85 protein-coding genes and 1 pseudogene (2 of these 86 only partly in view) are annotated in these 115,343 nt (G+C 68.8%); 43 read left to right on the top strand and 43 right to left on the bottom strand.

Annotation, left to right across the window (positions count from 1 at the left end):
* The 10 genes from HMPREF9058_RS10495 to HMPREF9058_RS10450 form a co-directional block, all read left to right on the top strand.
* Window positions 1-1,111: the 3' portion of a rhamnan synthesis F family protein gene (locus HMPREF9058_RS10495; RefSeq protein WP_009747894.1), read on the top strand. It extends 944 nt beyond the left edge of the window; 1,111 of the gene's 2,055 nt are visible here — the last part of the coding sequence; its start codon lies off the left edge, out of view; the stop codon is at window positions 1,109-1,111.
* A 106-nt stretch (window positions 1,112-1,217) separates the two neighbouring features.
* Window positions 1,218-2,264: a glycosyltransferase family 2 protein gene (locus HMPREF9058_RS10490; protein ID WP_009747802.1), complete on the top strand. Its 1,047-nt coding sequence runs from the start codon at window positions 1,218-1,220 to the stop codon at window positions 2,262-2,264.
* Complete coding sequence (locus HMPREF9058_RS10485; RefSeq protein ID WP_009747909.1) at window positions 2,261-2,728, top strand: GtrA family protein; 468 nt, start codon at window positions 2,261-2,263, stop codon at window positions 2,726-2,728. The genes HMPREF9058_RS10490 and HMPREF9058_RS10485 overlap by 4 nt, the downstream gene beginning before the upstream one ends.
* Window positions 2,718-4,727 (top strand): membrane protein, encoded by a 2,010-nt coding sequence (locus HMPREF9058_RS10480; RefSeq protein ID WP_009747784.1) that lies wholly within the window; start codon window positions 2,718-2,720, stop codon window positions 4,725-4,727. Before HMPREF9058_RS10485 ends, HMPREF9058_RS10480 begins: the two co-directional genes overlap by 11 nt.
* 35 nt (window positions 4,728-4,762) lie before the next feature.
* Window positions 4,763-5,605 (top strand): NAD(P)-dependent oxidoreductase, encoded by an 843-nt coding sequence (locus tag HMPREF9058_RS10475; RefSeq protein ID WP_009407096.1) that lies wholly within the window; start codon window positions 4,763-4,765, stop codon window positions 5,603-5,605.
* Window positions 5,606-5,680: 75 nt separating this feature from the next.
* Entirely contained in the window at window positions 5,681-7,561 is a 1,881-nt protein-coding gene (locus tag HMPREF9058_RS10470; RefSeq protein ID WP_009407005.1) for a rhamnan synthesis F family protein, read from the top strand.
* Window positions 7,558-8,664 carry an acyltransferase gene (locus tag HMPREF9058_RS10465; protein ID WP_009747838.1) on the top strand — a complete coding sequence of 369 codons (1,107 nt, stop codon included), beginning with the start codon at window positions 7,558-7,560 and terminating at the stop codon, window positions 8,662-8,664. The genes HMPREF9058_RS10470 and HMPREF9058_RS10465 overlap by 4 nt, the downstream gene beginning before the upstream one ends.
* Before the next feature lie 184 nt (window positions 8,665-8,848).
* A complete protein-coding gene (locus HMPREF9058_RS10460; protein WP_009407092.1) occupies window positions 8,849-9,943 on the top strand; it encodes an NAD(P)-dependent oxidoreductase in 1,095 nt (364 codons plus the stop codon).
* A gap of 4 nt (window positions 9,944-9,947) precedes the next feature.
* Window positions 9,948-10,814, top strand: a complete 867-nt coding sequence (locus tag HMPREF9058_RS10455; RefSeq protein WP_009747800.1) for an ABC transporter permease — start codon at window positions 9,948-9,950, stop codon at window positions 10,812-10,814.
* A gap of 8 nt (window positions 10,815-10,822) precedes the next feature.
* Window positions 10,823-12,124, top strand: a complete 1,302-nt coding sequence (locus HMPREF9058_RS10450; protein WP_009407448.1) for an ABC transporter ATP-binding protein — start codon at window positions 10,823-10,825, stop codon at window positions 12,122-12,124.
* 27 nt (window positions 12,125-12,151) lie between these two features.
* On the opposite strand, the gene HMPREF9058_RS10445 is transcribed toward HMPREF9058_RS10450, so the two are convergent.
* The 3 genes from HMPREF9058_RS10445 to HMPREF9058_RS10435 all read right to left on the bottom strand — a co-directional run bounded on the left by HMPREF9058_RS10445 (window position 12,152) and on the right by HMPREF9058_RS10435 (window position 15,479).
* Complete coding sequence (locus HMPREF9058_RS10445) at window positions 12,152-13,225, bottom strand: glycosyltransferase (RefSeq protein WP_009747776.1); 1,074 nt, start codon at window positions 13,223-13,225, stop codon at window positions 12,152-12,154.
* Window positions 13,226-13,359: 134 nt separating this feature from the next.
* Window positions 13,360-14,370, bottom strand: a complete 1,011-nt coding sequence (locus tag HMPREF9058_RS10440; protein ID WP_009407384.1) for a glycosyltransferase family 2 protein — start codon at window positions 14,368-14,370, stop codon at window positions 13,360-13,362.
* A complete protein-coding gene (locus HMPREF9058_RS10435) occupies window positions 14,367-15,479 on the bottom strand; it encodes a glycosyltransferase family 1 protein (RefSeq protein ID WP_009407017.1) in 1,113 nt (370 codons plus the stop codon). Before HMPREF9058_RS10435 ends, HMPREF9058_RS10440 begins: the two co-directional genes overlap by 4 nt.
* Before the next feature lie 167 nt (window positions 15,480-15,646).
* Here HMPREF9058_RS10435 and HMPREF9058_RS10430 point away from each other — a divergent pair, with 167 nt between their 5' ends.
* The 3 genes from HMPREF9058_RS10430 to HMPREF9058_RS10420 all read left to right on the top strand — a co-directional run bounded on the left by HMPREF9058_RS10430 (window position 15,647) and on the right by HMPREF9058_RS10420 (window position 19,466).
* On the top strand, window positions 15,647-16,768 hold the full coding sequence (locus HMPREF9058_RS10430; protein ID WP_009747933.1) for a glycosyltransferase family 1 protein: 1,122 nt from the start codon (window positions 15,647-15,649) through the stop codon (window positions 16,766-16,768).
* Between the two features lie 148 nt (window positions 16,769-16,916).
* Window positions 16,917-17,846, top strand: a complete 930-nt coding sequence (locus tag HMPREF9058_RS10425; protein WP_009407184.1) for an NAD(P)-dependent oxidoreductase — start codon at window positions 16,917-16,919, stop codon at window positions 17,844-17,846.
* Between the two features lie 93 nt (window positions 17,847-17,939).
* Complete coding sequence (locus HMPREF9058_RS10420; RefSeq protein ID WP_254654130.1) at window positions 17,940-19,466, top strand: DUF2142 domain-containing protein; 1,527 nt, start codon at window positions 17,940-17,942, stop codon at window positions 19,464-19,466.
* A 90-nt stretch (window positions 19,467-19,556) separates the two neighbouring features.
* On the opposite strand, the gene rfbA is transcribed toward HMPREF9058_RS10420, so the two are convergent.
* Complete coding sequence (gene rfbA / locus HMPREF9058_RS10415; protein WP_009747944.1) at window positions 19,557-20,429, bottom strand: glucose-1-phosphate thymidylyltransferase RfbA; 873 nt, start codon at window positions 20,427-20,429, stop codon at window positions 19,557-19,559.
* A 203-nt stretch (window positions 20,430-20,632) separates the two neighbouring features.
* Here rfbA and HMPREF9058_RS10410 point away from each other — a divergent pair, with 203 nt between their 5' ends.
* Both HMPREF9058_RS10410 and manA read left to right on the top strand, forming a co-directional pair.
* On the top strand, window positions 20,633-21,214 hold the full coding sequence (locus HMPREF9058_RS10410; RefSeq protein WP_009406989.1) for a dTDP-4-dehydrorhamnose 3,5-epimerase family protein: 582 nt from the start codon (window positions 20,633-20,635) through the stop codon (window positions 21,212-21,214).
* A gap of 32 nt (window positions 21,215-21,246) precedes the next feature.
* Window positions 21,247-22,437: a mannose-6-phosphate isomerase, class I gene (gene manA / locus HMPREF9058_RS10405; RefSeq protein WP_009747905.1), complete on the top strand. Its 1,191-nt coding sequence runs from the start codon at window positions 21,247-21,249 to the stop codon at window positions 22,435-22,437.
* Window positions 22,438-22,472: 35 nt separating this feature from the next.
* Here manA and HMPREF9058_RS10400 read toward each other — a convergent pair whose 3' ends face one another.
* On the bottom strand, window positions 22,473-23,261 hold the full coding sequence (locus HMPREF9058_RS10400) for a TIGR03089 family protein (RefSeq protein WP_009407172.1): 789 nt from the start codon (window positions 23,259-23,261) through the stop codon (window positions 22,473-22,475).
* A gap of 328 nt (window positions 23,262-23,589) precedes the next feature.
* On the opposite strand from HMPREF9058_RS10400, the gene HMPREF9058_RS10395 reads away from it, so the two are divergent.
* The 3 genes from HMPREF9058_RS10395 to HMPREF9058_RS10385 are packed head-to-tail and all read left to right on the top strand — an operon-like array spanning window position 23,590 to window position 29,935.
* Entirely contained in the window at window positions 23,590-23,910 is a 321-nt protein-coding gene (locus HMPREF9058_RS10395; protein WP_003787027.1) for a WhiB family transcriptional regulator, read from the top strand.
* Window positions 23,907-27,953 carry a glycosyltransferase gene (locus tag HMPREF9058_RS10390; RefSeq protein WP_009407143.1) on the top strand — a complete coding sequence of 1,349 codons (4,047 nt, stop codon included), beginning with the start codon at window positions 23,907-23,909 and terminating at the stop codon, window positions 27,951-27,953. Before HMPREF9058_RS10395 ends, HMPREF9058_RS10390 begins: the two co-directional genes overlap by 4 nt.
* Window positions 27,950-29,935 carry a DUF5719 family protein gene (locus HMPREF9058_RS10385; protein ID WP_009407290.1) on the top strand — a complete coding sequence of 662 codons (1,986 nt, stop codon included), beginning with the start codon at window positions 27,950-27,952 and terminating at the stop codon, window positions 29,933-29,935. Before HMPREF9058_RS10390 ends, HMPREF9058_RS10385 begins: the two co-directional genes overlap by 4 nt.
* A gap of 31 nt (window positions 29,936-29,966) precedes the next feature.
* On the opposite strand, the gene HMPREF9058_RS13860 is transcribed toward HMPREF9058_RS10385, so the two are convergent.
* Window positions 29,967-30,443: a metallopeptidase family protein gene (locus tag HMPREF9058_RS13860; RefSeq protein WP_009407400.1), complete on the bottom strand. Its 477-nt coding sequence runs from the start codon at window positions 30,441-30,443 to the stop codon at window positions 29,967-29,969.
* 60 nt (window positions 30,444-30,503) lie between these two features.
* Here HMPREF9058_RS13860 and HMPREF9058_RS10375 point away from each other — a divergent pair, with 60 nt between their 5' ends.
* The gene (locus HMPREF9058_RS10375) at window positions 30,504-30,938 is read left to right on the top strand and encodes a DUF3499 domain-containing protein (RefSeq protein ID WP_009407388.1); all 435 of its coding nucleotides are present in this window, start codon (window positions 30,504-30,506) and stop codon (window positions 30,936-30,938) included.
* Window positions 30,935-31,174 carry a Trm112 family protein gene (locus HMPREF9058_RS10370; protein WP_043538168.1) on the top strand — a complete coding sequence of 80 codons (240 nt, stop codon included), beginning with the start codon at window positions 30,935-30,937 and terminating at the stop codon, window positions 31,172-31,174. Before HMPREF9058_RS10375 ends, HMPREF9058_RS10370 begins: the two co-directional genes overlap by 4 nt.
* A gap of 59 nt (window positions 31,175-31,233) precedes the next feature.
* Here the strand turns inward: HMPREF9058_RS10370 and HMPREF9058_RS10365 are convergent, their stop codons facing one another.
* On the bottom strand, window positions 31,234-32,115 hold the full coding sequence (locus HMPREF9058_RS10365) for an RDD family protein (RefSeq protein ID WP_009747921.1): 882 nt from the start codon (window positions 32,113-32,115) through the stop codon (window positions 31,234-31,236).
* Between the two features lie 14 nt (window positions 32,116-32,129).
* Between HMPREF9058_RS10365 and HMPREF9058_RS10360 the strand changes: the two genes are divergently transcribed.
* Window positions 32,130-33,125: a stage II sporulation protein M gene (locus HMPREF9058_RS10360; RefSeq protein ID WP_009747814.1), complete on the top strand. Its 996-nt coding sequence runs from the start codon at window positions 32,130-32,132 to the stop codon at window positions 33,123-33,125.
* 23 nt (window positions 33,126-33,148) lie between these two features.
* On the opposite strand, the gene HMPREF9058_RS10355 is transcribed toward HMPREF9058_RS10360, so the two are convergent.
* The 5 genes from HMPREF9058_RS10355 to HMPREF9058_RS10335 all read right to left on the bottom strand — a co-directional run bounded on the left by HMPREF9058_RS10355 (window position 33,149) and on the right by HMPREF9058_RS10335 (window position 38,828).
* Window positions 33,149-34,441 (bottom strand): DUF58 domain-containing protein, encoded by a 1,293-nt coding sequence (locus tag HMPREF9058_RS10355; protein WP_009747885.1) that lies wholly within the window; start codon window positions 34,439-34,441, stop codon window positions 33,149-33,151.
* Window positions 34,442-34,506: 65 nt separating this feature from the next.
* Window positions 34,507-35,610, bottom strand: coding sequence for a MoxR family ATPase (locus HMPREF9058_RS10350; RefSeq protein WP_009747927.1), 1,104 nt, complete (start codon window positions 35,608-35,610; stop codon window positions 34,507-34,509).
* On the bottom strand, window positions 35,607-36,818 hold the full coding sequence (locus tag HMPREF9058_RS10345; RefSeq protein ID WP_009407061.1) for a DUF4350 domain-containing protein: 1,212 nt from the start codon (window positions 36,816-36,818) through the stop codon (window positions 35,607-35,609). Before HMPREF9058_RS10345 ends, HMPREF9058_RS10350 begins: the two co-directional genes overlap by 4 nt.
* On the bottom strand, window positions 36,815-37,501 hold the full coding sequence (locus tag HMPREF9058_RS10340; RefSeq protein WP_009407116.1) for a DUF4129 domain-containing protein: 687 nt from the start codon (window positions 37,499-37,501) through the stop codon (window positions 36,815-36,817). Before HMPREF9058_RS10340 ends, HMPREF9058_RS10345 begins: the two co-directional genes overlap by 4 nt.
* Window positions 37,502-37,508: 7 nt before the next feature.
* Window positions 37,509-38,828: a membrane protein gene (locus HMPREF9058_RS10335; protein ID WP_009407082.1), complete on the bottom strand. Its 1,320-nt coding sequence runs from the start codon at window positions 38,826-38,828 to the stop codon at window positions 37,509-37,511.
* Between the two features lie 268 nt (window positions 38,829-39,096).
* Between HMPREF9058_RS10335 and mtrA the strand changes: the two genes are divergently transcribed.
* Genes mtrA through HMPREF9058_RS10320 form a run of 3 tightly spaced genes read left to right on the top strand, consistent with a single transcriptional unit; the run spans window position 39,097 to window position 43,479 of the window.
* Window positions 39,097-39,777 carry an MtrAB system response regulator MtrA gene (gene mtrA / locus HMPREF9058_RS10330; protein ID WP_003786992.1) on the top strand — a complete coding sequence of 227 codons (681 nt, stop codon included), beginning with the start codon at window positions 39,097-39,099 and terminating at the stop codon, window positions 39,775-39,777.
* A gap of 34 nt (window positions 39,778-39,811) precedes the next feature.
* Window positions 39,812-41,695 (top strand): MtrAB system histidine kinase MtrB, encoded by a 1,884-nt coding sequence (gene mtrB, locus HMPREF9058_RS10325; protein WP_009747734.1) that lies wholly within the window; start codon window positions 39,812-39,814, stop codon window positions 41,693-41,695.
* A complete protein-coding gene (locus HMPREF9058_RS10320) occupies window positions 41,692-43,479 on the top strand; it encodes a GerMN domain-containing protein (RefSeq protein WP_043538312.1) in 1,788 nt (595 codons plus the stop codon). The genes mtrB and HMPREF9058_RS10320 overlap by 4 nt, the downstream gene beginning before the upstream one ends.
* A gap of 101 nt (window positions 43,480-43,580) precedes the next feature.
* Here the strand turns inward: HMPREF9058_RS10320 and raiA are convergent, their stop codons facing one another.
* Together raiA and HMPREF9058_RS10310 are read right to left on the bottom strand one after the other, a co-directional pair.
* Entirely contained in the window at window positions 43,581-44,231 is a 651-nt protein-coding gene (raiA, locus tag HMPREF9058_RS10315; RefSeq protein WP_009747781.1) for a ribosome-associated translation inhibitor RaiA, read from the bottom strand.
* Between the two features lie 94 nt (window positions 44,232-44,325).
* Window positions 44,326-45,378 carry a ComF family protein gene (locus HMPREF9058_RS10310; RefSeq protein ID WP_254654129.1) on the bottom strand — a complete coding sequence of 351 codons (1,053 nt, stop codon included), beginning with the start codon at window positions 45,376-45,378 and terminating at the stop codon, window positions 44,326-44,328.
* Window positions 45,379-45,697: 319 nt separating this feature from the next.
* Between HMPREF9058_RS10310 and secA the strand changes: the two genes are divergently transcribed.
* A complete protein-coding gene (gene secA, locus HMPREF9058_RS10305) occupies window positions 45,698-48,529 on the top strand; it encodes a preprotein translocase subunit SecA (RefSeq protein WP_009406964.1) in 2,832 nt (943 codons plus the stop codon).
* 71 nt (window positions 48,530-48,600) lie between these two features.
* Here secA and HMPREF9058_RS10300 read toward each other — a convergent pair whose 3' ends face one another.
* A complete protein-coding gene (locus HMPREF9058_RS10300) occupies window positions 48,601-49,116 on the bottom strand; it encodes an Rv3235 family protein (protein WP_043538165.1) in 516 nt (171 codons plus the stop codon).
* 109 nt (window positions 49,117-49,225) lie between these two features.
* Window positions 49,226-50,059, bottom strand: coding sequence for a LysM peptidoglycan-binding domain-containing protein (locus HMPREF9058_RS10295; protein WP_009747720.1), 834 nt, complete (start codon window positions 50,057-50,059; stop codon window positions 49,226-49,228).
* Window positions 50,060-50,251: 192 nt separating this feature from the next.
* Here HMPREF9058_RS10295 and HMPREF9058_RS10290 point away from each other — a divergent pair, with 192 nt between their 5' ends.
* On the top strand, window positions 50,252-50,800 hold the full coding sequence (locus HMPREF9058_RS10290; RefSeq protein ID WP_009747856.1) for a hypothetical protein: 549 nt from the start codon (window positions 50,252-50,254) through the stop codon (window positions 50,798-50,800).
* Between the two features lie 23 nt (window positions 50,801-50,823).
* Here HMPREF9058_RS10290 and HMPREF9058_RS10285 read toward each other — a convergent pair whose 3' ends face one another.
* Complete coding sequence (locus HMPREF9058_RS10285) at window positions 50,824-51,048, bottom strand: helix-turn-helix domain-containing protein (RefSeq protein WP_003786975.1); 225 nt, start codon at window positions 51,046-51,048, stop codon at window positions 50,824-50,826.
* A gap of 200 nt (window positions 51,049-51,248) precedes the next feature.
* On the opposite strand from HMPREF9058_RS10285, the gene HMPREF9058_RS10280 reads away from it, so the two are divergent.
* The 5 genes from HMPREF9058_RS10280 (at window position 51,249) to rplL (ending at window position 55,802) form a co-directional block, all read left to right on the top strand.
* A complete protein-coding gene (locus HMPREF9058_RS10280) occupies window positions 51,249-51,929 on the top strand; it encodes a hypothetical protein (protein WP_009407173.1) in 681 nt (226 codons plus the stop codon).
* On the top strand, window positions 51,926-53,914 hold the full coding sequence (locus HMPREF9058_RS10275; RefSeq protein WP_009747960.1) for a hypothetical protein: 1,989 nt from the start codon (window positions 51,926-51,928) through the stop codon (window positions 53,912-53,914). Before HMPREF9058_RS10280 ends, HMPREF9058_RS10275 begins: the two co-directional genes overlap by 4 nt.
* 84 nt (window positions 53,915-53,998) lie before the next feature.
* Complete coding sequence (locus tag HMPREF9058_RS10270; RefSeq protein WP_009407045.1) at window positions 53,999-54,481, top strand: hypothetical protein; 483 nt, start codon at window positions 53,999-54,001, stop codon at window positions 54,479-54,481.
* A 346-nt stretch (window positions 54,482-54,827) separates the two neighbouring features.
* Window positions 54,828-55,349, top strand: a complete 522-nt coding sequence (gene rplJ, locus HMPREF9058_RS10265; RefSeq protein WP_009407225.1) for a 50S ribosomal protein L10 — start codon at window positions 54,828-54,830, stop codon at window positions 55,347-55,349.
* A 63-nt stretch (window positions 55,350-55,412) separates the two neighbouring features.
* Window positions 55,413-55,802 carry a 50S ribosomal protein L7/L12 gene (rplL, locus tag HMPREF9058_RS10260; RefSeq protein ID WP_009747839.1) on the top strand — a complete coding sequence of 130 codons (390 nt, stop codon included), beginning with the start codon at window positions 55,413-55,415 and terminating at the stop codon, window positions 55,800-55,802.
* 329 nt (window positions 55,803-56,131) lie between these two features.
* Here rplL and HMPREF9058_RS10255 read toward each other — a convergent pair whose 3' ends face one another.
* Complete coding sequence (locus HMPREF9058_RS10255) at window positions 56,132-57,253, bottom strand: hypothetical protein (RefSeq protein ID WP_009407307.1); 1,122 nt, start codon at window positions 57,251-57,253, stop codon at window positions 56,132-56,134.
* 764 nt (window positions 57,254-58,017) lie between these two features.
* Between HMPREF9058_RS10255 and rpoB the strand changes: the two genes are divergently transcribed.
* Window positions 58,018-61,539 (top strand): DNA-directed RNA polymerase subunit beta, encoded by a 3,522-nt coding sequence (rpoB, locus tag HMPREF9058_RS10250; protein ID WP_009407433.1) that lies wholly within the window; start codon window positions 58,018-58,020, stop codon window positions 61,537-61,539.
* A gap of 181 nt (window positions 61,540-61,720) precedes the next feature.
* On the top strand, window positions 61,721-65,674 hold the full coding sequence (locus HMPREF9058_RS10245) for a DNA-directed RNA polymerase subunit beta' (RefSeq protein ID WP_009407052.1): 3,954 nt from the start codon (window positions 61,721-61,723) through the stop codon (window positions 65,672-65,674).
* Window positions 65,675-65,799: 125 nt separating this feature from the next.
* Here the strand turns inward: HMPREF9058_RS10245 and HMPREF9058_RS10240 are convergent, their stop codons facing one another.
* The gene (locus tag HMPREF9058_RS10240; protein ID WP_009407176.1) at window positions 65,800-66,756 is read right to left on the bottom strand and encodes a DUF4862 family protein; all 957 of its coding nucleotides are present in this window, start codon (window positions 66,754-66,756) and stop codon (window positions 65,800-65,802) included.
* A gap of 148 nt (window positions 66,757-66,904) precedes the next feature.
* Between HMPREF9058_RS10240 and HMPREF9058_RS10235 the strand changes: the two genes are divergently transcribed.
* From HMPREF9058_RS10235 to HMPREF9058_RS10220, 4 genes are all read left to right on the top strand, one after another.
* Window positions 66,905-69,337, top strand: a complete 2,433-nt coding sequence (locus HMPREF9058_RS10235) for a sialidase family protein (protein WP_009747907.1) — start codon at window positions 66,905-66,907, stop codon at window positions 69,335-69,337.
* Between the two features lie 72 nt (window positions 69,338-69,409).
* Complete coding sequence (locus HMPREF9058_RS10230; protein WP_009407145.1) at window positions 69,410-71,623, top strand: beta-galactosidase; 2,214 nt, start codon at window positions 69,410-69,412, stop codon at window positions 71,621-71,623.
* 102 nt (window positions 71,624-71,725) lie between these two features.
* Window positions 71,726-72,793, top strand: a complete 1,068-nt coding sequence (locus HMPREF9058_RS10225) for a hypothetical protein (protein WP_009747733.1) — start codon at window positions 71,726-71,728, stop codon at window positions 72,791-72,793.
* 365 nt (window positions 72,794-73,158) lie between these two features.
* Window positions 73,159-75,780, top strand: a complete 2,622-nt coding sequence (locus HMPREF9058_RS10220; RefSeq protein WP_009407356.1) for a hypothetical protein — start codon at window positions 73,159-73,161, stop codon at window positions 75,778-75,780.
* Between the two features lie 66 nt (window positions 75,781-75,846).
* Here HMPREF9058_RS10220 and HMPREF9058_RS10215 read toward each other — a convergent pair whose 3' ends face one another.
* From HMPREF9058_RS10215 to hisN, 7 genes and pseudogenes are all read right to left on the bottom strand, one after another.
* The gene (locus tag HMPREF9058_RS10215; RefSeq protein WP_009747782.1) at window positions 75,847-79,302 is read right to left on the bottom strand and encodes an AAA family ATPase; all 3,456 of its coding nucleotides are present in this window, start codon (window positions 79,300-79,302) and stop codon (window positions 75,847-75,849) included.
* The gene (locus HMPREF9058_RS13855; RefSeq protein ID WP_009747813.1) at window positions 79,299-79,979 is read right to left on the bottom strand and encodes an exonuclease SbcCD subunit D; all 681 of its coding nucleotides are present in this window, start codon (window positions 79,977-79,979) and stop codon (window positions 79,299-79,301) included. The genes HMPREF9058_RS10215 and HMPREF9058_RS13855 overlap by 4 nt, the downstream gene beginning before the upstream one ends.
* A gap of 310 nt (window positions 79,980-80,289) precedes the next feature.
* Window positions 80,290-80,625, bottom strand: a pseudogene (locus tag HMPREF9058_RS13850) (exonuclease SbcCD subunit D); the annotation flags it as partial.
* Window positions 80,626-80,676: 51 nt separating this feature from the next.
* A complete protein-coding gene (locus tag HMPREF9058_RS10205) occupies window positions 80,677-84,918 on the bottom strand; it encodes a tetratricopeptide repeat protein (RefSeq protein WP_009406973.1) in 4,242 nt (1,413 codons plus the stop codon).
* A gap of 42 nt (window positions 84,919-84,960) precedes the next feature.
* On the bottom strand, window positions 84,961-87,330 hold the full coding sequence (locus HMPREF9058_RS10200; RefSeq protein WP_009747893.1) for a tetratricopeptide repeat protein: 2,370 nt from the start codon (window positions 87,328-87,330) through the stop codon (window positions 84,961-84,963).
* 297 nt (window positions 87,331-87,627) lie between these two features.
* Window positions 87,628-88,464, bottom strand: coding sequence for an undecaprenyl-diphosphate phosphatase (locus tag HMPREF9058_RS10195; RefSeq protein ID WP_009407124.1), 837 nt, complete (start codon window positions 88,462-88,464; stop codon window positions 87,628-87,630).
* Between the two features lie 401 nt (window positions 88,465-88,865).
* Entirely contained in the window at window positions 88,866-89,759 is an 894-nt protein-coding gene (gene hisN / locus HMPREF9058_RS10190) for a histidinol-phosphatase (RefSeq protein ID WP_003786930.1), read from the bottom strand.
* A gap of 271 nt (window positions 89,760-90,030) precedes the next feature.
* On the opposite strand from hisN, the gene HMPREF9058_RS14030 reads away from it, so the two are divergent.
* Complete coding sequence (locus tag HMPREF9058_RS14030; protein ID WP_009407408.1) at window positions 90,031-91,353, top strand: NAD(P)H-dependent oxidoreductase; 1,323 nt, start codon at window positions 90,031-90,033, stop codon at window positions 91,351-91,353.
* A gap of 93 nt (window positions 91,354-91,446) precedes the next feature.
* Window positions 91,447-91,941, top strand: coding sequence for a GNAT family N-acetyltransferase (locus HMPREF9058_RS10180; protein ID WP_009407247.1), 495 nt, complete (start codon window positions 91,447-91,449; stop codon window positions 91,939-91,941).
* A gap of 82 nt (window positions 91,942-92,023) precedes the next feature.
* Here the strand turns inward: HMPREF9058_RS10180 and HMPREF9058_RS10175 are convergent, their stop codons facing one another.
* The 4 genes from HMPREF9058_RS10175 to HMPREF9058_RS10160 all read right to left on the bottom strand — a co-directional run bounded on the left by HMPREF9058_RS10175 (window position 92,024) and on the right by HMPREF9058_RS10160 (window position 95,864).
* Window positions 92,024-92,575 carry an NAD(P)H-dependent oxidoreductase gene (locus HMPREF9058_RS10175; RefSeq protein WP_009407195.1) on the bottom strand — a complete coding sequence of 184 codons (552 nt, stop codon included), beginning with the start codon at window positions 92,573-92,575 and terminating at the stop codon, window positions 92,024-92,026.
* Between the two features lie 46 nt (window positions 92,576-92,621).
* Complete coding sequence (locus HMPREF9058_RS10170; RefSeq protein ID WP_050798054.1) at window positions 92,622-93,644, bottom strand: zinc-dependent alcohol dehydrogenase family protein; 1,023 nt, start codon at window positions 93,642-93,644, stop codon at window positions 92,622-92,624.
* Window positions 93,645-93,926: 282 nt separating this feature from the next.
* Window positions 93,927-94,793 (bottom strand): ABC transporter ATP-binding protein, encoded by an 867-nt coding sequence (locus HMPREF9058_RS10165; protein WP_009406982.1) that lies wholly within the window; start codon window positions 94,791-94,793, stop codon window positions 93,927-93,929.
* 3 nt (window positions 94,794-94,796) lie between these two features.
* Window positions 94,797-95,864: an iron-siderophore ABC transporter substrate-binding protein gene (locus HMPREF9058_RS10160; RefSeq protein WP_009747896.1), complete on the bottom strand. Its 1,068-nt coding sequence runs from the start codon at window positions 95,862-95,864 to the stop codon at window positions 94,797-94,799.
* Window positions 95,865-96,040: 176 nt separating this feature from the next.
* Between HMPREF9058_RS10160 and HMPREF9058_RS10155 the strand changes: the two genes are divergently transcribed.
* Both HMPREF9058_RS10155 and HMPREF9058_RS10150 read left to right on the top strand, forming a co-directional pair.
* A complete protein-coding gene (locus tag HMPREF9058_RS10155; RefSeq protein ID WP_009747831.1) occupies window positions 96,041-97,036 on the top strand; it encodes an iron ABC transporter permease in 996 nt (331 codons plus the stop codon).
* Window positions 97,033-98,148 carry an iron chelate uptake ABC transporter family permease subunit gene (locus tag HMPREF9058_RS10150; RefSeq protein WP_009747959.1) on the top strand — a complete coding sequence of 372 codons (1,116 nt, stop codon included), beginning with the start codon at window positions 97,033-97,035 and terminating at the stop codon, window positions 98,146-98,148. Before HMPREF9058_RS10155 ends, HMPREF9058_RS10150 begins: the two co-directional genes overlap by 4 nt.
* A gap of 474 nt (window positions 98,149-98,622) precedes the next feature.
* Here the strand turns inward: HMPREF9058_RS10150 and HMPREF9058_RS10145 are convergent, their stop codons facing one another.
* The 6 genes from HMPREF9058_RS10145 to HMPREF9058_RS10130 are packed head-to-tail and all read right to left on the bottom strand — an operon-like array spanning window position 98,623 to window position 102,461.
* Entirely contained in the window at window positions 98,623-99,717 is a 1,095-nt protein-coding gene (locus HMPREF9058_RS10145) for an HAD hydrolase family protein (RefSeq protein ID WP_009407151.1), read from the bottom strand.
* Window positions 99,711-100,112: an NUDIX domain-containing protein gene (locus HMPREF9058_RS10140; RefSeq protein ID WP_043538160.1), complete on the bottom strand. Its 402-nt coding sequence runs from the start codon at window positions 100,110-100,112 to the stop codon at window positions 99,711-99,713. The genes HMPREF9058_RS10145 and HMPREF9058_RS10140 overlap by 7 nt, the downstream gene beginning before the upstream one ends.
* A 10-nt stretch (window positions 100,113-100,122) precedes the next feature.
* A complete protein-coding gene (locus HMPREF9058_RS10135) occupies window positions 100,123-101,013 on the bottom strand; it encodes a DMT family transporter (RefSeq protein WP_009747822.1) in 891 nt (296 codons plus the stop codon).
* Window positions 100,998-101,624 (bottom strand): DUF6024 family protein, encoded by a 627-nt coding sequence (locus tag HMPREF9058_RS13490; RefSeq protein ID WP_368072137.1) that lies wholly within the window; start codon window positions 101,622-101,624, stop codon window positions 100,998-101,000. The genes HMPREF9058_RS10135 and HMPREF9058_RS13490 overlap by 16 nt, the downstream gene beginning before the upstream one ends.
* The gene (locus tag HMPREF9058_RS14025; protein ID WP_368072136.1) at window positions 101,534-101,929 is read right to left on the bottom strand and encodes a DUF6024 family protein; all 396 of its coding nucleotides are present in this window, start codon (window positions 101,927-101,929) and stop codon (window positions 101,534-101,536) included. Before HMPREF9058_RS14025 ends, HMPREF9058_RS13490 begins: the two co-directional genes overlap by 91 nt.
* Entirely contained in the window at window positions 101,919-102,461 is a 543-nt protein-coding gene (locus tag HMPREF9058_RS10130; RefSeq protein ID WP_254654127.1) for a hypothetical protein, read from the bottom strand. Before HMPREF9058_RS10130 ends, HMPREF9058_RS14025 begins: the two co-directional genes overlap by 11 nt.
* 793 nt (window positions 102,462-103,254) lie before the next feature.
* Here HMPREF9058_RS10130 and HMPREF9058_RS10120 point away from each other — a divergent pair.
* Entirely contained in the window at window positions 103,255-103,599 is a 345-nt protein-coding gene (locus HMPREF9058_RS10120; protein ID WP_009747857.1) for a transposase family protein, read from the top strand.
* A gap of 5 nt (window positions 103,600-103,604) precedes the next feature.
* The gene (locus HMPREF9058_RS13635; RefSeq protein ID WP_175284718.1) at window positions 103,605-103,781 is read left to right on the top strand and encodes a hypothetical protein; all 177 of its coding nucleotides are present in this window, start codon (window positions 103,605-103,607) and stop codon (window positions 103,779-103,781) included.
* A 215-nt stretch (window positions 103,782-103,996) separates the two neighbouring features.
* Here HMPREF9058_RS13635 and moeB read toward each other — a convergent pair whose 3' ends face one another.
* The 7 genes in view from moeB to HMPREF9058_RS10085 are tightly spaced (at most 42 nt apart) and all read right to left on the bottom strand, a layout consistent with a single transcriptional unit that may run on beyond the window.
* Window positions 103,997-105,313 carry a molybdopterin-synthase adenylyltransferase MoeB gene (gene moeB / locus HMPREF9058_RS10115; RefSeq protein WP_009407193.1) on the bottom strand — a complete coding sequence of 439 codons (1,317 nt, stop codon included), beginning with the start codon at window positions 105,311-105,313 and terminating at the stop codon, window positions 103,997-103,999.
* Window positions 105,314-105,352: 39 nt separating this feature from the next.
* Window positions 105,353-107,479, bottom strand: a complete 2,127-nt coding sequence (locus tag HMPREF9058_RS10110) for an ABC transporter permease (RefSeq protein ID WP_009407256.1) — start codon at window positions 107,477-107,479, stop codon at window positions 105,353-105,355.
* 42 nt (window positions 107,480-107,521) lie between these two features.
* Window positions 107,522-108,520 carry a molybdate ABC transporter substrate-binding protein gene (gene modA / locus HMPREF9058_RS10105; protein ID WP_009407042.1) on the bottom strand — a complete coding sequence of 333 codons (999 nt, stop codon included), beginning with the start codon at window positions 108,518-108,520 and terminating at the stop codon, window positions 107,522-107,524.
* 35 nt (window positions 108,521-108,555) lie between these two features.
* On the bottom strand, window positions 108,556-109,344 hold the full coding sequence (gene narI, locus HMPREF9058_RS10100) for a respiratory nitrate reductase subunit gamma (protein WP_009407357.1): 789 nt from the start codon (window positions 109,342-109,344) through the stop codon (window positions 108,556-108,558).
* On the bottom strand, window positions 109,341-110,108 hold the full coding sequence (gene narJ, locus HMPREF9058_RS10095) for a nitrate reductase molybdenum cofactor assembly chaperone (RefSeq protein ID WP_009407210.1): 768 nt from the start codon (window positions 110,106-110,108) through the stop codon (window positions 109,341-109,343). Before narJ ends, narI begins: the two co-directional genes overlap by 4 nt.
* Window position 110,109: 1 nt before the next feature.
* Entirely contained in the window at window positions 110,110-111,789 is a 1,680-nt protein-coding gene (gene narH, locus HMPREF9058_RS10090) for a nitrate reductase subunit beta (RefSeq protein ID WP_009747919.1), read from the bottom strand.
* A protein-coding gene (locus HMPREF9058_RS10085; RefSeq protein ID WP_009747853.1) for a nitrate reductase subunit alpha crosses the window boundary here: on the bottom strand, window positions 111,789-115,343 show its 3' portion. Its footprint extends 222 nt past the window's final position; 3,555 of the gene's 3,777 nt are visible here — the last part of the coding sequence; its start codon lies off the right edge, out of view; its stop codon occupies window positions 111,789-111,791. The genes narH and HMPREF9058_RS10085 overlap by 1 nt, the downstream gene beginning before the upstream one ends.

Genomic DNA, 115,343 nt, shown 5'->3' with positions numbered 1-115,343 from the left:
GGAGGCGCTCGAGCGCGCCGAGGCCGATGGCCTGGCCCAGCGCCTGGCGAGCCTGCCGGCGCACTGGCGGGTCGTCGTCACCTCGCCCGAACGGCTGGATGCCGCCGACCTGGAGCGGGTCGCCGGCCGCCGTCCCAGCCAGGAGGACACACAGGAGGACTCAGCGCACGGGGAAGGGGATGTGTCCTTCCGCTTGGTGCGCGACCTCGACCCGCGGGGCACGATCGCCTTCCTCACCCAGTGCGACGACCTCTGGGATCCCGGACGCGCCGCCGGCGGCGACGACGGTGACGAGAGTGGTGACGATGGCCCCCTGGTCCTGCGGATCACCGTGGGGCCCCCGGCCGGCCCCGGTACGCGGGCCGACGACGTCGCCCACCGGCAGGCGCTCGACTGCCTGCTGGACTCGCCGGGGTACACGGCCGGCCTCATCGACCTCTTTGCGCGTCACCCCGGCCTCGGCGTGGCCATGCCCGTCGCCGGCCACATCGGGCAGGCTCATGGAGGACCCACGTGGGACGGGCTGGCCGGCGCCGCCAAGGCCCTGTCCCGGCGGCTCGGCCTGAGCGTCGAGCTGGATCCGCTCGCCCCCGTGGCTCCTCCCGGCGCGATGTTCATGGCCCGCCCCGAAGCGCTGCGCACCCTGAGTGAAGGGGCCAAGGAGCTCGTGCGGCTGACCGACCAGGCCGCCGCCGGAGCCGAGCAGTCCGCCGAGCGCCTCAGGCGCGCCCGCGCCGCCGAGGTGCTCGAGCTGCTGACCGTCTATGCGGCCATGTCCAGCGGCTTCCACCCCCGCGAGCTGCTCACTCCGGTCTGGGCCGGGCGGCTCTACGGGGCCCTGGCCTACAAGCATCGAGTCGTCACCGCGGACCTTCCGGCCCACACCGATGAGCAGGTCAGATTCCTCCAGGCCCGATTCGGACCGCTAGCCGGAGTCGGCGCCCGGGTGCGCACCTACGTCGACGCCCACCACCCCGACATGGGCAGTGCCCTCAAGCCCGCCTACCGCTACCTGACCGGCGGGGCCTCGGGCCTGGCGCGCGCCGCGACGAGTGCCGGCAGGCGTCTGCGCGGTGTCGGCCGCCATCGGGAGGAAGACAAGGGGGATTGAGCGAGGTGTTAGCATATCGAGAGGTGCTTACCGCACCTCCTGCCGGCATGGTCGGGTATGCCCCCTGGAGCCCCTGTTGGAGCCCCTGCCTCGATCAATGAGTCACGTGAGGACCTTTGACCTGTCCATGAAGAAGATCAGCGTCGTCATCCCCAGTTACAATGAGGAAAAAAGCGTCAGGTTGATGTATGACCGACTGAACTCGGTATTTCACACGCATCTTCCCCAGTACGACTACGAGATCATCTTCGTCGATGACTACTCGACGGACGGCACCCGCGACGCGATCCGTGCTCTGGCGGGCGAGGACAAGCGGGTGAAGGCGGTCTTCAACGCCCGTAACTTCGGTTTTCACCGGAATGTCTTCTCGGCGCTCACCTACGGCTCGGGGGACGCGACCTTCATGCTCTTCGGCGACCTCCAGGACCCTCCGGAGAACCTCCCGGAGTTCGTGGCCCGCTGGGAGGCCGGGGCCAAGGTCGTCATCGGGCAGAGGAGATCCTCTGATGAGGGCTTCATCATGACGGGATGCCGTCACCTCTACTACAAGCTCATCGACTGGTTCGCCGACACCCCTCAGATCGCGCGCTTCACCGGATACGGGCTCTACGACGTCGAGTTCATCGATGTTCTGCGGCAGATCGGCGATATTCAGCCCTACTTCAAGACGGTGGTCGCCGAGTACGGGATCGGGCTCGAGATCGTCCAGTACGATCAGGCCCAGTCCTCCCGAGGAAAGTCGAACTTCAACTTCCTGCGCAACTACGACTTCGCCATGCAGGGCATCACCAGCTCCACCAAGCTGCTGATGCGCATGGCCACCTTCGTGGCCACCTTCGTCGGCATCATCTGCCTGGGCCTGGCCACCTTCGTCCTGGTCAAGAAGCTCATCGACTGGAACGCCTATCCAGTGGGTGAGGCCTCGCGCACCGTGGGCCTGTTCTTCCTGGGCTCCATTCAGCTGTTCTTCATCGGAATCCTGGGCGAGTACATTCTCAGCATCAACGGGCGCGTCGTCAGCAAACCTCGCGTGGTCATCGGTGAGCGCCTCAACTTCGGGCCCTCCGAAGGTCCTTCGAGCTTCGGAGGCGGCCCGACGTCGTCGCAGGCGGGTCCCTCCGCGCAGGAACGCCCCGGCGGGAACGCCTCTTGAGCGGTCTCCAGGAGAAACTGCGTCCCCTCCTTGCGCAGTTCGGGCGCTTCCTCGTCGTCGGCGGCATCTCCTTCAGCGTTGACTTCGGCCTCTTCACCGTGCTGTACGGGCTGGGCGTACCCCACCTCATCGCCAGTGCGACATCCTTCTCCACCTCAGTGGTCCTCAACTACATCCTCTCCAGGCGCTACGTCTTCGAGGCGCAGGAGAATGTCAGTGTCCTCAAGGAATTCACGCTGTATGTTCTGCTCAACGTTGTCGCACTGGGCTTGAACACACTCATCCTCTACGTCTGCGCCGACCTCGCCGGCATGAGCCCCTTCCTGGGGAAGATCCTCGCCACGGCGATCGTGCTCATCTACAACTTCATCTCCCGCAAAGCCCTCCTGGAGCGTCTCGGCGCCTCCGGCGGGGCGACCACTGTCCACCACCCCGATGAACAGGCAGGCTCTCGTGTCCGGTAAGTCCGCGAAGAACAGAACGAGTCAGGTCAAGAACAACGACGCCGAGAAAACCGATCACGACTCCACGCCGCAGACCCGCTCCGCCGCCGGCCTCGCCACGCGGATGCGCGCGCTCACTGAGACGAGGAGCGATCAGGGACGCCGGCTGGTCGAGCGCGTGGTGGACAGCCGCTTGGGCTCCTGGTGGAGCAGTACCGAGCGTCCCGGCCTTGTGGACTGGGCGCTGCTGGGCGTCATCCTGCTCGGCGCCTACGCCTTCTTCCTCTACGGGGACGTGCGAGCCACCTTCGAGCACTCCTTCAACTTCCTGGACTCGGTTCTTCAGGGGAGGATCGGCGACTTCTACCGGATCGCGATCGAGCACACCTCGACCGGACACCCGGCGGTCTACGACGTTCCGCTCTACCTGCTCTTCGGGCTGTGGAACCTGCCGACCTACATCATCTACCGGATCACCGGCTTCCAGTACCTGCTGTCGACGCCGGCACAGCTGTGGCTCAAGACCATGATGGTGCTCGCCGCGCTTCTCGCCGCCAAGGTGCTGGTGGATATCGCGCGCGACCTCGGCGTCAGCCGGCAGCGCAGCAAGTGGGTCGCCTTCTTCTTCCTGTCCTCGATGACGTTGTTCGTCCCGGTCTTCGTCATCGTCCAGTACGACATCATCATGATCGTCTTCATCCTGCTGGGACTGCGCGCCTACCTGCGCGGCCGGCTGGGCAGGTTCCTGCTGTGGTTCGCGATCGCCAACACGCTCAAGCTCTTCGCCCTGTTCATCTTCGTGCCGCTCCTGCTGCTGAGGGAGAAGCGGCTGCGCGTGGTGGCCCTCCAGGTCGTGGTCGGGCTCATCGGTCTGGTCGGGTGCCGCGCCATCTACCACGGCAACGTGGCCTACAAGGCGTCCACCGGCGGATTCATGAGCAGCATGCTTCAGAGGCTCACGGCCGTGGGGGTCCCGTGGCAGAACAGCATGATTCCGATCTTCGTGGTGTTCATGGTCGGGATCGTCATCTTCGCCTACCTGCGCCGCCCTCAGGGGACGAAGGCTTTGGCGGCCGACGCGGTCTACATCTGCATGGCCATCTACCTCGTCTTCGCCACGGTCGTCCCGCTCAACCCCTACTGGGCCGTCATGGTCTCGCCCTTCGCGGTGCTCATCATCTTCCTCAACCCGCGTCACGTGCTGCTCAACTCTGCTCTTGAGATGGGTGTAGGAACCGCGTTGTTCCTCATGTACACCTTCACCGGTTTCTCCATGTACAACCGGTCGATCCTCGATCAGCTGCTCCTGCCTCACCTGATGACTCCGACGGCGCAGCCCCGGTATGAGACCCCCGCGCAGTTCCTCGACGTCGTGGGAATCAGCCGGCAGGGCTCCTTCATCGTCGGCTTCATGATCGCCTGCGCCCTGGCGATCCTCTTCATCAACTTCCCGCGCACCGAGATGGTGGAGAAGCTGGGGCAGGGCGAGCGGGTCCCGCGTTCTGCGGCCTGGTCGCGCCTGACCATGCCTGCGGCGTTCAGCGCGCTGGTGCTGATCCCCTACTTCGTGCCGGCCGTTCCGGTGGCGTACTCAGCGGTCACCGACAACCCTCAGGCAGGGAGCGTCAACATCCTCGGCGACGGGGCCAGCGTCTCCGAGACCATCACCCTGCCGTCCACCGTGGAGGTCAGCTCCCTCAATATCGCCTTCCTGGCCGGAGACATCCAGTGGCTCGACTCCTCGGTGGTCAACGTCGAGGTGACGGACGCCTCCGGTGCCCGGGTCTTCAAGACCGCGGCGCCGGCGAACTCCCTCCACGAGGGTCTGCACGAGTTCCCGGCCAAGGGACTCGTCCTGCGCGGTGGCGAGAAGTACACCGTCACGATCACCAGTGAGCTGACCGAGGGCGGCAGCGCCGTCGTCGAGATCAATCCCGCGGTCGACCAGTTCCCGACCACGGAGAACGGAACGACCGTCAACGGTGATCTCCTCATGTCCATCAGCGGCAGAACCAAGTGATTGCTCCGCAACCGCACCTGTTAGGATCCAGAACCATGGCAAAGACAGTTCTCGTCACTGGAGCAGGCGGCTACATCGGTCGCCACGTCGTCACCGCGCTCCTGGAGCGTGGCCTGGATGTCAAGGCCCTCGACCTGCGACTCGACGGCGTCGACGAGCGGGCGGAGAGGCTTACCCTGGACCTCTTCTCCGGGGACGCCGACATCTACGACCAGATGGGGCGCCCCGACGTCGTCCTGCACATGGCCTGGCGCGACGGCTTCAAGCACGCCTCGTCCGCCCACATGGACGACCTGGCCAAGCACGTCAACCTCATTGAGAACCTCTATGCGGGCGGTCTCAAGCAGCTCGCCGTCATGGGCACCATGCATGAGGTCGGCTACTGGGAGGGTGCCATCGACGAGAACTCCCCGTGCAACCCCGCCTCGCTCTACGGCATTGCCAAGAACGCGCTGCGGGAGACCACCTTCCTGTCGGCCAAGGCACACGACGCCGTCGCCCAGTGGATCCGCGCCTACTACATCGTGGGCGACGACAAGTTCGGCAACTCGATCTTCTCCAAGCTCCTGGAGGCCGCCGAGGAGGGGCGCGCCACCTTCCCCTTCACCACGGGTAAGAACCGCTACGACTTCATCTCCGTGGACGAGCTGGCCACGCAGATCGCCGCGATCGTGGACCAGACCGAGGTCGACGGCATCATCAACGCCTGCACCGGTGAGCCGATGAGCCTGGCCGAGCGCGTCGAGGCCTATATCCGTGACAACAACCTGGACATCACCCTGGAGTACGGAGCCTTCCCGGACCGGCCCTACGACTCGCCGGGCGTGTGGGGTGACCCGACCAAGATCCGCCGTATCCTCGCCTCAAGCGCGGGCTGACGCGCCCGGGGAAACCGTATTACTCCGCTCTCCCGCCACGGTGAGCGGCTCGAACCACTGCCCAGAAGGGACATTATGGCAACGCTCGGCCAGGACCCGAAGCGACTCGGGATCTTCTTCTTCTTCGACGCTCAGGGCATCGTGGACTCCTACGTGGAGACCCTGCTCACTGACATGGTCAAGAACCTCTCCGAGCTGGTCATCGTCGTCAACGGTGAGTTGACCGCCAAGAGCTATGCCAAGCTGACCGCCTTCACGGACAACATCATCCTGCGGGAGAACAAGGGCCTGGATGCCTGGGCCTACAAGACGGCCATGGAGAGCTACGGCTGGGACCGGCTCGTCGAGTTCGACGAGGTCGTCCTGTTCAACGCCACCATCATGGGACCGGTGTATCCCTTCGAGGAGATGTTCACCGAGATGGCGGGTCGGGACATCGACTTCTGGGGAATCACCTGGTTCCATCTGGCCCCCGGCGACCCCTTCGGGCACGCTCTGGAGGGGTACCTGCCCCGTCATCTTCAGTCCCACTTCCATGCCTACCGGCGTTCCCTGGTCTCCTCCGAGGCCTTCCAGGACTACTGGGACAATCTTCCTCAGATCAATTCATACGAGGATTCCGTGGGGCTCCACGAGGCGCCCTTCACCCAGCGCTTCGAGCGGCTGGGCTTCACCTCTGACGTGTATGTCAATACTGAGGACTTGGAGGGCTTCACCCTGCAGCCCATCCTCTTCGCCCCCAAGCAGCTCATTGCGGAGAGGCGCTGCCCCATCTTCAAGCGCCGCTCCTTCTTCCACAGCTACGAGGACGTGCTTCACCAGGCCGTGGGTAACGCAACCGTGGAGCTCTACGAGTACCTGCGCGACCACACCGACTTCGACACGAACCTCATCTGGGACAACGCCCTGCGCTCGATGAACATGGCGGACCTGGTCAAGAATCTCCAGCTCACCTACGTCCTGCCCACGCAGGCGGTGGCCCGCGAGCCCAAGCCGCAGAAGGTCGCCCTCATTGCGCACCTGTACTACATGGACCTCCTGGAGCCCACGCTCGCCTACGCCCGGTCCATGCCCGAGGGGACGGATTTCATCCTCACCGTCGGTTCTCAGGAGAAGGTGGAGCTGGTGGAGGCGGCCTGCAAGGATCTCCCCTACAACGTGACCGTGCGCCTCATTGAGAACCGGGGTCGGGACGTCAGTGCGCTCCTGGTGGGCTGCAAGGACATCGTCAGCGACTACGACCTCGTCTGCTTCATCCATGACAAGAAGGTCACCCAGCTGAGCCCGTACACCGTGGGTGAGGGCTTCGCCCGCAAGTGCTTCGACAACCTCCTCCCGACTCGAGAGTTCGTCGAGAACGTCATCTCCACCTTTGACTCGGAACCCCGACTCGGTCTGCTGTCGCCGACCCCTCCCAACCACGCCGACTACTTCCCGATCTACTCCTACAGCTGGGGGCCGAACTTCGATCGCACGAAGATGCTCCTTGAGAAAGAGCTGAACCTGAGTGTCCCGCTCGATGCTCACAAGGAGGTCATCGCCCCGCTGGGCACCATGTTCTGGTTCCGGCCGGCGGCTCTCAAGCCGCTCTTCGACCACGACTGGCAGTGGGAGGAGTTCCCGCCTGAGCCGAATGACATCGACGGAACCATCCTCCACGCCATCGAGCGTGCCTACGGCTATGTTGCGCAGGCCTCGGGCTACTTCTGCGGATGGCTCTTCTCCGACTCCTTCGCGAGGATCGAGCTGACGAATCTGTCGTACTACACCAGGGAGTTCACCACCGCGGTGTCACAGCACTGGGGGGTTGACTTCGAGCAGCGAATGGTCCAACAGATCCGTAGTGCTCGCAGCACTCGTCAGCAGGTCAAGGATCAGGTCAGCCGCTGGATCCCGACCGCAGTGCGCTCGCCCCTTAAGAGTGCCTACCGCCGAGTCAGGAGGATCGGGGAGTGACCGAGACGGGCGCGTCGACTGGGGCGGCGGGTGTCAAGCCGGTCGCCAGAAAACGGACCAGGATCTTTTACCTTGATCTGGTCCGAGCCCTGGCAGCGCTTCTCATCGTCCTCACCCACTTCAACAACCCCTACCTGGCTGATGGCGGCTACGTCCTGACCAACTTCCCCTTCGGCATCTATGTGGGTGGGTTGGGCGTCTCCTTGTTCCTCATCATCTCCGGGGCCGCCCTGACGGTGACCTATCGGAGACCGATCAATCTCAAACGGTTCTACTGGAAGCGCTGTCTCAACATCTACCCGATGTTCTGGACCGCCTGGGTCCTTGCGACGCTCTACTTCTTCGTCACGACCGGGGGGCGGCCGCCCAACAGTGCCCCAACACGTTCCCTCATCTTCACGGTCCTCGGCGTGGACGGTCTGGTCGCCAACTTCCAGGTGCGTACCGCCTACCTCCTGGGGGAGTGGTTCCTCGGGTTCATCCTCCTGTACTACCTCGTCTTCCCGTTGCTGCTGTGGGCCATCGACCGCTTCCCGGTCGTCACCGGCGTCGTCATCCTGGCGGCCTATGCCACCACTGTGATCGTCATGCAGCGCTACTTCGCGGGCTACCCCTCGGCGATGATCCTCACGACCAGACTCCCCGAGTTGGCCTTCGGCAGCTACTTCGTCCTCTACGTCCGCCGGGTTCACTGGGCCGTCGTCATCCCGGCAGCCGCGGTCCTGGCCGTCTCGGCGATGCTCCCCGAGGAGATTCCAGAGGACGTGGCCACCACACTCGTCGGCATCTCGGCCTTTCTCATCCTCGTGGTCGTCGGTCGCTATGTGGCGATCCAGCCGGTACGCGCACTCGTCGACCTGATCGCCAAGTACTCCTATCCGATCTTCCTGGTCCACCACGTCGTCATCATGGTCCTCTTCGAGAAGATCAACGTGGCGGGCTTCGTGCCGGTTCAGCGCTACACGATGCTGGCCGCGACCTGCGTCATCGTCTTCGGCCTGTCGGTGGCGCTGGTGAGGATCACCGACCACATCGTCGCTTTCGTCACCAAGGCCTTCAAAGGCATGAGCTGGCATCCCGAGGTCTCCGAGGTCGAACGCTGATATGTTCGGCGTGCGGCTCCGGGCAGGGACGAGCTCGTGTCCAGCGCCTCTGAGGCGTGTCGAAGGCAACGGCGGCCGCCGGCCCGCACGGCTCCGGGAACACCGAGAATAGTGACGAGGCCGTTGTACGACGCGTGAGAGCTCGTCCCACCGCCCCGACTCGACTACACCAAGGGAGACCCTCGTGACCCGTACCTGCCTCGTGACCGGTGGTGCCGGATTCATCGGCTGCGCGATCTCGCATGACCTGGCGGACGCCTTCGACCGTGTCGTGGCCCTGGACAACATGCACCCGCAGATCCACCCCTCCCAGGCTCGCCCTGCCGAGCTCGACGAGCGCGTGGAGCTGCGCCGCCTGGACGTGTCCGTCGCCGAGGACTGGGACTCGCTCCTGGCCGAGATCGCGCCCGATGCCATCGTCCACCTGGCGGCGGAGACCGGGACCGGCCAGTCCCTCACCGAGGCCTCCCGGCACGCCAACGTCAACGTCGTCGGCACCACCCAGATGCTCGACGCCCTCGTGCGCCACGAGATCCGTCCCGACAAGATCGTCCTGGCCTCCTCCCGGGCCGTATACGGCGAGGGGAAGTGGATTGACGCCGAGGGACACCCCTCCTACCCCGGGCAGCGCACCCACGCGATGCTCGAGGCCGGTCAGTGGGATTTCGCCGGGCTGACCCCCTCGGTCCAGTCCTCCACCGAGGTCAAGGCCTCCCCGGCCAACGTCTACGCCGCCACCAAGTTCTGCCAGGAGAACCTCGTGACGTCCTGGTGCGGCTCCTTCGACGTCACCCCGGTGCTCTTCCGGCTTCAGAACGTCTACGGACCCGGCCAGTCCCTCATCAACCCCTACACCGGCATCGTCTCCCTCTTCGCCCGCCTGGCCAGGCAGGGTCAGTCCATCCCGGTCTACGAGGACGGCCAGATCGTGCGGGACTTCGTCTTCATCGACGACGTCGCCTCCGCCATCGTGGCCGGCGTCCTGCACTCGCCGGCCACCTCCACGCCCTACGACATCGGCCTGGGGGAGCGGACCACCATCATGCAGATCGCTCAGACCATCGCCGAGCACTACGGAGCACCCGCCCCGCACGTCACCGGCCAGTTCCGCGACGGCGATGTGCGTGCCGCCTGGGCGGACACCGCGCGCGCCCGCCAGGCACTGGACTGGGAACCGAGGATCGGCGTCACCGAGGGCATCAACCGGCTGTGCGACTGGATCGACGCCCAGCAGGAAGCGGCTCCCCCAGCACCCACCGGCACTGCGGCGGAGGTGTGAGCCTATGAAGCTCTCTCGACTGCTCCGCTCGGAAGACGCCCGCCAGACGCTGGACCTCACCCTGCGGCTGACTCAGCGCTCGGTCTCCTCGGAGTTCAAGGGCACGGCCCTGGGGCGCCTGTGGTCCTTCATCAACCCCCTGGCCACCATCGCCATCTTCGCCCTCATCTTCGGCGTCGTCTTCCGCGGAGGCGTGGAGCCGGGCCGCAACTCCGGCATCAACTCCTTCGCGCTGTGGATCGGCATCGGGGTGCTCAGCTGGACCTTCTTCTCCAGCGGCATCATGGCCTCCATGAACGCCCTCGTGGACAACGCGGGGCTCCTCACCAAGGTCTACTTCCCCCGCCAGGTCCTCATCTACTCCGCGGTCCTGTCACTGGCCGTGGACTTCGCCTTCGAGCTGCTCGTGCTGGTCATCATCGCCATGATCTTGGGAGGGCCGGGAGTCCTGGCGATGATCCCGGCACTGCTCGTCGTCACCGTACTGGTGGGGATGTTCGCCGTCGGACTGGGCCTCATGCTGTCCATCGCCACCGTCTACTTCCGGGACCTGGGCCACCTGTGGCAGATCTTCAATCAGATGTGGATGTACGCCTCCGGGGTCGTCTTCCCCCTGACCATGGTCAACAAGGTCCAGAACGACCTGTTCGACAAGGGCTGGCAGGTTAACGGCGGGCCGATCCCGCTGACCACGATCCTGCGTCTCAACCCCGCCGAGACCTACCTCGAGGCCTTCCGATCCTGCCTGTACGACTTCGCCCTGCCGTCGCAGCCCGTCTTCCTGGCCTGCCTGGCATGGGCGATCGTCATGCTCACGCTGGGCCTGGTCTTCTTCCGCCGGCACTCGGCGAGCATCGTTGAGGAGCTCTGACACACCAGATGACCGCATCAACCGGATCGTCCGCATCATCACTGACGTCGTCGGTGCCGGCTGCCTCGGCAGCATCCTCTGCCGCGTCGGCCGTGCGCATCGAGGACGTCTCCAAGCGCTTCCGGATCTATCACCACCGCAATCAGTCCCTCAAGGGCGCCGTCCTGCAGCGGGGCCGCGGCGTCTACGAGGACTTCTGGGCGCTCAAGGACATCACCTTCGACATCCCCGAGGGCAAGACCTTCGGGCTCATGGGACACAACGGCTCAGGCAAGTCCACGCTGCTCAAGTGCATCGCCAAGATCCTGGCTCCCGACTCGGGCTCCATCACCGCCCGGGGGCGCATGGCCGCCATGCTGGAGGTCGGCTCGGGCTTCCATCCCGAGCTCTCCGGGAGGGAGAACATCTTCCTCAACGGCGCCATCCTGGGGATGAGCCGCAAGGAGATCGAGGCCAAGTTCGATGACATCGTCGACTTCTCCGGGGTGGGTGAGTTCATCGACCAGCCGGTGAAGAACTACTCCTCGGGCATGTACGTGCGCCTCGGCTTCTCCGTGTCCATCCACGTCGAGCCGGAGATCCTCCTGGTCGACGAGGTCCTGGCCGTCGGCGACATGGAGTTCCAGGAGCGGTGCATGGACAAGTTCGCCGAGTTCCGCGAGGACGGCCGCACCGTCGTCGTCGTCTCCCACGGCCTGGAGCAGATGCGCACCTTCTGCGATGAGGTCGCCTGGCTCGACCACGGCCGGCTCAAGGAGGTCGGCCCGGCCCCAGAGGTCATCGACAAGTACTCCGATGTCACCCACGGAGCCAAGAAGGTCAAGGAGGGCCAAGGAACCCGCTTCGGCAGTGGTGAGGCCCAGATCCGCCGTATTGAGCTGCTCGACCGGACGGGCCGGCCGGCGACCTCCATGCGCACCGGGGACGAGGCCACCATTCGCCTTCACTACCACTGCGAGGAGACGATTGAGAAGCCCGTCTTCGGCTGCTCCATCGACACCCGCGAAGGCATCTTCGCCTGGGGACTGCACGGCCTCGACGACGGCTTCCAGCCCGAGAGGATCGAGCCGGGGGAGGGGACCGTGGACATCTCCATCCCCGCGATGATGCTACGGCCGGGCGCCTACCTCATCTCCGCCTCCATCCAGCCCTGGCAGCTCTCCAGCGTCATTGACGCCTACCAGAAGGCCACGGCCTTCGACATCATCCCCGGGCCGCGCATGGAGTCCGGGGGCTTGGTGGCCCTGGGGGCCCACTACGAGCGGATTGACCCGCCTCGCCCCATGGTCACGCTCACCAAGGACGACTGAGGCTCGGCGGACGGTCAGTGCCGCTGCTCAGCGCCTCTGCATCTTCTTGACCCCTTGGGCCACGGTGCGGAAGAAGGGCTTGGCCGTGGCCTCCACATGGTCGACCTTCAGGTTGATCTCATAGGCGTGCATAAGGACCTGGCGCATCGTGTCATGCAGGTCGCCGATGGTGAAGCGTAGGTCGTGCATGGCCTTCTTGAGGTGCGCGATCTCCTCGTCCTGCTGCTCCAGCCTCTTCTGGATCCGGTGGTAGTACTCCGCTGAGACGAGCAGGAGTCCGAGGTTCTCGGAAACGGCCGTCACGCCCTGCGGGGAGGACTCGGTCCCGGTGCAGCTCACGGACAGACGGGCGTAACGGTCACGGATGGCGAGGTTGTCGGTGCGGTGGTGGGCGGCGTCGACGACGACGGAGTTGCCGATCGTCCCGTCGGTGGAGTCACGGTGGTGCCAGTGTGCCAGCGGCTCGTCACTGATGAATCCGACCGGGGAGGTCGCCAGCAGCCGCAGATTGAAGTCCCAGTCGGCCTGGGTCAGCAGGGTGCCGTCCCAGTGGCCGATGCGGTCGGCCACCTCACGACGGATGAGCTGCGAGATCGGCGGGACGTAGTTGGCCACCATCGTGTCGATGAGGGTCCAGCTTTCCTTGTCCTGCGTCATCACCCACCGGCCACGCTCGGTCAGGCCCTCGTCGGTGACTATCTCATCGACGACGTCGCAGCGCGTCGCCACAGCGCCGTGCTCGGGGTGGTCATCGAGGTGGGCTACGCAGGCGGCCAGGAAGCCGGGCTCCCAGGAGTCGTCGTCGTCATGGATCGCGAAGAACTCGCAGGAGGAGACGGCCAGACCGTCCTCCAGGGCGGCCTCGCGTCCGTGAGAGGTCTCGTTGGTGACCACCTGGGTGCGCTCTCTGAGCCACTCGGGAGCGCTCTCCAGAGCGCTGTCCACCGACTCGGTGCTTCCGGCGTCATTGACGATGACGAGCTCGAGGTCCTGGAAGGACTGCGCCCCGACCGACTGGAGTGCGCGCGTCAGCAGCACGGGACGGTTACGGGTCCGGGTCACCACGGTGACTCGGGGGGATTGTGCGGCATGTCCAGCCATTGTCGGGGATCCTCCTTGATCTGGTCAGGGGCGCATCATGCTTGGCGATGTTACCGAACCGCCCGGGGCGTCTGACGACGTCGGTTTGGTAACTGTAACGGTTGGGGCGCCACTGACGTAGTCGCTTGCCACAATCAACAACTTCTCGCCGAGCCGCGTGCGTGGCTCCTGGCCCGCCGATGCAGCTCGCGGGGCAGACCGGTGAGTGCCTGAGTCAGTCCCCTCAGCACCGGGCCGCGCTGCGGTCCCCGTAGGGAGCGCACCAGCGTACGGGCCAGTGCCTGCATCACCACCGGGGCCGGACTGTGGGCGGCGGCCGTCAGGATGCGGTTGCGGACGTTGACCCGGATGAACATCGGTGAGTCCGTGCCCGAGGAGGAGGCGTGATCGTGGCGTGCCACGGCCTCGCGCACGTAGAGGACTCGCCACCCGCGCTCGCGCAGGCGCCAGGACAGGTCCGTGTCCTCGTAGTACATGAACAGGTCCTCGCGAAAGCCTCCCAGGGCCTGCCACGCCTCACGTCGGATCGCGCAGGCGCCCCCGCACAGGCCGAAGACCTCACTGGGGGAGTGCTCCTGCCCAGCGGGCACCAGCCAGTCCCGGTCATAGCCGTTGCCGGAGGCGTCCACCAGATTGCCCGTGGAGTTGACCAGGACCTCCCCCTCACCGCGGGCAGCGGCCTCGTCGTCAACCCGGGTCCACCGCCCGGTGCGAGGGGAGACGAGGGCGTCCTGCTGGCCGGGGGTGGCGGGCTTCCAACGGCCGGCCAGCAGAATCCGCGCCGTGGTCGCGGCCGGAGCCGCCGCGGACGGCGGGTCGCCCAGGGGGGCCAGGAGCGCCTCGAGGAAGCCGGGCTCGGCCACCGCGTCATTGTTGAGCAGGACGAGGGCATCCTCGACCATGCCCCGGGCCCCAATGTTGACGCCGGCGCCGAAGCCCCGGTTCTCAGGGGACTCGACCACTGTGAGTCCCTCTCGGCGAAGTCTCTCGGCCGAGCCGTCGCCGGAGGCGTTGTCCACGACGACCAGCACGTCCCCGTCTCCCAGCTGCTCACGGATGGAGCGGGCCGCCCGGATCGTCAGCTCGGCCTGGCGCCAGTTGACGACGACGACGCGAGCTGAGGGACGCCTGACGGGCTGGGTCACACCGCACCCCCGATCAGGGCGTGATAGACCTCCGTGTGCGCGGCGGCGCAGGCCTCCCAGGTGAAGGTCCGGGCGCGCTCGCGGCCGGCCTGGGCCAGCTCGTCGTGCTCCGCTCCGATGGCTCGGGCGAGCAGGCTGGCGATCTCACGCGGCGAGGTGGGGTCGGCCAGCAGGCCGGCCTGTCCGCACACCTCGGCCATGCAGGTCCCGGCGCTGGTGACCACCGGTGTCCCATAGGCCATGGCCTCCAGGACCGGCAGGCCGAAACCCTCCCAGATGGAGGGGAAGCAGAAGGCGCGGGCGCCGCTGTAGGCGGCTGCCAGCTCGTCGTCGTCGAGCCTGCCGGTGACGTGGACCCGATCACCCAGGCGGGTCAGCAGCTCGCGCTCGGCGGCGTCGTCGCCCCACCCGGCCGGGCCGACGAGGACCAGGTCGAGGCCGCCGGCGTCGTCGTGCTCCTCGATGAGGAGGGCGAAGGCGCGCAGCAGTCCCAGCAGGTTCTTGCGGGGTTCACGGGTACCCGTCCACAGGATGTAGTCGCGCGTGAGGCCCCGGGCGGCTCGGAAACCCTCGACTTGCTCGTCGGAGACGGTGCGGGTGCGCACCCCGTGGGGAATGACGTAGAGGCGGGCGGCGTCGATCCCCGCCGCGATGCAGTCGTCGGCGGTGGCCTGGGAGGGGACGATGATGGCGCTGGCCTCAGCGATGACGCGCTCCAGGCAGCGGCTGAAGTAGGCGTTGCCGCGCGGGGTGAAGTGCTCGGGTGAGCGCAGGAAGGCCAGGTCGTGCACGGTGACGACCAGCGGCAGCGAGGTGGGGGGCAGCGCCCAGGTCGTGGCGTGGATGAGCTGGGCGCCGGGCAGGATGGACTCGGCCCGCGGCAGTCCCAGACGGTTCCAGGACTCGTACAGGGCGGTGCGCGGCAGGTGGGAGGAGCGCATCGGCATCGGCGGCAGTCCGACCTGGCGCGGCGAGGCGGCCCCCTGGTGGTGGGCGGCGATCCCGGCCACGGGCACCCGCCGAGCGCGCAGGGCCTGGGCGAGCTCGACGATGTAGGTGCCCGATCCCCCGGGCACGGGCTGCCACAGCTGCTCCACCACCATGCCCACGCGTGGGCCACGGGGGCGAGCCGGTGGACGGGGGCCCTTGGCGGGCGAGGGCGCGGTGCGGGAGGCGGGGGAGGGAGAAGGGGCCGGGGAGTGCGCCGGGCGGGAATGATCTGCGCTCATGGGCTCAGAGTACGGGGTGACCGCGCTAGGCGCGGTAGCCTGCCGTCATGAAGGTTCTTCTCGATGCGACGGCGATCCCGGCTGACCTCGGAGGCGTGGGTCGCTATGTCGACGACCTCGTGCCCGAGCTCATCGCCTGCGGCGTCAACCTGGCCATGGCCGTCCAGCAGCGGGACGTGGCGCACTTCTCCGCCAAGGCGCCCCGCGCCCACCTCTTCCCGGTCTCGCAGTCCATGGAGTCGCGCGGCGCCCGGATGGCCTGGGAGCAGACGGGGCTACCGGCACTCATCCGCCGCATCCGCCCAGACGTCCTGCACTCGCCCCACTACACCTTCCCGGCCCTGCACCAGGTACCCGTGGTCGTCACCCTCCACGACGCCACGTTCTTCTCCCACCCGCAGGCGCACTCGCCCCTCAAGCAGAAGTTCTTCACCAGCGCCATCCGCCGGGCCGTGCGCCGGGCCGACGCACTCGTCGTGCCCTCGCAGGCCACTCGCGACGAGACCATCAAGTACGTCGGAGGCGACCCCGAGCGCTTCCACGTCGCCTACCACGGCGTGGACACCTCCGTGTTCCACCCGGTCGACGACGCCGAACGGGCCCGCGTGGCCGCCTCCCTCGGACTGGAGGGCCGGCGCTACATCGGCTTCCTGGGGACCCTGGAGCCCCGCAAGAACGTTCCCAACCTGGTGCGCGCCTGGATCGACGTCTTCCGTGACTGTGAGGACGCCCCGGCCCTGGTCCTGGCCGGCGGGCCCGGGTGGGACGAGGACATTGAGCCCGCCCTGGCTCAGGTACCCAGGCACCTGAACGTCCTGCGGCCCGGCTACCTGCCCCTGGAGGACCTGCCCGGATTCCTGTCCGGCTGCGAGATCCTGGCCTATCCCTCCATCGGTGAGGGCTTCGGCCTGCCGGTCCTGGAGGCCATGGCCTGCGGGGCCGCCGTGCTCACCACCCGCGAGCTGAGCCTTCCGGAGGTCGGGGGCGACGCCGTCGCCTACTGCGGATCGGACGTCCAAGCCATTGCCCGGGGCCTCGTGGTCCTGGACGCCCAGCCCGAGAGGCGCCGGGCCCTGGGGGTCGCCGCCCTCGAGCGGGCCGCCGAGTTCACCTGGAGGGCCTCCGCCCAGGCGCACGTCGAGGCCTACCGCGCCGCTATGGCGCACTGAGGCCCTCCCCATCCGGGAGTACGGTACGCCGTTAGTCCTTGGTGATATCGACCAACGTGGCCGGTGCACTCGTGTAGTGTTCATCGACGGGTTATGCCCATGGTGAGACGTCGGCGATACGACGCGCGCGGGAAGGAAGAGACGGCCAGTGAACGAGACCAAGCCGGTGCAGACTGAGGGGACCTCTCTCCCCCGTGCCGGGCACGACGAAGGGCAGATGCGCGGACGGGTTCTCGTCACCGGCGCCAACGGCCAGCTGGGGCGCGCGCTCATGACCCTGCTGCCGCAGGCGGGCTTCGAACCCACCGGCGTCGACCTGCCCGAGGTGGATATCTCGGACGCGGCAGCCATGTCCTCCTGGGACTGGACTGGATACGACGTCATCATCAATGCCGCGGCCTGGACCAACGTGGACGGGGCGGAGACTCCTGAGGGGCGCCGCCTGTCTTGGCGGGCCAACACGGTCGGCCCGGTCAACCTGGCCCGGGCAGCCGTCCAGCACGGCCTGACGCTGGTGCACCTGTCCACCGAGTACACCTTCGACGGGGTCACGGCCCTCCACACCGAGGAGGAGACCCCCTCGCCGCTGGGGGTCTACGGCCAGTCCAAGGCCGCCGGGGACGCCGCCGTCAGTGTCTGTCCCCGCCACTACCTGGTGCGCACCTCCTGGGTGGTCGGCGACGGCAAGAACTTCGTCAAGACGATGCTCTCCCTGGCTGAGCGCGGCATCACGCCGAGTGTCGTGGCCGACCAGACCGGACGTCTCACCTTCGCCTCCGATCTGGCGGCGGGCATCATCCACCTCCTCACCTCGGGCGCCGAGTTCGGCACCTACAACCTCTCCGGTGATGGGCCCATCGTCTCCTGGGCCGATGTCGCCAAGCGGGTCTACGAGCGCGCCGGCCACAGTCCCGACGAGGTCACTGCCGTCACCACAGAGGAGTACTACGCCGGTCAGGAGGGGATCGCACCGCGGCCACTGAGCTCGGCCCTGGACCTGGCGAAGATCAAGGCTGCAGGTTTCACCCCGGCTGACTCCACGGAGCGCCTGGAGGCCTATCTTCAGGGCCTCCTGTAAGTTGAATCAGACCGGTTTACACTCCCTCGCACCCGTTTCTCGTCGGAGATCAGCATGAGACGTGAGCTCACCAAGTACTTACGACTGCCGACCATGAGTCGTATGGAAACCGGCGCCGTGCTGTCCCGGCGCCCGGCGGTGGTCGGCGGGCTCCTCCTCATCCTGATGCTGCTGACCGGACTCGGGTGGGCGGTGTCCTCGCCGGTGGAGTCGTCTCCCGACGACAACTATCACCTGGGCAGCATCTGGTGCCCACGTCCGGCGGGTGAATCCTGCCAGACCAGCGTTGTCGACGGCGATCCGGTGGTCCGGGTTCCGATCGCGGTGGCGGATGAGTCAATGAGGTGCTACGTCCTGCAATCGAATAAGTCGGCGGGATGCGCGCTTGGGTACGACGATTCTCATATGGTGTGGTCCAAGCGCTTCGACAATGGCGCCTACCCGATTGGCTACTACCACTTCCATCACCTCCTCGTCGGCAAGGATGTGCAGACCTCGGTCCTGGTGATGCGCGGCGTCAATGTGCTCATCGCCGTGGCGCTTCTGGGAACCATCGGCTTCTGTGCGCCGCGGCAGCTGAGGCGGCCATTCATCGGTGCGATTGTCGCCTCGTGGGTCCCCATGGGGGTCTACTTCATCGCTTCCAACAATCCCAGCTCGTGGGCCGTCTCCGGGTTGATGGCGTACTCCGCGGCAACATTTATGGCCCCGCAGCAGAACGGGCGTCGTCGTATTGCCCTCGTGATCTGCGCGGTGATCGGCGCCGTGATGTGCTTGACGTCGAGATATGACGCCGCCTTCTTCCTCCTTGTCGTCGGCCTTGCCCTGCTCTTCGCGGTGCCGTGGAAACGAGGGGGATGGATAGGGCTGAGTGCCCTCGCCGGAGTGGCCCTCCTCGGGTTCGGCACCTTTATGGCCTCGTCCCAGGTGTCGAAGGTCGCATACTTCCTGCGGGTTTTCGAGGCGTCTGATCCTGCAAAATCTGCCGATAAGCAGCCGTTCTTCGAGAAGCTCCTCGTTGGGCTGGAGACTGCTCCGAAGTATCTCGGCGGATTCTGGGGTCACACATGGACCCCGGGGTGGCATGATGTTCCTCTGGGGGCTCGCGCCCCCTATGTGCTCACCATTATGGCGGCCGGTGCTTTCGTGGCCGTCGGCTTGCGTCGTGGCGGTTGGCGGAAGTGGACCGCTCTGGCGATCATCGTGGGGTCGATGGTCCTTCTTCCGGCGTTGTTCTACGCCAACGGCGCCATGGACACCATCGAGCTCTATCAGGCCCGGTACATCTTCCCGCTGCTGGCGCCCACCTTCTTCCTCATGCTGGCCGTCGATCAGGATGAGGGGGCGTGGTTCACAGTTCCGCAGGCCGTCTGGGTCACCGTCTTCATATCGCTGTGCCAGACAATCACCCTGCATACGCTGCTGCTGCGATTCGTGCAGGGTGCCCAGGAACGGTGGGAACTCGACCTCAACAAGCATATCGAGTGGTGGTGGAGTGCACCGGTCTCACCCATGATGGTCTGGTTCCTCACGACATGCCTTGCTACTGCGGCACTGGGAACCGCCATCGCAATGCTGACGCGCACGGCCGAGAAGTACGAGGCGCCCCAGGAGCCGTAAGCACTGTGGGCGGGCGGCGCGGAGTGGCGCCACCCGCCCACACGTCATGAGGCAGGAACGGAGCAGGCCGGAGGTCTGCGGCCAGGATCCTCAGGACTGCTGGTTCTCCAGCAGACCCAGGAGGTAGGCGCCGTACCCGGACTTCACCAGGGGCTCGGCGCGCCGGCGCAGGCCCTCGTCGTCGATGAAGCCCATGCGCCAGGCGACCTCCTCGGGAGCGCCGATGTTGAGGCCCTGACGGTGCTGGACGGTGCGGATGAAGCTGGTGGCGTCGGCCAGGGAGTCGAAGGTGCCGGTGTCGAGCCAGGCGGTGCCGCGGGGCAGGACCTCCACGGTCAGCCGGCCGGCCTCCAGGTAGGTGCGGTTGACGTCGGTGATCTCGTACTCGCCGCGGGCGGAGGGCTGGAGGTTCTTGGCGATCTCGACGACGTCGTTGTCATAGAAGTACAGGCCGGGCACGGCGTAGTTGGAGCGGGGCTGGGCCGGCTTCTCCTCGATGGAGATGGCCTTGAAGCTCTCGTCGAACTCGACCACGCCGTAGGCCGTGGGGTCGGCGACCTGGTAGGCGTAGACGACGCCGCCGTCGGGGCTGGTGTGACGGCGCAGCTGGGTGCCCATGCCGGGACCGTAGAAGATGTTGTCGCCCAGGACCAGGGCGGCGCTGTCGTCACCGATGAAGTCGGCGCCCAGGACGAAGGCCTGAGCCAGGCCGTTGGGCTCCTGCTGAACCGTGTAGGACAGGTTGACGCCGAGCTGGGAGCCGTCGCCCAGGAGACGGTGGAAGGAGGGGGCGTCGTGGGGGGTGGTGATGACCAGGACGTCCTGGATCCCGGCGAGCATGAGGGTGCTCAGCGGGTAGTAGATCATCGGCTTGTCGTAGACGGGCACCAGCTGCTTGGAGGTCCCCAGGGTGATCGGGTTGAGTCGCGTGCCGGAGCCTCCGGCCAGAATGATTCCTCGCATGCTCCAAGCATGACCTATTGAGGCCCTCAATGGCGCCAGGATCGGGCGGATCGGGAGCTTATGTTCGTGTTTCCCGGCACGTTCCGCCCCTGGTGGCCTCGTCCTTCGGGGTGTCGACGGGCCACACCGATAGACTCGGGCAATGGCGCCTGACGGATACGGGGCGCTGAGACCAAGACCTGTGCGCACAGAAGGGGCCATCAATGGGGCAGATCGAGCTGGGCAAGCCGCTTGCCGTCGAGGAGACGCCGATTCCGGGATTCCTGCGGATCGACCTGACTGTTCACGGGGACAACCGCGGCTGGTTCAAGGAGAACTGGCAGAGGGAGAAGATGCTGGCCCTGGGGCTGCCCGACTTCGGGCCGGTGCAGAACAACATCTCCTTCAACAACGAGGTCGGGGTCACCCGCGGCATCCACGCCGAGCCCTGGGACAAGTTCGTCTCGGTGGCCACTGGCCGCGTCTTCGGCGCCTGGGTGGACCTGCGCGAGGGCCCGTCCTTCGGAGCCGTCTACACCTGCGAGATCGACCCGTCGGTGGCGGTGTTCGTGCCCCGGGGCGTGGGCAACTCCTATCAGACGCTGGAGCCGGGTACCGCCTACACCTACCTGGTCAACGACCACTGGTCGGCCGACGCCCGGTACACCTTCCTCAACCTGGCCGATGAGACGGCGAATGTGCCCTGGCCGATCCCGCTGAGTGAGGCGATCCTCTCCGACAAGGACAAGGCGCACCCCCGCCTGGCCGAGGTCACCCCCTTCCCGGCTCCCGGGGCCGAGGCCTAGGACGTGCCCGCGCACCGGTACGGTGAGGCGCCATGAGACGACTTGAGCCGGCGCGCCAGCGGTACGCCTGGGGGTCGACCTCCGCCATCCCCGCCCTCCTGGGCAGGCCTGACGACGGTGACCCCTGGGCCGAGGCCTGGTACGGATCCCACCCGGCCGGGCCCGCCCAGGTCACCGAGGGCGGCGTGCTGTCTGAGCTCATCGACGCCGAGCCGGAGCGCCTCCTGGGGGAGGACATCATCTGGCGCTTCGGGCGCCGGCTGCCCTTCCTCCTCAAGCTCATCGCGCCCGAGCAGCCCCTGTCCCTCCAGGTCCACCCCAGTCAGGCCCAGGCCGCCGAGGGCTACGCCCTGGAGGACGAGGCGGGCATCGCCCTGGACCACCCCTGCCGCAACTACAAGGACACGAACCACAAGCCGGAGATGGTCCTGGCCCTCACCCGCTTCCAGGCCGTCGCCGGTTTCCGGGCTCCGCGCCGCGCCGTCGAGGTCCTGGCCGGCCTGGACAGCCCCCTGGCCCGCCGGATGCGTCGCACCCTGCGCCTCAACCCCACGCGTTACGGCATCCGGCAGGTCTTCTCCGACGTCGTCTCGGCCGCCACGCGTCCCAGCCCCCAGGAGATCGACGCCCTCGTCACTGAGATCGCCGCCAGGTTCGAGGCCGGGACATCCCCGTCGCTGCGAGTGGACTCCAACGTCGTGAAGATGGCCGACACCTTCCCCGGGGACCCCGGCATCGCCGCCGCGCTCCTGCTCAACCCCGTCACCCTGCAGCCCGGTGAGGCGCTGTTCGTACCGGCAGGAAGCGTGCACGCCTACATCTCCGGTCTGGGCGTGGAGGTCATGGCATCCTCGGACAACGTGCTGCGTGCCGGACTGAGCGCCAAGCACATTGATGTCCCCGAGATGCTGGCCTGCGTCGACTACGTGGCGGCGCCGCCGGTGCGCCCCGCCCCCGAGTACCTCTCTCGCGCCACCCGCGCCTACTACGCGCCGGTGGATGACTTCGAGCTCATGGTCACCACTGTGGTGGCCGCCGACGGGCGCCTGCCGGTCCCCGGACGGGGGCCGCGCATCCTCCTGGCCGTCGAGGGAGCCATGACCCTGGTGACCCAAGCCGACACCCAGACGCTCGCCCAGGGAGAGGCCGTGTTCGTCGGTGCCGACGAACGCAGCCTGTCCGTCGAGGGGGAGGGCACCCTCGTCCAGGCCGACGTCCCCTGACACCGGTGGGGGCGACGGGGCTGAGCCCCGCCGACTCAGGCGGTGATGCCCTCCTGCCGGATGGCGGCCGCGGCGACGTCGTCATCCGCCTCGGGGGTGAGAACCACCGCGGTGCGCCCGGCGTGCCAGGCGACCAGCACCTCCTGGAGCATCTGGGCCGTGTCGGGGCTGCGCACCAGGACCGCACGTGAGGCGGAGCTGCCGGCCCCCGCGGATGCACCGGCCGTCTCGACCCGGGCTGCCAGCTGGGCGCGCGTCAGGGTGGTGGGCCGCTCGCCTGAGGGGACGGTGGCCGCAGTGGTGCCCGCAGCCGCAGGCGCCGCCCCCTCGGCGCCGAGGTCCCTGAGGCACACCGAATCAGCTGCGGTGCTCACCGGTGTGAAGCGGTCGGGATAGTGCATGAGGTCGGCGGCGCCGTCGAGCACGAGGGCAGGCAGCTCGCCTGGCCAGCGCAGCGCCAGCGAGGCGGGCGGGACCAGCGCCTGCGCCTCGGCCTCATCGAAGAGGCTCTCCGGGGTGAAGGCCACGCTCAGCTCGGGGAGGAGGCCGGCGGCGTGGATGTGCGCGCTGCTTCCCAGGAGCACGCTGCGCCCCGCCAGCCACGTACCGCAGGCCCAGGCGACGCTCCGCCAGTGCGGAGGGAGGCCCACATGGACTCCGTCACCGGGCGTCGACTCCGATGTGACGAATCCCGCGATCTTCGCCAGCCACATGGACAGGACGTGCCCGGTCAGCTCGACTCGTTCATCGATTCCATAACAAACGAGCCATGGCCTGTCGGCGTCCTGAGGGCCGGGGAGCAGTGGGAGCAGGGGATCTGGCATGACCCCGATTGAAGCAGATCCTGCGGCTCTCAGGAACTTCCCTGGTGGCGTCCAGTCGGTAGGGTCATGATGTGAACGTGCGTCAGGCGTCCTGAAATCCTCAGCATTGCCGTGGGTATTTCCACTGTCAGCCAGGCAGTGGGAGCCTCTCAGGGGTTTTGTAGGAAGTCGACATATGGTTCCATCCAGATGGGGATTTTCCTTGATATGTCAAGGAATGATGTCGACGGTCACGAGAGGGTGAACTTTCCCTCGCTGGCTTGACTGGCCTTGTCTCACACGCATGTAATTCTTACTGGCAAGAAGCTCGGATCGAAGGGAGGCCGGCATGTGGAACATCCTCGGCGACGGCCCACTGAAGCACCCAGAGGAGCCTGACGCGGAGGTACTGTCGCTCCTCTTCGGTGGCGGTGACGACGTCGATGAAGGTCCTCTGGCGTGGCAGGAGCGCGCTCTGTGCGCCCAGACGGACCCTGAGGCCTTCTTCCCTGAGAAGGGTGGTTCCACACGCGAGGCCAAGCGAGTCTGTGCGACTTGCGAGGTTCGTGAGGAGTGCCTCGAGTACGCCCTCGCCAACGACGAGCGCTTCGGAATCTGGGGCGGCATGTCGGAGCGCGAGCGGCGCAAGCTCAAGCGTCGCGCAGTATGACCCCCGCCGGCTCCACACAGGGAGCCAGTCGGGTAGGAGCCCTGGCCGTCGTCGTGTCGGCCGGGGCGAGCCCGTTTCTGGCGCAGACACTGTCCGCGATCACCTCACAGACCTGCGCGCCCGACGTCGTCCTCGTCGTCGACGTCGCCTCGCGAGCCAACGGGCTGGGGGACGGGACCCCGATCGAGGAGCTCGTCGAGAGGTCGGGGCTGGACGCCGTCACCGCCGTGCGCGTCGTCAGGGCCAAGGAGGCCAAGAGCTTCGGCGACGCCGTCTCCCGGGGGCTGACCGCTTACGCCGGACTTGTCGCCGCCGGTAACCGCAAGCGCCGCAGCTCCGAGGCCCTCGACGGCGCAGAGGGCTCAGATGCCGACATCACCTCGAGCGGTCCGCGCACCTCGGTGCGGGACCTGCTGCTGTCGGGCTCGGGTCCCATCACCGGTCCCACCGGTGCGCTCTCGCCGATCACCGCCTACGAGCAGCGGCTCGTGGCCCCGACCGAGGCCACCCCGGAGATGCCGGAGCACCAGGTGTGGTTCTGGCTGCTCCATGATGACTCCGCGCCCGCTGAGGACTGCCTCGAGCGGCTGCTCACCGCTGCGACCAACGCCCGCTCCGTGGGAATCGTCGGACCCAAGCAGGTGGGCTGGGACAACCCCGAGCTGCTCCTGGAGGTCGGGCTGCGCGCCACCGCCTCGGCCCGCCGCGCCAATGACATCGTCCCCGGCGAGGTCGACCAGGGCCAGCACGATGACCGCAGTGACGTCCTGGCCGTAGGAACAGCCGGAGCCCTCATCGACCGGGCCGTGTGGGAGGAGATCGGCGGCATCGCCCCGTGGCTCGGCCCCTTCGGCGACGGCCTGGAGCTCTCGCGCGCCGCGCGCCTGGCCGGATACCGCGTCATCGTCGAACCCACTGCCGTCATCCGCCACCGACGGGCCTCCTACCAGGGGCTTCGTCGCCCCGCATCCGTCTCCCACTCCTCCGACGCGCCGCCCCGCACCGATGCCGAGGCCATCGAGGTCACCCTTCCCGAGCCCGACCCGGAGCGATCCTTCCGGGCTCGGCGTAGCGCCCAGCTCACCAACTGGGCGGCCTTCTCCACCCGTCCCATCGGTCTGCTGCTGACCTGGTTCGTCATCCTCGGACTGATGCGGTTCGTGTGGCGCCTGGCTTCCAAGGCTCCGGCGCTCGCCCGCGACGAGCTCGGAGCGGCTCTGGCCGTGGCCGGCCGCGGCCGACGGGTCAGGGCCGCCAGACGCCGGCTCGCCCAGCACACCAAGGTGCCCGCATCCGCACTGGGGCGCCTGTACGCCACGGCGGCCGAGATCCGCGGGGTGCGCCGTGACCGCACCCGCCAGGAGCGCGAGCGTCGCGCCCGTGCGGCGGCCCCCAGTGAGCTCGAGCTGCGCGAGCTCGCCGCACTGGCCCGCAGCCGGCGCCGCACCCTGAGCGCGGTCATGATGCTGGTGCTGGCACTGAGCACCTACGGCCTGTCCCGGCTGCTGCTGACCCGCTCCATCACCGGTGGGGCCCTGCCCCTGTTCAGCGGCGGCTGGCGTCAGATGTGGGACAGCGCCTGGAGCACCTGGATCGCGACCGCGGACGGCTATCCGGGCGGCGTCACCCCATTGCTGGGCATCCTGGCCCTACCGGCGGCTCTGGGAAGACTGGTGGGTCTGGAGACCAGCGGGCTCATCAGCGCTCTGGTGCTCCTGGCCGTGCCCCTGGCAGCGCTGGGGGCATGGTTCGCCGCCGGCACGATGACCCGGAAGGTAGTGCTGCGGGCCTGGGCGGCACTTGTGTGGGCCCTGTCTCCCAGCCTCCTGCTCGCCCTGGGCCAAGGGCGCCTCGGTGCCCTCCTGGTCCACCTCGTCCTGCCCTGGGCGCTGCTGGCCCTGGCCCGCGCAGTGGGCGCCGACCGGCGGGATCTCGTCCTGTCCGGACTGGTGGGTGCCCACCTGCTCACCGACGAGGAGCGCGCTGAGCTCGACCGATTCTCCACCGAGAAGGTCACCGACCTCGCCCACCTGGATGAGGAGGCACAGGCCGAGTCGAAGACCGAGGACACCGAGGGAACTGACGACGCCGCGGCCACCGAGGATGCTGCGGATGCAGTGCATGCAGTGGATGTTGAAGGTGATGCCGAACCCGCCCAGGACGGGGAGACCGACACGACCCCCGCCCGGGAGGATGCCTCGGACGATGAGGATCATGACCGCGGTGAGGATGAGGCGGAGACCGGCCCTGCCGTCCGCGCCCCGGCCGCTCGCGAGCCCGAGGTCGAGCTGCCCCCCACGGAGAAGTACGGCTACGGGTCGGCGACTGCTGCCGCAGTCGCAGGACTGCTGCTGAGCGTCGTCGTCGCGGCCGTCCCGGCCACCGCCGCCGTGCTGGCAGTCATCATCCTGCTGCTGTCGGTGACCACGCGACGCGGCTTCAAGCTCGTCCTCACCCTGGTCCCCATGCTGGTCACCGCCGCCCCGGCCTGGTGGGGCGCCTGGCTCCTGGGCCACCGGGCGGGCTGGGCCGAGGGGGTCCGGCTGCTGCTGACCGACATCGGCCTGCCCGTCTCCGCGCCGGCGCCGAGCAGTCTCGACCTGCTGGTCGGCTCCCCGATGGATCTGGATGCCCTCGTGTCCTCCGGGGCTCTGAGCGTCCTGCTGCGGGTGCTGCTGGCACTGGTCCCGGCCCTGGGTGTCGTCGGTCTCTTCGTCTCCCGGCGCGTCCGGGTGGCCCGCACCGGTATCCTCCTGGCCCTGGGCGGCCTCATCCTGGCCGGGCTCTGCCTGCGCACCCCGACCGGGCTGGGACCGGACGTTGCCGGAAGCGGCCTGGCACCCGTCAACGGATGGTCCGGGGGCGGTCTGTCCCTGGCACTGAGCGGATTTCTTGCAGCGGCCCTGACCGCCGGCGAGACCATCTGGGACCTGCTTGGGCAGCGGTCCAGAGGCGGCCGTCGCGCCCTGGAGCGCAGGAGCCGGAAGGATGCCGACGTGGCCTCCTCCCCGGCCGCAGACCCTACGGTGAGGCGGAAGCGATCGCGCCGCCTCAAGGCGGCCTTCACGACCGCGGCCTGCCTCGTCCTGCTCGCCCCGGTGGTGGTCGGTGGCATCTGGTCCTACCAGGCTCACCGTGCCACTAACCCGCGGGTCCTGGCTCTGCACTCCACGCCCCAGCAGATCCCGCTCATCGCTGAGCAGTTCCAGGGCTCGGAGGCGGCCGGACGAGTTCTCAGACTCACCTCCACGCCGCAGGGGCTCCAGGCCACCATCTGGCGCGGGCCCGGCACCCAGATCAGCGATGTCCTGCCCGGAGCGGTCAACGTCGAGGCGCGCACCCGTGCCGCCGCGGCACTGGCCGACCCCGGGCTCAAGCCCGGCAAGGGCGGCCAGAGGACCAGGTCCAGCAGCGCCTCCTCAGGCCAGGCTCTCGTCCTGGACGACCCCGCTGACGCCGAGCTCGCCCAGATCGTCACCCGCGCCACTGCCGGCCAGGACAAGGGGGCCGCCGACGCCCTGGCGGCCCACGGCATCGCCGTCGTCGTGCTCGATCATCAGGAGGGCGACGCCGTCACCGCCGAGGCCCGCGTGGGCCTGGCCTCAACGCCGGGACTGGAGCAGCTCGCCCAGACCGCCTCGGGCAACTCCTGGAGGGTCACGTCCTCGGCTCACCCCGACTCGGCCCGCCTGAGCCTCCTGGACACCGGAGGCGTGGTCACCCCGGTCGCCTCCACCGGTACCGGCTCGGGGACCCGCACCGAGATCCCCGCCGGAGCCGGCCCCCGCACCCTCGTCATGGTGGAGCGCTCCGACGCCGGCTGGAGTGCCACCCTCGATGGCCGGCGCCTTGAGGCCATCACGGTTCGCGCCCAGGACGGCAGCTGGAAGCAGGGCTTCGCCGTCGGCTCCGAGGGCGGGGAGCTGGTGGTCACCCACACCCGCAGGTCCACGGCTGCCGCGACCTACACGATCTGGGCCGTCTGGGCCCTGACCCTGGTGGCGGCACTGCCCCTGCGACGCGGAAAGGAGATGGCCTCATGACGCAGCCCCGTCAGGATGACGCCGACAGCCAGCAGGAGTCAGAGGAGAAGTCTGAGCCCCAGCCCCCGCAGCAGGCCGACGACGAGACCGCCTCTGCGGAGAAGACTGACGATGAGACCGCCTCCGCGGAGAAGACCGACGATGAGACCGCGGACGAGATCGCGGACGAGGCCGTGGACACGGAGTCGGATCAGGAGGCGGACGAAGGCGCTGACAGCCCCGCCGGCCGGGACCAGGGCTCAGGCAGCGCCTCCACCGACGAGGCCGCTGACGAGGCCCCGCGCACTGATACCGAGGATACTGCCGACACCGATGCCGAGGCGTCGGATGACGCCGATGCTGAGGAGGAGGAAGAGACTGGCACCGCCGTCTCCCAGGCCACCCGGCCCGCCGAGCCCGACACCCCCTCCACGAAGCGGCGGAGGAGCCCCGCCAGCACCAGGCGGCACCGCCGGTCACTGGGGCAGACGGTCTCCCGCGGCGTCGGCGTCCTGACTTCCCTCGCGCTGGCCGCAGCCGTCGGAGGCGTCACCTGGTGGGGGTACACCGCACCGACCACACCGACCCCGCAGCTGCAGGCCCTGAGCCTGGCCCAGCCCGGAGGCGCCACCACCTACGTCTGCCCGCACGCGCCCACCAATACATTGCGGGGCACCGACGTGGGCGCCATGGAGTCCGCCACCGCCATCGTCCCGGCCAAGGGAGACGGGGCCGCCAAGTCGGCCACCTATGCCGGTCGGAGCATCCCCACCGACACGGCCACCTCCATGAGTACCGCCGAGGGCGGCATCCTCACCCTCACGCCCGCGGACGGCCGGGTGGCCAACGCCGTCGGCTCGGTGACGACTCTGACCAAGAGCGGTGACCTGCGGGGGCTCACCGCCGCCCCCTGCACCCAGCCGTCCGCCATGTCCTGGATCGTGGGCGGCTCCATCGCGGCGGGCTCCTCGGCCGAGCTGCGACTGGTCAACCCCGGCGTCACCCCCGCCACCGCGAAGGTCACCCTCTACGGTTCCATCGGCCGGCTCAGCCTGCCCAGCAACGGGGAGATCACCGTGCCCGCGGGCGGCTCCTCCTCCCTGGCCCTGGAGACGAAGGGCAGCCAGGACCCGCGCATCGCCGTATCCGTCGAGGCCGACGGCGGCTCCGTGGTGCCCACCCTCGTCACCGAGTCCCTCGACGGGGAGACCCCCGCCGGCACCGACGTCATCTCCCCGGGAGCCGCCCCGGCCACCGACCTCGTGATCCCCGGCGTGGAGATCACCGAGCCGGCCGCACAGGGTGAGGTGCCCGACGCCAAGACCGGTGCGGACTCCTCCGACACCCCGGCCGTGCGCATCGTCAACCCCGGTGCGGCCCCGGCGACCGTGTCGGTGACCATGCTCGGCAAGGACGGTGCCCGCCCGCTGAGCGGGGCGCAGTCCGTGACCATCGACGCCGGCTCCGTCTTCGACATCCAGCTGGCCGGCGTGCCCGCCGGCACCTACGGGGTGCAGGTCACCTCGAACACACCGGTGGGAGCCGCTGTCCGCATGGTGCGCAGCGGCGGCGAGTACCCCGCGCGCTCCAAGGCCCTTGTCCACGACCAGGCCTGGGCGCAGGCCGCGCTGCCCGGTGCCGCGGACTCCGGCCTGCTGGCGGTGCCGCGCGCGGCCTCCCTGAGCTCGGCGGTCACCGTGGCCAACAGCGGCCAGGCCACCTCGGTGACCCTGTCCTCCCTCGACGGCTCCTGGAAGCAGGACGTCAAGGTCGCCAAGGGCAGTTCCAGCGTCGTGGAGGTGCCGGCAAAGGTCTCCGCCGTCCGCCTGAACGCGGCCGGTCGGAAGGGCTCATCGGGGACCTCGCCCACCCCCAGTGGCCTGGCCGCCGCAACCATCGTGACCGCGCAGGCCGGCGGGGACCTGGCCGGCACGCTCATCTCCACCGTGCCGGCTCAGCCCGACGCCACCGTTCAGGCCCAGCGCCGCATCCTGCTGGACTGACGACACCGGGCCCCGGGCGGGGGAGTCCGTCTCACAGGGCCGAGCCGGGATCGATCTCCTCGGGGCGGCGTCCCAGCATGAGGGCCACCTGCTCGACGACGACACGGTGCACCAGGTCGGCCAGCTCGGCATCGTTCGTGGCCCGGGAGGCCACCGGCCGGCGGTAGATGACGACGCGCGCCGGCAGTCCCGCACGGGGCTCAGCGGTGAAGCCGCGTCCCAGCACCACCGAACGCTCCCAGGGCGCCGGATCCGAGGGCGGGACCTCCTCGACGGCGAACTGGATCTGATCCACCGACGGCCAGCGTCTGGCCAGGTTCTGGGCCGCGTCCACGACGAGCTCGTCGAAGCGCTCGGCGCGGGTGCGCCAGGCCGGCAGGTGCGGCGGCAGGAGTGGACCGCGCAGCCCGCGGCCGTGGCGGTCACGACGACTGCTCGGGCGTCGCCCCGGTGCCGCGGCGGAGCGCGGGGGGATCCGCCCGGGCGAGAAGGGGAACAGGTCGGTCACATCGGCCAGCCTAGGCGGCGTGTGGATGACCGGCGGGCAACGGCACGGTAACCTGCGAGCGTGAGAAGAGTCCGACACTGCCGCAAGCCCGGCTGCGAGCGCCCAGCCGTGGCCACCCTGACTTCCGTCTACGCGGACTCCACCATCGTGCTGGGGCCACTGGCCACCGAGGCCCAGCCCGAGGCCTATGACCTGTGCGACAAGCACGTCTCCTCCTTCACGGCCCCCCGCGGCTGGCAGATCATCCGCCTGGCCACCGAGTTCGAGCCGGCTCCCCCCAGTGAGGACGACCTCCTGGCCCTGGCCGACGCCGTGCGCGAGGCCTCCCGCGCCCCACGCCCGGTCACTTCGCCGGCCGAGCACCGGCCCCGCCCCGGCGGGATCATGCCGGCCTCCCTGACGGCCCCGCTGCCGCCCCCGCCGGAGATCGCCGAGGACGAGATCCTGCGGCGCGGGCACCTGCGGGTCCTGCGCGGACAGAAGGGGGATGCATGAGCCGGTCGGACGTTCCCGTGCCTGAGCAGCGAGCGGTCCTCCCCTCCTCACTGAGGTCCGCCCTGCGCTGCCCGCTCAGCGGCGAGGAGCTCGTTGACGGCCTCGACGAGGCCGGTCGCCCCGCACTCGTCTCCCGGGGCACGGGCCTGGCCTACCCGGTGCGCGACGGCGTTCCGATCCTCCTGGTGCACGAGGCGTCACGCGTGCCCGCTCCCGGTCCCGACCCTCAGGGCTGAGAGGCGCCGCGCCCCGCTGCGACCCGGGTGGCCCATCGTGGGGCCGAGCCCGGGGTGGTTCAACGCCGTCGGGTCTCCCCGCCCACCCCATAGGGCGGGCGGGCCATGTCCCGCAGCACGTCCTCCTCCAGCCGGCGGTCGCGGCTCTCCAGCACCAGCTCACGGTTACGGCGCTCGGTGAGAACCGCGGCAAGGAACCGTTCGGGGTGCGTGCCGGCGGGAGGCGGGGGAGAGACGTATCCCTGGACCTGAGAGGCCAGCTCGAGTCCCAGCTGGTGGCGGGAGGAGGGTACGAGGGAGGAGGCGCGCTGCAGGAAGGTGCGCGCCGTCAGGCTCAGGTTCCCGGGCAGGGCGCGCAGGTCCGTGCCCGCCGCCCACTGAGCCAGCTCGGGGGGCATCAGCAGCGGTGGCGCCATGTGGGAGCGGTGATGCTCTCGAACCACGTAGGTGCCGGCCAGCATGTCCCCGAACCGCTTCCCCCGCTTGGAGACGATGCTGGCGCACAGGGCCGGCACGGCCCAGGTGCCCCAGATCTCGACGACGGCCAGCAGCGTGCGCACCAGGCAGTGGCGCAGCCTGACGGTACCGCCGTCGTCGCGCACCACCCGGGCCCCGGTCACCATGCGGCCCAGGCTCCGGCCCCCGCTGAGGAGCTCGACGAGCAGAGGGATGACGACCATCCAGGCGAGGAGGGCCAGGGACAGCATCGCCCGGGTCAACGCGAGATTCTCTTGGAACTCCGAGCCCGTCGAGATGGCCAGCACCATCACCACGACCACGGACAGTCCTGCCCCCAGGGCATAGACGGTGTAGTCGATGAGTCCCGAGGTGATGCGGTTGGCGACCGTCGCCGGGGTGATCTCCAGGGCGACCGCCTCCCCGGTGATGAGCAGCTCGGGCTCGATCATCCGCTCGGAGGATGTGGGGGATGCGGCCGTCATGACAGACTCCTTGCGTGGATCTTGATGCTTTCTCCGCGGCGCACCGCGATCAGTGGGAACGTCTCGATGTGCTCGTGGGGCGCGGCCACCTCAGCGGGGCTGAGACCGATGAGCTCGTGGCTCTCTACCGCACCTGCGCCCGTCATCTGTCGCGGGTGCGCTCGGCCGCGCCGGATCCTCAGCTCATCGCCGAGCTGTCCTCCCGAGTGGCCGCGGCCCGCGGCCGCCTGACCGGAACACGGGAGGTGAGGAGCCGTTCGGTGCGCCGCTTCATTCTCCAGTCCGTGCCGGCGGCCCTGTACCGCATCCGGTGGTGGACCTGCGGGGTCATGGTTGCCGAGATCGCCCTGGCGCTGGTGGTGGGGGCGTGGACCCTGCGCAGTCCGGAGGCCATGGCCGCTCTGGGCACCCCCGAGAAGCTGGACACCTACGCCCATGAGGCCTTCGAGTCCTACTACTCCACGTACTCCGCCCCCGACTTCGCCGCTGCGGTGTGGACGAATAACGCCCGTATCGCAGCGATCTGCGTGGCCGGAGGGATCACGGGGTTCCTGCCGCTCTACATGCTGTACCAGAACGCCGTCGCCGTGGGACAGTCCGGGGCGATCATGGCCGACCACGACATGCTCGGCGTGTTCCTCTCGCTCATCTCGCCGCACGGCCTGCTGGAGCTGACCTGCATCTTCATCGCCGGCGCGGCCGGACTCAAGCTCTTCTGGATCATGCTGGTCCCCGGCCGGCGCAGCCGCACGGCCGCGCTGGCCGCTGAGGGACGGGCCCTCATCACGGTGGCCGTGGGCCTGACCGTCGCCCTGGCCGTCGCCGGACTCATTGAGGCCTTCGTGACGCCGGCCCCCATCCCCTGGTTGGTCAAGATCGCCATCGGAGCCGGTGCGTTGGCACTGCTGTGGGCCTACACCCTCATCCTGGGCCGCTCCGCCGTCGCCGCAGGGTCCACGGGTGACCTCGAGGAGGATGAGGCCGGCTACGTCCAGCCCGAGGCCGGCTGAACCGGGCGTCGTCGCTGTGCGCCTCATAGACGCCCCGCGGCCTTGAGGTCCAGGTAGCAGTCGGCCAGTGCCGGAGCAAGCCCCTGGTCGGGTGCCTCCACGACCTCCACCCCGCCGCGACTCAGGCGGCGGCGCACGGCGTGCATCTCCACCAGGTCCTTCTCCGCGGAGGCGGCCACGTACACCGAGTCGGTGTCGTCACGCGTCGACCTGAGCTCCTCCAGCTCGGGGTCCAGGGCCGAGGCGAGAACAACCGTGTGCTCCCGGGCCAGAGCCGCCAGCGTCCGAATCATCGTCGCGTCCCCGGCGCTGCCGTCCAGGGCGGAGATGACCACCACCAGTGCGCGCTGCGAGAGCGTGGTGCGCACCAGAGAGGCCACGAGGGTCCAGTCGAGCTCGGTCAGGCGCGGCTCCACGTCGGTCAGGTGCTCGGCCAGCTCGGTCATGAGCACCGGTCCGGCGCTGCCCCGCACCTGTGCGCGCACGGCGTCGTCCATGGCCAGGACGTCGACCCGGTCGCCGGCGCGGGAGGCCAGGGCCGCCAGCAGCAGGGTGGCCTCGATCTGGGCGTCGAGCCTGGGGGCGTCCCCCAGCCGGGCAGCGGACAGTCGACCCGAGTCGATGATAATGAGAACCCTCCGATCGCGCTCCGGGCGCCAGGTGCGTACCAGCACCTCGCCCCGGCGGGCAGTGGAGCGCCAGTCGATGGAGCGCACGTCGTCTCCGACGACGTACTCGCGCAGGGAGTCGAACTCGGTCCCCTCCCCGCGCACCATGACGGCGCTGCGTCCGTCCATCTCCCGCAGCCGGGCCAGGCGCGAGTGCAGGTGGCGGCGCGAGCGGAAGGCCGGCAGGACCCGGACGGAGGCAGGGACGTCCAATGACGCCTGCCGCCCCGCGATGCCCAGGGGACCCATCACCCTGACAGTCAGTGGCCCCGCCTGGCGCTCCCCCCGGCGTTGGGGCGTGAGCACCGTTGAATGACGCCGGCGCTGTGCCGGGGGGATTGTCATCGCCCCGCGATCCTGGGTCGCCCCGGCGCTGGGGGGCCAGGCATCGCGCAGCAGGAGGCGGGCCGTGCGCCGACCGGTGTTGGTGAGCGTCAGTGTCGCAGTGATCGACTCGCCCAGCCGCACGCCGTGGCTCACGGAGCGCGAGGCCCGCAGCACTGCGGGCGAGGGGGCGCTCACCACGTCGATCACGACGAGGACCATGACCACGCCGGCCCAGGCCAGCACGGTGGCCGGGCGCGGCGCGATGAGGACCAGGGCGATCCCCGCAAGCATCGCCCATACGGCGCGCATCGTCAGAAACATGCCACTCCTGTCGTGAGTCGGTCAGTTGATCGGTTCTGTGCTCGTGCTCTCCGGCGGCCGATGCCTCAGCGCGGGACCGGCACGGTTCGCAGCACGGCCTCGATGACGGACTGAGGGGTGATGCCCTCCATCTCGGCCTCGGCGTGCAACTTGATGCGATGGCGCAGAGCCGGCAGCGCCAGTGCCTTGATGTCATCGGGAGTGACGAAGGACCTGCCGGCGAGCCAGGCCCAGGCCCGTGACGCGGCCAGGAGCGCCGTGGCCCCACGCGGCGAGACCCCCAGGGCCACCGAGGGCATGGAGCGGGTGGCGCGCACGAGATCCACCGCGTAGGCCAGCACCTCCGGCGTGACTCCGACCGTGCTCACCTGGGCCCGGGCCTGAGCCAGTTCCTGGACCCCGGCGACGGCCCGCAGCCCTGCCGAGAGCAGGTCGCGCGGATCGAATCCCGAGGTGTGGCGGGAGAGCACCTCGATCTCCTGGGCCCGTTCGGGCAGGGGCAGCACCAGCTTGAGCAGGAAACGGTCCAGCTGGGCCTCGGGCAGCGGGTAGGTCCCCTCGTACTCCACCGGGTTCTGGGTGGCGATCACCATGAACGGATCCGGCAGGGCCCGGGGCTGGCCGTCGATGGAGACCTGGCGCTCCTCCATGGCCTCCAGCAGTGCCGACTGCGTCTTGGGCGGGGTGCGGTTGATCTCGTCGGCCAGCAGGAGGTTGGTGAAGACGGGGCCGGCCCGGAAGGAGAACTGGGCGCTGCGGGAGTCGTAGATGAGTGAGCCGGTGACGTCACCGGGCATGAGGTCGGGGGTGAACTGGATGCGTTTGGTCTCCAGATCCAGCGCGGTGGCCAGCGACCGCACCAGGAGGGTCTTGGCCACGCCGGGGACCCCCTCCAGCAGGACGTGCCCGCCGGCGAGCAGGGCGATGACCAGCCCGGTCACAGCTGCCTCCTGACCGACGACGGCCTTGCCCACCTCGCTGCGCACGGCCACCAGGCGCCTGCGCGGGTCGGAGCCGTCCTCCCCGCGGGGGGAGGGCTGGGAGACCTGTGGGGCGCTGTGGGTTCCCGAGGCGTCCGGGCCCTCGGGGGCCTGGGAGTGGGGTGCGCCGGTATCCGCGTCACCTGCGATGCCCGGGGTGCGGGTGGGGTCGGTGCTGTCCGTGCTCATGTGGAGTGAACCTCGCTCTCGAGTTGGTCGAGCTGAACTGCCAGGGTGGCCAGGGCGTTGTCGCTGGTGGGCGGCGGGCCGTAAAGAAGAGAGTCCACCGTGGCCGGGGCGATGCCCGAGGCCAGGGAGACGGCGGCGATGACGTCACGGCGCGAGGTCCCGGGGGGCAGGCCCAGAGTGGCGCCCAGACGCAGCGCGGCACCCGAGCGCAGGGCCTGGGCCGCACGGGGCCGGTCCGAGCCCTGACGGTAGAGACGCCCGCGGGCCACCGTGGTCTCGATGGAGCGCACGACGACGGGCAGGTCCTCGCTCACGATGCCGCCGAAGCGACGCCCCTGGACGATCGCCAGCACGCCGGCGATGACGAGGAGCTGGAAGATGAGAACCGGAAGCCAGGGGGGAGTGGAGGAGGAGTTCCACACGGAGGGCGCCTCCATGTGCTCCCCGTCCAACCACAGCACGCGGCTGTGGTGGCCCAGTGCGCGCACTCCCAGGGCTGCGTGCCCCTCCTTGGCCAGGTGAACGTTGGTCACCGGTGCGGGATCGGGCAGGACCCGCAGCGTGGCACCGCTGGGCAGGGAGTCGGTGGCATAGGCGTAACGGTCCTCGCCCACCGGGAAGCAGCCGACGGCGTCGCCATCGCCCTGCAGGGACACCGAGGCGCGCGTGCCGGCCAGGCTCCGGGCGGCCTGGGCATCGGCGTCGTCGCACTGCGGCGCCCGGGTGGAGGAGGGCGCTGCCGCGGTGCCCTTGGCGGTCATGCCCGTCAGCCCCGCCAGGGCGTCGCTGCCGCTCTCGGCTCCGACGACGACGACGTCGCCGCCCGACTCGGCCAGGGCCCGCCGGTCCTGGTTGCTGAGCCGGTCGGCGTTGACCACGGCGATGGTCGCGCCCTGGCGGCCGGCGTCCACGGCCTGGGAGAGGCTGCCGGCCTTGCTCACGGAGATCCCCTCGTCGCGCAGCAGCTCGGCGAGCGCCATGGTTCCCCAGTCCTTGGGGTTGTCGATGGCCAGCGGCGTCGTGGAGGTGATGGTCCGAGTCCACACGGTCACCAGGACGGGGATGAGCATGAGGGCCACCGCGATGACCCCTGGGCGCCACCGGCGCCAGCGCCGGGACCAGTGCGGACCCGTCACCTGGGGCGGGGCGGCCTCGAGAGGGGAGTCCGGGGGAGGCGGGGGCTGCGACGTCGTCGTGGGGGTGCTCATGCCGGCGTCCCCGGGGCGTGGGCGGAGGCGCCGACGAGGGTGCGACCGCTGGGGAGGCGGACCGTGGTCATCTGATCGGCGAGCTCGCGCATCTGCTGGTCCTGGGCGCTGGTGGAGACCACTCGACCGTAGAGGACGGCGTCGAACAGGTGGGCGGCCTCGTACAGCGCGGCCACGACCCCGTGCTGGCCGAGGGCCTGGTGGGTGAGCGTGGCCGCCTCCAGGGCCGTCATGCCCGGGTACTCGTCAATGATCCCGCGCTCATCGAGGGAGCGGATGATGGCGCGGAAGCGTTCGACGACGGCGGTGGTGAAGTCGGCCTGCGCGGCCGCCGTGTCCGCGGCTCGGGTCAGAGCGTCGGCATCGCGGTCGTCGGTGAAGACCGACAGCGACGGCGGCGTCGTTACCCGGCGGGCCGAGGACAGCCTGGTCAGCAGGAGGATCAGCAGCGCGATACCGGCGGCGACGACGAGGACCACGATGAGTGTGGACACCCAGGGCGGAACCCCGGGGACCATGCTGCCGACATCGAAGAGCCCCCTGAGCCAGCTCCAGAGCCGGTCCCACAGATCGTGATGGTCGTGGTAGATCGGGCGGGAGAGCTCCCTGCCCGCGGCGCGCCGGGCCTCGTCGGCGTCGGGGGTCGCCGGGGCCTGCGCGCTGATCGTCCTGAGGGGTGTCACGGCCGGCTCATACTCCGGCGGCGTGACGCAGCTCGACGTCCAGGCCCTCCGAGCGCATCCGCAGGTCGGTGTACATGAGCGCGACCACGGCGGAGTCGAAGGGCAGGATCGCGGCCTGGATGAGACTGCTGAGAAGTGTCGATGCCACCAGGATCGCGAGGGTCATGTCCGGGGCGACGTAGACGAGTCCCTGCATGACGATGGACACGCCCTGGGACACGATCTGGGTGGCGAAGAAGACGATGATGAAGGAGAGCAGGCGGATGCCGACGATCCGCCAGAAGTAGCCCCGCGTGAGGGTCCAGGAGCGGGAGATCCCCTCCATGACGCCGATGTTCTCCAGGACCAGTGCCGCCGGTGCCAGGCACAGCTTGCACATCAGAGCGAAGACCGCCAGCCCGAGCACGATGAGCAGCGCCAGGAGCACCAGGAAGACGACGACGAAGGTTCCGGCGGAGTCCTCAGAGGCTCCGTTGGCGATGACGTTCCCCAGGAGGGCCCAGCCGATGCCGATGGCGACGGCGACGAAGACGGCGGTGATGACGGCGAGGATGAGCTCGATGAGGAGCGTCTGGCCGATGAGCGCCCACACTCGTGGCCGGGTGCGCTGCCACACGTCGCCGAGGGACGCCTTGCGGCCCAGAATGGTGCGTGAGACGGTCACGATGAGCAGGCCGATAATGATCGAGGTGGCCATCATGCTCAGCACGCTGGTCACGCCGAGCTGGACGAGCAGGCCCACCAACGATGACCCGATGCTGTCCAGGTCGGTCTCTGAGAACTCAACCTTTCCGGATGTCAGGTCCGTCAGGCCGAGCCGGGACATGAACAGGGCGACGCTCCCGGCGGACAAGAGTCCTGTAATGCCCATCACTACCAGTGAGGGTATGAACATCGCCTTGGGGTTGGCGCGCAGGGACTCGAAGGCTCCCCCGAGGATCTCCCCGATGGACAGTGGCCGTAGCGGAATGATCGAGGGCTTGGGGGCCAGTGCCGACGTGTAGCCGCCGTAGCCCGGGTATCCGGGGCCGCCGGGAGCTCCCGGATACCCCGGTGCTCCGGGATAGGGGGCGCTTCCGGGGACTGAGCCGCCTGGGTAGCCCGGCTGACCCACCGGTGGCGTCTGGTAGCCGCCGTAGCCGGGGTACTGGGGTCCCGCTGCTGAGCCCGGAGCCGGGTAGGAGGGAGCTTCTGTGAAGGCGCCGGCGTCGGGGGCCTGCCATCCGTCCTGATCGCCTCCGACGAAGTCGCTGCCGGAGGTGCCGTGAGCCTCGCGGTCCGGCTCTCCGCTCGGACCGCTGCCGTCAGGGGGGAAGTCGGTACTCATAAGCCCATGCTGTCATGTCCGGCCGTCATCTGGCCCTCCCCCTGGAGGAGGAAATCGTGCCTCTGGAGCTTCGCGTGTGCCCTGAGCCAGGTTCAGGGGGCGCAGCGAAGATCACGGTTCGGCCGCAATAATCCCGGCTTCTGGGCGTGCTGACGCCGGTTTTTCCCGTAACTGAGGGGATTCTCTTAATTTCCTGGGGAAACTGTGGGCGCCACCTCGATGGTCCGGGTGTCCCTCGGGTCCTGGGGCTCATGCCAAGATACGGGCTATGAGCACGCGCATTCTGGTCGTCGACGACGATGCATCCCTGGCCGAGATGATCGGCATCATGCTGGAGTCGGAGAGCTACACGCCCACACTTTGTCATGACGGGGCCAAGGCCCTGGACGCCTTCCACGAGGTCAACCCCGATCTGGTCCTGCTCGACCTCATGCTTCCCGGGCTCGACGGCGTCGAGATCTGCCGGCTCATCCGCTCCGAGTCCGACGTGCCGATCATCATGCTGACCGCGCGCACCGACACCCAGGACGTCGTCGCCGGTCTTGAGGCCGGTGCGGACGACTATGTGACCAAGCCCTTCAAGTCCAAGGAGCTGCTGGCCCGCGTCTCCACCCGCCTGCGTCGCACCAACCCCGGTGCGGCCGAGCACGTGCGTGCCGGGGACCTCGACATCGACGTCGCCGGTCACCAGGTCAAGCGCGGCGAGTCGGTCATCTCCCTGACGCCGCTGGAGTTCGAGCTGCTGGTGACCCTGGCCCGGTCGCCGTGGAAGGTCTTCACCCGTGAGGAGCTCCTCAGCCAGGTGTGGGGTTACCAGCACCCGGCCGACACCCGACTGGTCAATGTTCACGTTCAGCGCCTGCGGGCCAAGATCGAGAAGGACCCCGAGCGTCCCTCGATCGTGGTGACGGTGCGCGGTGTCGGCTACAGGGTCGGCGAATCCGCGTGAGCGACGGCGCATCGGGCGCCATACAATGAACCCGATGCGTAATTCAGGGGGCACGTCGATGGGGTCATCGGTGGGCACCGCGGAGGAGCGGCTGGTTCGGCGTCTGCCTCTGCCGGGGCTGCTGCGCCGCAGCCTCGAGGTGCGCATGGTGTGCACCGCCACCGTCATTGGTCTGCTTCTCATTGTGCTGCTGCTGACCTTCGTGACCGACCGGATCCGCTCCGAGGTGTTCGCCGATCAGCGTGACGTCATCCTCGCCGATGCCGCGTTGCGCGCCAGCGTCGCTCAGGCCGAGTTCGACTCGACCACGGCAGTCACTGTCGACGAGGTCTCAGCCGCTGCCGAGCGGCAGGTCAACGGCGCCAAGGACTCGATCTCCTCCTCCGGGGGAGTGGGGGTCCTCATGCTGCGCAACGAGGAGGAGACGTCGACAACGGTCGTCAACGACCTGGAGACCGACACCCGGCTGCGCTCCCTCATCACCCCTGAGATGACCCGGGCCCTCGATGAGGGCGGGGCGCGCGCCCAGTACTGGCAGTCGGTGGCGGTTCCCAACGATGAGGGGGGCACGGATCCGGGGCTCATCGTGGGGACCCGGGTGAGCCTACCCCTGGCAGGGGAGTACGACCTCTACCTCGTCTACAGCCTGGCCAGCGAGCAGCGCATCGTCTCCCTGGCCTCGCGCAACATCACCATCGGGGGGCTGGGCTTCCTGGCCATCCTCATCGTCGTGGTGTGGGCCTTCACCAGGTGGGTGCTCAGCCCCGTGCGGCACACCGCCCGGGCCGCTGAGCGGCTGGCCTCCGGACTGCTGGCCGAGCGGCTGAGCATCCAGGGGGAGGATGAGATATCCACCCTGGCCAGATCCTTCAACCACATGGCGACCTCGCTGGAGGACCAGATCGAGCGCCTGGAGTCCCTGTCCAAGGTGCAGCGCCTCTTCGTCTCCGACGTCTCCCACGAGCTGCGCACCCCGCTGGCCTCGATCCGCCTGGCCACGGAGCAGATCCAGGACGCGCGCGAGGAGATCTCCGATCCCTTCGCCCTGCGCAGCATCCAGGTCCTGTCCAGCTCGGTGGACCGCTTCGAGACCATGCTCACCGACCTGCTGGACATCTCCCGCATCGACTCCGGGAACGTCAAGCTCCGGCTGGAGGAGATCGACCTCGCCCAGGTGGTCGACACCGTCATCGAGACCACCCAGTTCCACTTCGACGCCACCGGCACCGAGCTGCGCCTCCACCTCCCCGAGGAGCCGGCCACCGCGGAGATCGACGTCACCAGGGTCGAGCGCATCATCCGCAACCTCGTGGTCAACGCGCTCGAGCACGGTGAGGGCAAGCCGATGGACGTCACCGTCGCTGTGGACGCTGACGCGGTGGCGGTGCGGGTGCGCGACCACGGCATCGGCATGAGCCCCGACGTCGTCACCAAGGTCTTCGACCGCTTCTACCGCGCCGACCCCTCGCGCAAGCGCAGCCTGGGAGGCACCGGACTGGGGCTGTCCATCGCCATGGAGGATGCCCGTCTGCACGGCGGGCGCCTCTCGGCCTGGGGATGGCCGGCCGACGGCTCCTCCTTCCTGCTGGTCCTGCCCCGCACCCAGGGGGCCGACGGCGGTCCCGGCCGGCTCAGCGGCCCCGGCCCCCTCGAGCTCGTCCCGCAGGACGCGCCTGCGGTGGCCCGCGCCGGCATCCCCATCGACGAGGAGTCCTCCTTCTCCCCGGTCGGCCCCCTGGGGCCCGCGCCCGCCACCCGCCGGGCCCGCCAGAGCGTCGTCCTGGGCGACATCCCCCTGGCCGGGGAGAGCCACGACGCGGTCACCGAGGATGTCGGCCGAGTCGTCGTCGTCCTTCCCGGTCAGGAGCCCGCCACCCGCACACCCGAGGAGACCGAGGAAGAGGGGTGGCGCCGATGACGCAGCCGATGAACCGCGACGCGCCCACTCAGGGGCGCAGATCCGCAGAGGCTGCAGAGCCCGCCGGGCCCACCGGGATCCTCGGAACGGTTCCGGCCGGATTGTCGCGACGCGGCGCGCTGGGGCTGCTCTCGGCCACGGCCGCCGGAGTGCTGGCCGGCTGCACGGCGCTTCCGAGCTCCAGCCGCGTCACCCGCTCCGGGGTGGCCGCCTCCGACACCAACGCCCTCATCGAGACCGCTCCCGGACCGGGTGAGGGGGACTCGGCCGAGGACATCGTCAACGGTTTCCTGCGCGCCACCATCGCGGGGTTCTCCGACGACTTCGCCACCGCCAAGCAGTTCCTCAGCGATCACGCTGTCGCGCAGTGGAAGCCCCTGGAGACGGTGAGCGCCTACAGCGGGTCGACCGAGCCGCAGGTCTCGGTGGCGGCCAACGGCTCCTTCACGGTGACCTCCGGGCAGGTGGGGGTGCTCAACTCCCTAGGCGTCTTCACCCCCGCCCCGGAGGGGAGCACCTATACCGGCGAGTTCTCCCTGGCCACCAACTCCACCGGCCAATGGCGCATCGTCGGCCTGCCTCACGGCATCCTGCTGCCCTTGTCCCGACTCATGCAGAACTTCGCGGTCAGCTCCCTGGCCTTCCTGTCCCGGGACCGGTCCAGGTTCGTCCCCGAGCTGCGCTGGTACCCGCGCAGCTCGCAGGCCGACTCCCTGGTCTCCGGGCTGCTGGCCGGGCCCTCGGACTGGCTTGCGAAGGGGGCCTCCAGCCTCATCCCGCGAAACGCCGAGCGGGCGGGGCGGGGGGTCGTCGTCGAGGGCGGCACCGCCACCGTCCACCTGAGCGCGGACTCCGACCCCGCCTCGGAGGACGCCCGCGGGCTCATGGTGGCCCAGATCGAGCAGAGCCTCATCCAGATCAGCGGTATCGACCACGTGCGGGTGCTCGCCGGCACCGTCGACCTCGGCGCCGCCGCCCAGCTGACACCGATGGCCCCCGAGGTCGGAGGCATCGTGGGGATGTCGGAGGGCTCGGTCGTGCGCGGCACGGGGGCCAGGCGCGTCACCCTGGCTAGTGACCGGGTCCTGGGGACCAGTGACGCGCGTAGCCCGAGCCTGGGGGCCGACGGGGCCGTCTACGCACTGTCAGCCTCCAGCCTGCTGCGCCTGCCCCGGGGGCAGGGCTCCGCCAGCGTCATCCTCTCGGTGGGGGATCCCTCCGCAGGCGCCGGTGGGCTGGGAGCTCCGATGGGTGACCGGCACGGCTGGGCCTGGTTGCTGGCCGAGGGGCGTCTGACCGCCGTCAACGGCTCCGGGCAGCGCGCCACCCTGGAGTCCTCCTGGCTGCAGGACGGCACGGTCGCGGCCTTCGACCTGTCCGTGGAGTCCGAGCGGATCGCCGTGCGGCGAACCGACGGGCGGGTCGCCGTCGCCATCATCATCAGGGACCAGGACGGCCGTCCCACCGGGCTGGGGCCGGCCCTGGAGATGCCCCGCGCCAGTGGGACGGGCACGCGGGGGCTGTCCTGGTGCGCCCCCAACGCCGTGTGCGTCCTGGCCGCTGCCGGCACCGAGGGCGGGGGCGTGCCGGAGGTGCGTCTGGTCCAGGTCGGCGGGGCGGTCAACACGCTGGTGGGGGTGCGTCGGGCCCGTTCGGTCATCTCCGACCGCTCCGAGGAGTCCCTCCTCATCGTCGACGAGGATGGGCAGACCTGGCAGCGTCGCGGGGCGATGTGGCGGGTGCTCACCGCCGAGGTCACTGACCCCTCCTTCCCCCTGCCCTGAGCCGACGCCTCTGACACGCGACTCCGGGTGCCCCCGGTCGGTCAGGACCGTGGGACACCCGGATATCAGGGGTCAAACCCGCGCCGCGGGGCCGGATGGGGCTACAGCACCTGGGCGTCCAGGCGGATGACGCCGTAGGTCCACCCGTGACGGTGGTAGACGGCACAGGGCTGCTTGGAGGACTTCTCGATGAACAGGTAGAAGGGGTGCCCCACGAGCTCCATCTGGTAGAGGGCCTCGTCAACGGTCATCGGCTTGGCCTCGTGCAGCTTCTGACGCACGATCACCGGGGAGTCGCCGAGCTGCGCCTCAACGGCGACACCCGGCTCGGTGGGGGCGGAGGGGGAGTCCTCGATCGGTGCGTCACCGGTGTCGGGGAGCAGGGGCTCCTCCACGCCGGGAGCTGCCTGGAGGTCCTCATTCGGTGCGGCCACGGTGTGACGGCGATGGTGGTCCTTCTTGCGGTCCCGGGCCCGGCGAAGGCGCTCGGTCAGCTTGCCCATGGCGATATCAAAAGCGGCGAAGCGGTCCGAGGAGGAGGCCTCCGCCCGGATGATCGGGCCCTTGGAGACGACAGTGATCTCCACTCTCTCGGCGGTGTCGGCCTGGCGCGGGTTGCGCTCGTGGGTGACCTCAACCTCGACGCGCTGGACCCGGGGGTCGAACTGCTCAACCTTGACGGCCTTGTCCTCGACGTAGTCGCGCAGGCGAGAGCTGATCTCAGCGTTACGACCGACGACGGTGATATCCATGGTGGAACCTCTTTCTAGGCTCGTGGGCCGGCCCTGACGGGCCGTGTGCGACAAGTACCCGCCACGACTCACGGCGGGTTCGGGACTGGTGTCATCACCTCCTGGTCACCTCGTGAGGGCCCTCAGGCACCGAGGCGGGGATCCGGTCGACTGTCCTTGTCGGCGTCGGGAGCCGCCTGTGCGTTGTGCCACATAAGGTACACCATGTGGGGCTGTTCACGCCTCCCTTTCGTGCGTGCCACGCCCGGAAGAAGCCTCCTGATCGCCGCAGGCGGACAAGGCGGACAAGGCGGAGGCTCCCGGATCCATGCGGCCAGGGAAACGGCTGCCTGCGGTGACCACCCCAGGGCCGGCCGGCACCGCGGCACGCGCATGGGCCGGGGGCGGGGCGGCGCTCAGCACCAGGGCGCCCAGGACCCGCCCACCTCCCGCCCGCACGCGCCCGGGCGCAGGCTCCCAGAGTGGCCCCGGTGGTCACGACGTCGTCGACCAGCAGGATCGGCAGGCCGGTGACGGCGGCCAGCAGGAGCGGAGCCTGGGCGCGGTTGCCCCGTCGCTGACGGGCGGATCGGCCCGCCTGGTGCGCCCCACCGCCCCGACGGCGCAGCAGGTCCGTGCTCAGCACGAGCGCTGCGGGTTCCTGCCCGGCCCACTGCGCGCAGATCCCCCGGGTGACGGCGTCGGCCAGGTGGGCCGCCACCAGGCGACCGCGCAGACGGCGCACGATCCCGGAGGGCGCGGGGACCACGACCAGCACCCGCGCGCCCCGGGGCGAGCTCTCCCAGACCTCCTCCGGCGGGTGCGTGAGCGCCCACCAGCGTCCCAGGCGCCTGCCGGATCGGGCCATCACCTCCGACAGGTCCTCGCGCGCGCCGTTCTTCCAGCCCAGAACCATGGCGCGCACCGGGCCGGTGTAGGAGGCCAGGGCCCAGATGTCCAGGTCGTCGGCGGCATCGGCGTGCTCCACGGCGAAGGGTTCGTCCTCGAGCAGCTCTCGGCACCGCGGGCACAGCGCCGTCTCCCAGCGCCCACAGCCCGCACAGCTGGTCGGCAGGCCCAGCGACAGGGCCGGGGAGAAATCCGCCGACAGGCCCAGTGGTGGGCCGAGTGCGGCGGGACGGCGGGGCTTGCGGCGACGGTGCTCCATATCCCCACTGTGACGCAGGCGGAACCCTCCCGCTCCTGGTGGCGCTCGCGGTCCACACCACGAGGGGACGACCGTCGTCGTCGTCCCCTGTGGCCCCGTGCCCCACCTGTGTCCTCGGTGGGAAGAATCTCGGTGCTGGAAAGACCGCCGCCCAGCGAGGTCCACTAGAGTACGGAGGCAGGTAGCCGGTGAGACCTGAGCCGATCCTGAGCCGATTCCGCGTCGATGTCGAGTTGATTCCGAGTCGGCCGACTCGACCGATACGGCCTGCGTCTCATCGTCGCTCTTCGCAATCTGACGTCCCAAGGGAGAATGCAGCGTGTCGATCGTGGACCGGATCCTTCGCATTGGCGAGGGCCGCACCCTGAAGAAGCTTGATGCCATCGCCGATCAGGTGGAGGCTCTCGCCGACGAGTACAGCGAGCTCTCCGACGCCGAGCTGCGCGAAATGACTGATGAGCTCAAGGAGCGCTACCAGGACGGGGAGACCCTCGACGACCTGCTGCCCGAGGCCTTCGCCACGGTCGTGGAGGCGGCCGACCGCGTCCTGGGCATGCGCCCCTACCACGTCCAGATCATGGGTGGGGCGGCCCTCCACCGCGGCAACATCGCCGAGATGAAGACCGGTGAGGGCAAGACCCTCGTGGCCACGATGCCCTCCTACCTGCGGGCCCTGACCGGCAAAGGCGTCCACGTCGTGACCGTGAACGACTACCTCGCCGAGTACCAGTCCGACCTCATGGGGCGCGTCCACCGCTTCCTGGGGCTGACCACCGGCTGCATCCTCGTGGGCCAGACGCCCGCCGAGCGCCGGGAGCAGTACGCCTGCGACATCACCTACGGCACCAACAACGAGTTCGGCTTCGACTACCTGCGCGACAACATGGCCCAGCGCCCCGAGGACCTGGTCCAGCGCGGCCACGCCTTCGTCATCGTCGACGAGGTCGACTCCATCCTCATCGACGAGGCCCGTACCCCGCTCATCATCTCCGGGCCGGCCAGCGGCGACGTGAACAAGTGGTACAAGGAGTTCGCCACGATCTCCGAGCGCCTGCGCGCGGGCAAGGACTACGAGGTCGACGAGAAGAAGCGCACCGTGGGTGTGCTCGCCACCGGCATCGAGCGGGTGGAGGACTACCTCGGGGTGGACAACCTCTACGAGTCGGAGAACACCCCCCTGATCGGCTTCCTCAACAACGCCATCAAGGCCAAGGAGCTCTTCCACCGGGACAAGGACTACATCGTGCGCGACGGTGAGGTCCTCATCGTCGACGAGCACACCGGCCGCGTCCTGCCCGGCCGCCGCTACAACGAGGGCATGCACCAGGCCATCGAGGCCAAGGAGCGTGTGGAGATCAAGGCCGAGAACCAGACTCTGGCCACCATCACTCTCCAGAACTACTTCCGCCTCTACCCCGAGGGCTCGCGCTCGGGCATGACCGGTACCGCCGAGACCGAGGCCGCCGAGTTCGCCGGCACCTACAAGATCGGCGTCGTCCCGATCCCCACCAACAAGCCCATGATCCGTCAGGACCAGCCCGACCTCGTCTACACCACCGTCGAGGCCAAGCTCGACGCCGTCGTCGACGACATCGCCGAGCGCCACGAGCTCGGCCAGCCGGTCCTGGTGGGAACCACCAGCGTGGAGAAGTCGGAGATCCTCTCCGAGCGTCTGCGCGAGCAGGGCATCCCTCACGAGGTCCTCAACGCCAAGCAGCACGCCCGCGAGGCCGCCGTCGTGGCCATGGCCGGCCGCAAGGGCGCCGTCACCGTCGCCACCAACATGGCCGGACGCGGAACCGACATCATGCTGGGCGGCAACGCCGAGCACATCGCGGTCTCCGCCCTCAAGGAGGCCGGTCTGGACCCCGAGGAGAACGCCGAGGAGTACGAGAAGGCCTGGCCTCAGGCCCTGGCCGCCGCCAAGGAGGCCTGCCGGGCCGAGCATGACGAGGTCGTCGAGCTCGGCGGTCTCTACGTGCTGGGCACCGAGCGTCACGAGTCGCGGCGTATCGACAACCAGCTGCGCGGCCGCTCCGGCCGTCAGGGGGACCCGGGCGAGTCCCGTTTCTACCTGTCCATGGAGGACGACCTCATGCGCATGTTCGCCTCCGGGCTCGCCCAGCGCATCATGTCCTCGGGCGCCTACCCCGACGACGTCCCCCTGGAGTCCAAGATGGTCACTCGCGGCATCGCCGGGGCCCAGCGCCAGGTGGAGTCGCGCAACTACGAGATCCGCAAGAACGTCCTCAAGTACGACGACGTCATGACCGAGCAGCGCGAGAAGGTCTACTCCGAGCGCCGTCAGGTCCTGGACGGTGAGGACCTGGAGCCCCAGATCGAGGCCTTCCGGGCCCAGGCCGTCACCTCCATCGTCGAGGCCGGCACGGCCGAGGGCCGTCCCGACGAGTGGGACCTGGACGCCCTGTGGGGCGAGCTCGGCCGCCTCTACCCGGTGGGCCTGACCCAGGACGAGGTCGTCGAGGCGCTGGGCGGCAAGAACGCACTGACCTCGGAGCGCCTCATCGAGGAGCTCACTGAGGACGTCGCTGTCGCCTACGAGGACGCTGAGGCCCGCATCGAGGCCAACGCCCTGGCCCATGTCCAGCTCGGCGAGGACCCCATGCGCACCCTGGAGCGCCGCATCCTGCTGGCCGTGGTGGACAAGCGCTGGCGGGAGCACCTCTACGAGATGGACTACCTCAAGGAGGGTATCGGTCTGCGGGCCATGGCCCAGCGCGACCCCCTCGTGGAGTACGCCAACGAGGGCGCCCGCATGTTCCGGGCGATGATGGAGGGGATCCGCGAGGAGACCGTTGAGCAGATCTTCGCCAACGTCGCCCGCTTCGACGCCGCCGCCCAGCGCGCCGCCGAGGACGGCACCGTCGAGGCCGCCCAGGCGGTCGCCAAGGCCAACGCCACCGCAGCGGCCGGCATCCGCGTGGGCCAGGCCGGCGGCCAGGGGCGCGGTACGGTTCTGGGGGACACCGGGCAGGCGTCTATGGAGCAGCGGGTCACCTACTCCGGCCCCAGCGAGTCCGGCGAGGAGGAGACCTCCGGGGCCTCCTCGCGCAGGGCCTCCCGTTCCGGTGCCGACTCCGGCGGCAACCGGGCCGAGCGTCGTCGCTCCAGGAAGAAGCGCCGGCACTGAGGCTCAGCGCGAGCTGACACGACTGTCGATGATCCCGTCGGAACCCGGCAACCAACCGGGGTTCGGCGGGATCACGCCATCTCCAGGCCGGTGAGGATCCAGCGTTCGCGCAGCAGCTCCAGGCGTGCTGCCGCGGCTCGGACCCGGTTGCCCTCCTCCAGCAGGACAGTGGCCTCGCAGGCTCCCGACATGGTCAGCTCGGTGCGCACGCTACGGATGCGCGGACGTCGTGGGCTGGACTGGCCTCCCAGGATCCGGGCGGCCAGCCCCGCCCGACGGGCGAGGGCCTCGAACAGGGAGGGGCTGGTCCAACGGACCAGGTGGTCCACCGGGCGCAGCCCGGCCAGGACCTCGCTGGCGGCCGTCACCACGATGGCGGCGGTGCGCGAGGCGTCAGTGCCGGCGGCGGGCCACTGCGTCAGGGGCGCACCCCGCGTGACGGAGCCTGCGTCGTTCACGGGCTTGGAGGGTTTGTGCGGAACCGCACGAGTCGGCGTCGGGTGGCTCGGTGTGGGGCGGCTACGACGTTGAGCGTCGGTCGTGCGGCGTGCGGGGCGGGTGGCTTGGGCAGTGGTGGTCGCGGTCATGGTGGGCTCCTGGGAGTGGGAGGGTGCCCCGTGGGCACGGAGTGCGAAGTGGAATGGGGAAGGTGTTCGGGGCCTGCGGTGGGGGCCGCCGGCGCTGGTGCGTTGCGGTTCATCGTGATGGCGCCTGACCTCCTGTCGGTGTGCTCGGTGCGGACAAGGAGTCCGGGACGCTCAGGACCGTGCCGGGCCGGATCAACGAGGGGTCGGCGCCGATGGCCTCGGAGTTGGCGCGGTACAGGGCCGGCCAGTCCTGTGCGATCTGTGCGGGGGCGGAGCCGGTGGGCAGGAGATGAGCAGTGATGGACCACAGGCTCTCGCCGGGCGCGACGGTATGAGTGGGGCTCGAGGAGGGTGGGGCGTCGGGGCCGGTAGGGGGCTGCGCCGCCTGGCTGCCCGGCGGTGTCGAGTCTGCTGACTGGCTTGCGCCCTCCGAGTCGCTCGAACCGGTCGAAGCGCTCGACGGGGACTGATCGGCCGGCGTCGACGGCGTCGAGGACTGCGACGGAGGTGAGGCGGGCACCGAGCTGGTGGGGCGCCATCCCAGGTCATCCCCGCCACTGGCCTCCTCGCTGGCCAGCGCCGGCGCCGAGGACAGGGAGACGAGCAGCGCGGAGGCGACGATGCGTCTCACCGCTGGCGCTCCCCAGGCCTCGAGGGCTCTGGCTGCCAGCGCATAGGCGCCGCCGCGACAGCGCTTGCCGGGGTCGTTCGCCCCGGGGCACGTCATGAGCGCCAGGAGGGCCGAGACCGCGTGCCACAGGGCCCCCAGGGCCCCGCATGTGCAGGTGCCGGCCACCACGGCGTTCGACAGGTCGCTCAGTCCCCAGGCCTGCGGCGGGACCTGCACGAGCTGCTCCGCGGCGCCGTGGGCCGTGCGTCCCAGAACTATCAGGACGGCCCCTGACGCTGCGGCCAGGAGCGTCAGTCGTTGACGAGCTCCCATGTCACCCTCCATCGCCGATGATGTCGTTTGATGATGTTAGGTGTACTCCTATGGTGTGATGATGTCAATAGTGACGATATGACATGCTGGGCGCTGAGTCGTGGTAACGGGGCGGGAGTGGTGCTGGAGGTGCGCGGCCTGAGCCGCCTCGGAGTGCTTTCCTCTGCGTGCGTACTGTGGTGAGGTGGGCCTATGGACTGGGACGCGATGATTGCCGACCTGGAGAGCAGCTTCGATGCTGAGCGCCGTGCGGACCTGGTGGCTCAGAGCGTTGAGCTCGCGGAGGCCGAGCACGCCTCCATCGAGCTCGTCGACCGCCTGCGAGGCTCGGTGGGCCGACTCATCCACCTGCGGACTCGCGGCGGTGTCCCCGTCGACGGTGTGGCCTGCCGGGTGGAGCCCTCCTACGTCCTCGTCGATGAGGGGGAGGGGCTGCAGGCCGTTGTCCCGGTGGGCGCGGTGGCCACCGCTGTGTCACTGGCCGGTCCGGCGCCCCGGGACGGCCGCCGTCGGCCCACGCTGACGGCCCTGATGCGTGAGATCGCCCGACGCGGAGCGCGGGTGCGCCTGGTGCTGGGCTCTGGAGAAGTGGTGGGGCGGCTGGTCCGGGTGGGAGCGGACCATGTCGATGTCGCCGTCGACCCTGAGGGCGGCATCCGCTCGCGTCGCGCTCCCGGGGTGGGCGGCGCAGGGGTTGTCAGCGTCATGACCGCTGCGATCGAGGTGCTGCGCAGTCGCTGACGTCGGCTAGCGGGCAGAGAGGTTCAGGGCGCCCCGTCCTCGTTCCAGCCCGCGGCGACCATGGCCCTGGTGGAGGCGAGCTGGCGCTGGATGTAGTCCTCCAGGGCCTGGTCCTCGATGCGCCAGAGCTTGCGGGCGCCGACCTGAATGGCGGGAAGGTCGCCGGTGCGGATGAGAGCGCGCACGGCCTGGGCGGAGAGCTGAAGCTGCTCGGCGACGTCGGCGATGGTCAGGAATCGTGTGCTCATACCACGATGATCCCACTGCTGGATCCGCTCCACAATTCTTAAAGACACTTGTGGATAACCTTGAGGTACTATTTTATCCCAACGATGATTGCAGGAGATCAAGGAGGATTCCCGTGATGTCATCTCGCCGCAGTCGAACCCTGACCGGTCCTGAGCGTCCCCGCGGTCGTTGGCGCCGGCCTGCCTGGAAGGATCCGCGTATGGCCGGGGGAGTGGTGCTGGTGGCCGGGGCCGTGGCCCTGGGGGCTTGGGCGGTCGACGCGGCCGCTGATACCACTCGCGTCTACGTCCTCTCCCAGGACGTCGCTCCCGGGACAGACCTGACTGCCGACGGCATTCTTACGGTGGTCGAGGCCCATCCCGGCACCGATGCCTACGTCGAGGCCGGGCACCTGCCGGACGGCGCCGTGTCCACGCGCTCCATGCGCAAGGGAGAGCTGTTGGCTGCGGCGGCCGTCAACAGCGGCCGGGAGCAGGAGCTGCGGCCGGTGGTCCTCACTGTCGCCTCCAACCTGCCGGCCTCGACCAAGGTCGGCGACTACGTCGATCTGTGGATCGTGCCCAAGGAGGGCGTGGCGGGCCGGCCCGCAGCCCAGGCGCCTGCCGCCGGGCAGACCGGGCAGAGCGGACAGGGCGGACAAGGAGGCCAAGGCGACCAGTCGGGGCAGGCCGGGGGGACTGGAGCCCGCCGCGTGGCCACAGGGCTGGTCATCGCCTCAGTCGGTGAGACCAGCAAGGGGCTGATCTCCGGACCCGGCACCGGGGTGGAGGTCAAGGTCCCCGAGGCCTCCCTCGCCGCCGTTCTCAGCGCCGTCGGTCAGGAGGGGGCGCTCGTCCTGGTCCCCACCGGCCAGGAAGCGCCGGCGGAGAAGGCCTCGTGAGCGCCCCGGGCGCCGGAGTCCTCCTGGCTCTCAGCGGCGACGACGCCGGGATCCTGCGGGCGCTGAGCCAGGCGGGAAGCGGGCTGTGCGTCGTGCGCCGATGCGCCGACCTGCCCGAGCTGCTCTCAGCGGGAATGGCCGGGCTGGCGGGATTCGCCCTGCTGGACACCGGTTTCGACGAGATCGACCGCACCGTCCTGGATCGGCTCGCGCGCGCGGGCCTGAGCGGAATGCTCCTGGTGGAGGCCCACGAGGAGGAACGCTGGCGCAGCGCGGGCTGGCCGGTTCTCCGGCGCGACACGGAACCCGCCCGGATCTGTGCGGCGCTGCAGGACCTCGTGCGTCGTAGTGGGGTCTCCGGCGCGGCCCCCACCGGGAGCGGGCCGGCAGCTGACAGCGCCGACTGGCTGAGCGCCGCCACCCCCGCTTCGACGGAACCGAGCACGGAACCGCACACGGAATCGAACACTGCCGCCCAGGAGACCGCCTGGCTCGAGGAGCTGTGGCGCCAGTCGCCCGGCTCCCCTGAGGGCGGGACGGCGCCGTCGCAGCTGCCCCGGGTCTCCAACGACGCCGGAGTCGAGGAGGACACGGGGCAGGACCGGCGGTGCGGCCGGGAGTCGGCCGCCGCGGATACGCCGGAGCCTGTGCTGCCGGTCGCGGTGAGCCCGGTGGGTGACGAGCGTGGAGGGAGGGTTGTCCTGGTGTGGGGGCCTCATGGTGCTCCCGGGCGCTCGACGGTCGCTGTCTCCGTCGCTCACGGCCTGGCCGCCTGCGGCGGCGCGATCCTCGTGGACGCCGACGTCGAGGCTCCCAGCCTCGTCCAGCTCCTCGGCATGCCGGAGGACTCCTCGGCGCTGGCCGGGGCCGCCCGTCTGGCCACCCACGGCCGCCTTGACGCGGAGAGCTTTCGACGAATCCTGGCTCCGGTGGGCGATGGGCTCTTCCTGCTGGGCGGCCTGGGCAGGTCCGGGCGCTGGCGGGAGCTGCCACCGGCCTCGATGACCGAGGTGTGGGCGCAGTGCCGTCGGGCCGCGGCCTGGACCGTCGTCGACGTCGCCGGCGGGCCCGCCGATGACGACGTCGACGACTTCACCCTTGAGCCTGGACGTGGGGCCGTGACGGCCGACCTGGTGTCGCACGCCGACGTCATCCTGGTCGTCGGCGGGGCCGACCCCGTCGGGGTGCGCCGGCTGCTCCAGCTCCTCGATGAGATGGGGGCCTCCATGAACCCCGCAGGCCGGGTCGAGGTCGTCATCAACCGGGTGCGGGCCTCGGCCGCAGGACCTTCTCCCCAGCAGGCTCTGCGAGAGGCCCTGGCGCGTTTCGGTGGGCTGGACGACATTGTGCTCCTGCCCGATGATGCGGCAACGGCCGACGCCTGCCTGCTTCAGGGGTGCACTGTTCTGGAGCAGGCGCCCGCCAGTGCACTGGGCAAGGCCCTCAGTGCACTGGTCGACCGGATCGATCCGCAGGTCGCAGCGGTACGCAGGGCCGCCTCCCCGCGTCGTTCCCGGCTGTGGCGCTCCAAGCGGCGCGGTGGGCGCCGGGACCGCAGGAGCTCCGCGGCCCAGGCCGCAACCGTCAGAAGCAGGAGCCGCTCGAACGTGCGCAGCGCGGGTGCGAGGCGCCGCCGCCGAGACGGGGACGGGGGACAGGTGGTCGGTGAACGACCGCCGGCTCCCCAGGCGCCCAGCGGACTCGCCCCGGCCCCGCAGCAGCCTCACCATGCCCTGCCTCCGGTGATCCATCCGGTGGTTCAACCGGCATCCCCGCCACGGGGGCAGCCACAGGGGCCGGCTTCCGGGGCGCCCCACCGACCCTCGGAGGATCCGTGGTCCGGGGCCGGCGCGGCGTCGAATGCAGGAACGCCCCCGGGGCCGGTGCAGGGCCCGGACGACGGCCGAGCTCCGGGCGGGAGGAACGGTCGGGGAACGAGCGGCCCTCCGTCGTTGCCACCGGGAACCGGGCGGCACCGCTACTGAGAACCGGAGCGCGAGCGGTGCCGGGTGGGCCGCCCGGCTGCTTCGTGGAAGGGGGTGAGTGCGGAGGTAGGGCAGACTGGGCGCATGCGCATCTACCTGCCCGCCACCGCCGCCCACCTGCGCGCAAGCGTCCTGGGGTCCTCGCACCAGCCGCTCACGGCTCACGCCGCCACCCCGGCCCTCGCCCAGGCACTGCCTGAGGAGGATGAGGAGGGCCTGGAGGTCTCCGCCTCGCTGTGCGCCGCCGACGCCTCCGTCGTCCTGCTGGCCGAGCCCGAGGCCGTGGGCCTGGCCGACCGGCGCATCGTCATCGCGGCCGACGTCGACGCCGAGAACGTGCGTGAGCTTCCCGTGGAGGGCGATGTCCTGCCCGGCACGATCGAGGTCACCGGTGAGATCTCCTGGGAGGACGTCGCCGCCCTGCTCGTGGACGAGCCCGAGGCGCAGGACGATGTACGAGCCGCCAGACTCGGTGACGAGGACGCCTTCGAGCGCGCTGCCGACGCCGACCTGCTCTGGTACGACGTCACGGAGCGAGAGGCGCTGGCCGAGAGTCTCGGCGTCTGACTGGGCCGGCAGCGCAGGTCAGTGCGGGGCGCGCCCGCGTCCGACGTCGGACTGCCCGCTGCCCCCGAACCCAGGCCGACCGGGGGATGCTTTCGTCCAGCATTCGCGGTGACGTGACCAGTTCCACGGCCGCCTGCCTTGCGCCGCGGAGGTCGCTGCTGGGTAAGGTGCTCTCTGCCAAAGACCGCAGGTCGCCCGCTCCGGCGGGACCAAGTCCACATCAGGTGGGGCCGGCGCAGGTGAGAACGAGACTTCTTCGGGCATGCCCGAATTCAAGCCCCGTGCCCACCGGCGCGGGGCTTTTCCAGTGAATGGACCCCTGCGGCATACCACGGAAGGAGGGCCCATGGCACGGCCTGACAAGGAAGCAGCCGTTGCTGCACTGGCGGACAAGTTCCGCCAGGCTGACGCGGTCCTGCTGACTGAGTACCGGGGACTGAGCGTCGCCCAGCTCAAGGAGCTGCGTCGTTCCCTCGCCGGTAACGCCGAGTACACCGTGGTGAAGAACACGCTTGCTGCGATCGCCGCCCGCCAGGTCGGGCTCGAGGACTTCGCCGACGACCTTACGGGCCCCTCCGCCCTGACGTTCGTCACCGGTGAGCCGGTCGAGGCCGCCAAGGCTCTGCGTGACTTCGCCAAGGACAACCAGCAGCTCGTCATCAAGGGCGGTGTCATGGACGGCGCCGTGCTGTCCGCCGACGGCGTTGACAAGCTTGCCTCTCTCGAGTCCCGCGAGGTGCTGCTCGCCAAGACCGCGGGCGCCATCAAGGCGTCCCTGTCCAAGGCTGCGTACCTCTTCGCCGCACCGGCCTCCAAGGCCGTGCGCACCGTCGACGCCCTGCGCGAGAAGCAGGAGACCGCGGCCTGAGGCCGCACGCGTCATCCACCAACCCTGCGCGCGCAGGAACCTGATAAGGAAGGAACGCCCATCATGGCGAAGCTGACCACCGAAGAGCTCATCGAGCAGTTCAAGGAGCTCACCCTCATCGAGCTGTCCGAGTTCGTCAAGGCCTTCGAGGAGACCTTCGACGTTACCGCCGCCGCTCCGGCCGCCGTGGCCGTTGCCGCCGCCCCCGGCGCTGCCGGTGGCGACGCCGCCGCCGAGGAGAAGGACGAGTTCGACGTCATTCTCGAGGCCGCCGGCGACAAGAAGATCCAGGTCATCAAGGAGGTGCGCGCTCTGACCTCCCTCGGCCTGAAGGAGGCCAAGGAGCTCGTCGACGGCGCTCCCAAGCCCGTCCTCGAGGGCGCCAACAAGGAGGCCGCCGAGAAGGCCAAGGAGCAGCTCGAGGGCGCCGGCGCCACCGTCACCCTCAAGTGAGTCTCTCCCCGCTGCCTGAGGCGGCCTGAGGGTCGCCGAGGGCCGGGGAAGCCCATCTTCACCGGGTCCCGTCCACCATGAGGTGGGCGGGACCCGGTCGTGTTCCGGGGGCCTGGTGCTGTCCGGCCCCCGTGTGCTTCGACGTCGTCGGGCTCGGGGCGGTGAGGGATCGGGGACGTACATGTGCGCCGAGGACTGCGATGTCCTCCAGGTCACTGACGTCCGTCCCCAGTGGTCTGGGGGAGAACGCAGTCGCCGATCGGAAAGTACGTTCCCGATGCCGGTGGGTGCGTTCGATGAGTCAGGGTGCGGCGTCGGGAACCGCGACCTCATGGCACCAGCACTCCGGGTGGACGCTCGCCCCACAGTCCGCCACCTTGAAGCCCGGCTACCGGCGAGAGGCGGGAGACCACCTCCAGGGGGAACATCGACAGCAACCGGTCCGCCTGGGTGCGCATGTCGCTGAGCGAGGACCACGTCGCCCGGAAGAACCTCCACCCCAGCGACTCGAGCTCGTCCTGGCGGAGCTTCTCGAGGAAGACGTCCTCCTCGGTGCGGTACTTGGTCCGGCCGTCGAACTCCGCGACGACACGGTGATCGGGCCAGCCCAGGTCCAGGAAGCGGTCCTTGGACAGCCCCGGAACCGGGAACTGGGCAATGGCCCGAGGCAGCCCCACCACGAGCGTCATCCACCGCAGCACACTCTCCCCGGGCGAGACCGCCCAAGGGGTGGCGGCGGCCAGTACCGCACGCGCCTGCGCTATCCCTCGCCGCCCCCGATGACGTGCCACGAGCTCCTCCCAGCAGGCGTGAGCCGAGCGCAGCCGCGTGGCGCAGGAACCGCGGTGCCACGGATCGGGTCGGCAGTGCCGGTTCAGAGCCGCATCGGCGATGGAGAGCGCGTTGAACGGGGGCTCGTCGCAGGCGCAGTCGAAGGCGGTGCGCAGCACGGACGTGACGGGAACCCCTCCAACCGTCTCGATCTCCTCGTCGCGCAGCTGAAGCCGGCGACGGTGCATTCGGATCGGGGTGGCCTCGGGGTGCGCGGGATCGATAGGAGCGGGTACTCCCGACGACGGGTACCGGAAGGCGGGCAGTGTCGTTGTGGTCAGACGTGGGTTACCGGAGACGGCGAGGTAGACGTCCGGCTCACCTGTCCACATCGCCAGGCCATGAATCAGGGCGGCCGATGTGTGAGACAGACAGGTGGCGGAGGGAAGGAGTTGTTGCGCGGCAATCGCACGCGCTAAGGACACCATGAACCGCTGCTCCCAGCGTCGCCTGCCCGGGACTGCGTGCAGGTAGGCGCCCGGCATGAGTCGCAGCAGATCAGGATTGCGCGATGCGTGGAAGCGCTTGCGGCCGCCTGAGTAGATGATGGTCGGCCGAAGGTGCGCCGGGATCGGGCAGATGGGAGTGGGGCGGCTGGCAGTGGTGGCGACGGGGCTCATGCAGCGAGTCTTCTCAAGAGTTTCGGGGCATGGCGAGTGCAGAGCCCCGTGGGTGTGGACTCGCCGGAGTCTGAAGGCAGGAGTGCTTCGCTGTGGATCCCGCAATGACCACTGAAAGCCCGCTTCCCGGACGAGAGGCGGGAGCGACGTGCTCGTCGCGACGTCGTCGGGTTGGGACGGCCAGCAGGTGGACGGGTTGGAGGGGCGGTGGGGGATCGGGGACGTACATGTGCGCCGAGGACTGCGATGTCCTCCAGGTCACTGAGGTACGTCCCCAGTGGTCTGGGGGAGAACGCAGTCGCCGATCGGAAAGTACGTTCCCGACGCCGTCGGCCGGAAGGGATCGGGCGGGCGCAGAGGCTGCGGGGTCGGGGACGTGCAGGGCCGCGGGGCCGGGGGAGTGGGTGGCTGGGCGGCAGCGTGCGGGGGCTGGGCGTGCCGGGCGCGAGCCGGCCGGCAGCCGCTCAGCGAGAGGCGCCCACTGAGGGACTCAGGTCACGCGGTGGACACGGGTGGGGCAGTATGCGCGACTGTGGTGGGAATCGCAAGGAACCAGGGCGGATCGGCGTGGAGTCCTTGACGTCGGCCGTGTACGCTAGCGCTTTGCGTGCATTGTGTGTATTGGTGCGAGGGGTATCTGCCCTCCGCACGGGCTTCGGCCCGTCGGAACCCTGGCGGGCGTGAGCCCGGCAACGGAGATTCTACTCAACCCGGTACTCGCGGTGTGCGTTGTGTGATCCCCGATCTGAGGGAAGGATCCCCCTTTGGCTGCCTCGCGCACCTCCGCACCCACTGCTGCTGACATCGCCGCTCGTACCGCGTCGCGTCGTATCAACTTTGCCAAGATCGCCGAGCCCATGCAGGCTCCGAATCTGCTCGCCCTCCAGACCGAGAGCTTCGACTGGCTCGTCGGTAACGAGAGGTGGCGCGAGCGGATGACCGCCGCCAACAAGGCACACCCGGGCTCCCTGCCCGAGACCTCCGGTCTGGAGGAGATCTTCGACGAGATCTCCCCGATCGAGGACTTCGGCGAGACCATGGCCCTGTCCTTCCACGACCACCGCTTCGAGGAGCCGAAGTACACGGCCGAGGAGTGCCAGGAGAAGGACCTCACCTACTCCGCCCCCCTCTACGTGGTGGCGGACTTCGAGAACTTCTCCACCGGTGAGATCAAGTCTCAGACGGTCTTCATGGGCGACTTCCCGCTCATGACCGACAAGGGCACCTTCATCGTCAACGGCTCCGAGCGCGTCGTCGTCTCCCAGCTCGTGCGCTCGCCGGGCGTGTACTTCGAGCGCACCACCGAGAAGGCCACGGACAAGTACGTCTACAACGTCAAGTTCATCCCCTCGCGCGGTGCCTGGCTCGAGTTCGAGATCGACAAGTCCGACCGCGTCGCGGTGCGCATCGACCGCAAGCGCAAGCAGGACGTCACCGTCTTCCTGCTGGCCCTGGGCATGGACGAGTCGGAGATCCGCAAGGAGTTCGCCGACTACCCGGCCCTGACCTCCGCCCTGGACGAGGACCGCAAGATCACCACCCAGGACGAGGCGCTCCTGGACATCTACAAGAAGATCCGCCCCGGTGAGCCGCCGAGCGTCGAGGCCGGACGCACCCTGCTGGAGAACTTCTACTTCAACCCCAAGCGCTACGACCTGGCCAAGGTCGGTCGCTACAAGATCAACAAGAAGCTGGGCCTAGCCTCGGACCTGACCGAGTCCACCCTGCGCATCGAGGACATTGTCGCGGCCCTGCGCTACCTGCTGGCCCTGCACTCCGGCGCCGAGACCGTCGAGGGCGTGCGTGACGGCGAGATCACCGAGATCGCCGTCGAGTACGACGACATCGACCACCTGGGCAACCGCCGCATCCGTGCGGTGGGCGAGCTCATCCAGGCGCAGGTGCGCACCGGTATGAGCCGTATGGAGCGTCAGGTGCGCGAGCGCATGACCACCCAGGACGTCGAGGCCATCACGCCGAACACCCTCATCAACATCCGGCCCGTGACGGCCGCGATCAAGGAGTTCTTCGGCACCTCCCAGCTCAGCCAGTTCATGGACCAGAACAACCCGCTGGCGGGCCTGACCCACAAGCGCCGCCTGAGCGCCCTGGGCCCCGGCGGTCTGTCCCGTGAGCGCGCCTCCATGGAGGTCCGTGACGTCCACACCTCGCACTACGGGCGCATGTGCCCCATCGAGTCCCCCGAGGGTCCCAACATCGGCCTCATCGGCTCGCTGGCGACCTTCGGGCGCATCAACCCCTTCGGCTTCGTTGAGACCCCCTACCGCGTCGTCGTCGACGGCCGGGTCACCGATGAGACCCACTACCTGACGGCCGACGACGAGGACCGCCACGTCATCGCCCAGGCCAACGTCGCCCTCACCGAGGACGGCCACTTCGCCGAGGACCACGTCCTGTGCCGCGTCACCGGCGGCGAGCCGGCCCTCGTGCCCTCCTCGCAGGTGGACCTCATGGACGTCTCCCCGCGCCAGATGGTGTCGGTGGGTACCTCCCTCATCCCCTTCCTCGAGCACGACGACGCCAACCGCGCCCTCATGGGCGCCAACATGCAGCGCCAGGCCGTGCCGCTCATCCGCCCCGACGCCCCGCTGGTGGGCACGGGCATGGAGCGGCGCACCGCCGTCGACGCCGGTGACGTCCTCGTGGCCGACAAGGCCGGTGTCGTCACCGAGGTCTGCGCGGACTTCGTGCGCGTGGCCAACGACGACGGCACCGAGAACGTCTACAAGGTCGCCAAGTTCCGCCGCTCCAACCAGGGCAACTGCTACAACCAGCGGGTCGTGGCCACCGAGGGTGAGCGCGTCGAGGTCGGCACGGTCCTGGCCGACGGCCCCGCCACCAACGAGGGCGACCTGGCCCTGGGCCAGAACCTCCTGGTCGCCTTCATGACCTGGGAGGGCCTCAACTATGAGGACGCCATCATCATCTCCCAGCGCGTGGTCGCCGAGGACATGCTCACCTCGATCCACATCGAGGAGCACGAGGTCGACGCCCGCGACACCAAGCTGGGCGCCGAGGAGATCACCCGCGACATCCCCAACGTCAGCGAGGAGACCCTGGCCAACCTCGACGAGCGCGGCATCATCCGCATCGGTGCCGAGGTCCGCAGCGGCGACATCCTCGTGGGCAAGGTGACCCCCAAGGGTGAGACCGAGCTGACCAGCGAGGAGCGCCTCCTGCGCGCCATCTTCGGTGAGAAGGCCCGCGAGGTGCGTGACACCTCCCTGCGCGTGCCCCACGGCGAGTACGGCATCGTCACCGGCGTGCGCGAGATCGACGCCGCCTCCGACGACGCCGAGCTGCCCGCGGGCGTCAACCGCATGGTGCGCGTCTACATCGCCCAGCGCCGCAAGATCACCGTGGGTGACAAGCTCTCCGGCCGTCACGGCAACAAGGGTGTCATCTCCAAGATCCTGCCCGTGGAGGACATGCCCTTCCTGGCCGACGGCACCCCGGTCGACGTCATCCTCAACCCGCTGGGCGTGCCCAGCCGTATGAACGTCGGACAGGTCCTCGAGCTGCACCTGGGATGGGTCGCCTCCCGCGGCTGGGACGCCACCGCCGCGCGCGAGGCCGGCGAGGCCTGGACCGCCAACCTGCCCGAGAACGGCATCAAGGCCGAGCCCCGCACGCCCGTGGCCACGCCCGTCTTCGACGGTGTGCGGGACAACGAGCTCATGGGGCTGCTGGGCTCCACGCTGCCGACCTCCGACGGCCTGCAGCTGGTCGAGTCCAACGGCAAGGCCCGCCTGTTCGACGGCCGCTCCGGTGAGCCCTTCCCGTACCCCATCTCGGTGGGCTACATGTACATCCTCAAGCTCCACCACCTCGTGGACGACAAGATCCACGCCCGCTCCACGGGTCCGTACTCCATGATCACCCAGCAGCCGCTGGGTGGTAAGGCCCAGTTCGGTGGTCAGCGCTTCGGTGAGATGGAGGTGTGGGCCATGGAGGCGTACGGCGCCGCCCACGCCCTCCAGGAGCTCCTCACCGTCAAGTCCGACGACGTCAACGGCCGTGTCAAGGTCTACGAGGCCATCGTCAAGGGCGAGGACATCCCCGAGCCCGGCATCCCCGAGTCCTTCAAGGTGCTCATGAAGGAGATGCAGTCGCTGTGCCTGAACGTCGAGGCCCTGGACGCCGAGGGCGTTGCCATCGCCCTGGACGACACCGACGACGACGGCTCGCGCGCCGCCGATGAGCTCGGCTTCGACCTGGGCCGGCGTCCGGGCGGGGCCATGGCCTCCACGGTTGACGAGATCTGAGTGGCCACCGCCTGGTGACGACTTCGTGACAACTTCATCGAGCCCCGGTTGAGGGCGGGTGGCCCACCCGCCGCCCGCCCTCCCACCAGGCTCGCAGGCGCCGTCGGAGTCATGGAACAACGACGACGGAACGCCCCCCAGACCACCACCTGATGAGATTTCACCATCGGAAGTAGGAACTGTGCTCGACGCCAACGTGTTCGACAGGATCCAGCTCGGCCTCGCCACCGCGGAGGACATTCGCTCGTGGTCCCACGGCGAGGTCAAGAAGCCCGAGACCATCAACTACCGCACCCTCAAGCCCGAGAAGGACGGCCTCTTCTGCGAGAAGATCTTCGGCCCCACCCGGGACTGGGAGTGCGCCTGCGGCAAGTACAAGCGCGTGCGCTACAAGGGGATCGTCTGCGAGCGCTGCGGAGTCGAGGTCACTCGCTCCAAGGTGCGTCGCGAGCGCATGGCCCACATCAAGCTCGCCGCGCCGGTCACCCACATCTGGTACTTCAAGGGCGTGCCCTCGCGCCTGGGCTACCTGCTCAACCTCGCGCCCAAGGACCTGGAGAAGGTCATCTACTTCGCGGCCTACATGGTCACCGAAGTGGATGAGGAGGGCCGCCACGACGACCTGCCCTCGCTGCGCAACGAGCTGGAGGTCAAGAAGAAGCACCTCGAGGAGTCCGGCCAGGCCGAGGTCGAGGCGCGCCAGCAGCGCCTCGAGGAGGACCTCGCCCAGCTCGAGTCCGAGGGCGCCGAGGCCTCCCAGCGCGACAAGCTCCGCAAGACCGCCGAGCGCGAGATCACGGCCATGCGCCGCCGCAACCAGCGCGCCCTGGAGCACATGGACAAGGTGTGGGACCGCTTCGTGAGCCTCAAGGTCGGTGACCTGGAGGGTGACGAGGTCCTCTACCGCGACATGGTCGCCGACTACGGCATCTACTTCAAGGGCTCCATGGGCGCCGAGGCCATCCAGGCCCGCCTGCGCAGCTTCGACCTCGAGGCCGAGGCCTCCGCCCTGGCCGAGATCGTCGAGAACGGCACCGGCCAGCGCAAGACCCGCGCCATCAAGCGCCTCAAGGTCGTCAACGCCTTCCGCATGACCGGCACCGCCCCGGAGTCGATGGTCCTGGACAACATCCCGGTCATCCCGCCGGACCTGCGCCCCATGGTCCAGCTCGACGGTGGCCGCTTCGCCACGAGTGACCTCAACGACCTCTACCGCCGCGTCATCAACCGCAACAACCGCCTCAAGCGGCTCATGGACCTGGGCGCCCCGACGATCATCGTCAACAACGAGAAGCGCATGCTTCAGGACGCCGTCGACGCCCTGTTCGACAACGGCCGCCGCGGCCGCCCGGTCACCGGCGTGGGCAACCGACCGCTGAAGTCCCTGTCCGACATGCTCAAGGGCAAGCAGGGCCGCTTCCGCCAGAACCTCCTGGGCAAGCGCGTGGACTACTCCGGCCGTAGCGTCATCGTCGTCGGCCCCCAGCTCAAGCTCCACCAGTGCGGTCTGCCCAGCCAGATGGCCCTGGAGCTGTTCAAGCCCTTCGTCATGAAGCGGCTCGTCGAGCTCAAGGAGGCCCAGAACGTCAAAGCCGCCAAGCGCATGGTCGAGCGCGCCAACCCCAAGGTCTGGGACGTCCTGGCCGAGGTCATCCGCGAGCACCCCGTGCTGCTCAACCGCGCCCCCACCCTGCACCGCCTGGGCATCCAGGCCTTCGAGCCCCAGCTCATCGAGGGCAAGGCCATCCAGCTGCACCCGCTCGTGTGCGGCGCCTTCAACGCCGACTTCGACGGCGACCAGATGGCCGTCCACCTCCCGCTGGGCGCCGAGGCGCAGGCCGAGGCCCGCATCCTCATGCTGTCCTCGAACAACATCCTCAAGCCCTCCGACGGGCGCCCCGTGACCATGCCCAGTCAGGACATGATTATCGGCACCTACTACCTCACCTCCGACCCCGACCCGGCGGTCGAGGTCGAGCGCGACGCCGAGGGCAACGAGATCGTCCCGGCTTTCTCCTCCTTTGCGGAGGCGGTCATGGCCTACGACTTCGGCAAGCTCCACGTCAACGCCGCCTGCGACATCCGCTTCGAGGAGGGCATCGCCGCTCCCGAGGGCTGGCAGCCGCCCGAGGGCTGGAGCGAGGGCGACCCGATCACCCTGCGCACCTCGCTGGGGCGGGCCCTGTTCAACACCTCGCTGCCCGAGACCTTCCCCTACGTCAACTACATCGTTGACAAGAAGCAGCTGGGCAACATCGTCAACGCCCTGGCGGAGAACTACTCGCGCGTCGAGGTCGCCGCCTCCCTGGACGCCCTCAAGGCCAACGGCTTCTACTGGTCCACCTGGTCCGGTATCACCGTCGCCTTCGCCGACGTCGTCTCCCCGGAGGCCAAGCAGGAGATCCTCGTTCGCTACGAGAACGAGGCCGCTGAGATCGAGGAGCAGTTCGAACTCGGTGCCCTCACCGAGGACGACCGCTACGCCTCCCTCATCGACATCTGGACCAAGGCCACGGCCGAGGTCGCCGAGGCGATGCGCGAGAACTTCCCGCAGCGCAACACCGTCTACCAGATGGTGGTCTCCGGGGCCCGAGGCAACTGGGACCAGATCCGCCAGCTCGCCGGTATGCGCGGCCTGGTGGCCGACCCCAAGCAGCGCCTCATCGAGCGCCCGATCAAGTCGAACTACCGCGAGGGCCTGAGCGTCCTGGAGTACTTCATCGCCACCCACGGCGCCCGTAAGGGCCTGGCGGACACGGCGCTGCGTACCGCCGACTCCGGCTACCTCACGCGTCGTCTGGTCGACGTCTCCCAGGACGTCATCGTCCGTGAGGAGGACTGCGGCACCCGCAAGGGCCTGACCAAGCGGATCTTCTCCTGGATCGACGCCGGTGACGAGCGCATCAAGGAGCCCTCGGAGATCCTGGGCACCACCGTGTTCGGCACCACCCTGGCGCGCGACGCCATCGACGCCGAGGGCAACCTCATCATCGAGGCCGGCGCCGACCTGGGCGACGCCGAGATCCGGGCCGCCATCGACGCGGGCATCGAGGAGATCACGGTGCGCTCCGTGCTCACCTGCGACTCCAACGTCGGAACCTGCGCCGCCTGCTACGGCCGCTCGCTGGCCACCGGTAAGCGCGTCGACATCGGTGAGGCCGTCGGCATCATCGCCGCCCAGTCCATCGGTGAGCCCGGTACGCAGCTGACCATGCGTACCTTCCACACCGGTGGTGCGGCCGGTGCCGCTGACATCACCCAGGGTCTGCCCCGTGTGCAGGAGCTCTTCGAGGCCCGCACGCCCAAGGGCGAGGCCGCGGTGGCCGAGGCCGCCGGCACCCTCAAGATCGAGGACGACGCCGACGGCAAGCGCCTGGTCATCACCCGCGACGACGGCGAGGAGGACGTCATCGTCCCGGTCTCGCGCCGTCAGCGCCTGCTGGTGAACGACGGGGACCACGTCGAGCCCGGCCAGGCCCTCACCGAGGGTCCGGTCGACCCCAAGAAGGTCCTGCGCCTGCGCTCGGTGGCCGCCACCCAGCGCCACCTCGTCGAGGAGGTCCAGGAGGTCTACCGATCCCAGGGCGTGGACATCCACTCCAAGCACATCGAGGTCATCGTGCGTCAGATGCTGCGCCGCGTGACCGTGCTGGACTCCGGGGACACCCGCCTCCTCCAGGGAGACCTCGTGGACGTCATGCACTACCGCGCCGAGAACCGCCGGGTCATGGCCGAGGGCGGCAAGACCGCCACCGGCCGTACCGAGCTCATGGGAATCACCAAGGCCTCGCTGGCCACGGACTCCTGGCTGAGCGCCGCCTCCTTCCAGGAGACCACGCGCGTGCTCACCGAGGCCGCCATGAACGGCAAGTCCGACCCGCTGCTGGGCCTCAAGGAGAACGTCATCCTCGGTAAGCTCATCCCCGCCGGTACGGGCCTGGCCCGCTACTCGGACATCGAGGTCGAGCCCACCGAGGAGGTCAAGGCGGAGGTCTTCTCCCGCGTGGACCTGGGAGACGGCGTCTTCGGCGAGTCCGTCGCCCTGGACGACTTCCACTTCGGTGGGGACCTGCGTGCGGACTTCTCCGACGACTTCCGCACCGGTTTCTCCAGCAGCGAGGACGTCGAGTTCTGACCGAGCCTCCACCGGGTCCACGGGACCTGAGGATCGTATAGTGTTCGGCCCGCTCCCCAGCAGGGGAGCGGGCCGAACGCCGTCAGAGACCGGGCCTGGAGGAGCCGGGCTCGGAGGAATGGGTCTCAGGCACTGAGCATGGTCTCGCGGACACGGCCGACCCAGGCGAGCTTGTCCTCCAGGGAGGCGCTCGCCGGGGTGTTGATCTTGAGGCCCTCGTAAACCTGGACGCCGTCGGCGGCCCGCATCGTGGCGGCCACCCTCTCCGGGGTGAGCCAGCTGGTCGGCTCGTGCTCGGCCAGCGGCAGGTGGGCGTCGGCCCACGCCCAGGCCCACTGCGTCTCCTCCGGTCCGGCGCCTGAGATCATGACTCCGCCCAGGAGGCCCGCCTCCACGAGCTCGCGCACGTGGCTCTCCGGGGTGGACGGGTCATGGGTCTCGATGACGGAGCGACCCCAGTTGACGGTGATGAGAGCCGCGGTGTCCCGGCAGGCGTCGATCTCTTGGGCCAGTGTCAGGAAGGCCTTCTCCGAGGGGCCCACGCCGCCCTCGGCATCGCAGTGCTCCACGATCATCCCCAGGCCGCGGGAGGCGAAGTCCTCGCTCAGCTCGCTCAAGGAGGCGTGGAAGGCCTCGGGGGTGGCCTGGTGGTGCGGCGCCGAGTGCAGCTCCACTCGGGTGACGAGCCGCTCGCCCGCAGCCTCGTGCAGGCGGTCGACTGCCTCCAGCAGCGAGCGGGTGTAGGCCAGCGCCTGAGCACGTCCGTCATCGTCGGGGGAGGCCAGGCCGAAGACGGGATCGGCCCCGGCGCGCCCCATGGTGCCCGGGATCGCCGTGATGACGCACTGGTCGAAGCGCCCGGCCAGCTGCTCGGCCAGCCACGGCTCGGGGGCGTCCAGGGCCTCCCGGAAGGGCAGCTCGATGCCGTCGACCCAGCCGAGGTCGGCCAGCGCGGCGTACAGGGCGGCGGCACCGCTGCGGTCCTCGTCGTCGGGCGGAAGCATGGGGTAGGCGCCGACGACGAAGGGCACGGTGCGGGGCTGGGCGGGTTCGGCAGTCCGATTCTCTGAGATGGCGGACATGTGGTCTCCTTGAGGTTCAGGGATCGTGCTACAGTGCGCGATACATCAGACATCATATGACTGGATGTGCGGTGGCGCACCGTCGCGCACGGCACCGCCGGTCGTTCAACGCCGGCGGGCAGCCGTTGCCGGCACGAAGGAACTCCCCATGCTCTTCGACCTCAGCGCATCCGAGATCTCCCCCCTGAGCCTCAGCGAGCAGGATGTCGCCGCCCTGGCCGCCTGCGGGCGCGGCACGATCCTTTTCGACGTCGCCGCCCGCGCCGACGCCACCCTCATCGCTCTCACTGGCACCAACGGGCGGATCACCCTGTCGCTTCGCGCCGGCCGTCTCGACGGCGAGCAGGTCCTCGGCGCGGTCGGCCGTCCGGAGGGGCCCTCCGGAGCCGGGAGTGAGAGCGGTATCCAGCGCCGGGTCCTCGACGCCGAGGACGCCCTGGGCCTGGACGACGGCCGCCCCCACACGATCGCCGTCACCGTCAACGAGACCGGCACCCACCTCTACGCCGACGGCTACGAGTGCTTCTCCACGACGCTGACCGCCTTCCTCGCCCAGATCGGGCTGACCGAGGTGCGTATCGACCCCGACGGGATCGCCGCGGTCACCCGCCTGGCCGCCTGGGACGAGCCGCTCAGCGATCGCGCCGTCATGGCCCAGTCCCTGGCCGCCACCCCACTGGTCCAGTTCGCAGCCAGTGAGCTCTCCGACCGCGACGCCCGCCGCACCGGAGCCCTGGCCACCGGTTCCATCCGGGCGCTGCTGCGCACCCGGGGCCGTGGCCAGGGAGGCACCATCATCGCCGCGAGCGGCCAGGGCGGCACCTTGCACCTCGACATCGACGCGGGAGGTCTGAGCTACCGGGTGCTCCCCGGTGAGGACTCGCCGGAGACCGAGCCCCTCATTGAGGCGCGAGCCCCGGGCCACTGGGACGACGGGACCTGGCACGACGTCGTGGTCACCTCGGGGCGCGGCGCGGTGGAGATCCACGTCGACGGCTACCAGGTGGCCCTCGCCCCCGGCGGCGCCTTCCTGGCCGACATCGCGCCGGTGACGCGCGTCGTGGTGGGCGCCGACCTGGACGGCAGGCGCCTCTTCGGCGAGGCGCAGACCGCCATGATCTATGACGCCGCCCTCACCGACGCTCAGGTCAAGCGCCTGGCCGGGGCCGCCCCACTGTCCACGCGCGCCTTGTTCGACACCGGCTACCACGGGGCCCGGTCCTACCGGATCCCCTCCCTGCTCACCCTGGACAGCGGCGTCATCCTGGCCGGCGCCGACCAGCGCGTCTCCATCCCCAACGACGCCCCCAACGACATCAACCTCGTCATGCGCCGCAGTCTCGACGGCGGCGCCACCTGGGAGGAGATGCGCACCCTGCTCAGCCTCCCGGGCACCGGGGCACTGGGGGCCAGCCTCATCGACTCCGTCCTGGTCCAGGACCGCTCCACCGGGCGCGTCATCTGCCTGGTCGACCAGTTCCCCGGCGGTATCGGCCAACCCAACGCAGCCGTCGGTACCGGCTTCGACGAGCAGGGGCGCCGCGTGCTGCACAACCGCGCCGGCGAGCTCTTCGCCGTCGAGCCCGACGGCAGCGTCGTCACGGAGATCGGCGAGGCCACCGACTACCGCATCATCCTCAGCGGCGACGATGCCGCCGGGACCCGAGCCGGCGACGTGCTCCGGGGCGGCCGGGCGGCCGGCAGCATCTACCTCGCCCACGAGCATGCCCCCGAGGACTGCCTCTTCCAGCACCGCGGCTCCCACCTGCTCATGCTCACCTCCGACGACGACGGCGCCACCTGGTCCGAGCCGATCGACATCACCGCCCAGGTCAAGGCCGACTGGATGTGCTTCCTGGGAACCGGCCCCGGCAACGCCATCCAGCTGACCGCGCCGGAGCACGCCGGACGCATCCTCGCACCCGTCTACTACAGCCACGAGGCCGGCGGCACCGCCTACCTGTCCTGCGCCGCCATCTACTCCGACGACGGCGGGACCACCTGGACCCTGGGCGCCTCACCCAATGACGGACGCGAGGTGCTGGGCGCCGTCGTCCACTCCCGGGACCTGGCCGACGAGCGGGCCAGCCTGTACGAGTCCGTCCTCGTCGAAGGAACCGACGGCGCCGTACACGTGTGGGCCCGTAACCAGCACCCCTTGGGCAGAGTCGCCCACGCCGTCTCCCACGACGGGGGCGTCACCTGGGGGGAGGTCGACTACGACGCGCAGCTCCCCGAGATCTTCTCCCAGCCCAACGCCATCGCCATCACCGGCCTGGAGGGCGCAGCGGCCGTGGGGGACGGCGATGGCGTCAAGGGTGCGGTCGGCCGGGGGATCGTCTTCGCCAACGCCTCCCGGATGCTGCCCTTCCGCGGCTGCGGCGTCCTGCGCCTGAGCTACGACGACGGCGCCACCTGGCGCCACAACCGAGTCATCAACCCGCGCCACTACGTCTACCAGTGCATAGCCCAGCTGCCCAGCGGTGACATCGCCCTGCTGTGGGAGCGCGAGTGGCAGGGGCTGTTCCTGACCACCGTGCCGCTGGCCTGGCTGACGAGCTCGCGCTCGACCATCAGCTGAGCCCGACCGGCCCCGCCGACCCGGGTGCCCGGCGTGCGCGGGGCGAGGGAGAGATGGGGGAGAATCGGCCTCATGACGAGTCCCTCGACCTCAGCCTCCACACCCCGCCGCGCCCCGGACGAGCTGCTGGGGCTGACCAGCCCCGCCTACGGCGGCGACTACAACCCCGAGCAGTGGGATGAGGCCACCTTCGCCGAGGACCTCGAGCTCATGGCCGAGGCCGGCGTCAACCTGGTCTCCCTCGGCATCTTCTCCTGGGCGCGCCTTGAGCCGCGCGAGGGCGTCTACGAGCTCGACTGGCTGGTGGAGATCGTTGACCGTCTCCACGAGGCGGGCATCGCCGTCGACCTGGCCACCGCCACCGCCTCCCCGCCCGCCTGGATGGCCACCGACCACCCCGAGTCCCTGCCGATGAACGCTGACGGCGTGCGCCTGGGCCTGGGCTCGCGCCAGCAGTACTGCCCCAGCTCCACTGTCTACCGGGAGCGCTCCGCCGCCCTGGCCGCGGCGCTGGCCGAGCGCCTGGGCGACCACCCGGGTGTCGTCATGTGGCACATCGGCAACGAGTACGGCTGCCACACCGCCGAGTGCTTCTGCCCCGCCTGCGCCCGGGCCTTCCGGGTCTGGCTGGGTGAGCGCTACGGCGACGTCGAGCGCCTCAACGCCGCCTGGGGCACCGACTTCTGGTCCCAGCGCTATACGAGCCTGGAGCAGGTCGCCCCGCCCGGTGCCATGCCCACCTTCCCCAACCCCGCCCAGATGCTGGACTGGAGGCGCTTCAGCGACCACCAGCTGCGCAGCCTCATGGAGGCCGAGGCCCGCATCCTGCGGGAGCGCTCGACGCGGCCGGTGACCACCAACTTCATGGGCGACTTCCCGGCCACCGACTACTGGCGCTGGGCAGCGTCCCTCGACATCATCTCCGACGACTCCTACCCCGACCCCGCCGACCCGGCCGCCGCCCACGAGGTCGCCTGGGCCGGTGACCTCATGCGGGGCCTGGCCGGAGGGCGCCCCTGGATCCTCATGGAGCAGGCGCCCAGCGCCGTCCAGTGGCGCAGACGCAACTCGCCCAAGCGCCCCGGCCAGCTCCTCCTGTGGTCCCTGGCCCGTGTGGCCCACGGTGCCGACGGCGTCCTGCAGTTCCAATGGCGCCAGTCCCGCCAGGGCGCCGAGACCTTCCACTCCGGCATGGTCCCCCACGCCGGGCGCGCCAGCCGCACCTGGGAGGAGACCGTGGCCACCGGGCAGGCGCTCACACGCCTCGGGCCGGTCCTGGGGGAACCGGTGCGGGCCGAGGCGGCCCTCGTCCTGGACTGGGAGAGCCAGTGGGCCCTGAGCACCGCCATCGGCCCGGTCGAGGTCGGTGAGCGCTTCGAGACGGCCCGCGCCTGGCACCGCAGCCTGTGGGAGGCCGGGATCGCCACCGACATCGTCCCGGTGAGCCGGAGCCTGGAGGGCTACCGCCTCATCATCGTTCCCGCCGTGTTCATCGACCGCCCCGAGCTCGCCGAGCACCTGGAGCGGGCGGTCGCCGCCGGCGCCCAGGTCGTCGTGGCCGGCCCTACCGGGGTCGTCGACGCCAACGCGGGAGCCGTCCTGGGCGGCTACCTGGGATCCCTGCGGCCGCTGCTGGGGGTACGGGTGACCGATCATGCCGCCCTGACCGGCCCAGTCGGGCAGGTTGATCCCCGAGGCGCGCTCGTCAACCGCCTCAGCCGCGCCGTCGGGACTCCCGCCGCCGACACCTGGACGGGACTGGAGGCCGTCAGCGAGCCGCTGCGCCGGGTCCTGGACCGGATGGGAACGCCCGCCCCCGATCTGCGCGCCGGCGGCTGGGCCGAGGAGCTCCGTATCGACGAGGCGCCCGAGGCGGCGGACGAGAACACCCGGGCGGGGCAGGGCCGGCAGCCGGTCGAGGTCGTCGCGGTCTTCGACGGCCGCGGCGGGGGAGCGGACCTGGCCGGTCGTCCCGCCATCACCCGGCGGTCTATGAGCGGGGCAGGAGCGGGCTGGTACGTGGCCGCCGACCTCGACGCCCTCAGCCGGGCCGCCCTGCTGACACTGGTGTGCGCGCACGCCCGGCTGCGACCCGTGGTCGCCGACCTGCCCGACGGCGTCGAGGCCCAGCGGCGCGGGGACGTCCTCTTCCTGCTCAACCACTCCGACCGGGCCTGCGAGGTGGCTGGAGTCGTGGGCACCGACCTGCTGAGCGGCCAGTCCTGCACCGGCCACGTGATCGTGCCCCCGCGCTCGGCGCTCGTGGTGCACGAGAACACTCGGTGAGTCCTCCTTCCGGGTCCGAGGCACCTCGTGCCGGTAGCCTCGGTGGCGTAGCCTCGTGGTCATAGAGACCCCATCGTTACCCCTCTGGCAAGGAGCCTCATCGTGTCCCGTCCTCTCTCCCGTGGGCCGCAGTTCGACGACGACGCAGCGACGGACGCGGCTGTCGAGCGCACCGACCGCATCGAGCACATCGACCGCGGTCGGCCCACCGAGCGGATCGACCTGGCCCAGATGGAGGCGCAGTCGGGGGCCACGGAGGCCATCGCCATGCCGCCGGGGGACGAGGGATGGGGGTACCTGCCGCCGTCGACGTCGACCCCGCAGCTGGCCGCCTCCCCGGACCAGCGCAGCCAGTACACCCAGGTCCTCCAACCCATGCCCGCGGCGCCGCAGACGATGGCCATGGAGACGCCGCCGGTCTACCCGGCTGAGCCGGTCCAGCCGGTCTACGCCACCCCCGAGCCCGCACGGCCTATGGTCTCCCAGGTGCCGGTGCGTGAGACCTGGGGTGAGCCCGAGCCGGAGCCCCCGGTGGAGCTTCCACGCCCGCCTGAGCGCCGTCGTACGGCCGCCCTGCCGTTGGGGACGATCATGGTGCTCGTGGCCTGCGGGGCCCTGGGCTGGGGGACCTACACGCTGCTGAGCACGCTGCACGTCTTCGAGATCCTCTCGACTCAGAGCTGGACGCCCAACTGGGCTGCGATCGGCGCCGTCGGCGGTGGCGCGGTGCTGGCCTTCTTCGCCTTCCTCGTGTCCTGCTCGGCGCTGGCCAGAGCCAAGCCGAAGGGGCCCGCCGCCCTGCTGGTCCTGGCGGCACTGTTCCTGCCCCTGGTGGCCACAGGAGCGGGCGTCTACTACGGGGCGGGCGTGCTCAAGACGCATACGCTGGCCGAGGCGGAGAGCTTCTCCGGCCAGCTCAAGATCGGCAATGTCGACCAGGCCCTCAAGGCGCTGCAGTCCGGAGTCTCCTTCCCCGGACGCGACGACCTCATCAGCATCCTCAACACGGTCAAGGAGAAGGCCGCTGAGCAGGGTGTCACCTCGCCGGACACGGACTCGCAGGGGACCGACCAGTCCGGGGACCAGCAGGACGGCTCCCAGGACGGAAGCGGTCAGGAAGGCGGCGACGGCCAGCAGGGCGAGGGCGACTCGGCGGGCGGCGAGGGCTAGCCTCGGCTGCGGTAGGACGTTGGGCGCACCGAAGGCGGCTCTGCCCGTGCTCATCTGCGGACCGCGCGGATCGCATATTAAGACTGGGTGACGAAACTAGTGCACGGCCGGTTTCCATGGGGTAGAACTGCCGTGTTTGATTCCCTATCGAAGGCAGCCCTGTGTCTACCAGCAGTTTTCCTCCTGATCCTTCGCATGGCACTGGTGAGGCTCCTGTTCCCGCGCCCCCGATGACGTCGGGGCCGGAGACCGGCAGCTTTCCCGCTGTGCCTGTGCCTCCTCCGCCGAGCGCCCTCGCGCCCCAGGTGCCCAACGCGGCCGAGGCTCCTCCGCCGCCTCCGGTGCCCGCCCCTGGAGGAGAAGCTGTGGCCGCCCCGAACACGATGGGCGTCCCGGTCGCCGCCGGCTCCGCACCTGGTGCGCCGGCGCCTCAGGCCCAGGACGGGTTCGTGCAGCCCGGGCAGGCCGCTCAGGCCTCGCCCCTGGCGCAGACCTTCACCGCCTGGTTCCGCGGCCCGGGCCTGACCTCCACGGCCCTGAGCCTGGCGATCGTGCTCGGATCCGCAGCCATCAGCGCGATCCTCACGATGGTGGCCATATCGACCACGGACTCGACAAAGACATTCCCGACGACCTTCTCCACGCTGCCGCTGCTCATGGGCTGGAGCCTGGGTGGGCAGTTCGTCATGTCAGGCTCGAACTCTTACGAGACGATCACCCTGACCTTCACCCTGCTACCCATGGGGGCACTGACCGCCGCTGGCATCGGGGTCTTCTGGCTGGCGCGCCGCCGGGCCGCGGTTGACGGGTCGGCGGCCCCGCTGGTCCCGACTCTGGCGCGGGCCGGAGCCGAGGCTCTGGCTGTGGCCCTGGTGGCCTGCTTGGTGACGGCACCGTTCTCCATGACCGCCACGATGATGGGGTTGAAGGTCATGACGGTCTCCTCCTCCGCGCTGATGACGATCCTGCTGGTGACGGTGGTGGTCTTCGTGGCGCTGGTGGTGGCTCGTAGCGGCGGGGCGCTGATTGAGCGCCTGCCGCGCCCGGTGGTGCAGCTCGGCCGGGAGCTGGGTGCCCTGAGCGCCGCACTGGGCGTGGTCCTGGGGGTCTTCGTCGTTCTTGCCTACATCGTCGCGGCGCTGACCCAGGGGTGGAACCTGGCCTCGATCCTTCTGCTTCCGGTCTTCCTGCCGAACCTGGTGCTGCTCGCCCTGGGCATGGGCTCCCTGGGAGGCATCACCTTGGACAAGAGCGAGGCCGCGGCGGCTCTGGCCTACTTCCTGCCGTCGCTGGGCGGCGAGGACGGTGGCGATGCCTACGCCTGGACCTGGTTCGGCAGCTGGTCGATCCTGCTGTTCGCGGCCATGATCGTGGCCATCGCGGCGGCGGCGCTGCGCGTGGGTGTCAGGCGCGCTCGCACGGGGCGGACCGAGTGGCAGCGTGTCTGGCAGCTTCCGCTCGTGTCGTTGGTCCTGGGGGCGATCGTCTTCTACGGGCTGCTCCCGTTGCGCTTCTCGGGCGCTGACACCCCGATGCGCTCCTCGGGTGGCGGGGCCGGCCACTACATGTCTCTGAGCCTGCAGCCCAACGCCCTGACCTTCTTCCTGCTCGGGGTTGTCGTGGCGATCATCTCCGTGCTGGCCGAGCTGCTGCCCCTGTGGGTCTACTCCTCCTTCCCGGCGGTGCTGCAGCTGGCCGGCGGGAAGAAGGCGAGTGCGGCCTGGCGTGCGGGCACCTCCGGCGTGAGTTCGACGTCGTCGGCCCAGCAGTGGGCGTACAGCACCGACCCGGCCACCGGGGCCAGCATCGCTACGGACCCGGCCACCGGCGCCGTCTTCTCCATGGACCCGGCGACCGGCCAGTGGGTGGAGACCACGCCGGCCTCGCAGGCCCCGGCTCCCGGACCTGGCGGCGCGGCCGCGGGCGCGACTGCTGCGGGCGACCTGCCCGAGCCTGCCCCGATGAGTGCGGCCTCGCGCAAGAAGGTCATTCTGGGACTGTCGGCCTTCGGGGTCGTGGTGGCGCTGGTGGTGGCCGGCGTCGTCGGGCTCAACGTCGTCAACGGCATGCGCGGCCCCGACAAGGCGGTCGAGAGCTACCTGATGCTCCTGTCGGAGGGGAAGGCCTCTGAGGCAACCAAGATGGTGGACCCCGGTGTCCCCAACGACCAGCGCAAGCTGCTGACCGACGACGCCCTCAAGGCCGCCAAGGCGAGGATCAAGGTCACCAAGATCGACAAGCCCACCATCTCCGGTGACACCGCCACGGTCAAGGCTCACCTGTCCCTGGACGGGAAGGCCTTCGAGTACGACTTCACCGCCTCGAAGTCGTCGGGCTCCTTCGGCCTGGACAGCTGGAAGGTGGATAAGCCCCTCGTGGTGTCCGCGGACTTCAGCTCCTCCTCGCTCCCGGGGCTGAAGGTCGCTGGGGTTGCCATTGACCTGGCCAAGGAGAAGGACGGGTGGAGTGGGAGCCGCACCTCGACCCAGTTCGCCTACCCCGGTGTGTACCCGGTGTCGGCGCCAGACTCCGTCAGTAAGTACCTCTCTGCCAAGGAGACCTCCTTCACCCTGATTCCTTCGGGCAAGGGTGCCGCCTCGGAGGCCGAGTCGGTGGGCACCCAGAAGGTGGATGCCACTCCCACTGACGAGCTCAAGACCAAGGCGCTGGAGAAGGTCAAGGAGCAGACGAAGACTTGTGCGACCGTTCCGACGAACTCGGACAAGACCTGCCCCTACCAGACCTCCTCGGACATGACCTCGTTGTCGGTGGAGAAGGACGCCACGAAGGTGGAGTTCTCCGAGGACAGCAATGACCTGTCCTTCACCTCCGACGAGATCAGCATCTCCGGGTCTCCCAAGCCGTCGGCCTTCGACAAGAACCCCAGCCCCCGCAAGGCGAAGTTCACCTTCTCCGGGAAGGTGGAGCTGCCGGAGGGTGATGGCGAGCCCACCATCACGATCGAGTCCAGCAGCAGCGTCTTCTAGGGCTACTGGCCGGTGCCGGCCGCTGGGTCGGTACCGGCCAGCAGGATGCGTTCGCGGCGCGTCGTCTCAGGCGGTCACCTTCAGGGTGGAGCCGCCCGAGGCGACGCGCCGCACTGCGATGCGCTCGGCGATCTGGTCGCGCAGCTCGGCCACGTGGGAGACGATGCCGACGGTGCGCCCGCCGGCGCGCAGGTGGTCGATCTGGGCCATGACCGCCTGGAGGGTGTCGGCGTCCAGGGTGCCGAAGCCCTCGTCGATGAAGAGGGTCTCCAGGCTCACGCCCCCGGACTCGGCTGAGACGACGTCGGCCAGGGCGAGGGCCAGTGACAGGGAGACGTAGAAGGTCTCCCCGCCCGAGAGGGTCCGGGGGTCGCGGGTGCGCTCGTCACCGAGGTGGTCGACGACGGCCAGGCCCAGTCCTTTGCGGCGCCGGCGCTGGCTGGTCTCTTCGGCGACCCGGATGAGTTCGTAGCGCCCGGAGGACATCTGGGACAGGCGCTCGTTGGCGAAGACGAGGACCTCCTCGAAGCGGGCCTGCAGTACCCAGGTGGCCAGGGGCGTGCCGGCCTCGTTCTCCCCGCGGGCGAGGTTCGCCACCCGGATGAGGTCGGCGCTGGAGCCGGCCGCATCCTCATAGGCGGTGGCCGCCTGCTCGACGCCGTCAACGGCCCGGCGCAGGTGCTCGTGGGACTCGGCGGCGCGCGCCTGAGCGGAGGCGGCCTGCCGGGCGGCGGCGTCCGCCTGGGCGAGCTCGGCGGTGGCGGCCTCGAGGAGGTCCTCCTCCTGGCCGCTCAGGGCGGCGATCTGCGGGTCCTCCAGGCCCAGGCGGACCCGCTCCCGGGCGGTGGCGGCGGCGCGCACGCTGGCCGCCAGGGCCTCGATGGCACCGCGTTCCATGAGGGCCGCCGTTGCCTGGGCCGCACCGGTGAAGCCCTCCTCCGTCAGCGCGGAGGCCAGGTCCGCCAGGGCACTGCGGGCCTGGGCCAGGGCGGTACGGGCTGTGTCGACGTCGGCGGAGGCGTCCTCGGCCTCCTTGGCCCGCACGAGGAGCGCGGCGGCGCGGGCGGTGACGCTCGGCCAGGCCCCGCGCGCCTCCAGGCAACGCCGCTGGTCCTGGGCGAGGGCCTCGCGCTCGGCCTCCAGGCGGCTGCGGGCCGACTCCTGAGCGGAGCGGGCGGCATCGAGCGCGGCGCGCTCCTGCTCGGTGCCGGCATCGAAGACCTCGAGCCGCTCGACCAGCTCCTCGACGCCGTCTGCCGCGGCCCGCGCCGTGGCCAGGGCGGTGGCGGCCGCCTCCAGCGCCTCCTTGGCGGCGGGCGCATCCATGCCGTCACTGGCACGCTCGGCCTCCTGAAGCCGGGCGGCACAGGCGTCACGCTCCCGGAGGGCACCGGTGAGTGCCTCGTCGGCCTGCTTCTGGTGCTCCTCGGCGGCCTCGACCTGCTGACGGCTGGCGCCGTCGGTGCCGGCGGTGGCGGGGGAGGGGTGCGTGGTCGAGCCGCACACGGGGCAGGGCTCGCCTTCGGTGAGCTCACCGGCGAGTGCCCCGGCGGTCCCGGAGATCCATGCCAGACGGGTGGCGCGAACCCGTTCGGTTGCCTCCCGCGCGAGCGTCGCCGCCTGAGTGCAGGCATCGTCTCGCTGGGCGAGCTGGGCGCTGAGCTGCTCGACGGCGAGGGCGGCTCGGTGGCGCTCCTCGGCCCGGGTGCGGCGGTCTTGAAGGCCGTCGAGGCGCTCGTGGGCTGCGCGCGCCGCCTCCAGCGTCTCCACCAGGGCGGTGCGCTGTGCGGGGCGCTCGGCGAGCTTCTCCGCGCGCTGCTCCAACTGGGCGGCGGCGCGCTGCAGCTCCGCCTCCCGCTGCTGCAAGGCGCTTTCGCGCTCGGGGAGGCCGGTCTCGAGGTCCACGAGGGCCTCGAGCTGCCCGTGCTCGCGACGGCAGCGGTGCGCCAGGTCGTCGAGGTCGTCGGTGCTCAGGGCCTCGGCTTGGGTCGTCTCGGACGCTTCGGCCGCCACGGGGGTCTCTGTGGCGTCGGAGTCATGCGGGGCCGTGTCCACTTCGGTGGCGCCGGCCTTCGCCTCGCTGGGTTCGGCCTCGAGGGCGGTGAGCTGGCGCTGCGCCTCACGGACCAGGGGCTCGATGAGGGCGGCGGGCGTCACCGCGGTATCGAGACCGTCAGCGTCGCTGGTGGTGGCATCCTCCGTGCTGCCGGCACTGGTGTCTCCGGCCTGTTCGGCCAGGTGGGCCAGCCCGCTCTGATCGGCGCGGGCGGCCAGTGCAGCGACGGCCTGCTGGGCGCGGCGATGGGCGGCCTGCTCGGCGACCAGGTAGGGCCGCACCCTGGAGGCGCGCTCGGCGGCCTGGAGACGCCGAGCGTCGTCGGCCTCCTGCTCAGCGCGCTCAGCCAGCCGCTCATTCTCCTCAATGAGGGCCCGGCGTCGCTCCAGGAGGTCGTGGAGCTTCTGGGCCTCCTCACGGGCGGCCTGAGCTCGGGTGAGGACCTCTCTTGCGGCCTCGGCTCGGGCGTCGGCCGATGCGACCCGGTTGCGGGAGGTCTCCAGAACCTCAGCCCCGATGCGGCGAAGAGCCGCCAGGTCTGGGGCAGCTCCCGCCATCGCTGCCTCCAGCGCCTGGGACGGTGCCTGGGCGGGGGCGTCGTCGGCCTCCTCCGGCTCCGCGAGGCCGGCGTCATCCTTGGGCAGCGGCAGCGCCTCCTGGGTCCCTCCGGACGGGGCCTGCAGCGACGAGTTATCCGGAGACGAGTCCTCCGGGAGAACCGCCTGATCGGCGTCGTCGGTCTCCTCGCCGGCATCTGCGGTCTCAGTGGGGGAGGGGTCCTCGGTGAGGAGGGGGTGCCGTCCCAGGGAGGCGACTTGCCCGCGCAGGTCGGCCGCGGCCTGCTCGACCCGCCGGGCCCCGTCCCGGGAGGCCTGGATGAGGGCGTCCTGGATGGCGTCGTAGATGCCGGTGCCGAAGACGTCCTTGAGGAGGTGCTGGCGCTCGGAGGAGTCGGCGCGCAGGAACCGGGCGAACTTGCCCTGCGGCAGGACGACCGTCTGCGTGAACTGCTCCCGGCTTAAGCCCACGGCGCGCGCGATCTCCGCGTCGGCGTCGCCCACGCGGGTGACGGGCTCATCGAGCGGCTCCCCGCCGACCTCAGCCAGGTGCCAGAGCTTGACGGTGCCGTTCTGGGTGGTGGTTCCCTGCCCGCGCCGCTTGGCCCGCTCGTAGGTAGGGGTGCGGCGCACCCGGTAGACGCCGGCGCCGGTGGAGAAGACGAGCTCGATGACGCTCTCGGTGTGCGGGCCCACGAGGGTGGAGCGGATGCGCTCCTTGGAGGAGTCGGCCGAGTCGGCCACGTCCCCGTAGAGGGCGAAGACGATCGCGTCGATGATGGTGGTCTTGCCCGAGCCGGTGGGGCCGGTGAGCAGGAAGCGACCCGAGGCGCCCACCGCGTCGAAGTCGATGTGCTCCCGCCCGGCGTAGGGGCCGATGCCGGTCATGGTCAGGGAGTGGATCCTCATCGCTCGCTCCTCGCGCTCACCAGGGCGGACTCATAGGCGCTGCGCAGGACGCCGCGCTCGGAGGGCTGCGGGGCGCGCCCGCAAACGTCGTCAAAGAAGTCCTCGGTGATGCGCAGCGGGTCGGCCGCGGCGGTGACGGCGATGCGCTCGCGGGCGGTGCGCGTGGGGGCCTCGTGCTGGAAGGCCAGGAGGCTGGGGAATCTCTCCTTGAGGGTGGCCAGGGCGCCGGGTGGTCGCTCGCCCTGGAGGATGACGCGCACCCAGGCGCTGGTGGCGTCGTCGAAGGCGGGGGAGAGGAGCTCGGGCATGGTGCCGGTCAGGGTGCGCACCTGGTGCAGGACCGGGGTGGGGATGCGCTCCAGCCCGGAGACGCCGTCGGTGCTGAGATCCAGCAGGACGGAGGACTTGGTGGCGGAGTTGCGGGCGCCTTCGGCCTCGTCGAAGGAGAAGGGCAGGGGTGAGCCGGAGTAGACCAGGCGCGGGCCGGCGGGCCGGGTGAGCTCCTGGGGCCGGTGGAGGTGGCCGAGGGCCACGTAGTCCAGGCCGCCGCTGCGCTCGGCCAGGGGCGAGCCGCCCAGGGTGGTGAAGACCCCGGAGGGCACGGAGTCGACGCCGCCGACGCGGATGTCCCGCTCGGACTCGCAGGCCTCGCCGCCGACGACGAAGACGTGGGCCATGAGCAGGCTCGGCAGGCNCCGGGTGCGGCCGGTGCGCAGGCGGGTCCAGGTCCGCGGCCACGAGGCGCAGGGCGGCGGAGACGACCGCCTCGTGGGACCGGGGCAGGCGCGGGCGCGCCGGCGGGCCGGGCTGGGAGGAGGCGTCCCGGTTCTCGGCCTGGTCTTCCCCTGCTGTGTGCTTCGCGGGGGTCTCTTCGCCGAGGCGCTCGGAGAGGAGGGGCGGGAGGATCTCGCGGGCGGCGTCGGGGTCAAGGTAGGGCAGGGCGTGGACGATGGCGGCCTCGTTGCCATCGGCGTCAGGCAGGATGATGCCGCGGTCGAGGCCGGCGGTGCGGGCCCGGATGATGAGGCCCTCGCGCATGAGGTCGGCGGCGAAGCCGAGGCGGCGGGCGGAGTCATGGTTACCGGGGGTCAGGACCACCCGGGTGCGCTCGGTCAGGCGGCGCAGCGTCTCATCGAGGAGTGCGACGGCGTCATTGGGTGGGATGGCGCGGTCGTAGACGTCCCCGGAGACGAGGACGGCGTCAACTGACTCGGCGGTGACGAGCTCGACGAGGTGGTCGGCGAAGGCGGCGTGCGCGTCATCGAGCACGCGCCCGTGGAAGGTGCGCCCCAGGTGCCAGTCGGAGGTGTGGAGGATCCGCATGCCGACACTGTCTCACAGCCCACCGACATCAAAGACGGCGCCTTGTGGCGGTCAGTCGCCGGTTTCCTGGTCCAGGTCCTTCTCGGTGCCGTTCTGCTCGTCCTCTGAGTCCGATGGCGTTTCGAAGAGTGCCTCTGCCTCTTCAATTCGACCTGCGGCACGATAGGCATCAGCGAGGTTGTTGCGTGTGGTGAGGGTGTCGGGGTGGTGGGGGCCCAGGATACGGATGCGAGCGTCGAGGGTCTGCTCGAACAATGGGATGGCCTCGTTGAGTTTGCCTGCCTTATGGCAGGCCTTGGCGAGGTTGTTTTGTGAGGTGAGGGTGTCGGGGTGGTGGGGGCCCAGGGTGCGGGTGCGGTCCTCGAGGTTCTGCTCGTACAGGGCGATGGCCTCATCGAGCCTGCCGGTATCCCGGTAGGCGCCGGCGAGGTTGTTACGTGTGATCAGGGTGCGGGGGTGATCGAGGCCCAGGGTGCGGGTGCAGTCGTCGAGGTTTTGCTGGTACAGGGGGATGGCGTCGTCGAGCCTGCCCGCCTGCCAGTAAGTGTGAGCGAGTCCGTGGCGTGAGGTGAGGGTGTCGGGGTGGTGGGGTCCCAGGATGTGGGTGCGGTCTTCGAGGTTCTGCTCGAACAGGGGGATGGCGTCGTCGAGTCTACCCGCGTCGAGGTAGGCGCCGGCGAGGTTGTTGCGTGAGGTGAGGGTTTGGGGGTGGTGGGGTCCCAGGATGTGGGTGCGGTCGGTGAGGGTCTGTTCGTACAGGGCGATGGCTTCGTCGAATCTGCCCGTCTTGCAGTAGGTGTAGGCGAGGTTGTTGCGTGAGGCCAGGGTGTGGGGGTGATCGAGGCCCAGGGTGCGGGTGCGGTCGGTGAGGGTCTGTTCGTACAGGGTGATGGCGTCGTCGAGCCTGCCCGCGTCTCGGTAGGCGCCGGCGAGGTTGTTGCGTGAGGCCAGGGTGTCGGGATGGTCGGGTGCTAGGAGGTCTTCGTAGTTCTTGAGATTTTGCTGATGCAGTTGGATGGCCTTATCGAAGTTGCCCGTGTCCCGATAGGCGACGGCGAGGTTGTTACGTGTGATCAGGGTGCGGGGGTGATCGAGGCCCAGGGTGCGGGCGCAGTCCTCGAGGTTTTGCTGGTATAGGGGGATGGCTTCATCGGGCCTGCCCGCGTCCTGGTAAGTAATGGCGAGGTTGTGGCGTGAGGCGAGGGTGCCGGGGTGGTGGGGGCCCAGGGTGCGGGTGCGGTCGGTGAGGGTCTGTTCGAACAGGGGGATGGCGTCTTGGAGTTTGCCCGCGTCGAGGTAGGCGCCAGCGAGGTTGTTGCGTGAGGCCAGGGTGTCGGGGTGGTGGGGGCCCAGGATGTGGGTGCGGTCGGTGAGGGTCTGTTCGTACAGGGCGATGGCGTCTTGGAGTTTGCCCGCGTCGAGGTAGGCGCCAGCGAGGTTGTTGCGTGAGGTGAGGGTTTGGGGGTGGTGGGGGCCCAGGATGTGGGTGCGGTCGGTGAGGTTCTGCTCTAGCAGGGGGATGGCGTCTTGGAGCCTGCCCGCGTCTCGGTAGGCGCTGGCGAGGTTGTTTCGTGTGGTGAGGGTGTCGGGGTGGTCAGCGCCAAGGGTGTCGATCTGTGTTCTGAGGGTTGATTCGTACAGGGTTATGGCTTCGTCGAATCTGCCCGTCTTGCAGTAGGTGTAGGCGAGGTTGTTGCGTGAGGCCAGGGTGTCGGAGTGATGGGGGCCCAGGGTGCGGGTGCGGTCGGTGAGGGTCTGTTCGTACAGGGGGATGGCGTCGTCGAGTCTGCCCGCGTCGAGGTAGGCGCTGGCGAGGTTGTTGCGTGAGGTGAGGGTTTGGGGGTGGTGGGGGCCCAGGATGTGGGTGCGGTCGGTGAGGTTCTGCTCTAGCAGGGGGATGGCGTCGTCGAGCCTGCCCGCGTCTCGGTAGGCACTGGCGAGGTTGTGGCGTGAGGTGAGGGTGTCGGGGTGGTGGGGGCCCAGGGTGCGGTCGGTGAGGTTCTGCTCTAGCAGGGTGATGGCGTCGTCGAGCCTGCCCGCGTCGAGGTAGGCCCTGGCAAGTTCATTTCGGGTAGTGAGGGTATCGGGGTGGTGGGGGCCCAGGGTGTGGATTCGATCGGTGAGGATTTGCTTGAATACTTCTGTGGCCTCGTTAATCCTACCTGCATCCCGGTAGGCACTGGCGAGGTTATTGCGTGAGGTGAGGGTGTCGGGGTGGTGGGGGCCCAGGGTGCGGGTGCGGTCTTCGAGGTTCTGCTCGTACAGGGTGATGGCTTCATCGAGCCTGCCGGTATCCTGGTAGGTGTAGGCGAGGTTGTTACGTAAAATTGGGATGCCTGGGTGGCTTGCACCCAAAGAAACACATGCCCGAGTGGTGGATTCAGCAAGAGTAAGGCCCAACTGTGACATTCCAAATTGGTTAGTGCACCATAGTGCCTTGATGATGGATAAAGCAAAACTCGAGTCAAAGAACAATGAATGGGAGTATTCTTGCGATGTAATGGATCTAATTTGTTCGACGAGATTGCGTGTTTCCTGTCGCTGTAGTTCAAAATTTTCTAGCCGTTTTATGTCGATCTCGTTGAGAAGGGTTGTTGCGTACGCACGTGCCTCGTTGAACTTCTCTTGGTTGCTCAAGTAGGTTTCGCGGTAAACTTGCCCTTGAAGGCGGTGGATGATTGTCTTGCTACCGTCGGTGGAGTCTTGAAGGATGGATGACTTCTTCAGATAAGACAGGGTGTCTCGTGCTGCGTCGGAGTCATCGTTGAGCTCGAGGAGCCAGTGAGTCGGTACTCCGGAAGCGGCCAGGAGGGAGAGTGCGTCGAGGAGTGATATAGCGGTCCTCTCCTGCTGAGGATGTTCCTTTCTGAGTTGCTCTAAGGCCTGCTCGTAGGCCATGAACAATGCGACCCCGACGGCATCCGGGTAGTCATCGCCCTCGAGGCGGCTGATGCTTACCTCGAGTGGGTGATTGCTCAGTCTGTCCAGGTAGTCGGATAAGGTGTATCCACCCCATTTTGCTGTCGCAGCGGCTTGGGTTACGGCGACAGGGAGGTCTCCGAGCGCCTCCGCGATCTGGTCTGCCGCATCGTGATCAGTGTCGCCACTGCGTTCGCAGAGAAGAGCGATTGATTGCTCCCGTTTAAAGACGCCAACCGTCAACGGCAGCCATCCCAAACTGTCCCAGTCGAGGTGGCGTGTGGTGGTGACGATGACCCGTGCTCCACGGCCTTCAGGGGTGAAACCTATCAGGTCATCGAGATTCTCCACGTTGTCGAAGACGAAAAGGCGGTCCTCCGCATCTGCTGAGCGCAGCTGATCCAGGAATCGCTGAACAATAGTCTCCGGAGGAATGTCCTTCGGTGCATCGATACCGATGCGCAGTGCGAGCTCGTAGAGATCGGCAATGAGTTCCTTACGTGAGCCTGCATTGATCCATGCGACTAGGGGCCATTCCTCCTCGCATCTGGCCGCAACGGCAGCGGCCAACTGTGTCTTGCCGCTTCCTCGCATCCCCGTCAGCACTGTACGAGGCTCGGCGCGGGTGAAGATGGCGTCGAAGAGCTCATCCTGCCCTTCTCGCTTGATGAAGCCTGCGCTGACCCTGGGGCGGCTACCGAAGCGAATCCGCGTGGGTGAGGCAGGTTGGCTCTGCGGGATCGCGCTATGGATCTCCTTAATGTCCGTCGCCATCGTCCCCAGCAGTTCGTGAGTCTCTGCTTGCCTCTCCAGCAGCTGTTCTTGCCCTGCAAGTAGCTGTTCCTGGCTTGCGAGCAGCTGCTTGAGCGCGGCGATGTCGAAACCGCGTGAGCCTGGTGCGAGATGGATGAACTCGTCGGCGACGATGCGTGTCAGGTCATCGAAGAAGGGTTCGGCTGCCGCCTCGACGTTCTGGCGGCGGCCTGCCGTCCGCCGTCGGAGGTACCTCTCGAAGTTGTCCGGGAACCGCACCGCCTCAAGAACTGCGGCGTCGTCCCCGCTGAGTTCCCTGAGTGCCACCTCCATCTCGGTGACGGCCCCGGCCAAGGCGGATCGACTGACTCCGGCCAGTTCATACCTTTCGCCGGCGTCATCCACCTGCTTCTGAAGTCGGGCCTTGATGGACGCCTCCAGCGGATTCTCCTGTCCACCCCGCTCCTGCTGCAGACGTCTCAGGCTGCGCCATGCGTTGAGGGTCTCGCCAGGCAGTGATGCCGCGCTGCTCCACGAAGGATCAACGGCCACAGCGGCCCCGCGCATGAGCAGACCGGTGATGCTGGCAGACAGGACAGCGAGGGAGAGGGGATCGGCCATGCCGCTATCCTACAAGTGGTCAGTGGCCCCGAAGCAGAATTCTCACGGCGTTCCGAAGAGCTTCTCCGCATCCTCAGTTCTTCCAGCGGCGCGATAGGCGTCGGCCAGGTTGCCGAGCGAGGTGAGAGTGACAGGGTGGGCAGGTCCCAGGGTGCGGGTGCGGTCCTCGAGGTTCTGCTCGAACAGGGGGATGGCCTCCTCGAGCCTTCCGGCTGCCTGGTAGGCGCCGGCGAGGGTGCTACGTGAGGTGAAGGTGTCGGGGCGGTCGGGACCCAGGATGCGGATGAAGTCGGTGAGGTTCTGCTCGAAGAGGGTGATGGCCTCGTCCAGTCTGCCAGCATCCCGGTAGGCGCCGGCGAGGCTGTGGCGTGAGGCCAAGGTTTCAGGGTGGTCGAGGCCCAGGGTGCGGGCGACGTCGTCGAGGTTCTGCTCGAACAGGCGGATGGCCTCGTCGAGCCGGCCCGCGTCCCGGTAGATGCCGGCGAGTTGATTGCGCGCGCTGAGGGTGTGGGGGTGGTCGGGACCCGCGAGGCGGGTGAAGTCGGTGAGGTTCTGCTCGAACAAGGGGATGGCCTCTTCGAGCCTGCCAGCATCCCGGTAGGCGCCGGCAAGCTGGTTGCGCGCGGTGAGGGTGTCGGGATGGTCGAGACCCAGAGTGCGGGCGACGTCGTCGAGGATCTGCTCGTACACGTCGACGGCTTCGTCGAGTCTGCCCGCATCCCGGTAGGTAGCGGCGAGGTTGAGACGTGCGGCCGAGGTGCCAGGGCTGTCGGGGCCCATGATGCGCATGGCGTCTGCGAGGATCTGCTTCTTCAGGGTGACGGCCTCGTCGAGTTTGCCCGCTTCCCAGTAGGTGGCGGCGAGATCGTCACGCACGGTGAGAGTGCTGCGGTCATCGGGGCCCAAGACGCGGCTACGGCCGCTGAAAACCTGCTCGTACAGGGTGATGGCCTCCTCGAGCCTGCCACTCGCTTTATAGGCGCAGGCGAGGTTGAAACGTGAGGTCAGGGTGCTGGGATGGTCGGTGCCCAGGACGCGGATGGAGTCCTCGAGGATCTGCTCGTACAGGGTGAGGGCCTTGTCAAGCCTGCCCGCGTCGCGGTAGGAGCCGGCGAGACTGTTGCGTGAAGCCAGGGTGTCGGGGCGGTCAGGGCCCAAGACATCGCGGGCCCGGGTCACGGAGTCAGTGAGACAAAGGGCCAGCTGCGACATCCCAAGACTGGTCGCGTCGTGCAGTGTCTCGGCGAGCTTTGAAGACACCCGTGGCTCAGAAAACAGTGAATGAGAGTAGTCCTGTGATGTGACTGAGAGCAGCTGCTCGATGACATGGTGGGTCTCGTCTCGCCGCTGTTCACCATTCTCTAAGCGGTCTACGTCAATCCCGCCGAGAAGTGTTGCAGCGCACCTACGCGCCTCACCGAGCTTCTTCTGGTCATTCAGGTAGGTTTCCCGGTACACGTGTCCCTGGAGCCAGTGAATAATGGTCTTGTCGCCGTCGCTGGATTCTTGGAAGATAGCGGCGCTCTTCAGGAAAGACAAGGTGTCGCGTACTGCGTCGGAGTCGCCGTCGAGCCTCAAGAGCCAGTGAGTCGGCACTCCGGAAGCAGCCAGGAGAGACAGTGCGCCGAGGAGCGATACGGCGATCCTCTCCTGCTGAGGATGCTTGGTTCTGAGCTGCTCCAGGACCTGTTCATAGGCCATGAGCAGTGCGATGCCGACGGCGTCGGGGTAGTTGGCACCCTCGAGGCGACTTGTGCGTGACTCGAGCGAGTGACGACTCAGCCTGTCAAGGTAGCCGGATAAGGAGTATCCACCCTGTTGTGCTGTCGCAAGGGCTTGGGCGATGGCGACGGGCACGTCGCCGAGCGCATCCGCGATCCGGTCAGCTGCATCGCGGTGAGTGTCGCCAGTGAGCTCGCACAGGAGGGAGATCGACTGCTCCCGATCGAAGGCGCCCACCGTCAACCGCAGCCACCCCAGGTCGTCCCAGTCGAAGTGACGCGGGGTGGTGACGAGGGTCCGAACTCCAGTGCCCTCGGGGATGAGGTCTCTCAGGTCGTCCGGATTCTCCACGTTGTCGAAAACGAAGAGACGGTCTGCCGCCTCTGCTGAGCGCAGTCGATCCAGGAGGCGCCGAACAATGACCTCCAAAGGAATGTTCTTCGGTGCGTTGATACCTGCCCGTAGCGCGAGTTCGTAGAGACCGGCAATGATCTCCTTACGTGAGGCCGCATGAATCCACGCGACCAGGGGCCAGCGCTCCTCCTCGCACCTGGCCGCAACCGCAGCGGCCAGCTGAGTCTTGCCGCTTCCCCGCATCCCCGTCAGAACCGTGCGAGGCTCGGAGTGAGCGAAGACGGCGTCGAAGAGTTCATCCTGTCCCTGCCGCCTGACGAAACCTGCGGCGAGCACGGGACGACTTCCGAAGCGAATTCGTGTAGGAGAAGCGGGTGGGTGGCGAGTGGTCATGCTGCGGCTCTCCCCGATGTCCTTCGTCGTCGTCCTCAGCGGCCAGTGAGTCTGCGCTTACCCCAGGGGGGTGGTCGTGGCGCCTATCGTACAAGCGGACGACGACGCAGAAGCAGGATTCGTGCGGCGTCGGATCTCGATGCTGAGGAGCACAGAAATCACGTGGGGCAACGGAAGAATCCGTTGCCCCACGTGAAGAATGCCGGCGGAGGTGAACTGAGATCGGCGGCAAGGGCTCCGTCAGGCGGCGATGGTGCCGGCGGAGACCAGGGCGATGATGATGAGGCCCAGCAGCACTCGGTAGACGAGGAAGGATGTGAACTTGTTGGAGGACACGAAGCGCAGCAGCCAGGCGATGGTCGCGTAGGCGACGACGCCGGAGACGACGGTCGCGATAATGGTGGGCGTCCAGCCCACGGTGTCACTGATGGCGCCGGCCTCGGTGACGGCCTCCAGCAGGCCGGCCGCAACCAGGGACGGAATCCCCATGAAGAAGGACAGGCGCGTGGCCGTCACCCGATCGAACTTGAGGAAGAGGCCGGCGGAGATCGTTGCCCCGGAGCGGGAGATGCCGGGGAGCACCGGGGACAGGGCCTGGAATGCACCGATGATGAGGGCGTCCTTGACGGTCACGTCCTTCATGCCCTTGGTGAGGTTCTGCTGGCGGTCGGCCAGCCACATGACTGCCGACCAGATGATGAGGGCTCCGGCGATCACCCACAGGGAGCGGACCGATTCCTCGATGAATCTCTTGAGCAGCAGCCCGACGACGGCCACCGGGATCGAGCCCAGGATGATGCCCCAGCCGAGCGTGTAGTCGGGGTCCCGCCGGGCCTGCTGGTTGCTCAGGCCCCTGAACCAGGCGGTGACGATGCGGACGATGTCGGCCCAGAAGTAGATGATGGCGGCGATGATCGCACCGACCTGGATGACGGCGGTGAAGGCCGTCGTGCCCGTTTCGGTGATGTCGTGGCCGAGCAGCTTCTCGACGATGTTGAGGTGGCCGGTGGAGGACACCGGGAGGAACTCGGTGATGCCCTCGACGATGCCGAGGAGGATGGCGTGCAGCCAGTTCAAAGGGACTCCTGGGGTGGATGGATGGTGGACTCACGGCAGGTTACCGGCGCACGGGGTGGGGGAACGGCCGGGTCACTGTGGTACCCGCCGCAGCGGTGGCGGTTCAGCCGCGCGGCGACACCGGGGCAAAGGCCCAACTCTGCGGCCGCATATCAGTTTGTATCCCTTTTATAACGTCGGATGCGGGACAAGTCCAGCCCGTGCGACCTCGGCGTGTGGCCCCGAGGAGCGGCTGCTTCCGTCGTGCGGTGTCCAGTAGCGCCCCGCCCTCGTGCAGCGTGGCTACCCCTTAACCAAAGTGTCTTGGCTCACTTTTGCGCGTTTTAGATCTTTTAGATCTTTTATAACTTCGGGGCGCACTGGTGTCCAGCAGATGGGGTTGCGGCTCAAGCGGGGCCGGCTCAGTCCGTCTCGGCGCTCAGGTGGTGCAGGGCGACGTCGTGCAGCAGCGAGTTCGTGGCCACCGCGTTGCCCCCGAAGGGCCCGGGCTCGCCGTCCAGGGAGGTGAAGCGCCCGCCTGCCTCGGTGACCACGGGGACGAGCGCCGCCATGTCATAGAGCTCGAGCTCGGGCTCGGCGGCCAGGTCCACGGCGCCCTCGGCCACGAGCATGTAGGACCAGAAGTCCCCGTAGGCACGGGTGCGCCAGCACGACTGCATGAGCCCCAGCATCCCGCGCAGCCGCTTGGTCTGCGCCCACCCCGACAGCGAGGAGTAGGACATCGAGGCCCGGGTGAGGTCGTCGACGCCGGACACCGACAGCCGCCGCGCCGAGCTCAGGGAGCGTCCGGTCCAGGCTCCGCCGCCGGACACGGCCCACCAGCGTCTCCCCAGCGCGGGGGCCGAGACCAACCCGACGACGCACTGGCCGTCCTCGATGAGGCCGATGAGCGTGGCCCATACCGGCACTCCCCGCACGAAGTTCTTGGTCCCGTCGATCGGGTCGATGACCCACTGACGCGAGGAGTGTCCAGTGGTGGGCAGTTCCTCACCCAGGACGGAGTCGCGCCCGCGCGCCCGCCCCAGCTGCTCGCGGATGACGCGCTCGGCCTCCTTGTCGGCCTCGGTGACCGGCGTGAGGTCCGACTTGGTCTCCACGGTGAAGTTGCCGGCGTCGAAACGGGCCAGGGTGAGGCTGTCCACCTTGTTGGCGATCGTGTGCGCCAGGTGCAGGTCATCGCGCCAGCGCCGCTGCTTGGCCGGGGGTGCCGTCAGCGCGGGCTGCGCCGCTGCCGGTGAGGGCGCCGCGGGCGGTTCCGGAAAGACGGGGCGCTGTGGGCGGGGAGTCTCGCTCATGGCACCACGGTAACGGGGGAGCGGGCTCGGCGAGACCCCACCGTCGTCGGGCGCGCCACCCGGCAGGCCGCCCGGCGTGTGCCGAGCCGTTACCTCGCCGTGAGATTCCTGGCGGCGTCAGAGGCGTGAGGGAGGTGTGGGGGAGGGATGGTTTATTTCCCGTTATATTGCGGAAGAACGGCGTCGGTCATCGCGCGGATAGGAGCCTTCGATTTGGCGGGCTGTTATTGGTTCGTTACGCTGACGAGTATGACCCAACCCGGGAGGCTCAATGCAGCATAATGCCGGTTTTACCAGGGATGACGTCGTCACAGCGGCCCTTGAGATCGGTGTGGACCGGTTCACGATGGGTAAGGTGGCGCGTCGGCTCGGGGTGAGTGCGGCTGATCTGGGACGCACCGTCAGCTCTCGCGACGACCTGCTCGTGGCTTGCCTGGAGCGTGTGTCCGCCGACGCCACACTGCCCCCCACCGGCCTGAGCTGGCAGGACTACCTGCGCCGGCTCTCCGACTCGCTGTGGGACGTGCTCGACGCCCATCCCGGCCTGGACCACACCCTCATCAACCTGGCCTGGGCCTACGTGCCCTTCATGTCCGTGGCCAAGCGCGCCCACAACGCCCTCGTCTCCGGGGGTCTGCGCAGCGAGGACGCCTACCTGGCGCTCAACTACACCCTCTCGACGGTTCTGACCGCCCACCAGCAGGCGGTCGCCATGGCCGAGACCGTCGAGTCCGACCGTCAGCCGGGCCGGAGCAAGCGCGGCATCGACGTCGCCACCCGCATGTGGGACGAGCGCTTCGGCGACTCGAACGCCGCCCTGGGCATGGGCGGACCCAATGAGCTGCACAGTGGCGACGACGCCGATCGCGTCCCCTTCCGCCCCAAGGAGTCCTGGCTGGATCGCGGTGCGATGGCTCCCAAGCTGGAGGTCATCATCGGCGGCTTCTCCAGCCTGAGCGACGTCCTGTCCGGCGCCGGGAGCCCCGGCGCCTCACGGGGGCCATCCCCCGCTTCACAGTCCAACGACACCAGGGAGTCCTCCGTGAACACTCTCGTTCTCGTCTTCCACCCCAACATCTCCGAGTCCCGGGTCAACAAGGCCCTCGGGGCCGCGGCGGAGTCGCTCGGCGGCAACATCACCGTGCGCTACATGTACGACCTCTACCCCGACTTCAACATCGATGTGGCCACCGAGCAGGCGGCTCTGCTGGGCGCCGACCGCATCGTGCTGCAGTACCCCATGTACTGGCTCTCCTGCCCGCCCCTGCTCAAGAAGTGGCTCGACGACGTCCTCACCTTCGGTTGGGCCTACGGCTCGACCGGCACGGCCCTGCACGGCAAGGAGCTGCTCCTGGCCGTCAGCGTCGGCGGCGCCGGCAGCGCCTACGGCCGCGAGGGTGCACACATCTACACGATCCACGAGTTCCTGCGGCCCATGCAGGGAACCTCGCGAGTCATCGGCACCAAGTACGCGGTGCCCTTCCTGTCGGTGGGCGCCCTGGAGATCACTGATGAGGCCATCGCCCGCCGGGCGCAGGACTACGCCGCGGTCCTTCAGACCCCCGAGCTCCCGCTGCTCGACATCTTCGGCTGAGGTCCTTCAGCGGTCCTGAGCTACTGGGTCCCCGTCGGCGCGATGGCCGGCGGGGACCCGGCGTATCTGTGGGGAGCGCCGTAGGATCTCGGCATGGTTGAGATCGTTGCGTACCGGCCGGAGCAGCGTCAGGTGCTGCTGGACCTGTCCCTGCGTGCCTGGGCTCCGGTCTTCCCGCTCATGGAGCAGGACGTGCCCGCCTTCGTCTACCGCTCCTTCTACCCCGAGGGCTGGCGGCAGCGACAGTTCTCCGATCTTGCCGAGGTCCTCGACGGCGAGCCCGACGGCGTCGATGTCGCCGTTGTCGACGGTCGCCCGGTGGGCTGGGTGTGCACCCGTCTGCATCCCGAGGACAGGATGGGGGAGGTCTATATCGTCGTCGTCGACCCCGACTATCAGCGTCGCGGCATTGGCCGTGCCCTCATGAACCACTCCATGGAGCGGGCCCGGGCCGCCGGGATGGCCATGGTGATGGTGGAGACCGGCGGGGACCTGGGGCACGCCCCGGCCCGCGCCACCTACGAGGGGCTCGGCTTCCAGCGCTGGCCGGTGGCGCGCTACTTCAAGGACCTGGCCGACGGCGACTGAGGCACCCGTGAGACGCCCCGAGGGCCCAGACCGGCGAACCGGCCTGGGCCCTCGGGCATGTGGACGCTGCCTGCTGGCGGACTCAGCCGCGGAGGTCCAGAACCGGCAGGTCCGTGGACTGCAGGGTGGCGGCGTAGTCCTCAGCCCGCTGAGCCAGGGCCTCATCGGTGATGGTGAGGATCCCGGTGGTGGTGAAAGGTGCCAGGTAGGTCATCTGGACCATGTTGGCCGTCGCCTGGAGGGGGCGCAGCAGCTCGGTGAGCGTGTAGCCGTAGGAGGACTCATGGCTGTAGGCCTCGCCGGGACCGCCGGTGCTGACGGCCACCAGCAGCTCCTTGCCGGCCAGGGCCTTGCCGGTCGAGCCGTAGGCCCAGCCGTAGAGGAGCACGTCGTCGAGCCACTGCTTGAGCAGGGCGGGGGTGGAGTACCAGTACATGGGGAACTGGAGGACGACCCGGTCGGCGGCCTCCAGGGCGGTCTGCTCGGCGGCGACGTCGACCTTCTGGTCGGGGTAGAGGTCGTACATGTAGCGCACGGTGACGTCGTTACCGAGGGCCTCGGCCTTGGCCGCCAGGGACCGGTTGGCGCGAGAGGCGGACATGTCGGGGTGGAAGACGAGAACGAGGGTCTTCATGAATGCTCCTGTTGTCAGACGATGATGGTGGGGTGTGCGGCTCGGCTCAGGGCTCCAGGAGCACCTTGATGGCGCGGCGCTCGTCCATGGCCTTGTAGGCCTCTGCGGCCTCCTCCAGGGGCAGGCGCAGGGTGAAGACCTTGCCGGGGTTGATCTCGCGCTTGAGGATGCGGTCGATGAGGTCGGGCAGGAAGCGGCGCACGGGCGCGGGGCCGCCCAGCATGTGGATCTCGGCGAAGAAGAGCTGGTCGCCGGGCAGGGAGACGCCGTGTGCCACGCCCACGTAGCCCAGGTGCCCGCCGGGGCGGCAGGAGGCGATGGCCTGCATCATCGAGGTCTGGTTGCCCACGGCCTCGACGACGCCGTGAGCACCGTAGCCGCCGGTGAGCTCCTTGACCTTCGCGGCGCCCTCGTCGCCACGCTCGGCGATGACGACGTCGGCGCCGAACTCGCGGGCGAGCGCCGCCCGGTCCTCGTGACGGGAGAAGGCGATGACCTTCTCAGCCCCCAGGGCCTTGGCGGCCAGGACGGCGGACAGGCCCACGGCGCCGTCGCCGACCACCGCGATGGTCTTGCCGGGGCCGGCCTGGGCCGCGACGGCCCCGAACCAGCCGGTTCCCAGGACGTCGGAGGCGGCCAGCAGCGAGGCGATGATCTCGGGGTCCTCGGGCTTGCCGCCGGGAACGACGACGAGGGTTCCGTCGGCCAGGGCCACGCGCGTGTACTCGGCCTGGGTGTCCCCGATGAAGCCACCGTTGGCGCAGCGCGACTGGAAGCCGTCCTCGCAGATCTCGCAGGTGTTGTCGCTCAGGCAGAAGGAGCCGACGACGAAGTCGCCGACCTTGACGCTCGTGACCTCGTCGCCGATCTCGACGACGGTGCCCACGTACTCGTGGCCCATGGGACGGGCCTCCTCCACGGGGGAGATGCCCCGGTAGGGCCACAGGTCCGAGCCGCACACGCAGGCGGCCTCGAGCTTGACGACGGCGTCGGTGGGCTCGATGACGTGGGGGACCTCGCGGTCCTCGACACGGACGTCTCCGGCGGCGTGCATGACGACGCCGCGCATGGTGGCGGGCAGGGCGGGAGCAGAAGCAGTCACAGGTATGTCCTCACATCAGTTCTGGTTGATATGTGAAGACTAGGTGCGGGCCTCGGCGCGGGTCCACCGCCCACAGGTTCTGTCAGGGCGACCCTGCGGGGCCGCGGGGGACCGGTCGTGGTCCGTGAGGTTGGTGTGTATCGGCCCGAGAGCAGGCGAAGACCGGTGCCGGTGAGCGGGCAGCGATGCTCGCAGGCGCTCGCGGGTGATCGCGCTCGGCCGAAGCCCGATTGCGGGCCATTCCGGTCCTTACCCGGCCTCACCTGCCGGCGTCGTCGCAGCGGTCCCGCGCGGCAGGGGCAGAACCAGCGGGGTCCCGGTGAGTGGGTCGGAGATGACCTGGACCTTCAGGCTGAAGACCTCCTCAACCATCTCCGCGGTGACGACATCCTCGGGGCGGCCGTGGGCCATGATGCTGCCGGCGCGCATGGCGATCACCTCGTCCCCGTAACGACAGGCCTGGTTGAGATCGTGGAGCACCGCCACGATGGTGGTGCCCAGCTCGGCGTTCAGGTCCCGGCACAGCTCGAGGAGGTCCACCTGGTGGGCCAGGTCCAGGTAGGTGGTCGGCTCGTCGAGCAGGAGGATGTCGGTGCGCTGGGCCAGGGCCATGGCCACCCACACCCGCTGGCGCTGCCCGCCGGAGAGTGCGGACACGTGCCGGTTGGCCAGGCCGACGACGTCGGTGCGTTCCATGGCCTCGGTGACGGCCGCGTCGTCGTCGGTCGACCACTGGTGCAGGAGCGACTGATACGGGTAGCGCCCGCGCGCCACTAGCTCGTGGACGGTGATCCCGGGCGGGGCGATGGAGGACTGGGCGAGCATGCCCACTCGCCGGGCCAGCTTCTTGGGGGCCAGGGTGGCGATGTCGCGGCCGTCGAGGACCACCTGCCCGGAGCTCGGGGAGAGGACCCGGCTCATGGCGCGCAGCAGCGTGGACTTCCCGCAGGCATTAGGGCCCACGATCATCGTCACCGCGCCCGGGGTGATGGCCGTGCTCAGGTCCTCGATGACCGGATGGCTGGGATGGTAGGCCAGGCGGATGCCCCGGACGCCCAGGCCCGCAGTGGGGACCTGGGCGTCGGAACGAGCCTGCGATGAGACCGGAGCGGGCACGGACTACTTCTTCTTCGGCAGCGTGTCCGCCACCGTGGTCATGACGAGCCGTGCCGCGGTGGGGCCGGCGTTGAGGAAGAAGGCGTCGTCGTCAACGCGCACGGCGTGCTTGTCGTTGACGGCCTTGAGCCCCGCCCACAAGGGCATGGCGGTCAGCTCAGTGTTGTTCTTGTCCTTGTCCTTCTCATCCTTCGGGGTCTTCTGCGCCCCGTAGAGGATCCAGTCGGCCTCTGCCTCAGCCAGGGTCTCGGAGCTGATGTCCTTGTTGCCGTTGTCGGTGAAGGTCTGGGTGCTGGGGCGGGCGACGCCCATGTCGGACAGGACAGAGCCGGCCAGCGAGACCGCCCCGAAGAGACGAAGCTTGTCGCTGGTCTTGCGCAGCAGGGAGACGGTGGGATTGCCGTCGATGGCAGAGCCGGCCTTCGCGGCGTCGACCTGGTAGGTCTCCATCCACTTCTTGGCGGTCTCCGGCTTACCCAGGGCGTCGGCCACGAGGAGGAAGTCCTGCTTCCACGCCTCGCTCTTGCCCTGGGTGACGACGGTGGGCGCCACCTCGGACAGGGACTTGTAGAGGGTGTCGATGTCGTCCTTGCCCGCCTGGTTGACGAGGATGAGGTCCGGGGACAGGTTGCCGATGTCCTCGACGCTGGGGGACTTGCGAGAGCCGACGTCCTTGATGGCGCCCAGCTTGTCGGCCTGCTTGGGGAAGGCCTTCTTGAGGTACTCCGGGACCGTTGCGGCGCCGTCGCCCTTGGTCGAGCCGATCGGCACGATGCCCAGGGTCAGGGCGACGTCGAGCTGACCGGTGGACAGGATGACGACCTTGGTGGGGGCCTTCTTGATCTCGGTGGTGCCCTTGAAGTGGACGACCTTGCGGGGGAAGACGTCGTCGGCCTTGCCTGAGCCCTTGCCCTCGGGCATGCCGGTGGGCACCGATGAGGCGGGCTTGGCCTTGGCGGTCGAGGAGGCGCTGGAGTCCGCCTTCTTACCGGAGCAAGCGGCGAGGACGGGGATGGTGGTGGCCAACCCTGCGAAGACGAGAGCGCTGCGGCGGCTGTAGTGGGATGTCATGGGCTTAGGCTAACCTAAGTCATAGCGTTTTTATCAAGAATCATCCTGAGGAAAGGTGGGGACGTGGCGGAGGTCGCTCGTCAGTCGCAGCCGGGAGCTCTGGCGTGATTGCCCGGTGGTGGGAGCGCCGCGGTGGCTGTGGTGAGGAGTCTGCCGGGAGGTCCGCCCCTACGTCAGTGGGGGTTCCGGTGGGTGGGACCGTCCTTGTTCTCGGGGTGCTGTCGGTGCTTCTGTGCCTGGTGAGCCTGGCCGTTGGGTCGCACAGTCTGACGCTGGAGGAAGTGGCCGGTGCCTTCGTGCCGGGCAGGACGACGGTCGCCTCGGTCATTGTCTGGCAGCTGCGGATGCCGCGGACCGTCCTGGCGGTCATGGTGGGAGCCTCGCTGGCCGTGGCGGGGGTCGTCATGCAGGGGCTGACCCGCAATCCCCTGGCCGAGCCGGGCATTCTCGGCATCAATGCCGGCGCGTCGCTGTCGGTGGTCCTGTCGATGTCTCTGCTGGGGCTGACAGATGTGAGTGACTTCCTCTGGTTCGCCTTCGCAGGGGCCGCCCTGGCCGCCTTCCTCGTCCACCTCATGTCGGTGCGCAGCGCCGACGCCGGACCCGCCAGGCTCGTGCTGGCCGGGGTGGCGCTGGGGGCGAGCCTGCGGTCGATCACTGGGACCGTCACCATGTACGACTCCGTCACCTTCGACTCCTACCGCTTCTGGGTTCTGGGCTCGCTGGCGGACCGGGATGCGGTGCTGCTGGTGTGGGTGGCGCCCTTCCTCGTCGTCGGGCTGGTGCTGGCTCTGGCCTCGGGGCTCACGCTCAACGCCTTGGCGTTGGGGGAGGAGCAGGCCAAGGCGCTGGGTGTCAGCCCGAGGCGCGCTCGGGCGCTGGCACTGACCTCGATCACTCTGCTGTGTGGGGCGTCGACGGCGGCGGTCGGGCCGATCTCCTTCGTTGGGCTGGTGGTCCCGCAGGTGCTGCGGCTGGCCCTGGGGGCTGACCAGCGCAGGCTGCTGGCGGTCTCCCTCGTCGCCGGACCGGTCCTGCTGCTGGCCGCCGACGTCGTCGGGCGGGTCATCCTGGACTCCGGTGAGATGGAGGCGGGGGTCGTGACCGCATTCATCGGCGGTCCGGTGCTGCTGCTCATGGTCATCCAGCGGATGGGGGTGAAAGGGCGGTGAAGCGGGTTCGGGACGCGGCCGGTAGCGCGGCGTCGGAGACCGACGGTTTGCGCCTCGGAGCTCCGGCCTCTCAGCTGCGATGCCCCGTTGGACGTCGCAGGGCCTTCCTCGTCCACCGGCGGGCCGCTGTAATGACCGTGCTGGCGCTTGCTGCGGCGCTGGCCGTGGTGGCTGTCTCGGTGCTGTTCGGCGCCTACAACATCTCCGGGGCCGACGCGCTGCACACACTGCTGACGGGGTCGGGAAGCAGGATGGATCGCTTCTTCGTGCTCAACCAGCGGCTTCCGCGCGCGGTCGCGGCGGCGCTGGTGGGGGCGATGCTGGCGCTGTCGGGTGCGGTCTTCCAGAACCTGTCACGAAATCCCCTGGGCAGCCCCGACATTGTGGGGTTCACGACCGGCGCCTCCAGTGGTGGGTTGTTCATGCTTCTGCTGGCGGCGTCGGCGAGTGATCTCCAGGTCTCGGTGGGAGCGGTCCTCGGAGGCTTTGCGACCGCGGCGGTGGTTGCTCTTGTGTCGCGGCGCGGTGGCGTGGGCGGCGACAACCTGATCCTGACCGGGGTCGCCATCTCCGAGATGCTCTCGGCTGCCAACAGCTACCTCATCTCCCAAGCCAGTCTTCCCAGCGCCGAGACCGCCAAGGCCTGGCAGTACGGTTCCTTCAACGCGATTTCCTGGGGGCAGGTCAAGCCCCTGTCTTTGGCTGCTGCAGTGCTGCTGATTCAGGTCGTGTGGCTCGTGCGACCTGCGAGCCTCCTGGAGATGGGTGACGACGCCGCAACCAGCCTGGGACTGCGGGTTGGCAGAGTGCGCGGCGCGATGCTCGGATACGGCGTCGTGCTGGCGGCGATCTGCGTGGCAACGGCGGGACCGATCGGTTTCATCGCCCTGGCCGCACCGCAGCTGGCGCGCCGGCTGAGCCGGTCGGCTGGGATGACGCTGATCGCCTCGGCGGCCATGGGGGCGCTCTTGCTGGGCGGGGCTGATTTCCTGGCGCAGCGGCTTCTCAGTCCCTTCCAGATCCCGGTGGGTCTGGTCAGTGCGGCGCTGGGCGGGCTCTACCTCGTCTGGCTGCTCATGGCTCCTTTGGGGAGTGCGGAGCGGGCCGGCTGAGGCCAGCGTGAGTGCCAGCGCGTCTGCGACCGTGGCCCGTACCGAGAGGAGCATCACCTACACCAACGCCTTCGCGTTCCGTGCCCTCGCAAGCACCTTGGTCGCCGACGTTGTTCCTTCGCAAGCCAGGCTGCTGCATTTTAGGAACTCGTGTTTCCCACGCAACTGATGGACCTCCGCCTTGAGCTTCGTGAGTTTCAAGCCGACTCGGAGGTCTTCTGACTGTCCAGGCCGGTGGCGTGCTCCTTCCTGCACCGTGCGGCCCGGTTGCCCACGTCTGTGGCTCACAAGATCGTAGGACTCGGTCACCTCCGCTGTGGTGGCCCTCCACAGGCCGCTTCACTCTCAATCTGTGTCCAGCAGTTCCTCTAAGTACTTCGCTGCTCGCATGGTCTCCTCCCATATCCACTCATGAAAGGAGAATCTCCCCAAGTCCGAGAAACGCCAGGCACTCCACACATGCTGGTGGTGACGTCAGTGGTGCAGCTCAAGCAACTGCTCCAGAATGGACACCACCGCGCCAGGGCGTGAGGGGACGCGGACCGTCTGCCTCCTTGCCCTGACCTCTTTCAGCCCGTCCCCGACAATGACACCGATGTCTGCCGCGCGGATCATCTCCACGTCGTTGGCGTCGTTGCCTACCGCGACCCACGTGGAGACGGGGCGATGGCGAAGGGCCGGTGACTGCCCCATGATGGCTGTCCCTCCCACGGTACCCGCACCTCCCGAGGCGGCCGGCAGCCTCATGCAGACGCTCTTGTCCACCCCTGCCGCGCAGATATCGACCACGCCGTCCTCGTGCGGGTAGGCGACGACGCCGTCGAGGCGTAGCCCCAGCAAGTCCTGGAGAGTGCTCGCGGGCTCCGGGCCGCCCGTCTCCTGCGAGTCGGCAGCCCTCGTACCCGGACCAGCCGCTCCTTGTAGCGGATCAGTGATGCTCTGCCTGATGCTGTCCTGCCCCGCACGGCCCCGGCACCTTTTGCTGACGACCGTCACCTTGAGTACATCCTCAGTCGGTACCTGCGCCGGGTCGGTGCACCACGTGCCATCCGGGTAGTCCCGCATGTGCTCCAGGCCGTCCCAGAGGCCCTGTGCCGTCCCGGAATCTTGGCTGTCCCTTCGCCGGGACTTCTTCTTCACCCCTGTCTCTGGGGACTCAGCGAAATCTGAGACCGCTTCAGACACTTCCCCCGACCACGGATCTGCGGCGGGGTCATGGCCCGCCAGTGCAGTGAAAGAGCTGCCCTGGTCCACGTAGAGAGGCATGCCCTCGCGGAAGGCGGCGTCCACGACGGCGCGGACGTGATCCGCCCTCATGGGGTAGCGCCTCTCCTTGTCTCCTAGGCGCAAGAGAGCCCCGTTGAGGCAGACCGAGCCTTCCAGGCAGGTCACGGCATCTCCCAGTACCTCGGCCATTCCTCGGGGCGCACGTGAGGTCGCCACGATGACCGATATGTCCTCACGTCCCGCGGCCCGCCTGAGAAAGGGGGCCAGCCGGGGATCGGCGACTCCGCCGAAGACGACGGTCCCGTCCAGGTCTGTCACCACGCCCACCGGGCTGTTCAGCATTGACCACGCATCCTTGCAATATCAGGAATCACCCTGCTCTGAAAGGTTGACCCATCACCTGGCGAGCAGGTCACGGGGACCCATTCTACGGCCTCGATCTCAGAGCGAGGGACCGGGTCGCCCACAATATCGCACATGTAGACGAATAGGGTGATCATCCGGCTCCGGTCGAAGATGGAGACATCTTCATAGGTACCGAAGTAAGTGGCCGACACCAACGAGACCCCGAGCTCCTCATCAAGCTCGCGGCCGAGGCAGGCGACATGCGACTCCCATCTCTCCAGCTTGCCTCCAGGAGAAATGAGGTCGGTCGTACCACGCTTGCGGACAAGCAGCATGCTATTCCCGCGGAGAACGACCGCAGCGCACTTGACAATTGGCGGACTCTCCCCCATGTCACGCCTATCAAGTCGCACCCGCTCTCTCCCTCCTTGAGCGGCGAATGTAGTGCATGTTGAGGCCGATGATCGCTCCGATGACCACCGACCCACCTAGGAGTGAGGCCGCCCCGGGATTCTCACGGAAGAACAGCCACACCCACACCGGGCCCAGCACTGTCTCCGCCAACACGAAGATTGCTACATGGTGCACGGGCAGGAGCTTCGGTCCAACGGATAAGCAGACCAGACCGACCGGCATGACCACGAAGCCTTCGGCCACCAGAGGCAGCCATGAGGAGGACTCGTCAGGAACCTTGACCCCGTGCAGAAGGGCAGCAGCGGTGAGTGCGCACAGCGCACCGCCGACCGCTGTGGTGAGGAAGGGGCTGGAGCGGCGTTTGGAGGAGCATACGAAACCACCGCTCATCGACACGGCAGCCAGCAGGGCCAGCAGTTCCCCCCGGCCTGCGGCGCTGGACAGCTGTGAAGCGAAGATGATCGTCATACCGGCCAGCGACGCCAGGATCGCCAGGACCGTCGGCCGGTCGATGCTGGCCCGGAGAAACACTCGTCCCAGAATTGCCGACCATACCGGCATGGTCGCCATGATAAAGAGCGTGTTAGCGGCGGAAGTGCTCTCGATGGAATACACGAATGCCACTGATGCTATCCCGAACATCAGCCCGTTACCCCAGGCAGCCCACTCGTTGTCCCAGCGTTGCTTTACCCCAGCAACGTGGCAGACCACTGCCGCCAGCACCATGGCAGCGCATATCAGCACACCGCGCCACAACGACAACACCCCGGCCGGCTGGTCTACAGCGCGGATGAGGGCTGCATCAAAAGACATGAACAGGACCCCGCCGAGCACCACCACCGCGCCCCGGACGTATCGGTTATCTAGCATTCCCGACATCTGATCAGTCCCTTCAGGTCACGGCAGAAGGCTTCAGTAGCATCGACCCAGGAATCATCCTTGCACCCCAGGCTCGAGTACGAGTAGCGAATGATTCCCTGACGCCTGAAGTACTTGGCGCTGGGTGGAAGTTCTCGTACCATCACGTTCGCGTCGCCTCCTCCTCTGGACATCTTTACCGCCGCCATAGGGAGTCCGCCGCCACCTCCCACGATCTCTAATCCCTCCGCGGCCGCCCAGTCGACAAGGTCTTGCGAGAACAGGAGCTGTGCCTTGTTCCAGACCTTTCCGCGTCTCATTCTATCAAGCGCCTGTTCAAGCAGATCAAGTGATGGGTAGCCGCCCTCAGTCAGTGACAAAAAACTCGCAATCGACGGCAACTGTTGCCCTGTAACGGCATCTAGTATCACTATACCCAGCCCCGGTGCGAGCGCCAGATGCTTATGAAGCGGCGCAATTACGACTGTACCACTCGACACCAGTTCCTCGGTAAGGGAAGTGCCAAGAGACTGTGCTCCGTTCACGACAGAGGCTGTCGCGCCCCCTGGTTCACGGAAGCTGTTGTCGACGCTAACGTCACTGGGGCTACATGCGTATGAAAACCGACCCACCTGCCGTTGAGCACCTCTTCCATAGATCTGACTACTCCTTGATAGGGGCCGTAGTGCCTCCATAGTGGACCTGCCCCTCTCAATCTTAAATTCTCTGCCATAATCCCCCCGAGCACCACAGCCAGGGCGGTAGAGGTGTTCGGGACAAAATGAATGCAGTTAGAGTCTACGCCTAGGTCGTGGCCTAGCATGTCAGCAAGAGCGCTCCGACTTCTGGAAGTATGTCCGTAATATGATTCTCTCGATCGGTCGTGACTCAATAAAGGATTTAGTGAAGGATTTATTGAGGCTGGATCATTTGGCATACCTAGAACCCTCTAAGGAGGTGGAAGAGTTAACTATACTGCCCTGAAGGGAGTCGATAATGTCGACAGCCTTGCGCTCCTTATCGCGCAAATACTGTAAAACAACTTCATCACTCGGCGTGGTAAAACTGTCGGCGAATACCGACAGGCCCTCGAGCGATTTTGTGGACAACCCTAACTGTAATAACTTGTACTTAACGTCATCAGACGACTGCGCCCAGTCGTAGATGGGACTCTCGTACGTGATTCCGTAACCCTTCATGAACTCCACAAAGTAGTCCTTGGCCACGGAACGCTGCTCCGGAAACTCCTTCTGGTAGACAGCGATACCGTCATTAACTATAGTAATGTCGTTCCGCTTGCAGTAGTCGATCACGTGGCAGTGTATCGCTATTTTCTCTCCCAGCAGTACAAGATTCTTCCTGTAGGTCAGGATGTCTTGTTCAAGGTCTGCAATAGCGAGAGAGCGGAAGCTTCCAGAAATATCTTGATTGACGTGTCTCAGCATCAGTCCGCCAAAGCGGCTCCTCATCTCTCGCACCCGTACCTCAAGGACATCTCTGTGTAGAGAACATCCAGAATTTGCCGTGTACAGATGTACTGGCATACCTCTCAGCATCAGAGAACAGGCTGCAAGAGTGCTATCGCGTCCACCCGTGAACATCACCAACTGTGCATCGCTGCCAGCCTATTCTCCCAAGGTAGTCTCCTTCTGTGTTTGCAACCAATTCATTGAGTCTCACCTCATGTGGAGCCCATCTGGATGCAAATGATTCGATCTATTTGTAGTTAAATTAACACACTCCCAAGAATGCTGCAATTCCAGAACAATATACGACATGCACAAAAATAATTACGGAGGTTAGTAGCAATCCTTGAGGTGGGGCTGGCAAAGTTGGTTCAGGTGCTTGGCTGAGTGTTGAAATTGATGGCTCGTTTGGTCGTCTTGACGTGGATTTGGCGGTTGAGGCGATGAATATGCTGGGGTTGTGGAAGAGTCGGGTCACGCTGATGGGCAGGTTATGCAGGTCGGGCATGATCTCGGGGACCGTTAGCGGTGTGCAGCTGGTGGTGGTCCTCGCACGTGACGACGTCTCTGGCCCAGTGGAGTCGGTTTTCTATTTTCCAATGCCCTTGGAGCCAGACGGTGACCTGTTCGGGCTGGGCGTCGGTCATGGGTAGGGAGCTCAGGGTTCGGCAAAGTCGGTGGGTGGGGGTGTCTGAGCTGGTTTGATGGGGCGGTGTGTCGTTAGGACGGGGGCGCAGGCCCTGTGGGGACGATGAGCGGTGCTTAATCAATCCCTTCGTCCTGGGAGCCCGCTCTGATGTCATCCTCCACCACGAACGCCTTGTCGCGCCAGCCCCTGGTCCAGGTTCTCAGGAACATCACCGACCCACGCGACAGACGCGGAGCGCGCCACAGCCTGTTCACGGTCTTGTCTCTGGCTGTGACCGGAGTGCTGGCGGGCTGTTGCAACCTGACAGCGATTTGGGAGCACGCCACCGACCTGACTGGTGCCGACCTGGAGGCCCTGGGGCTGGAGAAGGGCCAGACTCTTCCGTCGGAGTCGACCATCCGCCGGGTTCTGCAGGACCTGGACCACGCCACCGGCGCCGTGCTGACCCAGCAGCGGGTGGCGGACAAGTCCAACCAGAGGTCCCGGCCCTGAGGGACTTGCTTGAGCCCGTCGACATGGACGGGGTGGTGGTGACTGCTGATGCGATGCACGCCCAGACCACCTGGCGGCCCATCGAGGGCACCATCACCACCACCGAGACCTCCACCCCCTACGACCTGGTCCGCATCGTCACCTACCTCACCGACGACGCCGAAGAAGCCCAAGGCCACTAACCCCCACACCCAACAACACACGCAGCCGCACCGCAGGCCGCCGGCTCACTCCACGACCGGTGTCACAAACGGCGACTTTTAAAAGCACACCTGGCCCGACAACCACCGCACTCCGGCGCGTATACGCTGGTCAGAGCCCTACAGGCCCGGGCACGTCAGCCGATGGACGGCTTAAAAGTCGCCAATCGTGACACCAAGGCCCGCTGATGCCGCGGTCAAGGTTTGCTAGAGACCCAGGCCCTCATGCCGCCCTCGAGGTTGAGGAGCCGGCCGGGATAGCCAGCAGCTTTCAGTGCCTCGATGGCGCGGGCCGAGCGCACCCCAGCGGCGCACACGACCACGGTCGGGCGATCCCCATCCAGTTCGTCCATCCGTGCCACGACCTCACGCAACGGAATGTGCAGCGCGCCTCCCATCGGCTCGAGCGCCACCTCGACGTCCTCGCGCACATCCAGCAGCGCCGGCGGCACATCGCCCTCCAGGAGCCTCCTCAGCTTGGCCGCAGAGACAACCTCCACTCCCACCCCCAAGGCCTCACCAACCCCCTGAGCCTGGGCGGACGCAGCGGGGCCGGACTCAGAGCCTCCGACCTGCTGACAGGAGTCACCCCCGGAGCCGGGCTCCTGTGGCTGCGTGTCGGCCTCGGGAGTTCGGGGAATCACGCAGGCATCAGCCTCAGCGACCAGCGCGGTGATACTCGGGTTCTTCCCGCACACCGGGCAGGCCGGGTTCTTCGCCACCGGAATCTCCCGCAGGTGCGCCCCCCAGGCGTCGAGCAACGCCAACCTCCCCAGCAGCGGCTGCCCGCCACCGATGACCAGCTTGAGCGCCTCAGCGGCCTGCATCGTCCCGATGATGCCGGGCAGCACTCCCAGCACCCCCGCCTCCGCGCAGGAGGGCACCGAACCTGCGGGCGGCGGGGCGGGATGCAGGCACCGGTAGCACGGGCCCCGGCGCGCGTCGAAGACCCCCACCTGCCCGTTGAACCCCAGTACCGCCCCGTGCACCAGCGGCAGCCCCAGCATGACGGTGGCGTCATTGACCAGGTACCGCGTGGGAAAGTTGTCCGTGCCGTCGATAACCACGTCCCAGCCGCCCAGAAGGTCCCGGGCGTTATCGGCCGTCAATCGCCTCCGGTGGGCAACGACCTCAATGTCAGGATTGAGCGCTCTGATCGCCTCGGCCGCCGAGTCCACCTTGGGGCGCCCCACGGCCGCCGTGGCATGGATGACCTGGCGTTGCAGGTTGGACACGTCGACGTCGTCGTCGTCAATGAGCCCGATCGTCCCCACTCCGGCGGCCGCCAGGTACAGCGCCGCCGGTGCCCCGAGCCCGCCGGCACCGATGAGCAGGACCCGGGACGCGCGGATGCGCTGCTGCCCCACGAGCCCCACCTGCGGCACGAGGGCATTGCGGTGGTAGCGCTCCAGCTCATCGCGGCTCAGCGGCCGCAGGCGCTCCTCGGCGATCACCGATCCGCAGACGCCATCGCGATCACTTCGGTCAGCGGTACTCACAGGGTCCTCCCTCATCTCACCGGTCCTTCTCTCAACGTCTCAGTGCCGTGGTCCTCAACCCCGGCGAGCCAGGATACGCACCTGCACTGCCTTGATGACGCAGCAGACTTCCCGGCCCTCGGTGATGCCGAGCTCGGCAACGGCACCAGCGGTGACCGCCGCTGACAGCCGCTGCCCCTCCTCGAGCTCCAGGCGCACACTCACCAGCGCTCCCGAGCGCTCCAGGCCCGTCACCCGGCCGGTCAGGATGTTGCGGGGACTGCCGTGCGGTGCCTGTCGGTAGAGGGCGACGGCATCGGGCGGCACCAGCGCAATACCCGGCGCTCCGGGGCGCAGCACCTCGTCGCGGTCGTCCCGGTGGCCTTGCTCGCCGACGTGCCCGTCAGCGGCATCCTCCCGGGGGCGGCCATGAACGACCTGCCCGGACGGCAGCCGCAGCCCCGGTGCCTCGGCGTCGCCGTCGATGACCCCGGTGAGTACGGCTGTCCCCGTCAGGTGGGCGACGAAGTCCGAACGCGGCGCGGACAGGATCCTCGCCGTCGGCCCCTGCTCCACCACTCGGCCCCGGTCCAGGACGACGACGTCCTCGGCCAGCGCCGTCAGGTCCAGGACGTCATGGGTCACCAGCAGCAGCGTCAGTCCCTCCTCGGCGCATCGACGCGCCACCAGGCGGCGCATCTCCTGGCGGGCGGTCACGTCCAGGGCGGCCATCGGCTCGTCCAGGACCAGCAGGCGGGGCCCTGTCGCCAGCGCCCGGGCCAGCGCCACGCGGGCCGCCTGCCCTCCCGAGAGTGCGCCTCCCGGGCGGGAGGCCAGGTGATCGGCCCCGACGGCGGCCAGCTCGGCTCGGGCCCGACGCGTCGCCTCCGCCCGGCCCACCCCTTGACAGCGCAGCGCGAAGACCACGTTGCCCAGCACGGACATGTGGGTGAAGACGCCCGGCTCCTGGCTGAGCAGCGCCACCTGGCGCCGCCCCGCCCGCACGAAGCCCCCGGGGCCGTCCAGGACTCGTCCGCCCAGCACGACCTGCCCGTTCTCGGCGTCCAGCAGGCCGGCCACCACGGAGCAGACCGTCGACTTGCCCGAGCCGTTGGGGCCGATGAGCGCCGTCGTGCGACCTGCCTCAACCTCCAGGTCGACGACGACGTCGCGCTGCGGCAGCTCAAAGGCCACCTGCAGGTCCTGGCCGCGCCCGCCGCCCCGAGGTGACTCGGAAGTCCGCTCGCCCCTGGACGGCGTCGAGGCCTGCGCGCCTCGGGGCTCCGACACAGCGACATCGCGGTCCTGGTGCTCCTGGCGCCTGTGGCGGGGCAGCAGGTGGGAGGCCGCCGTGCCCCAGTCGATGTTGGTCGCCCCGACGATGACGAAGGACAGGCCGATGAGCACGGCGGCCAGGGCCAGGGATGTGGCCGTATCCTTCTCCCGCTCCAGGTAGATGGCCAAGGGCATCGTGCGGGTGACGCCCTCCTTGGAGCCGGCGAAGGCGATGGTCGCCCCGAACTCGCCCAGGCTCCGGCCCAGGGCCAGCGCCGTGCCCCGAGCCAGAGCGGGCGTTGCCAACGGCAGCGTCACCTGCGCCAGAACCCGCCACGGGCCGGCCCCCAGGCTCCGGGCGGTGACTTCGGCCCGCTTGTCGCGGCTGCGCAGCGCCGCCTCCAGGGTGACCACCAGGAAAGGCATGGAGACGAACACCTGGGCGATGACCACCGCGGTGGTGGAGAAGGCGATGGGCACCCCCCACTCCTTCAGGTGCGCCCCCAGCAGGCCGCGGTTGCCCAAGGTGGACAGCAACGCGATACCGGCCACCACCGGCGGCATCGTCATCGGCAGCACCGCGAGGATCCGCGCGATCCTCACCCCCGGCCAGCTGCGGGCCAGCAGCAGCGCCAGCGGCACGCCCAGCACCACGCAGACGACCGTGGAGCTCAAGCAGGTGCAGATCGACAGCCACAGGGCCGCCTGCGCCGACGGCGTTGCCAGCAGCTGGGGCAGCTGCCCCCAGGACACGCGCGTCCCCATCCCCACCAGGGGCAGGACGATCGCGCAGCCTCCCAAGACGGCCAGCGCGGTCACGAGGACGGGCAGAGGTGAGCGAGCGGCCCGCCCACGCCGAGAAAGGGCGCGGACGGGCCGCCGTACCGACTGCTGCTCGGAGCGTGCAGTGGGGGACATCTGGTTCACAGACTCATGTCTACCAGGCCACCGATTCAGACCGGCAAGCCATCACGGAGCAGTGGTCTGCGCGGTGGGCTTGTTCGCCTCCGGGGCGGAGGACCCCTCAGCGGTCGCGGCCTGGGACGGGGCGGCGCCGGCTCCGGCGCTGGCCTCGGAACTGGCCCCGGCGCTGGCCGCCGCGGAGCCCCCGGCAGTGGAGCTCGCCCCGGCACTTGCCCCGGCAGCGGTACTACCGGGCTTGCCGAAGCCGTGCTTGGCCAGGATCTCCTGACCGGTCTTGCCGGTGACGGCATCGATGAAGACCTGCGCGCCCGCGGGGTTCTCGGGCTCGGCCGTCGGGGCGATCGGGTAGTGGTTGACGACGCCGCCGTCGGGGATGTCGATCTTGTCCGCCTTGTCCTTGGCGGCCGCCGCGTCGGTGGTGTAGACGACGCCGGCGTCGGCCTCGCCGGACTCGACCTTGCCGCGCACGTCGGTCACCTTCTGCTCCTCGGAGACCGGGTTGAGGGTGATTCCCTGGGCCTCGGCGAGCTTCTTGGTGGCCTCACCGCAGGGCACCTCGGGGGCACAGATGACCAGGTTGGCGCCGTCCAGCGACGAGTCCAACCCGGTGATCTTCTTGGGGTTGCCCTTGGGGACGATGAGGGTCAGGACGTTGGTGGCGAACTCGGTTTGGTTCCCGACCAGCTTCTGGTCCGCAGCGGTCTTCATCGTGGAGTTGTTGGCCGTGGCCAGGACGTCGGCGCTGTCGCCACCCGCCAGGGAGGCCACCAGGTCCTGGGAGCCCTGGAAGTCGAAGGTGACGTCCAGGCCGGGGTTGTCCTTCTCCACGGTCTTCTCGATCTCCTCGAAGGCCTTCTGGAGGGAGGCCGCGGCCAGGACCGTGACCTTGCCGGTCGCCTTCCCCGTACCGCCCGAGGCGCCTGCGGAAGCGGCTCCCGTGGCGGCGCCGGTGGAGCTGTTGGAGACGGACCCGCCGCAGGCGGCCAAGGAGACGGCGGAGAGCAGACTGACGGCGGCGATGGCCGCACGACGAGTGATACCCATACGTTTGTCCTTTCGTGACGGCGGGAACGTCCGGTTCAGGCTCCCTGAGAGGGAGTGACGTCGTTGGCCCCCTGGTTGCCGGTGCCCTGGGTCCGCACCGGGGTCCAGCCGCGTGAGGTCTGAGCGGTGGAGGTGGCGCCCTCTCGGGAACGGTAGACCACATAGGGGCGGGTCACGTAGCCCACGGGCGCGGAGACCACGTGGACCAGGCGGGTGAAGGGCCAGATCGCCAGGAGCAGGAAGCCCGCGATGACGTGGAGCTTGAAGGAGACCGGCACGTCGGCCATCAGCTCGGGGCGCGGCTGGAGGACCAGCACCGAGCGCAGCCAGGGGCTGATCGTCTCGCGGTAGTCGTAGCCGTGGGCGTCGGTGAGCTGGTTGAGGACCGTGGCCGCCGTTCCCAGCAGGATCGGCACGATGAGGAAGCAGTACATGACCAGATCGTTGCGGGTGGTGGCCAGGCGCACGCTCTTGACGACGATGCGCCGGTAGATGAGCCCGACCAGGCCCACGATCGTCAGGATGGCCGCCAAGGTTCCCAGGTAGGTGGCGCCCAGGTGGTACATGTGCTGGGAGACGCCCAGCATCTCGGTGACGTCCTTGGGCACCAGCAGCCCGACGACGTGACCGCCCATCACCATGAGGAAGCCCAGGTGGAACAGGGGGGAGGCCAGGCGCAGGATGCGGGACTCGTTCCACTGCGAGGAGCGGGAGGTCCAGCCGAACTGGTCGGTGCGCCACCGCCAGATCATGCCTGCCACCAGCAGCACCAGGCTGGCGTAGGGCAGGGCCACCCACATGAGGTTCTGCTGAATCGGGCTCATGTCATGCTCTCCTGGCTGCTCGTGAAGGGGGAAGGATTGGCGACTGGTGCCGAGCCCGGCACGGCGGTTACACCGGACAGGCTCGGGTTGCGCACGGGAATGGTCGGGAAGGGCAGGGTGTCGGTGACACCGACGGTCTCGGTGGGCGGTCCGGCCGCCACCAGGGCGCGTACGCGCTCGGCGGTGGCCTCGTCGATCTGCGGCAGAGTCATCGAGACGGCCTCCACCAGCCCCGCGTAGGGGGAGGCGGCGTCGGCCAGGGCGCTGCGCAGCACCTCGATGCCCTCCCGGTGGGAGGACAAGAGCGTTCCCGCCACCTCGTCACCGCTGCGCGCGGACAGCTCGAGGACCACCGGCAGGTAGTCGGGCAGCTCATCGGCGGCCATCTCGTAGCCGGCCGCCGCCAGCGCCTGCTTGAAGGCCAGCAGTGCGGCGCCCCGGTGCCGGGTGTCACCCACCGTGTAGTACGTCAGGTACAGGCAGCAGCGCCGACGTCGGTCGAAGACCTCCACGTAGTGCTCGGCCATGGCCCGCTCGCCGCGGCGCCGCGCCTGAGCGATGAACTCCTCCAAGAGGACGGCCACCTCCGCCGGCAGTGTGGCCAGCTCGGCCTCGACGGCGTTCAGGCGCGTCTCCAGAGTCCCCTCGGCCGGGTAGTCCAGCAGCAGCGAGGCCGCCATGTGCACGGTGGCTCGCTGGGAGGGCGTCAGCTGCACCTCGGCGGGCTTCTCAAGAACCCGGGGGGCGCGGACGAAGGAGACCATCTCAGAGGTCCCTGGGGGCCGCGACCGCCGGGCCGGTCGAGGAGTCGTCCGCCGGGGCCTGCCCCACCGGCTCAGGCACACCGACCTGCGGCATGCCCGGGCCAGCGGCCGGCACCGGCTCGCGGCGCACGGTCGGCAGCGGCAGGCTCACCGGGCCGCCGTTCATAGCGCCGCCGCCCTGGCCGTGGAAGGAGGCGACGTCGGGGTGGCACCCGGCCGGGGCCCCCTCACCCAGAAGGGTCATGACGTCGTTGCCCATGGACTCCATGCCGCGGGGGACCTCGGGCTTGGCGGTGGGGATGACGTAGCGGTCGTCGTACTTGGCAATGGCCAGCAGGCGGTACATGGCCTCCAGCTTCTTGCCGTCCAGGCCCACGGCGGCGGCGATGGCCGGGTCGGGCTCGCGGCCCAGGCGCACGTCGCGCATGTGGGAGCGCATCGCGGCCAGGCGCCGCAGCACGAGCTCGACCGTGTTGGTCTCGCCGGCCGTGAACAGCCCCGCCAGGTACTCCAGCGGAATGCGCATGTCGGAGACGGCCGTGAGCAGCACCTTGTAGTTCTCGCCGTCCAGGCCGGCTGCCGCGACCTCGTCCACGACGGGGGAGAGCGGCGGGATGTACCAGACCATCGGCATGGTGCGGTACTCGGGGTGCAGGGGCAGGGCCACCTCGTAGGTGTCGATGAGGTCCCAGATGGGGGAGGCCTGAGCCGCCTCGATCCAGTTGTCCGGCACGCCCTCGGCGCGCGCGCCCGCCACGACCTCGGGGTCGTGGGGGTTGAGGAGGATCTCGCGCTGGGCCATGTACAGGTCCTGCGGGTCCTTGACGGCGGCGGCCTGCGAGACGCGATCGGCGTCGTAGAGGAGGACACCCAGGTAGCGCAGGCGGCCCACGCAGGTCTCCGAGCACACGGTGGGCTGGCCGATCTCCAGGCGCGGGTAGCACAGGGTGCACTTCTCGGCCTTGCCGGTGGCGTGGTTGAAGTAGACCTTCTTGTAAGGGCAGGCGGACACACACATGCGCCAGCCGCGGCAGGCGTCCTGGTCCACCAGAACGATGCCGTCCTCGGTGCGCTTGTACATGGCGCCCGACGGGCAGGCGGACACGCAGGTGGGGTTGAGGCAGTGCTCGCAGATGCGCGGCAGGTAGAACATGAAGGCCGACTCGATGTCGGTGCGCACCTTCGTGCTCATCGCCTCGATGATCGGGTCCTGCTGGAGGGTCTCCATGGAGCCGCCCAGGTCGTCGTCCCAGTTGGGACCCCACTTGATGGTGGGCATGTACTCGCCGGTCAGCTGGCTCTTGGCACGCGCCACCGGAATCGCCGGGGAGTCCTTGGGGGCCGAGAGCAGCTTGTCGTACTCGTAGGTCCACGGCTCGTAGTAGTCCTCGACCGTGGGCATCTCCGGGTTGGCGAAGATGTTGACCAGCCGGCGCAGGCGCCCGCCCGAGCGGGGCCGCAGGCGGCCCGAGGCCGTGCGCTCCCAGCCGCCGCGCCAGGTGTCCTGGTCCTCCCAGCCCTTGGGGTAGCCGACACCAGGGCGGGTCTCGACGTTGTTGAACCACATGTACTCGGTGCCCTCGCGGTTGGTCCAGGCCTGCTTGCAGGTCACTGAACAGGTGTGGCAGCCGATGCACTTGTCGAGGTTCATCACCATTGCGATCTGGGCCATGACCTTCATCAGAAAGTCACCTCCTGGTTGCTGCGGCGACGGATAAGCGTGACCTCGTCGCGGTTGTTGCCCGTGGGGCCGATGTAGTTGAAGGCGTAGGACAGCTGCCCGTAGCCGCCTGCGAAGTGGCTGGGCTTGAGCACGATCCGGGTCAGGGAGTTGTGCGTCCCGCCTCGCCTGCCGCTGGTCTCAGTCAGCGGGGTGTTCATGGTGCGCTCCTGGGCGTGGTGCATGAAGACCATGCCCTCGGGGATGCGGTGGGAGACAATGGCGCGCGCCGCCACGATGCCGTTGCGGTTGTAGGCCTCAACCCACTCGTTGTCCTTGACGCCGATCTTGTCGGCGTCCTGGGGGCTCATCCAGATGGTCTGGCCCCCGCGTCCCAGCGTGAGCATGTGCAGGTTGTCGAAGTACTGCGAGTGGATCGCCCACTTGTTGTGCGCGGTGATGTAGCGCACTGCGACCTCCGCCGTGCCCGCCTGGCTCGTGGACACCGCGCCCGGTGCGGCCTCCCCGTACAGGGCGTGGAAGTCCAGTGGCGGCCGGAAGATCGGCAGGGACTCGCCCATGTCTCGCATCCAGTCGTGGTCGAGGTAGTAGTGCATGCGCCCGGTCAGGGTGTGCCAGGGCTTGGCGTGCTCCACGTTGACCACGAAGGCCGAGTAGCGCCGTCCGCCGTGCTCGGAGCCGGACCACTCCGGGGAGGTGATGACTCCCTGGGGCTTGACTTGGGTGTCGGCGAAGGAGATGTGTTTGCCTGCCTCCTCCTCGCTGAGCTCGACCAGCGGGGTGCCGGTGCGCTTGGACAGCGTGTCCCAGCCCTCAGTGGCGATGCGCCCGTTGGTGGTGCCCGACAGCGTGAAGATGGCGTCGGCGGCACGGATGTCGGTGTCGAGCAGCGGCCGGCCGGCGGCCACGCCGTCGGAGGAGACCCCGTGGTTGCGGGCCAGGCGCTCCACCTCCGGACCCGGCTTGAGCATGATGCCCTTGCAGGGAATCCCCAGCTTCTCGGCCAGGGGGCCCAGGGCGTCGAACTTGGACCGGATCTGGGTGTAGTCGCGCTCGGTGGGCACCAGCTTGGGCATCGTCACTCCCGGCACCCACTCCTGGGGGAGGGAGGACACGTCACCGTGCGCCATCGTCAGGGCGTCGGGGGTGTCGTGCGTCAGGGGCGCGGCGACGACGTCGGTCTGGGTGCCCAGGTAGCGCGGCGCCCAGGCGGAGATGAGCCCGGCCAGAGTCTGGAAGACCTGGAAGTCGGTGCGCGCCTCCCAGGGCGGGTCGATGGCCGCGTTGAAGGAATGCACGAAGGGGTGCATGTCGGTCGAGGAGATGTCGTGCTTCTCGTACCAGGTGGCCGCCGGCAGGACGACGTCGGAGTGCAGGGTGGTGGAGGTGTTGCGGAAGTCCGCGGTCCACATGAGGTCGAGCTTGCCCACGGGGGCCTCGTCGCGCCAGGTCACCGAGGCGGGCCGCTGCTCGGCCGGGGTCTCGACGGCGTTGACGTCGTTATCCGCGCCCACCATGTGGCGCAGGAAGAACTCCGTGCCCTTGGCCGAGCTGCCCAGCAGGTTCGTGCGCCACGAGCACAGGATGCGCGGGAAGTTCTCGGGGGCGTCGGGGTCCTCGCAGGCGAAGCGCAGCTCACCGGAGCGCAGCTGCTCGACGATGTAGTCCTTGGGGTCCATGCCCGCCTCGGCGGCCTGCTGGCCCAGGAGCAGCGGGCTGCGGTTGAAGGTCGGGTAGGACGGCGTCCACCCGCGCTTCATGGCTTCGACCATGGCGTCGGTCGTGGTCTTGCCCGCCAGGGTGCCGGGCCCCAGCGGGGAGGCCAGGCGCTCGGCGGAGGTGTTGTCGTAGCGCCACTGGTCGGTGGTGAGGTACCAGAAGCCGGTGGAGATCATCTGTCGGGCCGGGCGGTGCCAGTCCAGGGCGAAGGCGTACTGCTGGAAGCCGCTGAGCGGGCGGACCTTCTCCTGACCCACGTAGTGGGCCCAGCCGCCGCCGTTGACGCCCTGGGTGGCGCACATGGAGGTCAGCGCCAGGATCGTCCGGTAGATCTGGTCGGCGTGGTAGTAGTGGTTGATGCCCGCGCCCATGACGATCTGGGAGCGGCCGCCGGACTCCACGGCGTTGAGGGCGAAGTCGCGCGCTACCTGGATGATGGCGGGGCCGGGAACGCCGGTGATCTCGCTGGCCCAGGCGGGAGTGCCTGGGACAGTGGCGTCCTGGTAGTCCGCGGGCCACTCGCCCGGCATGGACGGGCGCTCGACGGCGTACTGGGCCAGGAGCAGGTCGTAGACGGTGGTGACCATGCGCTCCCCGATGCGGGTGACCGGCACGCCGCGGCGCACGACGCCGCCGCCCACGGAGCCCTCGGGGGTGGAGGAGCCGGGCAGGTCGAAGCGGGGCAGGAGCACCTCGGCGGCCTGAACCTGGGGGCCCTGGCCGTGCAGGTCCAGGATGCTCATGACCGGGTCGACACCCTCCATGAGCAGGTTCCACTTGCCCTCACCCTCGGGGGTGAAGCGGTCGGCCAGGGTGCCGCCGGGGTCGGCCGGGCCGCGCTCGCGGTCCCACACGAGGGGGCGGAACTCGTTCTTCGGGGCGCCGGTGGCGACGCCGTTGACGTCGGAGGCCGTCACGAAGCGCCCGGGCACGTAGCCGGTGCCGTCGGGGGAGGGATCCAGGCTGATGAGGAAGGGGGAGTCGGTGTGACGGCGCATGTAGTCCAGGAAGAAGGACTCCTCGCGCTTGACGTGGAACTCCGAGAGGATGACGTGACCCATTGCCTGGGCCAGGGCGCCGTCGGTGCCCGGGGCCACGCGCAGCCACTGGTCGGCGAACTTGGTGTTGTCGGCGTAGTCGGGGGAGACGGCCACGACCTTCTGCCCGTGGTAGCGGGCCTCGGTCATGAAGTGGGCGTCCGGAGTGCGGGTCAGCGGCAGGTTGGAGCCCCACATCATGAGGTACTGGGAGTTGTACCAGTCGCCGGCCTCGGGGACGTCGGTCTGGTCACCGAAGACCTGGGGTGAGGCCGGGGGCAGGTCGGCGTACCAGTCGTAGAAGGAGAGCATCGTGCCGCCGATGAGCTCGTGGAGGCGGCCTCCGGCTCCGTAGGAGACCTGGGACATGGCCGGGATGACGCTGAAGCCGGCGATCCGGTCCGGGCCCCAGGCGCGGATGGTGTGGACGTAGGCGGCCGCAACGATCTCCATGGCCTCGTCCCAGCCCACGCGGACCATGCCGCCCTTGCCTCGGGCGGACTTGTATGCCTTGGCGGTGGCGGGGTCACCGGTGACCTGCGCCCAGGCGGCGACCGGGTCGCCGTCGTTGTCGGCCTTCGCGGCGCGGAAGGCGTCCAGCAGGACCGAGCGCACGTAGGGGTAGCGGATGCGCGTGGGGGAGTAGGTGTACCAGGAGAAGGCCGCACCGCGCGGGCATCCGCGGGGTTCGTACTCGGGCATGTCCGGCCCCGTGGTGGGGTAGTCGGTGATCTGCTTCTCCCAGGTGATGATGCCGTCGGAGACGTAGACCTCCCAGGCGCACGACCCGGTGCAGTT

Source organism: Actinomyces sp. oral taxon 175 str. F0384 (assembly GCF_000223355.1).
GTDB classification, from domain to species: domain Bacteria; phylum Actinomycetota; class Actinomycetes; order Actinomycetales; family Actinomycetaceae; genus Actinomyces; species Actinomyces oris.
The sequence above is the reverse complement of the archived record's forward strand: the minus strand, read 5'-3'. Positions and strand labels throughout refer to the sequence as shown.

Bases quoted from the DNA above. Each gene is read 5' to 3' on its own strand.
- manA (WP_009747905.1), top strand. From the start codon at position 21,247: ATGAGACGACTTGAGCCGGCGCGCCAGCGGTACGCCTGGGGGTCGACC.
- HMPREF9058_RS10445 (WP_009747776.1), bottom strand. From the start codon at position 13,225: ATGGCTGGACATGCCGCACAATCCCCCCGAGTCACCGTGGTGACCCGG.
- HMPREF9058_RS10335 (WP_009407082.1), bottom strand. From the start codon at position 38,828: ATGAGTACCGACTTCCCCCCTGACGGCAGCGGTCCGAGCGGAGAGCCG.
- HMPREF9058_RS10240 (WP_009407176.1), bottom strand. From the start codon at position 66,756: ATGTCCGCCATCTCAGAGAATCGGACTGCCGAACCCGCCCAGCCCCGC.
- HMPREF9058_RS10350 (WP_009747927.1), bottom strand. From the start codon at position 35,610: ATGAGCACGGACAGCACCGACCCCACCCGCACCCCGGGCATCGCAGGT.
- HMPREF9058_RS10205 (WP_009406973.1), bottom strand. From the start codon at position 84,918: ATGGCCGATCCCCTCTCCCTCGCTGTCCTGTCTGCCAGCATCACCGGT.
- HMPREF9058_RS10410 (WP_009406989.1), top strand. From the start codon at position 20,633: ATGGGGCAGATCGAGCTGGGCAAGCCGCTTGCCGTCGAGGAGACGCCG.
- HMPREF9058_RS10475 (WP_009407096.1), top strand. From the start codon at position 4,763: ATGGCAAAGACAGTTCTCGTCACTGGAGCAGGCGGCTACATCGGTCGC.
- HMPREF9058_RS14025 (WP_368072136.1), bottom strand. From the start codon at position 101,929: ATGCCAAATGATCCAGCCTCAATAAATCCTTCACTAAATCCTTTATTG.
- HMPREF9058_RS10420 (WP_254654130.1), top strand. From the start codon at position 17,940: ATGAGTCGTATGGAAACCGGCGCCGTGCTGTCCCGGCGCCCGGCGGTG.
- rplL (WP_009747839.1), top strand. From the start codon at position 55,413: ATGGCGAAGCTGACCACCGAAGAGCTCATCGAGCAGTTCAAGGAGCTC.
- HMPREF9058_RS10455 (WP_009747800.1), top strand. From the start codon at position 9,948: ATGAAGCTCTCTCGACTGCTCCGCTCGGAAGACGCCCGCCAGACGCTG.
- HMPREF9058_RS10180 (WP_009407247.1), top strand. From the start codon at position 91,447: ATGGTTGAGATCGTTGCGTACCGGCCGGAGCAGCGTCAGGTGCTGCTG.
- HMPREF9058_RS14030 (WP_009407408.1), top strand. From the start codon at position 90,031: ATGCAGCATAATGCCGGTTTTACCAGGGATGACGTCGTCACAGCGGCC.
- narH (WP_009747919.1), bottom strand. From the start codon at position 111,789: ATGAAGGTCATGGCCCAGATCGCAATGGTGATGAACCTCGACAAGTGC.
- HMPREF9058_RS10145 (WP_009407151.1), bottom strand. From the start codon at position 99,717: ATGCTGAACAGCCCGGTGGGCGTGGTGACAGACCTGGACGGGACCGTC.
- rfbA (WP_009747944.1), bottom strand. From the start codon at position 20,429: ATGCGAGGAATCATTCTGGCCGGAGGCTCCGGCACGCGACTCAACCCG.
- mtrB (WP_009747734.1), top strand. From the start codon at position 39,812: ATGCGTAATTCAGGGGGCACGTCGATGGGGTCATCGGTGGGCACCGCG.
- HMPREF9058_RS10170 (WP_050798054.1), bottom strand. From the start codon at position 93,644: ATGCGCGGCGTCGTCATGCACGCCGCCGGAGACGTCCGTGTCGAGGAC.
- modA (WP_009407042.1), bottom strand. From the start codon at position 108,520: ATGGGTATCACTCGTCGTGCGGCCATCGCCGCCGTCAGTCTGCTCTCC.
- HMPREF9058_RS10295 (WP_009747720.1), bottom strand. From the start codon at position 50,059: ATGGGAGCTCGTCAACGACTGACGCTCCTGGCCGCAGCGTCAGGGGCC.
- HMPREF9058_RS10390 (WP_009407143.1), top strand. From the start codon at position 23,907: ATGACCCCCGCCGGCTCCACACAGGGAGCCAGTCGGGTAGGAGCCCTG.
- HMPREF9058_RS10355 (WP_009747885.1), bottom strand. From the start codon at position 34,441: ATGTTTCTGACGATGCGCGCCGTATGGGCGATGCTTGCGGGGATCGCC.
- HMPREF9058_RS10235 (WP_009747907.1), top strand. From the start codon at position 66,905: ATGCTCTTCGACCTCAGCGCATCCGAGATCTCCCCCCTGAGCCTCAGC.
- HMPREF9058_RS10160 (WP_009747896.1), bottom strand. From the start codon at position 95,864: ATGACATCCCACTACAGCCGCCGCAGCGCTCTCGTCTTCGCAGGGTTG.
- rplJ (WP_009407225.1), top strand. From the start codon at position 54,828: ATGGCACGGCCTGACAAGGAAGCAGCCGTTGCTGCACTGGCGGACAAG.
- HMPREF9058_RS13855 (WP_009747813.1), bottom strand. From the start codon at position 79,979: ATGGCCCACGTCTTCGTCGTCGGCGGCGAGGCCTGCGAGTCCGAGCGG.
- raiA (WP_009747781.1), bottom strand. From the start codon at position 44,231: ATGGATATCACCGTCGTCGGTCGTAACGCTGAGATCAGCTCTCGCCTG.
- HMPREF9058_RS10430 (WP_009747933.1), top strand. From the start codon at position 15,647: ATGAAGGTTCTTCTCGATGCGACGGCGATCCCGGCTGACCTCGGAGGC.
- HMPREF9058_RS10140 (WP_043538160.1), bottom strand. From the start codon at position 100,112: ATGGGGGAGAGTCCGCCAATTGTCAAGTGCGCTGCGGTCGTTCTCCGC.
- moeB (WP_009407193.1), bottom strand. From the start codon at position 105,313: ATGAGGGAGGACCCTGTGAGTACCGCTGACCGAAGTGATCGCGATGGC.
- HMPREF9058_RS10310 (WP_254654129.1), bottom strand. From the start codon at position 45,378: ATGGAGCACCGTCGCCGCAAGCCCCGCCGTCCCGCCGCACTCGGCCCA.
- HMPREF9058_RS10320 (WP_043538312.1), top strand. From the start codon at position 41,692: ATGACGCAGCCGATGAACCGCGACGCGCCCACTCAGGGGCGCAGATCC.
- hisN (WP_003786930.1), bottom strand. From the start codon at position 89,759: ATGAGCGAGACTCCCCGCCCACAGCGCCCCGTCTTTCCGGAACCGCCC.
- HMPREF9058_RS10285 (WP_003786975.1), bottom strand. From the start codon at position 51,048: ATGAGCACACGATTCCTGACCATCGCCGACGTCGCCGAGCAGCTTCAG.
- HMPREF9058_RS10135 (WP_009747822.1), bottom strand. From the start codon at position 101,013: ATGTCGGGAATGCTAGATAACCGATACGTCCGGGGCGCGGTGGTGGTG.
- HMPREF9058_RS10230 (WP_009407145.1), top strand. From the start codon at position 69,410: ATGACGAGTCCCTCGACCTCAGCCTCCACACCCCGCCGCGCCCCGGAC.
- HMPREF9058_RS10345 (WP_009407061.1), bottom strand. From the start codon at position 36,818: ATGAGCACCCCCACGACGACGTCGCAGCCCCCGCCTCCCCCGGACTCC.
- HMPREF9058_RS10395 (WP_003787027.1), top strand. From the start codon at position 23,590: ATGTGGAACATCCTCGGCGACGGCCCACTGAAGCACCCAGAGGAGCCT.
- HMPREF9058_RS10270 (WP_009407045.1), top strand. From the start codon at position 53,999: ATGCGCATCTACCTGCCCGCCACCGCCGCCCACCTGCGCGCAAGCGTC.
- HMPREF9058_RS10255 (WP_009407307.1), bottom strand. From the start codon at position 57,253: ATGAGCCCCGTCGCCACCACTGCCAGCCGCCCCACTCCCATCTGCCCG.
- HMPREF9058_RS10215 (WP_009747782.1), bottom strand. From the start codon at position 79,302: ATGAGGATCCACTCCCTGACCATGACCGGCATCGGCCCCTACGCCGGG.
- HMPREF9058_RS10400 (WP_009407172.1), bottom strand. From the start codon at position 23,261: ATGCCAGATCCCCTGCTCCCACTGCTCCCCGGCCCTCAGGACGCCGAC.
- HMPREF9058_RS10300 (WP_043538165.1), bottom strand. From the start codon at position 49,116: ATGACCGCGACCACCACTGCCCAAGCCACCCGCCCCGCACGCCGCACG.
- HMPREF9058_RS10280 (WP_009407173.1), top strand. From the start codon at position 51,249: ATGGCCGGGGGAGTGGTGCTGGTGGCCGGGGCCGTGGCCCTGGGGGCT.
- HMPREF9058_RS10175 (WP_009407195.1), bottom strand. From the start codon at position 92,575: ATGAAGACCCTCGTTCTCGTCTTCCACCCCGACATGTCCGCCTCTCGC.
- mtrA (WP_003786992.1), top strand. From the start codon at position 39,097: ATGAGCACGCGCATTCTGGTCGTCGACGACGATGCATCCCTGGCCGAG.
- HMPREF9058_RS10470 (WP_009407005.1), top strand. From the start codon at position 5,681: ATGGCAACGCTCGGCCAGGACCCGAAGCGACTCGGGATCTTCTTCTTC.
- HMPREF9058_RS10130 (WP_254654127.1), bottom strand. From the start codon at position 102,461: ATGAGGAGCCGCTTTGGCGGACTGATGCTGAGACACGTCAATCAAGAT.
- HMPREF9058_RS10370 (WP_043538168.1), top strand. From the start codon at position 30,935: ATGAGCCGGTCGGACGTTCCCGTGCCTGAGCAGCGAGCGGTCCTCCCC.
- narI (WP_009407357.1), bottom strand. From the start codon at position 109,344: ATGAGCCCGATTCAGCAGAACCTCATGTGGGTGGCCCTGCCCTACGCC.
- HMPREF9058_RS10385 (WP_009407290.1), top strand. From the start codon at position 27,950: ATGACGCAGCCCCGTCAGGATGACGCCGACAGCCAGCAGGAGTCAGAG.
- HMPREF9058_RS10365 (WP_009747921.1), bottom strand. From the start codon at position 32,115: ATGACGGCCGCATCCCCCACATCCTCCGAGCGGATGATCGAGCCCGAG.
- HMPREF9058_RS10120 (WP_009747857.1), top strand. From the start codon at position 103,255: ATGTCATCCTCCACCACGAACGCCTTGTCGCGCCAGCCCCTGGTCCAG.
- HMPREF9058_RS10290 (WP_009747856.1), top strand. From the start codon at position 50,252: ATGGACTGGGACGCGATGATTGCCGACCTGGAGAGCAGCTTCGATGCT.
- narJ (WP_009407210.1), bottom strand. From the start codon at position 110,108: ATGGTCTCCTTCGTCCGCGCCCCCCGGGTTCTTGAGAAGCCCGCCGAG.
- HMPREF9058_RS10450 (WP_009407448.1), top strand. From the start codon at position 10,823: ATGACCGCATCAACCGGATCGTCCGCATCATCACTGACGTCGTCGGTG.